The 112,443-nt window shown below is 73.1% G+C and carries 106 protein-coding genes, 1 pseudogene and 1 riboswitch; of the genes and pseudogenes, 56 read left to right on the top strand and 51 right to left on the bottom strand.

The window, feature by feature from the left end; genetic code table 11:
- Positions 1-358: 358 nt before the first annotated feature.
- The 4 genes from ACFY01_RS00535 to ACFY01_RS00520 all read right to left on the bottom strand — a co-directional run bounded on the left by ACFY01_RS00535 (position 359) and on the right by ACFY01_RS00520 (position 6,250).
- A complete protein-coding gene (locus tag ACFY01_RS00535) occupies positions 359-1,288 on the bottom strand; it encodes a MurR/RpiR family transcriptional regulator (RefSeq protein WP_390733401.1) in 930 nt (309 codons plus the stop codon).
- 134 nt (positions 1,289-1,422) lie between these two features.
- Positions 1,423-3,126, bottom strand: coding sequence for a phospholipid carrier-dependent glycosyltransferase (locus tag ACFY01_RS00530; RefSeq protein WP_390734012.1), 1,704 nt, complete (start codon positions 3,124-3,126; stop codon positions 1,423-1,425).
- A gap of 96 nt (positions 3,127-3,222) precedes the next feature.
- Positions 3,223-5,157: a phosphatase PAP2 family protein gene (locus ACFY01_RS00525; RefSeq protein WP_390733400.1), complete on the bottom strand. Its 1,935-nt coding sequence runs from the start codon at positions 5,155-5,157 to the stop codon at positions 3,223-3,225.
- 184 nt (positions 5,158-5,341) lie between these two features.
- Complete coding sequence (locus ACFY01_RS00520) at positions 5,342-6,250, bottom strand: N-acetylglucosamine kinase (RefSeq protein WP_390733399.1); 909 nt, start codon at positions 6,248-6,250, stop codon at positions 5,342-5,344.
- Between the two features lie 235 nt (positions 6,251-6,485).
- Between ACFY01_RS00520 and ACFY01_RS00515 the strand changes: the two genes are divergently transcribed.
- The 5 genes from ACFY01_RS00515 (at position 6,486) to ACFY01_RS00495 (ending at position 12,817) form a co-directional block, all read left to right on the top strand.
- Positions 6,486-7,607 (top strand): ROK family protein, encoded by a 1,122-nt coding sequence (locus ACFY01_RS00515; RefSeq protein ID WP_390733398.1) that lies wholly within the window; start codon positions 6,486-6,488, stop codon positions 7,605-7,607.
- Between the two features lie 277 nt (positions 7,608-7,884).
- Complete coding sequence (locus tag ACFY01_RS00510) at positions 7,885-9,216, top strand: extracellular solute-binding protein (RefSeq protein ID WP_390733397.1); 1,332 nt, start codon at positions 7,885-7,887, stop codon at positions 9,214-9,216.
- Between the two features lie 81 nt (positions 9,217-9,297).
- Complete coding sequence (locus ACFY01_RS00505; RefSeq protein WP_390733396.1) at positions 9,298-10,209, top strand: carbohydrate ABC transporter permease; 912 nt, start codon at positions 9,298-9,300, stop codon at positions 10,207-10,209.
- Positions 10,206-11,108 (top strand): carbohydrate ABC transporter permease, encoded by a 903-nt coding sequence (locus ACFY01_RS00500; protein WP_390733395.1) that lies wholly within the window; start codon positions 10,206-10,208, stop codon positions 11,106-11,108. Before ACFY01_RS00505 ends, ACFY01_RS00500 begins: the two co-directional genes overlap by 4 nt.
- Before the next feature lie 2 nt (positions 11,109-11,110).
- Complete coding sequence (locus ACFY01_RS00495) at positions 11,111-12,817, top strand: hypothetical protein (protein ID WP_390733394.1); 1,707 nt, start codon at positions 11,111-11,113, stop codon at positions 12,815-12,817.
- Between the two features lie 44 nt (positions 12,818-12,861).
- Here ACFY01_RS00495 and ACFY01_RS00490 read toward each other — a convergent pair whose 3' ends face one another.
- Positions 12,862-13,521, bottom strand: a complete 660-nt coding sequence (locus tag ACFY01_RS00490) for a nucleoside/nucleotide kinase family protein (protein WP_390733393.1) — start codon at positions 13,519-13,521, stop codon at positions 12,862-12,864.
- A gap of 85 nt (positions 13,522-13,606) precedes the next feature.
- Between ACFY01_RS00490 and ACFY01_RS00485 the strand changes: the two genes are divergently transcribed.
- Together ACFY01_RS00485 and ACFY01_RS00480 are read left to right on the top strand one after the other, a co-directional pair.
- Positions 13,607-14,347: an HAD family hydrolase gene (locus ACFY01_RS00485; RefSeq protein ID WP_390733392.1), complete on the top strand. Its 741-nt coding sequence runs from the start codon at positions 13,607-13,609 to the stop codon at positions 14,345-14,347.
- The gene (locus ACFY01_RS00480; protein ID WP_390733391.1) at positions 14,344-16,686 is read left to right on the top strand and encodes a glycoside hydrolase family 65 protein; all 2,343 of its coding nucleotides are present in this window, start codon (positions 14,344-14,346) and stop codon (positions 16,684-16,686) included. The genes ACFY01_RS00485 and ACFY01_RS00480 overlap by 4 nt, the downstream gene beginning before the upstream one ends.
- 12 nt (positions 16,687-16,698) lie before the next feature.
- On the opposite strand, the gene ACFY01_RS00475 is transcribed toward ACFY01_RS00480, so the two are convergent.
- Together ACFY01_RS00475 and ACFY01_RS00470 are read right to left on the bottom strand one after the other, a co-directional pair.
- Entirely contained in the window at positions 16,699-17,592 is an 894-nt protein-coding gene (locus ACFY01_RS00475; RefSeq protein WP_390733390.1) for a M56 family metallopeptidase, read from the bottom strand.
- The gene (locus ACFY01_RS00470; RefSeq protein ID WP_390733389.1) at positions 17,589-17,972 is read right to left on the bottom strand and encodes a BlaI/MecI/CopY family transcriptional regulator; all 384 of its coding nucleotides are present in this window, start codon (positions 17,970-17,972) and stop codon (positions 17,589-17,591) included. The genes ACFY01_RS00475 and ACFY01_RS00470 overlap by 4 nt, the downstream gene beginning before the upstream one ends.
- A 176-nt stretch (positions 17,973-18,148) precedes the next feature.
- On the opposite strand from ACFY01_RS00470, the gene ACFY01_RS00465 reads away from it, so the two are divergent.
- The 5 genes from ACFY01_RS00465 (at position 18,149) to ACFY01_RS00445 (ending at position 25,597) form a co-directional block, all read left to right on the top strand.
- Complete coding sequence (locus tag ACFY01_RS00465; RefSeq protein ID WP_390734011.1) at positions 18,149-19,636, top strand: hypothetical protein; 1,488 nt, start codon at positions 18,149-18,151, stop codon at positions 19,634-19,636.
- The gene (locus tag ACFY01_RS00460) at positions 19,633-20,580 is read left to right on the top strand and encodes a lysylphosphatidylglycerol synthase domain-containing protein (protein ID WP_390733388.1); all 948 of its coding nucleotides are present in this window, start codon (positions 19,633-19,635) and stop codon (positions 20,578-20,580) included. The genes ACFY01_RS00465 and ACFY01_RS00460 overlap by 4 nt, the downstream gene beginning before the upstream one ends.
- A 172-nt stretch (positions 20,581-20,752) precedes the next feature.
- Positions 20,753-23,443 (top strand): iron uptake transporter permease EfeU, encoded by a 2,691-nt coding sequence (efeU, locus tag ACFY01_RS00455; protein WP_390733387.1) that lies wholly within the window; start codon positions 20,753-20,755, stop codon positions 23,441-23,443.
- A gap of 53 nt (positions 23,444-23,496) precedes the next feature.
- Complete coding sequence (gene efeB / locus ACFY01_RS00450) at positions 23,497-24,768, top strand: iron uptake transporter deferrochelatase/peroxidase subunit (RefSeq protein WP_390733386.1); 1,272 nt, start codon at positions 23,497-23,499, stop codon at positions 24,766-24,768.
- Between the two features lie 340 nt (positions 24,769-25,108).
- Positions 25,109-25,597 carry a DUF5709 domain-containing protein gene (locus tag ACFY01_RS00445; RefSeq protein ID WP_390733385.1) on the top strand — a complete coding sequence of 163 codons (489 nt, stop codon included), beginning with the start codon at positions 25,109-25,111 and terminating at the stop codon, positions 25,595-25,597.
- A gap of 24 nt (positions 25,598-25,621) precedes the next feature.
- On the opposite strand, the gene sthA is transcribed toward ACFY01_RS00445, so the two are convergent.
- Positions 25,622-27,025, bottom strand: a complete 1,404-nt coding sequence (gene sthA / locus ACFY01_RS00440; protein ID WP_390733384.1) for a Si-specific NAD(P)(+) transhydrogenase — start codon at positions 27,023-27,025, stop codon at positions 25,622-25,624.
- 245 nt (positions 27,026-27,270) lie between these two features.
- Entirely contained in the window at positions 27,271-27,477 is a 207-nt protein-coding gene (locus ACFY01_RS00435; protein WP_361445556.1) for a hypothetical protein, read from the bottom strand.
- A gap of 187 nt (positions 27,478-27,664) precedes the next feature.
- On the opposite strand from ACFY01_RS00435, the gene ACFY01_RS00430 reads away from it, so the two are divergent.
- From ACFY01_RS00430 to ACFY01_RS00420, 3 genes are all read left to right on the top strand, one after another.
- On the top strand, positions 27,665-29,500 hold the full coding sequence (locus tag ACFY01_RS00430) for a glycoside hydrolase family 15 protein (RefSeq protein ID WP_390733383.1): 1,836 nt from the start codon (positions 27,665-27,667) through the stop codon (positions 29,498-29,500).
- 152 nt (positions 29,501-29,652) lie between these two features.
- Positions 29,653-31,167, top strand: coding sequence for an FG-GAP repeat protein (locus tag ACFY01_RS00425; protein ID WP_390733382.1), 1,515 nt, complete (start codon positions 29,653-29,655; stop codon positions 31,165-31,167).
- Positions 31,168-31,262: 95 nt separating this feature from the next.
- Positions 31,263-31,499: a hypothetical protein gene (locus tag ACFY01_RS00420; protein ID WP_361445547.1), complete on the top strand. Its 237-nt coding sequence runs from the start codon at positions 31,263-31,265 to the stop codon at positions 31,497-31,499.
- Between the two features lie 103 nt (positions 31,500-31,602).
- Here ACFY01_RS00420 and ACFY01_RS00415 read toward each other — a convergent pair whose 3' ends face one another.
- From ACFY01_RS00415 to ACFY01_RS00395, 5 genes are all read right to left on the bottom strand, one after another.
- A complete protein-coding gene (locus ACFY01_RS00415; RefSeq protein WP_390733381.1) occupies positions 31,603-34,209 on the bottom strand; it encodes a SpoIIE family protein phosphatase in 2,607 nt (868 codons plus the stop codon).
- 270 nt (positions 34,210-34,479) lie between these two features.
- The gene (locus tag ACFY01_RS00410; protein ID WP_390733380.1) at positions 34,480-37,002 is read right to left on the bottom strand and encodes a SpoIIE family protein phosphatase; all 2,523 of its coding nucleotides are present in this window, start codon (positions 37,000-37,002) and stop codon (positions 34,480-34,482) included.
- 129 nt (positions 37,003-37,131) lie between these two features.
- Complete coding sequence (locus ACFY01_RS00405) at positions 37,132-37,818, bottom strand: 2-phosphosulfolactate phosphatase (RefSeq protein ID WP_390733379.1); 687 nt, start codon at positions 37,816-37,818, stop codon at positions 37,132-37,134.
- A 44-nt stretch (positions 37,819-37,862) separates the two neighbouring features.
- Entirely contained in the window at positions 37,863-38,150 is a 288-nt protein-coding gene (locus tag ACFY01_RS00400) for a DUF1232 domain-containing protein (RefSeq protein WP_390734010.1), read from the bottom strand.
- Positions 38,151-38,207: 57 nt separating this feature from the next.
- Positions 38,208-39,389 (bottom strand): hypothetical protein, encoded by a 1,182-nt coding sequence (locus ACFY01_RS00395; protein WP_390733378.1) that lies wholly within the window; start codon positions 39,387-39,389, stop codon positions 38,208-38,210.
- 311 nt (positions 39,390-39,700) lie between these two features.
- On the opposite strand from ACFY01_RS00395, the gene ACFY01_RS00390 reads away from it, so the two are divergent.
- On the top strand, positions 39,701-40,456 hold the full coding sequence (locus ACFY01_RS00390) for a DUF4097 family beta strand repeat-containing protein (protein WP_390733377.1): 756 nt from the start codon (positions 39,701-39,703) through the stop codon (positions 40,454-40,456).
- Between the two features lie 4 nt (positions 40,457-40,460).
- Here the strand turns inward: ACFY01_RS00390 and ACFY01_RS00385 are convergent, their stop codons facing one another.
- From ACFY01_RS00385 to ACFY01_RS00370, 4 genes and pseudogenes are all read right to left on the bottom strand, one after another.
- Positions 40,461-41,426, bottom strand: a complete 966-nt coding sequence (locus ACFY01_RS00385) for a DUF1152 domain-containing protein (RefSeq protein ID WP_390733376.1) — start codon at positions 41,424-41,426, stop codon at positions 40,461-40,463.
- Positions 41,427-41,490: 64 nt separating this feature from the next.
- The gene (locus ACFY01_RS00380; protein ID WP_390733375.1) at positions 41,491-42,855 is read right to left on the bottom strand and encodes an FAD-dependent oxidoreductase; all 1,365 of its coding nucleotides are present in this window, start codon (positions 42,853-42,855) and stop codon (positions 41,491-41,493) included.
- A gap of 202 nt (positions 42,856-43,057) precedes the next feature.
- Positions 43,058-44,947, bottom strand: coding sequence for an NlpC/P60 family protein (locus ACFY01_RS00375; protein ID WP_390733374.1), 1,890 nt, complete (start codon positions 44,945-44,947; stop codon positions 43,058-43,060).
- Positions 44,948-44,955: 8 nt separating this feature from the next.
- Positions 44,956-45,126: riboswitch (cyclic di-AMP (ydaO/yuaA leader) on the bottom strand.
- A 214-nt stretch (positions 45,127-45,340) separates the two neighbouring features.
- Positions 45,341-46,150, bottom strand: a pseudogene (locus ACFY01_RS00370) (PP2C family protein-serine/threonine phosphatase); the annotation flags it as partial.
- 311 nt (positions 46,151-46,461) lie between these two features.
- Here ACFY01_RS00370 and ACFY01_RS00365 point away from each other — a divergent pair.
- Positions 46,462-48,489: a DUF1996 domain-containing protein gene (locus ACFY01_RS00365; protein ID WP_390734009.1), complete on the top strand. Its 2,028-nt coding sequence runs from the start codon at positions 46,462-46,464 to the stop codon at positions 48,487-48,489.
- Positions 48,490-48,603: 114 nt separating this feature from the next.
- Entirely contained in the window at positions 48,604-49,227 is a 624-nt protein-coding gene (locus ACFY01_RS00360) for a GNAT family N-acetyltransferase (protein ID WP_390733373.1), read from the top strand.
- A gap of 15 nt (positions 49,228-49,242) precedes the next feature.
- Here ACFY01_RS00360 and ACFY01_RS00355 read toward each other — a convergent pair whose 3' ends face one another.
- Entirely contained in the window at positions 49,243-49,944 is a 702-nt protein-coding gene (locus ACFY01_RS00355; RefSeq protein ID WP_390733372.1) for a lipoprotein, read from the bottom strand.
- A 225-nt stretch (positions 49,945-50,169) separates the two neighbouring features.
- Between ACFY01_RS00355 and ACFY01_RS00350 the strand changes: the two genes are divergently transcribed.
- Complete coding sequence (locus tag ACFY01_RS00350) at positions 50,170-51,495, top strand: lipase family protein (protein WP_390733371.1); 1,326 nt, start codon at positions 50,170-50,172, stop codon at positions 51,493-51,495.
- Between the two features lie 88 nt (positions 51,496-51,583).
- Entirely contained in the window at positions 51,584-52,042 is a 459-nt protein-coding gene (locus ACFY01_RS00345) for a flavodoxin family protein (RefSeq protein WP_390733370.1), read from the top strand.
- Between the two features lie 415 nt (positions 52,043-52,457).
- Here the strand turns inward: ACFY01_RS00345 and ACFY01_RS00340 are convergent, their stop codons facing one another.
- The gene (locus ACFY01_RS00340) at positions 52,458-54,926 is read right to left on the bottom strand and encodes a Helicase associated domain protein (RefSeq protein WP_390733369.1); all 2,469 of its coding nucleotides are present in this window, start codon (positions 54,924-54,926) and stop codon (positions 52,458-52,460) included.
- Positions 54,927-55,032: 106 nt separating this feature from the next.
- Here ACFY01_RS00340 and ACFY01_RS00335 point away from each other — a divergent pair, with 106 nt between their 5' ends.
- Positions 55,033-55,356 (top strand): hypothetical protein, encoded by a 324-nt coding sequence (locus ACFY01_RS00335; RefSeq protein WP_390733368.1) that lies wholly within the window; start codon positions 55,033-55,035, stop codon positions 55,354-55,356.
- Here the strand turns inward: ACFY01_RS00335 and ACFY01_RS00330 are convergent.
- From ACFY01_RS00330 to ACFY01_RS00320, 3 genes are all read right to left on the bottom strand, one after another.
- Complete coding sequence (locus ACFY01_RS00330; RefSeq protein WP_390733367.1) at positions 55,327-55,953, bottom strand: DedA family protein; 627 nt, start codon at positions 55,951-55,953, stop codon at positions 55,327-55,329. The genes ACFY01_RS00335 and ACFY01_RS00330 overlap by 30 nt on opposite strands.
- A gap of 43 nt (positions 55,954-55,996) precedes the next feature.
- Entirely contained in the window at positions 55,997-56,191 is a 195-nt protein-coding gene (locus ACFY01_RS00325; protein WP_390733366.1) for a hypothetical protein, read from the bottom strand.
- Between the two features lie 78 nt (positions 56,192-56,269).
- Positions 56,270-56,869 carry an ATP-binding protein gene (locus ACFY01_RS00320; RefSeq protein WP_390733365.1) on the bottom strand — a complete coding sequence of 200 codons (600 nt, stop codon included), beginning with the start codon at positions 56,867-56,869 and terminating at the stop codon, positions 56,270-56,272.
- A 323-nt stretch (positions 56,870-57,192) separates the two neighbouring features.
- Between ACFY01_RS00320 and ACFY01_RS00315 the strand changes: the two genes are divergently transcribed.
- From ACFY01_RS00315 to ACFY01_RS00305, 3 genes are all read left to right on the top strand, one after another.
- Positions 57,193-58,068, top strand: coding sequence for a helix-turn-helix domain-containing protein (locus ACFY01_RS00315; protein WP_390733364.1), 876 nt, complete (start codon positions 57,193-57,195; stop codon positions 58,066-58,068).
- 25 nt (positions 58,069-58,093) lie between these two features.
- The gene (locus ACFY01_RS00310) at positions 58,094-58,306 is read left to right on the top strand and encodes a DUF397 domain-containing protein (protein ID WP_390734008.1); all 213 of its coding nucleotides are present in this window, start codon (positions 58,094-58,096) and stop codon (positions 58,304-58,306) included.
- Positions 58,307-58,415: 109 nt separating this feature from the next.
- The gene (locus ACFY01_RS00305) at positions 58,416-59,231 is read left to right on the top strand and encodes an SAM-dependent methyltransferase (protein WP_390733363.1); all 816 of its coding nucleotides are present in this window, start codon (positions 58,416-58,418) and stop codon (positions 59,229-59,231) included.
- Between the two features lie 58 nt (positions 59,232-59,289).
- Here the strand turns inward: ACFY01_RS00305 and ACFY01_RS00300 are convergent, their stop codons facing one another.
- Complete coding sequence (locus ACFY01_RS00300; protein WP_390733362.1) at positions 59,290-59,931, bottom strand: GNAT family N-acetyltransferase; 642 nt, start codon at positions 59,929-59,931, stop codon at positions 59,290-59,292.
- A gap of 93 nt (positions 59,932-60,024) precedes the next feature.
- Here ACFY01_RS00300 and ACFY01_RS00295 point away from each other — a divergent pair, with 93 nt between their 5' ends.
- Positions 60,025-60,972 (top strand): epimerase, encoded by a 948-nt coding sequence (locus ACFY01_RS00295; protein WP_390733361.1) that lies wholly within the window; start codon positions 60,025-60,027, stop codon positions 60,970-60,972.
- Between the two features lie 2 nt (positions 60,973-60,974).
- Here the strand turns inward: ACFY01_RS00295 and ACFY01_RS00290 are convergent, their stop codons facing one another.
- The 3 genes from ACFY01_RS00290 to ACFY01_RS00280 all read right to left on the bottom strand — a co-directional run bounded on the left by ACFY01_RS00290 (position 60,975) and on the right by ACFY01_RS00280 (position 62,428).
- Positions 60,975-61,442 (bottom strand): pyridoxamine 5'-phosphate oxidase family protein, encoded by a 468-nt coding sequence (locus ACFY01_RS00290; protein ID WP_390733360.1) that lies wholly within the window; start codon positions 61,440-61,442, stop codon positions 60,975-60,977.
- Between the two features lie 131 nt (positions 61,443-61,573).
- Positions 61,574-61,864 (bottom strand): DUF3040 domain-containing protein, encoded by a 291-nt coding sequence (locus tag ACFY01_RS00285; protein ID WP_390733359.1) that lies wholly within the window; start codon positions 61,862-61,864, stop codon positions 61,574-61,576.
- 129 nt (positions 61,865-61,993) lie between these two features.
- Positions 61,994-62,428: a hypothetical protein gene (locus tag ACFY01_RS00280; protein ID WP_390733358.1), complete on the bottom strand. Its 435-nt coding sequence runs from the start codon at positions 62,426-62,428 to the stop codon at positions 61,994-61,996.
- Between the two features lie 99 nt (positions 62,429-62,527).
- On the opposite strand from ACFY01_RS00280, the gene ACFY01_RS00275 reads away from it, so the two are divergent.
- A complete protein-coding gene (locus tag ACFY01_RS00275; protein ID WP_390733357.1) occupies positions 62,528-62,896 on the top strand; it encodes a MerR family transcriptional regulator in 369 nt (122 codons plus the stop codon).
- Between the two features lie 38 nt (positions 62,897-62,934).
- On the opposite strand, the gene ACFY01_RS00270 is transcribed toward ACFY01_RS00275, so the two are convergent.
- On the bottom strand, positions 62,935-63,513 hold the full coding sequence (locus ACFY01_RS00270) for a Dps family protein (RefSeq protein WP_390733356.1): 579 nt from the start codon (positions 63,511-63,513) through the stop codon (positions 62,935-62,937).
- Positions 63,514-63,756: 243 nt separating this feature from the next.
- Between ACFY01_RS00270 and ACFY01_RS00265 the strand changes: the two genes are divergently transcribed.
- The 6 genes from ACFY01_RS00265 (at position 63,757) to ACFY01_RS00240 (ending at position 70,009) form a co-directional block, all read left to right on the top strand.
- The gene (locus ACFY01_RS00265) at positions 63,757-64,944 is read left to right on the top strand and encodes a low temperature requirement protein A (RefSeq protein WP_390733355.1); all 1,188 of its coding nucleotides are present in this window, start codon (positions 63,757-63,759) and stop codon (positions 64,942-64,944) included.
- Positions 64,945-65,108: 164 nt separating this feature from the next.
- Entirely contained in the window at positions 65,109-65,318 is a 210-nt protein-coding gene (locus ACFY01_RS00260; protein ID WP_390733354.1) for a DUF6417 family protein, read from the top strand.
- Positions 65,319-65,402: 84 nt separating this feature from the next.
- Complete coding sequence (locus ACFY01_RS00255; RefSeq protein WP_390733353.1) at positions 65,403-66,650, top strand: MFS transporter; 1,248 nt, start codon at positions 65,403-65,405, stop codon at positions 66,648-66,650.
- Between the two features lie 75 nt (positions 66,651-66,725).
- A complete protein-coding gene (locus tag ACFY01_RS00250; protein WP_390733352.1) occupies positions 66,726-67,799 on the top strand; it encodes a LacI family DNA-binding transcriptional regulator in 1,074 nt (357 codons plus the stop codon).
- Between the two features lie 60 nt (positions 67,800-67,859).
- Positions 67,860-68,924: a nitrous oxide reductase family maturation protein NosD gene (locus ACFY01_RS00245; RefSeq protein WP_390733351.1), complete on the top strand. Its 1,065-nt coding sequence runs from the start codon at positions 67,860-67,862 to the stop codon at positions 68,922-68,924.
- A gap of 56 nt (positions 68,925-68,980) precedes the next feature.
- Positions 68,981-70,009, top strand: a complete 1,029-nt coding sequence (locus ACFY01_RS00240) for a methyltransferase (protein WP_390733350.1) — start codon at positions 68,981-68,983, stop codon at positions 70,007-70,009.
- A gap of 89 nt (positions 70,010-70,098) precedes the next feature.
- On the opposite strand, the gene ACFY01_RS00235 is transcribed toward ACFY01_RS00240, so the two are convergent.
- The 10 genes from ACFY01_RS00235 to ACFY01_RS00190 all read right to left on the bottom strand — a co-directional run bounded on the left by ACFY01_RS00235 (position 70,099) and on the right by ACFY01_RS00190 (position 77,583).
- A complete protein-coding gene (locus ACFY01_RS00235) occupies positions 70,099-70,431 on the bottom strand; it encodes a TcmI family type II polyketide cyclase (RefSeq protein ID WP_390733349.1) in 333 nt (110 codons plus the stop codon).
- A gap of 19 nt (positions 70,432-70,450) precedes the next feature.
- On the bottom strand, positions 70,451-70,930 hold the full coding sequence (locus ACFY01_RS00230; protein ID WP_390733348.1) for an SRPBCC family protein: 480 nt from the start codon (positions 70,928-70,930) through the stop codon (positions 70,451-70,453).
- 1 nt (position 70,931) lies between these two features.
- The gene (locus ACFY01_RS00225; protein ID WP_361445441.1) at positions 70,932-71,189 is read right to left on the bottom strand and encodes an acyl carrier protein; all 258 of its coding nucleotides are present in this window, start codon (positions 71,187-71,189) and stop codon (positions 70,932-70,934) included.
- A gap of 44 nt (positions 71,190-71,233) precedes the next feature.
- Complete coding sequence (locus tag ACFY01_RS00220; RefSeq protein WP_390733347.1) at positions 71,234-72,484, bottom strand: ketosynthase chain-length factor; 1,251 nt, start codon at positions 72,482-72,484, stop codon at positions 71,234-71,236.
- The gene (locus ACFY01_RS00215; protein ID WP_390733346.1) at positions 72,481-73,749 is read right to left on the bottom strand and encodes a beta-ketoacyl-[acyl-carrier-protein] synthase family protein; all 1,269 of its coding nucleotides are present in this window, start codon (positions 73,747-73,749) and stop codon (positions 72,481-72,483) included. The genes ACFY01_RS00220 and ACFY01_RS00215 overlap by 4 nt, the downstream gene beginning before the upstream one ends.
- Positions 73,746-74,183: a cupin domain-containing protein gene (locus ACFY01_RS00210; protein ID WP_390733345.1), complete on the bottom strand. Its 438-nt coding sequence runs from the start codon at positions 74,181-74,183 to the stop codon at positions 73,746-73,748. Before ACFY01_RS00210 ends, ACFY01_RS00215 begins: the two co-directional genes overlap by 4 nt.
- A gap of 30 nt (positions 74,184-74,213) precedes the next feature.
- Positions 74,214-75,350: a SchA/CurD-like domain-containing protein gene (locus tag ACFY01_RS00205; RefSeq protein ID WP_390733344.1), complete on the bottom strand. Its 1,137-nt coding sequence runs from the start codon at positions 75,348-75,350 to the stop codon at positions 74,214-74,216.
- 218 nt (positions 75,351-75,568) lie between these two features.
- Positions 75,569-76,474 (bottom strand): hypothetical protein, encoded by a 906-nt coding sequence (locus ACFY01_RS00200; protein WP_390733343.1) that lies wholly within the window; start codon positions 76,472-76,474, stop codon positions 75,569-75,571.
- A gap of 54 nt (positions 76,475-76,528) precedes the next feature.
- Complete coding sequence (locus tag ACFY01_RS00195) at positions 76,529-76,744, bottom strand: tautomerase family protein (RefSeq protein WP_390733342.1); 216 nt, start codon at positions 76,742-76,744, stop codon at positions 76,529-76,531.
- Positions 76,745-76,800: 56 nt separating this feature from the next.
- Positions 76,801-77,583: an SDR family oxidoreductase gene (locus ACFY01_RS00190; protein ID WP_390733341.1), complete on the bottom strand. Its 783-nt coding sequence runs from the start codon at positions 77,581-77,583 to the stop codon at positions 76,801-76,803.
- 134 nt (positions 77,584-77,717) lie between these two features.
- On the opposite strand from ACFY01_RS00190, the gene ACFY01_RS00185 reads away from it, so the two are divergent.
- Positions 77,718-78,599, top strand: a complete 882-nt coding sequence (locus tag ACFY01_RS00185) for a helix-turn-helix transcriptional regulator (protein WP_390733340.1) — start codon at positions 77,718-77,720, stop codon at positions 78,597-78,599.
- A 132-nt stretch (positions 78,600-78,731) separates the two neighbouring features.
- Positions 78,732-79,526, top strand: a complete 795-nt coding sequence (locus ACFY01_RS00180; protein WP_390733339.1) for a hypothetical protein — start codon at positions 78,732-78,734, stop codon at positions 79,524-79,526.
- Here ACFY01_RS00180 and ACFY01_RS00175 read toward each other — a convergent pair.
- Positions 79,468-80,460, bottom strand: a complete 993-nt coding sequence (locus ACFY01_RS00175; RefSeq protein WP_390733338.1) for a MerR family transcriptional regulator — start codon at positions 80,458-80,460, stop codon at positions 79,468-79,470. The genes ACFY01_RS00180 and ACFY01_RS00175 overlap by 59 nt on opposite strands.
- 120 nt (positions 80,461-80,580) lie before the next feature.
- Here ACFY01_RS00175 and pgm point away from each other — a divergent pair, with 120 nt between their 5' ends.
- The 3 genes from pgm (at position 80,581) to ACFY01_RS00160 (ending at position 84,605) form a co-directional block, all read left to right on the top strand.
- Positions 80,581-82,221 carry a phosphoglucomutase (alpha-D-glucose-1,6-bisphosphate-dependent) gene (gene pgm / locus ACFY01_RS00170; protein ID WP_390733337.1) on the top strand — a complete coding sequence of 547 codons (1,641 nt, stop codon included), beginning with the start codon at positions 80,581-80,583 and terminating at the stop codon, positions 82,219-82,221.
- A 51-nt stretch (positions 82,222-82,272) separates the two neighbouring features.
- On the top strand, positions 82,273-82,719 hold the full coding sequence (locus tag ACFY01_RS00165; RefSeq protein ID WP_390733336.1) for a hypothetical protein: 447 nt from the start codon (positions 82,273-82,275) through the stop codon (positions 82,717-82,719).
- 188 nt (positions 82,720-82,907) lie between these two features.
- On the top strand, positions 82,908-84,605 hold the full coding sequence (locus ACFY01_RS00160; RefSeq protein ID WP_390733335.1) for an FAD-dependent oxidoreductase: 1,698 nt from the start codon (positions 82,908-82,910) through the stop codon (positions 84,603-84,605).
- Here the strand turns inward: ACFY01_RS00160 and ACFY01_RS00155 are convergent.
- The 6 genes from ACFY01_RS00155 to ACFY01_RS00130 are packed head-to-tail and all read right to left on the bottom strand — an operon-like array spanning position 84,602 to position 90,021.
- A complete protein-coding gene (locus tag ACFY01_RS00155) occupies positions 84,602-85,828 on the bottom strand; it encodes a cytochrome P450 (RefSeq protein WP_390733334.1) in 1,227 nt (408 codons plus the stop codon). The genes ACFY01_RS00160 and ACFY01_RS00155 overlap by 4 nt on opposite strands.
- A gap of 28 nt (positions 85,829-85,856) precedes the next feature.
- Positions 85,857-87,065, bottom strand: a complete 1,209-nt coding sequence (locus ACFY01_RS00150) for a cytochrome P450 (protein WP_390733333.1) — start codon at positions 87,063-87,065, stop codon at positions 85,857-85,859.
- Complete coding sequence (locus ACFY01_RS00145; RefSeq protein WP_390733332.1) at positions 87,062-87,688, bottom strand: ATP/GTP-binding protein; 627 nt, start codon at positions 87,686-87,688, stop codon at positions 87,062-87,064. The genes ACFY01_RS00150 and ACFY01_RS00145 overlap by 4 nt, the downstream gene beginning before the upstream one ends.
- On the bottom strand, positions 87,669-88,016 hold the full coding sequence (locus tag ACFY01_RS00140; protein ID WP_390733331.1) for a DUF742 domain-containing protein: 348 nt from the start codon (positions 88,014-88,016) through the stop codon (positions 87,669-87,671). The genes ACFY01_RS00145 and ACFY01_RS00140 overlap by 20 nt, the downstream gene beginning before the upstream one ends.
- Entirely contained in the window at positions 88,013-88,420 is a 408-nt protein-coding gene (locus tag ACFY01_RS00135; RefSeq protein ID WP_361445394.1) for a roadblock/LC7 domain-containing protein, read from the bottom strand. Before ACFY01_RS00135 ends, ACFY01_RS00140 begins: the two co-directional genes overlap by 4 nt.
- Positions 88,417-90,021, bottom strand: coding sequence for an ATP-binding protein (locus tag ACFY01_RS00130; protein WP_390733330.1), 1,605 nt, complete (start codon positions 90,019-90,021; stop codon positions 88,417-88,419). The genes ACFY01_RS00135 and ACFY01_RS00130 overlap by 4 nt, the downstream gene beginning before the upstream one ends.
- A gap of 185 nt (positions 90,022-90,206) precedes the next feature.
- Between ACFY01_RS00130 and ACFY01_RS00125 the strand changes: the two genes are divergently transcribed.
- From ACFY01_RS00125 to ACFY01_RS00115, 3 genes are all read left to right on the top strand, one after another.
- Positions 90,207-91,688 carry an MFS transporter gene (locus ACFY01_RS00125; protein ID WP_390733329.1) on the top strand — a complete coding sequence of 494 codons (1,482 nt, stop codon included), beginning with the start codon at positions 90,207-90,209 and terminating at the stop codon, positions 91,686-91,688.
- 118 nt (positions 91,689-91,806) lie between these two features.
- On the top strand, positions 91,807-92,610 hold the full coding sequence (locus tag ACFY01_RS00120) for a lysozyme (protein WP_390733328.1): 804 nt from the start codon (positions 91,807-91,809) through the stop codon (positions 92,608-92,610).
- A gap of 17 nt (positions 92,611-92,627) precedes the next feature.
- Positions 92,628-93,356, top strand: coding sequence for an FG-GAP repeat domain-containing protein (locus tag ACFY01_RS00115; protein ID WP_390733327.1), 729 nt, complete (start codon positions 92,628-92,630; stop codon positions 93,354-93,356).
- On the opposite strand, the gene ACFY01_RS00110 is transcribed toward ACFY01_RS00115, so the two are convergent.
- Positions 93,332-94,207, bottom strand: a complete 876-nt coding sequence (locus tag ACFY01_RS00110; protein WP_390733326.1) for a LysR family transcriptional regulator — start codon at positions 94,205-94,207, stop codon at positions 93,332-93,334. The two genes, ACFY01_RS00115 and ACFY01_RS00110, sit on opposite strands and share 25 nt — an antisense overlap.
- Positions 94,208-94,355: 148 nt before the next feature.
- Here ACFY01_RS00110 and ACFY01_RS00105 point away from each other — a divergent pair, with 148 nt between their 5' ends.
- The 6 genes from ACFY01_RS00105 (at position 94,356) to ACFY01_RS00080 (ending at position 100,167) form a co-directional block, all read left to right on the top strand.
- Positions 94,356-95,261 (top strand): NAD(P)H-binding protein, encoded by a 906-nt coding sequence (locus ACFY01_RS00105; protein ID WP_390733325.1) that lies wholly within the window; start codon positions 94,356-94,358, stop codon positions 95,259-95,261.
- A gap of 29 nt (positions 95,262-95,290) precedes the next feature.
- Positions 95,291-95,611, top strand: coding sequence for a hypothetical protein (locus tag ACFY01_RS00100; RefSeq protein WP_390733324.1), 321 nt, complete (start codon positions 95,291-95,293; stop codon positions 95,609-95,611).
- A 141-nt stretch (positions 95,612-95,752) separates the two neighbouring features.
- Positions 95,753-96,583, top strand: coding sequence for a PP2C family protein-serine/threonine phosphatase (locus tag ACFY01_RS00095; protein WP_390733323.1), 831 nt, complete (start codon positions 95,753-95,755; stop codon positions 96,581-96,583).
- A 55-nt stretch (positions 96,584-96,638) separates the two neighbouring features.
- Positions 96,639-97,652 (top strand): MASE1 domain-containing protein, encoded by a 1,014-nt coding sequence (locus tag ACFY01_RS00090; RefSeq protein ID WP_390733322.1) that lies wholly within the window; start codon positions 96,639-96,641, stop codon positions 97,650-97,652.
- 120 nt (positions 97,653-97,772) lie between these two features.
- Positions 97,773-98,474 carry a ferritin-like domain-containing protein gene (locus ACFY01_RS00085; protein ID WP_390733321.1) on the top strand — a complete coding sequence of 234 codons (702 nt, stop codon included), beginning with the start codon at positions 97,773-97,775 and terminating at the stop codon, positions 98,472-98,474.
- A 118-nt stretch (positions 98,475-98,592) separates the two neighbouring features.
- Positions 98,593-100,167, top strand: a complete 1,575-nt coding sequence (locus tag ACFY01_RS00080; RefSeq protein ID WP_390733320.1) for a hypothetical protein — start codon at positions 98,593-98,595, stop codon at positions 100,165-100,167.
- On the opposite strand, the gene ACFY01_RS00075 is transcribed toward ACFY01_RS00080, so the two are convergent.
- Positions 100,161-100,577 (bottom strand): DUF6010 family protein, encoded by a 417-nt coding sequence (locus ACFY01_RS00075; RefSeq protein WP_390733319.1) that lies wholly within the window; start codon positions 100,575-100,577, stop codon positions 100,161-100,163. The two genes, ACFY01_RS00080 and ACFY01_RS00075, sit on opposite strands and share 7 nt — an antisense overlap.
- Positions 100,574-100,867, bottom strand: a complete 294-nt coding sequence (locus ACFY01_RS00070) for a DUF3817 domain-containing protein (protein ID WP_390733318.1) — start codon at positions 100,865-100,867, stop codon at positions 100,574-100,576. Before ACFY01_RS00070 ends, ACFY01_RS00075 begins: the two co-directional genes overlap by 4 nt.
- 133 nt (positions 100,868-101,000) lie before the next feature.
- Here ACFY01_RS00070 and ACFY01_RS00065 point away from each other — a divergent pair, with 133 nt between their 5' ends.
- The gene (locus tag ACFY01_RS00065; protein ID WP_390733317.1) at positions 101,001-101,939 is read left to right on the top strand and encodes a GlxA family transcriptional regulator; all 939 of its coding nucleotides are present in this window, start codon (positions 101,001-101,003) and stop codon (positions 101,937-101,939) included.
- Positions 101,940-101,992: 53 nt separating this feature from the next.
- Here ACFY01_RS00065 and ACFY01_RS00060 read toward each other — a convergent pair whose 3' ends face one another.
- Positions 101,993-103,249: a DUF3500 domain-containing protein gene (locus ACFY01_RS00060; protein ID WP_390733316.1), complete on the bottom strand. Its 1,257-nt coding sequence runs from the start codon at positions 103,247-103,249 to the stop codon at positions 101,993-101,995.
- Entirely contained in the window at positions 103,249-103,977 is a 729-nt protein-coding gene (locus tag ACFY01_RS00055; protein WP_390733315.1) for a response regulator transcription factor, read from the bottom strand. The genes ACFY01_RS00060 and ACFY01_RS00055 overlap by 1 nt, the downstream gene beginning before the upstream one ends.
- Before the next feature lie 109 nt (positions 103,978-104,086).
- On the opposite strand from ACFY01_RS00055, the gene ACFY01_RS00050 reads away from it, so the two are divergent.
- On the top strand, positions 104,087-104,674 hold the full coding sequence (locus ACFY01_RS00050; RefSeq protein WP_390733314.1) for an exonuclease domain-containing protein: 588 nt from the start codon (positions 104,087-104,089) through the stop codon (positions 104,672-104,674).
- A 67-nt stretch (positions 104,675-104,741) separates the two neighbouring features.
- Positions 104,742-105,329, top strand: a complete 588-nt coding sequence (locus ACFY01_RS00045) for an O-methyltransferase (protein ID WP_390733313.1) — start codon at positions 104,742-104,744, stop codon at positions 105,327-105,329.
- 208 nt (positions 105,330-105,537) lie between these two features.
- Here the strand turns inward: ACFY01_RS00045 and ACFY01_RS00040 are convergent, their stop codons facing one another.
- Positions 105,538-106,023 (bottom strand): MarR family transcriptional regulator, encoded by a 486-nt coding sequence (locus tag ACFY01_RS00040; RefSeq protein ID WP_390733312.1) that lies wholly within the window; start codon positions 106,021-106,023, stop codon positions 105,538-105,540.
- Between the two features lie 146 nt (positions 106,024-106,169).
- Here ACFY01_RS00040 and ACFY01_RS00035 point away from each other — a divergent pair, with 146 nt between their 5' ends.
- From ACFY01_RS00035 to ACFY01_RS00005, 7 genes are all read left to right on the top strand, one after another.
- Positions 106,170-107,366: a PP2C family protein-serine/threonine phosphatase gene (locus tag ACFY01_RS00035; protein WP_390733311.1), complete on the top strand. Its 1,197-nt coding sequence runs from the start codon at positions 106,170-106,172 to the stop codon at positions 107,364-107,366.
- Positions 107,367-107,485: 119 nt separating this feature from the next.
- Positions 107,486-108,379, top strand: coding sequence for an STAS domain-containing protein (locus ACFY01_RS00030; RefSeq protein WP_390733310.1), 894 nt, complete (start codon positions 107,486-107,488; stop codon positions 108,377-108,379).
- Positions 108,376-108,789, top strand: a complete 414-nt coding sequence (locus ACFY01_RS00025; protein WP_390733309.1) for an STAS domain-containing protein — start codon at positions 108,376-108,378, stop codon at positions 108,787-108,789. The genes ACFY01_RS00030 and ACFY01_RS00025 overlap by 4 nt, the downstream gene beginning before the upstream one ends.
- A gap of 26 nt (positions 108,790-108,815) precedes the next feature.
- A complete protein-coding gene (locus ACFY01_RS00020) occupies positions 108,816-109,235 on the top strand; it encodes an ATP-binding protein (protein ID WP_390734007.1) in 420 nt (139 codons plus the stop codon).
- Complete coding sequence (locus tag ACFY01_RS00015) at positions 109,232-110,305, top strand: SpoIIE family protein phosphatase (RefSeq protein WP_390733308.1); 1,074 nt, start codon at positions 109,232-109,234, stop codon at positions 110,303-110,305. Before ACFY01_RS00020 ends, ACFY01_RS00015 begins: the two co-directional genes overlap by 4 nt.
- The gene (locus tag ACFY01_RS00010; protein ID WP_390733307.1) at positions 110,289-112,013 is read left to right on the top strand and encodes a SpoIIE family protein phosphatase; all 1,725 of its coding nucleotides are present in this window, start codon (positions 110,289-110,291) and stop codon (positions 112,011-112,013) included. Before ACFY01_RS00015 ends, ACFY01_RS00010 begins: the two co-directional genes overlap by 17 nt.
- 83 nt (positions 112,014-112,096) lie before the next feature.
- Positions 112,097-112,443 (top strand): transposase (locus ACFY01_RS00005; protein WP_390733306.1); only part of this gene is annotated, 347 nt, incomplete at its 3' end.

Below are 112,443 nucleotides of genomic sequence, written 5' to 3'. Positions count from 1 at the left end.
GGCGGCCCCGGCCTAGGGGATGACCGGGGCCGCCAGGGGCGCTCGTGCAGGAGACGCCCGATCGAACATCCCTGGCGCCGACGCGGGTAGGGGACGGCGGCTGGGGATGTCCGTGCAGGGGCCCCGGACGTCGGTTCGCCGGCGCGGCGTGCGGGCTTGCGTGCGCATGGGCGGTCCGTCGGCTTTCTCGGGGCACGTGCGAGGTGAGTCCTTGGGTGCGGAACGGTCCCGGAGTCGGCCGGGTGCGATCCGTGAGCAGTATTTATATATGCCGTCGGCTTTGCAAGACGTATGAAAACATTCATGCGCGCTTTGAGGTGAATGATCCCTCTACGACCCCCGCTCACGGGGGCCTTGGTCAGTCCTTGAGAAAGAACTGGTGCTGGTCGGCGACCTGCTCGTACTCCTCCAGCCGCGCCTGGGTGCGCTCGGGGTCGGCGTCGGTCATGGCCTGGAGCAGCGCGGCGGCCAGCAGCCCCGGGGCGGCGTAGGAGTCGAAGACCAGCCGGGAACCGGTGCCCGTGGCGAAGGCGACGTCGGCCTCGTCGACCAGCGGTCCGAGCGCGAGGTCCGTGATCAGGGCGACCTTCAGGCCGGCCCCGCGCGCCACCCGGATCGCGGTCAGCGTCTCCTGCGCGTGCCGGGGCATGCCGAAGGCCAGCACCCATGTCCCACCGGCCTCGCGCGACTGGAGCAGCGCGTCGAAGGCGACGCTGCCGCCCCGGGTCACCAGCCGTACGTCGGGGTGGATACGGCGTGCGGCGTAGGCGAAGTACTCGGCCAGGGAGACGGAGATGCGCATGCCCACCACGGTCAGCGGCGTGGACCGGGACAGCTCGCGCCCGACCTGGATCACCCGGCCGGGATCGGCGAAGTCCCGCCGCAGGTTCTCCAGGTTCTGGATCTCGGCGTCGACGGCCGCCTGGAGTTCGTTGCTGCGGTTCTCCTCGGCCGCGACCGGGCCGCCGGCGAGGGTGCCCAGCGCGATCGACTGGAGCTTCTCCCGCAGCGCCGGGTAGCCGCTGAAGCCGACCGCGGCGGCGAACCGCGTCACGGACGGCTGGCTCACACCGACCCGGTCGGCGAGGTCGGTGATCGACAGGAACGCGGCTTCGGTGATGTTCTCGATGAGGTACTGGGCGATACGGCGCTGCCCGGGCGACAGCCGGGGGCCGTCGAAGAGTTCGCGGAGCCGGGAGGTCGGGGACGCGTCGGCCTCCGGGACGGCCTTGCCCGAGGTCGAGGTGATCGCGGATGCCTGCGCGCGTGCCTGCTGGGGCGATGGCACCGGTGCGCCTCCTTTGTCTCCCACGAAGCTCAACATAGCTCACGGACCGTGGTGACCAGGGCTTGCGCGGCAACAACAGCCCCTCCCGCACAGCGAATACACAACTCGTGCGGGACGGCCGGCGCCGGCCGCGGTCACCGCCGGTAGATGGTGATCGAATGACCGACGTCGTCGATCGGGCGGCTGCTGTCGATCAGTTCGGCCAGTCGCCCGCGCGCCTTGGCGACCGACGAGTCGGACACCACGAGCAGCCCGTGCACCTCGCTCGGCGGCACCCGGCGCGGATCGGCGGCGTGGATGCCGTAGTACGCGGGCACCCCGGCGCCCTTGTACACGAGCCAGACCCGCTCGCCCCGATAGCGGTGCGCCAGCCGGTCGGCGAGCCGCCCCAGGTCCTGCCCCCAGTCCACGTTGGAGTCGTGCAGCCGCAGATGCGTCTTCGCCGGCCCGCCGAACACCTCGTTGGAGTACGGCAGGTAGTACGGGAACGTCCGCACGGAACTCACCGCGACGAACAGCACCAGCGCCCCCGTCACCACGGGCGCCCACCGCCATCGCACCGCGAGCAGACAGGCCGCCCCGACCGCCAGGAACATCGGCACGAACACGGCGTAGCGGGTGCCGAAGTCGCGTGAGCCGGTCATCGCCGCGGCCAGCAGCACGGCGGGCGGCAGCAGCACGTACGGCGCCGCGGGCCGCAGCCTGCGCACCCGCAGGACGGCCACCGATCCGGCCGCCCACAGCGCCAGCATGCCGAGCGGGGTCTTCACCAGCAGGGCGGCCGGGAGGTAGTACCAGAGCGAACCGGTATAGAGCCGTCCGAACAGATAGCCCTGCCACGGGCGGTCCTCGAAGGCGAACTGCACGAGCATCCCGTCCCGGTACGCGCGCGGGAACGGCAGCAGCCCGGCCAGGCGCCCGCGCAGCCCGTGGACGACCGGCACAGGGTCGGCGGGCGCGAAGCGCAGCCGCGGGTCGACGGCCAGATAGCTCACCCACACGACGGCGATCGCGGCGACCGCCACGACGGCCGCTCCGGCCAGCCCGCGCACCAGGGCCCGGCGGCGATCGGCCCCGGCCCGCCGGTACACGGTCAGGACGGCCAGCAGCATCAGCACCGGTATCGCCGGCAGCGCGCTCATCTTGGTCGCCAAGGCCGCCCCGAGCGCCGCCCCCGCGAGCGGCAGGTACAGCCGGGGCCCGCGCCGCGCCCGCCACACCAGCCACGCCGAGGTCAGCACGAACCCGGCGGCCGGCACGTCGAGGGTGGCCAGCGAGCCGTGCGCGATCACATCGGGGGAGAAGGCGTACAGCGCGAGGGCCGCCAGGCCCCCCACCGTACCGACGACCTCGCGGGCGAAGGCGAGGACGACCAGCCCGAACAGCAGGGTCAGCACGATCACCGGCAGCCGGGCCCACAGCATCAGCCGCCAGGGGTCGTTGCCGGACTCGTAGAGCAGATGGCGGCCCACCTCGCCCTGGTCACCGTGGTACGAGGCGTCGTAGCGCGGGTCGGCCACCGCGATCCCCGCCATGATCACCAGCTTGCCGAGCGGCGGGTGCTCGGGGTTGTAGCGCACGCGGTGCTCGCGCAGGTAGTCGGTGGCGGTGCCCACGTACACCGGCTCGTCGATCGTGGGCGTCTGCCGCGCGGCCGTCGTCACCATCGCGCCGGCCATCTGCGCGAGCAGCAGCGCCACCAGCAGCGGCACCAGCCACCGCCGGTGGCGGCGCAGGCCGGCGGTCAGCCGCGCCCGGGCCGGCAGCGCCGCCCGTGGCGCCGGACCGGCCGGGTCGGGGGCCTCCGGTGCGAGGACCGAGTGCTGTTCGCGTGTCATCGTCCGCCCCGCGGTGTCCCGCGCCGGCCGGTGGCGGGAGCGGTCGGAGGGCCGCCTCATGGCCCTACTCTCGCATCGCCCCCGCCACCGGGCGCGTCACCGCCTCACGAGTCGTACCGACAGACCGTCTGCCGTATACAGCGGTACGGCGCGCAGCCGGTCGGAGTTCACCTCGACGCGGTCGAACTGGCCGCGCAGCCGCGGTACGTCGATCACCGGCACCGTGCTGCCCGCGGCGGGCGGCCGCTCGGCGTCCAGGCTCAGCGACAGCACGCTGCCCCGGCCCAGCACCGCCCGCCGCTGCACCGCCAGCGGCGCCTTGCGGCCCGCGCGCAGGGTGACCTCCAGGGTGCCGGAGTCCTGGCCGTACTGGCCGCGCACCCGCACCCGCTCGGCCACCCGCAGCGTGCCGTCGGCGACCCGCAGGTCACCGTGCCCGAGGGCGTCCTGCGAACCCGCCACCAGCGTGCCCGCCGCCAGCACGGTCCCGCCCGAGTACCGGTTGCGGCCCGTCAGGGTGAGCGTGCCGGTGCCCCGCTTGGTCAGGCCGCCGCGCCCGTCGATGTCGTTGCGCCAGCTGTCGGCCGCCGAGAAGCCCCCGGCGGCCGTGTCGAGGGTGACGCTCACGTCGGAGTCGAAGGCGCCGTAGCCGTCCGCCGCGGCGAACAGGTTCAGCCGGCCCCACTGCTCGAAGCCGTCGAGCAGGACGTACCCGGCGGGCAGTCCGGTGGTGCGCAGCACCTCGCGCCGCTGCGCCGCGTCCAGGTACGGCAGCCGGGTCTCCAGCAGCACCTCCGCGCCCTTGGGCACGGTGAGCGGCGCGCCGTGGCCCTGCCGGGTCAGGACGTAGGTCAGCCGGGGCGTGACCGCGCGGGCGTTGGCGGCCCGGTCGGCGTACGGGTCGGTGTCGCGGCCGGCCGCGTGGGCGTAGGAGTACAGGGTGTCGGCGTCCGTGCCGGTCCGCTGCTCGAAGTACGCCAGCGCCTGGGCCCGCGCGGCCTGCTTGAGGGCCGCGTTGGCCGGGTCCGCGAGGGTCGCGGCGGCCAGCGCGGTGGCCATGATCCGGCCGCCGATGACGTCGACGGTGGAGTGCATGCCCGCCATGATCCGGGTGTGGCTCAGCTCGAAGGCACGGGTCACCAGCTCCTGGAAGCGCTCCGGCACCGCGTACGCCAGCGCCAGGCCCGCCAGGTGGAAGGCGTTGGTGTGGCCGCTGGGGAAGCCGCCGTCGTCGGTGGGGGAGGTGCCGCGCTGGCGCAGCAGCTGCGGGGCGACGACCACATCGGAGTCGTACACCGGGTAGCCGAGCGCGTCGGTCCGCCCCGTGTCCACGACCTCGCTGTCCTCGTTCATGCGCCATGGCCGGGGGTACTGGTAGGCGTACTTGGCCGGGTTGCCGGAGGCGTACGGGCCGCGCACGGTGTCGACCAGCTCGGCCACCTTGCCCAGCTCCGAGTCGTGGGAGCCCGCGCCGAGCGCGGAGCCGGCCGGGGCGCCGGCGGGCACGGCGTCGCTGACGGTGGTCGCGGGGGTGCCGTCGGGCGCGCTGGTGATCGAGGTGACCGCCTTGGCGCCCGTCCTGTACAGGCCGGCCAGCGGGCCGAGGCCCGCGATCATCGCGTAGCTCTGGTGCTGCCGGTCGTAGACGAACGCCTCCTTCGCCTCGGCGTCCGTGCGCGCCTTCGTGATCCGGGCGCAGTAGCGCATGTTGGCGCGCAGCACCTCGGGCCGCAGCACGGCGCCGGTGTTCCACGCGGAGCCGGTCTTCCACACCTGGGCGAACCCGCCGAGGATCCGGACCACCGCGTTGGTGTCGGGGGTGAGGTTCGCCGGGACGTTGGACTTGTAGTCGTCGACGAACGCCGCGGGCGCGGTGGCGGCCTTGGCGTCGGCGGCGGCCAGCCAGCCGGCGAACGTGGGCGCGGTCAGCACGCCCGCCGAGGCGCCGAGCGAGGTCTTGAGGAACCCGCGCCGGCCGACGGCGCGTCCGCGGGCCGGCGAGGGGGAGCGGTGCCCGGCTGATGACGGCATGCGTGTGCCTCTCTCTTGTGTTGTGCGGCCCTGCGGCCGTTGCCCGGCCTGTGGCCTGTGGTTCGCGCGGAGAAAGTCGAACAAGCGAAAGTTGAACAAGTGAAGATCTATGAGGAAGCCGTGTCCCGTCGGCGAGGCCCCGGCGGCCGGGACATGGCCCGCGGGTGAACGCGGGCGGCGCGGTTCACAGGAGCGAGCGCGCCAACGCCATCGCGCCCTCGACCGGGGGAACCCGGAGGGGACGCGGCCGGGCACCGGGGAGGGCTTCGGCGAGTGCGGCGGTGAAGGCGTCGTACAGCCGGGGCTGCGCGAGGACGGTGCTGCCCGCGATCACCACGTCGTCTGCGGCGACCCCGCGGGCGGAGAGCCGGACGACGAGCGCGGCGAGAGAGCGGCCACCGGCCGCGATCACGTCCCGGGCGAGGAGCGATCCGGCTTCGGCGGCGGCGAAGACGGCCGGGGCGTGCCGGCCCCACTCCGCGGAGACGTCGGAGGCGGCCTCCAGAGCCGCTCCGAGCGCCGGTACCTCCGCGACACCGAACGCCTCGACCAGTGCCGACGCCAGTGCGTCCGGTGCCTCGCCGCGGTCGTGCGCGGCCCAGAGGGCCCGCGCGGCCTCGCGCACGAGTCCGGCCGAGCCGCCCTCGTCGCCGAGCACCGCGCCCCAGCCGCCGACCTGCACGACGGAGCCGTCGGGGCGCCGGCCCACGGCCACCGAGCCGGTGCCGGCGACCAGGCCGACACCCTTGTCCAGGCCGGCGGCCGGGACGAGCAGCTCGGCGTCGCCGACGACCAGCGCGGGCGCGTCGAAGTGGCGGTGCAGCGCGATGCGTATCAGGTCGCACTGCCGTGGTGTCTCGCAGGCGTGCCCGCCCACGGCCACGGCGGACGGGCGCGCGCCCGTCGGCAGCGCGTCCGCGATCAGTGCGGCCAGCCATTCGGCGGCGGCCACGGGGTCGTGCGGCCGCCAGCCGCCGCTGGTGCGCACGTGGTCGGCGACCTGGCCCTCGCCCATGAAGGCGCGCAGCTGGGTCTTGGTGCCGCCCACGTCGATGCCGACCACGACAGGGCGTGAGAAGGGGGTGTCCTGCACGGAACCTCTTTCGTCGTTGCGCTGTGCTGCGACGGCGGGCGAACCGTGCCTGGGGGAACGGGAGTGGAAGGCCTCGGGAAGCCCCGGGACGGGCTTCTGACGGAACGCGGCCGGCGTGTGCCGCGGAAGTTCGTTAGGAAGTTTACTAACGAAGTAGAGTGCGTCAAGAGGCACGGAATCCCGGTGCCGACCAACCCTTGTGAGCAGACCGCTGCGGCACGATCTGGGGGAGAGCATGAACCTGAGCGAAAGTGCCCGCGCGGTGTTCGCCGTGCTGGCCGCGGCGGGCACCGCGACCCGCCCCCAGCTGGCGGCCGGCGCGGGCCTGTCCAAGCCGACCGTCTCCTCGGCCGTGGCCGAACTCGAAGCCGCCGGTCTCGCCGCCCACTCCGGCACCGCCTCCAGCGGAACCGGCCGCAACGCCGCCGTCTACCGGCTCGGCCCGGCCGCCGGGGCCGTGCTCGCCGTCGATCTGGGCCCCGCGCTGACCCGGGTCCACGGCTGCGCCCTGGACGGAACCCTGCTCGCCGAGGCCACCAGCCCCCGGGCGGACGCCGTCGACGCCGTGCGCGAGGCCCTCGCCGCGCTGCCCGCGAACGCCCCGCTGCGCAGCATCGTCGTCGCCGTCGGCGACGTCACCACCCGGGACCTGGAGGGCGCCGGCATGCGCCCAGCGACCGCGAAGGCCGGCCCCGTCTTCGACGCCATCGCCGTCGCGCTGCCGTCCGGTGTTCCCGTCCACCTGGAGAACAACGTCAACTGCGCGGCCCTCGCGGAGTTGCACGAGGGCGCCGCCCGCGGCCGCCGCACCTTCGGCTATCTGCGGATCGGGGTGGGTGTCGGCCTGGGCATCGTCGTCGGCGGCGAGGTCCTGCGCGGCGCGAACGGTGCCGCCGGTGAGGTGGCACGGCTGCCCTACCCCTGGGACGAGGGCCGCGAGCCGCGCCGCGAGGCGCTGGAGGGCCAGATCGGCGCGCGCTCCCTGCTGCGCCGCACCAGGCAGGCCTGGCGGGACACCGACGGCCCCTGCCCCCGGACCGCCGACCGGCTCTTCGCCCTCGCCGGGGAAGGTCACGCCACGGCCGCCGCCGTGGTCGCCCACCACGCCGCCGACGTGGGCCGGATCGCCGCCGCGGTGACCGCCGTGCTGGATCCGGGGCTGATCGTGCTGGGCGGCAGTACGGGTGCCGACCCGCAGCTCGTGCCCGGTGTGCGGGCGGAGCTGGACCGGCTGAGCTGGCCGACCGAGGTGGTCAGCAGTACGGTCGGGGACTCCGGCACCGTCGTGGGCGCCGCCCGGCTCGCGGTCGCCCGGGGAGTCCAAAACGTGACCGAGCCCGCGGCGGCGAAGGATTGACGGCGTCCGACTTGGTCTGCCAATGTCCGGACAAGCGCTTTCTAAGCCGGTCGGGACACCGGCTTGGGGCGAGCCTCCCAGCCCGTACACGACGTACGGCAACCGCACGAGGGCGTGCCCGTGCGGTGACGGCCAGGACGGCCGGGGATCTCGCTCCACGTGGACGATGCGGCCGGGCGAGGCCGCACCCCCGGAAAGTGACTTCTCCTTCAGAAAATGCACCAGTGCCGCCTCAGCCGGCGCCGTGCTCCGTCCCTCCGAAGAAATGGGATCGAAGATGACCACTGTGGGTGTGCGGCGCTCCCGCCGACTCGGCCGCGGCGGTATGCGCCGCCTGGTTCCCCTCGCTGCCGTGGCCTCGGCAGGTGCCCTCCTCCTCACCGCCTGCGGGGGGTCGGGCTCCGGCTCGGGCGGGACCTCCAAGTCGCTGACGTTCTGGATCTCCACGGTCCCGGGGCAGGACGCGGGCTGGAAGAAGCTGGTGGCGCAGTACAAGAAGGAAACGGGCGTCGACGTCAAGCTCGTCAACATCCCCTACGACGGCTACCCGACGAAGCTGCACAACGCCGCGCAGGCGAACTCCCTGCCCGACGTCGCGGACGTGCCGGCGCTGGACCCGATCTGGTCGAACAAGCTGATCGACCTCAGCTCCATCGCCAACAACAAGAGCTACAACATCAACGGCAACTTCCTCGCCAAGGACTCGTCCGGGAAGGTGCTGTCCATACCCTCGGACGTCACCGCGTCCGGCCTGTTCATCAACAAGACGCTGTTCAAGAAGGCCGGCGTCTCCTTCCCGAGCTCGCCGCAGAAGACCTGGACGTGGACCGACTTCATCAAGGCGGCGAACAAGGTCCGCGAGAAGACCGGCGCCAAGTACTCCCTCACGTTCGACCAGTCGCCGTCCCGGCTGCGCGCCATGGTGTACGAGATGGGCGGGAAGTACGTCCACGCGGACTCCTCCGGCAAGTTCTCGGTGGACAGCGCGACCAAGAAGGCCGTGAAGACCTTCGTCGGATGGAACGACGACAAGGTCATGCCGAAGTCGGTGTGGACCAGCGGCGCCGACCCGTCGGCCATGTTCCAGAGCGGTGACGTGGCCGCCTACTGGTCCGGCGTGTGGCAGGTCGCCGCCTTCTCGGACAGCATCAAGAAGTTCGACTGGGCGAGCGTCCCGACCCCCGCCCAGCCGGTGCAGGCCAGTGACGTCAACAGCGGCGGCATGATGGTCGGCTTCAACAACAACGGTGCCGCGGCCACCGCCGCCAAGAAGTTCATGTCCTGGGTGTACGACCCGAAGCAGTACACCGAGCTGGTCGAGACCTCCGGGTTCCTCCCGGTCGAGAGCGGCCTGAGCCCGAAGTACCCCTTCACCTCCCAGGCGGCCCAGGCGGCGTTCAAGCTGTACAACGAGGAGATCCCGCTCTACGCCCCGATCTCGGGCTACTTCAACGGCGCGCAGACGGCGTGGGTGCTGAAGGGCAAGAGCCTCACCGAGGACCCGACCAAGACGGAGCTCGGCAAGGCGATCAACGGCCAGCAGTCGCCCGACAAGGCCCTGGAGAACATCGTGGCCGGCTACAACCAGCAGGTCGGCGGCGGATCGTAGGCCGACGGGCCGGGCGGCGGGGTCGAGACGCCGCCGCCCGGCCTTCAGAAGGTTCCATTCCACCAGCACGGAGTCAGGAAGATGACAAAACGCGCCTCGGACGTGTCCGCGAGCCCGCCCAGGAGACGCAGCAGCTACACCATCGCGCCGCTCGTCCTCATCGCGGCCAATGTCGTGCTCTTCGCGCTGTTCTTCGTCTGGCCGGCGGTGATCGGGCTCGTCTACTCCTTCACGAACTACACGGGCGTGGGGGCGTTCCAGTTCGTCGGACTGGACAATTACCACAACCTGTTCGGGGACTCCACGTTCTACGACGCGCTGACCCGGACGCTGCTGTACGCCGTGCTCTTCGTACCGCTGAACTTCGCGCTCTCGCTGCTCGCCGCCAACCTGGTGGTGAGCAAGCACGCCAAGGGCGCGTCGGTCGCGCGGGTCATCTTCTTCATCCCGTGGCTGCTGTCGCCCATCGTCGTGGGTGTCCTGTGGCGGTGGCTGTTCGGTGAGAACTTCGGACTGGTCAACTACGTCATCGAGAAGCTCGGCGGAAGCGCCGTCCCGTGGCAGTCGAACGCCGACCTGTCGCTGATCGTGGTGGTGATGGCGGCGTCCTGGGCCTGGACGGGTTTCTCGATGCTGCTGTTCATCGCGGCGATCAAGAACGTGCCGGTGTCGTACTACGAGGCGGCCTCGCTCGACGGCGCCGGCCCATGGCGGCAGTTCTTCAGCATCACGCTGCCGAGCATCGCGCCCACCTCGTTCATCGTCATCCTGCTCAACACGATCAACGCGATGAAGGAGTACCCGGTGTTCGTCGCCCTCAACAACGGCGGACCCGGAACGTCGAACAACCTCCTCGTCCAGTACATCTACGAGACCGGCTTCAAACGGGGCCAGATCGGCTACGCGAGCGCCGCGTCATTCGTGCTCATGATCATCCTGATGGCCGTCGCGATCGTCCAGCTGATCGTCAACCGGCGGGTGGAGAACCGATGACAACCACAGACATGCCACGCCCGGTCGACGCCGACACCGGACCGGTCGTCTACAAGAAGCGGCCTCGCGGAGCGGCCACCGGTGGGCTCCGGCAGGCGGTGTCCGCTACGACACTGCTGTGGATCATGGCGTGCCTCTACGGGCTGCCGGTGCTGTGGTTCATCCTCAGCTCCCTCAAACCGGCCGGCGACCTGTTCTCCTATCCGCTGACGCTGGTTCCGCACCACCCCACCCTCTCGGGCTACCTGACCGCCTGGCGCAGTGCCAACTTCTCCCAGTACTTCGCCAACACGGCCATCGTGTGCGTGATCACGACGATCCTCACGGTGGGTGTCAGCTGCTGCACCGGCTACGCGCTGGCCAAGTACGACAACAAGTGGCTCAAGGTCTTCTTCCTCTGCATCCTCGCCACCACGATGCTGCCGTCCGAGGTCATGCTCGCCCCGGAGTTCCTGGTCGTCCGCAACCTCGGCCTCTACAACTCGTTCGCCGGCATCATCCTCCCGGCCGTGCTCACCGCGACCGGATGCTTCATGTTCCGCCAGTTCTTCCTGACGGTCCCCGACGAACTCGTCGAAGCCGCACGCATCGACGGCGCCCGCGAACTGTCGATCTTCCTGCGCATCATGGTGCCGCTCTCCCGGCCCATCATGCTGACCCTCGCCATCCTGTCCTTCCAGTGGCGGTGGAACGACTACATCTGGCCGCTGCTGATGCTCAACGACCCGGGCAAGTTCACCGTGCAGATCGGCATCCAGAGCATCGTCGGCGCGCAGAACATCAACTGGTCGGTGCTGCTCGGCGCATCGGTCATCTCCATCGTTCCCCTGATCGCCATCTTCCTGGTCTTCCAGCGCTACGTCATGGGCGCCGACATCAACGCCGGACTGAAGGACTGACCGTGCAGATCACGCTCGACCGCGAGTTCGTCCGCGAGGTGGCCCGCGCCGCCGACCCGGTGGCCGTCCCGCTGGCGGCCCGCCCGGACGAGGAACCGGCCGGTGTGCCCCACCGTGGTCTGGCACGCCGGGTGAAGACACTGCTCGCGGCGTACCGTTCACCGGAGTCGACGCTGCACGGCAGCGAGCGGGCCGTCGCCGCCGCGATGACCCACCTCGCAGCTCTGAGGGCCCTTCAGACCCCCTCGGGTCTCTTCGCCGGGGGCGACAACGTGCAGTCGCCCCCGGACTCCGCGTTCACCATCAACGACGTGTGCGACGCGCACGTCCTCGCCACGGGCGCAGGGCCGGAACTGCGGGAGGCCGCCACAGCCCTCGCCGAGATCGCCGGCGCGGCTTGTGAAAGCCTCCGGACGGGCGGGGTGCACACGCCGAACCACCGGTGGGAACTGTGCGCGGCGCTGGCCCGGCTGCACCGGTCGTTCCCGGACGGCCGGCTGCTCGACCGCATCGACGCGTGGCTCGCCGAGGGCGTCGACATCGACGCCGAGGGCCTGTACTCGGAGCGGAGCGCCAACTACGCCGCCCACGTGTCCAACCCGTCGCTGCTTTTGCTTGCCGACGTCCTCGGCCGCACCGACCTGCGGGACGCCGTCGAACGCAACCTCACCGCGACCCTGGACCTCATCAGGCCGGACGGCACGGTGGAAACCGTCCACTCGCGGCGGCAGGACCAGAACCACACGTTCTCCCTGGCGCCCTACCTGCCGCACTACCGGCTGCTCGCGATCCGTACCGGCCGGGGCGACCTCAGCCGGGCGGCGCGGCTGGCGGCAGCCCGCGGCATCGACGACGACAACCTGCTCGCCGAGACCATCCTGACCCCCGACCTGTGCCGCGAACTGCCGGCACCGGAGCCGGAAGCCCTTCCCCGCGACCGTTACATCACCACGGCGCGCCTCGCCTCCCACGCCTCCGCCACCGCGCACACGGTCGTGTACGGCGGCTCGGACGTGCCCGAGCACCGGCGTATCCGGTCGGGCCTCGCCAGTAACCCGACCTTCCTGCGGCTCTTCGCCGGCGACGCGGTCCTCGACGCCGTGCGGCTGTCGCGGGGCTTCTTCGACCTGGGCCCCTTCCGTGCCACGGACATGGCACGCCTCGGGGACGGCCGGTACCGGCTCACCGAAACCCTCACGGCGGCCTACTACCAGCCGCTCCCGCCGGCCGAGCACCGGGTCGACGGCGCCTACGAGATGACGGACGAGGGGCGCTTCTCGGCGGCTATGTCGTTCGGGCAGCGGCCGCGGGACGAGGTCTCGCTGACGACCCGCGTCGATGTGGAACTCCGGGACGACGGTGCCGACCTCCGGTTCGACATGGCGGGTCCGCGGGTGCCGTGGGCACTCGAACTGACCTTCCGGCCGGGCGGCGTCGTGCACGGCGCCGAACCGCTGGGCGAAGGACGCTGGTGCCTCGGCTCCGGGGCGATGACGTACCGGATGGGCGAGGACGAGATCCGGGTCGAGGCCGACGTCCACTCGGGCGAACCGCCGGCCGGGCCGGACCAGGGCGACCTGCTGCGGTACGACCCGGGGCAGGACTACACGTTGCTGCGGGGGACCGACGCGACGACCGGGCCACGCGTCTGCCTCGGCGGGTTCGGCCCGCACACGCTGAGTGTCACTCTGCACGCCTCGCGTGGGTGACGCTCGTCCTGGAACGGCTCGGCGGCCCCCCCCGCACGCTTGGCTCACGCCGCGGACGCGCCCGGCGGCAGGGCGGACACCGGAACGATCAGGTCCGCCCGGTCCCGGGTCGCCGCCACCAGGTCCGCGTTGCGCTGGTCGCTGCCCAGGACCCACGCCACCGCCGTGTCGTGGTCCTTGCCGAACTCCTCGTGGCGGGCGACGAGCCGGCGGACGCGTTCCGGCTCGTCGAGTTCGCAGAACCACACCTCGTCCAACCGCTGCCGTACACGGGACCAGGGGCCTGTGCCGAGCAGCAGGTAGTTGCCCTCCGTCACCACCAGCCGGGCCGACGGCGGCACCGGGACCGCGCCCGCGACCGGCTGCTCCAGCACCCGCTCGAAGCCCGGCGCGTACACCACCTCGTCCCGCTCCTCGCGCAGCCGCCCGAGCAGGGCCGCGTACCCGGCCGCGTCGAAGGTGTCGGGCGCGCCCTTGCGGTCCCGGCGGCCCAGACGGTCCAGTTCGGCGTCGGCGAGGTGGAAGCCGTCCATCGGGACGTGCGCCACCCAGGGCTCCCCGGCGCCGTTCAGCGCGCGCACCAGGTGCTCGGCGAGCGTCGACTTGCCCGCCCCGGGGCTGCCGGTGATGCCGAGGAGGGCGCGCGGGCGGCCCTCGGCGAGGAAGCGAGCGCGGGTGAGGAGGTCATCGAAAGTCACGGGCACGGGGGAGAGTCTGTCATCCGCCGTTCATGCGGAGTGTGGCGCGTACCACCCACTGGAACCCGTCATGTGGGGAAGTGTGCTGGGTATGACTGAACTCGGTCTGCCCGACACCATCCAGGCCTGCCTCTTCGACCTCGACGGGGTCGTCACCAGGACGGCCGTCGTGCACGCGGCCGCCTGGAAGGAGACGTTCGACGACTTCCTGCGCGGATACGAAGGTGAGCGCGCCCGGCTGTTCGACGCGGTCGCCGACTACGACGAGTACGTGGACGGCCGACCGCGCGCGGACGGAGTGCGCACCTTCCTCGCCTCCCGGGGCATCGAACTGCCCGAGGGCGATCCCGACGACCCACCGGACGCCCTGACCGTGCACGGGCTGGGCAACCGTAAGAACGAACTGCTCCTGGAGAAGATCCGTACCGAGGGCGTGGAGGCCTACGAGGGCACGCTGCGCTACATCGAGGCGGTCCGGGCCGGTGGACTGAGGACGGCGATCGTCTCCTCCAGCGCCAACACCCGCGACGTGCTGCGCTCCATCGACGCCGAGCGGCTCTTCGACGTCCGGATCGACGGCGTGGTCGCCGCCGAGCGGGGCCTGCCGGGCAAGCCCAACCCCGACACCTTCCAGGCCGCGGCCCGTGATCTCGGCGTCGAGTACCGGCAGGCCGCCGTGTTCGAGGACGCGCTGGCCGGCATGGACGCGGGCCGCTCCGGCGGCTTCGGGTACGTCGTCGGCGTCGACCGGGTCGGCCAGAGCGACGCCTTGTACGCGCACGGCGCCGACATCGTCGTCGAGGACCTCGCCGAACTGGGGGGCAAGGAGTGATCACCCAGCGGTCGTACGCCGTCGAGCCGTGGACCGTGCGCGAGACCGACCTGGACCTCGACGTGCTGGCCCAGAGCGAGTCCGTGTTCGCGCTGTCCAACGGCCACGTCGGCTGGCGCGGCAACCTCGACGAGGGCGAACCGCACGGCCTGCCCGGCAGCTATCTCAACGGCGTGCACGAGGTGCACCCGCTGCCGTACGCCGAGGCGGGCTACGGCTATCCGGAGTCGGGCCAGACGGTCATCAACGTCACCAACGGCAAGATCCTCAGGCTGCTGGTCGACGACGAGCCGTTCGACCTGCGCTACGGCAGGGTCGTACACCACGAGCGCACCCTGGACCTGCGGCGCGGCGTGCTGGAGCGGACCTGCGAGTGGACCTCTCCCACGGGATCCACGGTACGGGTGCGTTCGACGCGGCTCGTCTCGCTCACCCAGCGCGCGGTGGCCGCCGTTGCCTACGAGGTGGAACCCGTCGGCAACCGGGCCCGGGTGGTGATCCAGTCCGAGCTGGTCGCCAACGAGCAGCTGCCGGAGTCCAACGGCGACCCGCGCGCGGCGATGGCCCTCCAGTCGCCCCTGGAGCCGGAGGAGGACTTCGCCTCGGGCAGGCGGCTGCGCCTGGTGCACCGCACCCGCAACAGCGGGCTGCGCGTCGCCGCGGCCGCCGACCACGTCGTCAGCGGCCCCGAACGGACCACCACGAGCAGCGAGAGCCGCCCGGACGTGGCCCGGCTGACGGTCACCTCCGTCCTGGAGCCGGGCCAGCGGCTGCGGGTGGAGAAGCTCGTCGCCCACGGCTGGTCCGGCACCCGTTCGCTGCCCGCGATGAGCGACCAGGTCGACGCGGCCCTCGCCGCCGCGGCGCACGACGGCTGGCCGGGCCTGCTCGACGAACAGCGCGCCTACCTGGACGACTTCTGGGCCCGCGCGGACGTCGAGGTGGATGGCGACGAGGAGATCCAGCAGGCCGTCCGCTTCGCCCTCTTCCACGTCCTCCAGGCCGGCGCCCGCGCCGAGCAGCGGGCGATCCCGGCGAAGGGGCTGACCGGCTCCGGCTACGACGGGCACGCGTTCTGGGACACCGAGATGTTCGTGCTGCCCCTGCTGACCTACACCGCGCCCGAGGCCGTCGCCGAGGCGCTGCGCTGGCGGTACAACACACTGGACTCCGCACGGGAACGCGCGGCCCAACTCGGCCTGGAGGGCGCCGCGTTCCCGTGGCGCACCATCGGGGGCTCGGAGGGCTCGGCGTACTGGCCCGCCGGCACCGCGGCCTTCCATGTGAACGCCGACATAGCCAGTGCCGTGGTGCGCTACGTCGCCGCCACCGGGGACACCGGCTTCGAACAGGACACCGGCGTCGAACTGCTCGTGGAGACCGCCCGCCTGTGGCGCTCCCTGGGCCACCACGACCACCACGGCGCCTTCCACATCGACGGCGTCACCGGACCCGACGAGTACAGCGCCGTCGCCGACGACAACACGTACACCAACCTGATGGCCCGGGAGAACCTGCTGGCCGCCGCCGACGCCGTCGAGCGCCATCCGCGCGCGGCGGCCCGGCTCGGCGTCGACGACGAGGAGAGCGCCGCCTGGCGGGACGCCGCCGAGGCCATGCACATCCCGTACAACCACGACCTCGGCGTGCACGAGCAGCACGCGGGCTTCACCCGCTACCAGCAGTGGGACTTCGCGCACACCCGCCCCGACCAGTACCCGCTGCTGCTGAACTTCCCCTACTTCGACCTCTACCGCAAACAGGTCGTCAAGCAGGCCGACCTGGTGCTGGCGATGTACGTCTGCGACCGATACTTCGACGACGAGCAGACCGCCCGCAACTTCGCCTACTACGAGCCGCTCACCGTCCGGGACTCCTCCCTGTCGGCATGCTGCCAGGCCGTCATCGCCGCCCAGGCGGGCCATCTGCCGCTCGCATACGACTACGCGGCCGAGGCCGCGCTGATGGACCTGGCCGACCTGGAGCACAACACCCGCGACGGACTGCACATCGCGTCGCTGGCCGGCACCTGGATGGCGCTGGTGGCGGGCTTCGGCGGGATGCGCCGGGACGGCGACGGGCTGCGGTTCGCCCCGCGGCTGCCGGAGAAGCTGCGCCGCCTGGCCTTCACCGTGCGGTACCTCGACCGCCGGCTGCGGGTGGAGGTGCACGCCGACAAGGCCACGTACTCACTTCTGGACGGCCCCCCGCTGACCATCGGCCACCACGGCGACCGGCTCACCCTGCACCCCGACGAGCCGGCCGTCCGCGCCGTGCCCCCGGTGAGACCGCGGCCGGCCCCGCAGCAACCACCGCACCGCAGGCCCGTCAGCCGCTGACCGGGGCCCGCCTCAGCTCAGCACGCCGGTGAGCAGTCGGAGCAGGTCACCGGTCGCGTCGGCGGCGCCCACCGCGGGCAGGGCGCCGAGGGCGAGGACGGCCGCGGCGGCGGTCCACAGGCGCGGGGGAGGGGCCGTCTGGAGGGCCGCGATCCGGCGGGTGACGGCGCGGTCCGTGAAGCCGAGCGCGCAGCCGGTACGGGCGCCGCCCGCGGTGAGCGCGGCGCGGGCCAGGGCGCGCGCCGTGGTGTCACGGTCGCCGACGGCGGCCGCCGCCCGCTCGTCCGCCCAGCGCTCCACCAGGAAGCCCACCGTCGAGCGGACCGGGATCAGCAGCGGGTCGGCCGCCGCGGCGAGCGAGGCCGCGGTCACCAGGAAGCCGTGCCGGTGCGCCAGATGGGCCCGCTCGTGAGCGAGCAGCACCCGGCGCTCGGCCGGTCCGAGCGCGCCCAGCATGGCCGAGGTGACCAGGATCCGGCCGGGCCGGCCGGGAATGGCGAACGCCTGCGGCACGTCCGAGGCCGCGACGATCAGCTCGGTGTCCCCCGGATGCCCCGCCGACAGCCGCCGCAGCGCCCGCCGGGTGCCGCGCTCGGCGCGCACCGCACGGTGCACGCGACGGGCGACGACGGCGAGGGCCAGGCACGCGGCGATCCCGATGACGCCCGGCACCGGATCGGCCAGCCGGTGCCCGTCCTCCCGGGCCTCGGCGACCACCGGGGGAGCGTCGCCCACCAACGCGGCCGCCAGCAGCACCAGGGACCAGGTGGTGGCCGCCGCGGTGAGCACGGCGGCGGAGGTCAGCACCCGGGCGGCGAGCGCGGGCGCCACCCGCCGGCCGAGCACCGGACCGACCAGTCGCAGCAGCAGCGACAGCAGCAGCGGGGTGTAGACGTCGATCCTCATGCGCCGCCTCCGCCGAGCAGATCGCGCAGGGCCCGCTCCTCCTCGGGGCTCAGCCCGGACACGAACTGCTGCAACGCGGCGATGGGGTCCGGACCGCGGTCGAGGGCGTCGTGCATCGCCTCGGCGGTCAGCTCGGCCGCGTTCTTCGCGGGCCGGTAGGCGCCGCGCCGCCCGTTCGCGTCGCGCAGCACGAGCCCCTTGTCGAACAGCCGCTTGAGGATGGTGTGCACGGTGTTGTACGCCAGACCGCCGCCGATCTCGGTCTGGATCTCGGCCGGTGTCAGCGGTCGCTCCGTGGCCCACAGCGTGGCCAGCACCTCGCTCTCCAGCGCCCCGGCGCTGCGCCGCTCCGCTCTGCCCGGGGAACCTGTGCCAGCCATGCCACAACCTTACAGCGCGTAGGGCCGTCAAACGGATGGCCGTGTTCGCCCTGCGGTGGGGCTCGCTGCCGGTTAATTTGGCCCTGCTTCTCTGCTTTCGCATGCTTTCGCGCCCGTAGCCCTACAAGCTGTAGGGTGCTTCGAACCCTACAAGCTGTAGGGATGAAGGGTGGATGATGTCAGGCAGTGCGCACGCCACACTGGGCCGGACCCGCCGCGGCGGTCCGTGGACCGCGCCCCGCGGCACCCGGCGCGCCCGCGCCGAGGGTCCCCTCGCGGTCGTCGCGGCCGTCTTCACCCTGGCCCAGCTCCTCCTCGTCCGGCCCGGCATGGGCCTCGGCTGGGACGAGACCGTGTACGTCAGCCAGGTCAGCCCCCATGCCCCGGCGGCCTTCTTCAGCGCGCCCCGGGCCCGCGGCGTCTCCCTGCTCGTCGCACCCGTCGCGGCCTGGTCCTCGTCCACCCCGCTGCTGCGGATCTACCTGGCCGTACTGTCCGGCCTCGCCCTGTTCCTGGCGCTGCGCGCCTGGCGGGGGCTCTTCCCGGTCCGTGTCCTGGCCCTTGCGGGCGCCCTGTTCGCGTCGCTGTGGGTGACCCTCTTCTACGGCCCGCAGGCCATGCCCAACTACTGGGTCGCCGTGGGCGCGCTCGCCGCCGTCGCCTGCTTCCTCCGCGCCGTCGCCGACCGCACGGACCGGGCCGCCCTGTGGGGGCTGGCCGCGAGCGGGGCGCTGATGGCCTGGATGCGGCCCACCGACGCGGTCTGGGCGACCCTTCCCCTGCTGGTCCTCGCCCTGTGGCGCCGCCGCTGGCACCTCCTCGGCGTGCTCCTGGCCGGACTGGCGGCCGGGGCCGCCGACTGGGTGGTCGAGGCGTACGTGAGCTACGGCGGTCTCGCCCGGCGGCTGGCCGACGGCTCCGCGATCCAGGGCGGGCTGGGCTGGCACGTCGCCGTCGCCGACCAGCTGCGCAGCCTGGGCGGGCGGGCCCTGTGCCGCCCCTGCACGGGCGCGCTGCCCCACCCGCTGCTCACCCTCTGGTGGTTCGCCCTGCCGCTGCTCGCGGTGCTCGGCCTCGTCGTCGCCGTCCGCGCCCGGTGCACACCCGCCACCCTGGTGCCGCTGGCGTGCGGGGCGACGGTCGCCTTCCCGTACCTGTTCATGATCGGATACGCGGCGCCCCGGTTCCTGCTGCCCGCCTACGCCCTGCTGGCGCTCCCGGTGGCCGGCGCGCTGGCCCACCTGGTGACCGTTCCCGGCCGCACCCGGCGGACCGTGGCCGTGACGCTGGTGACGCTCGGTCTGGCAGTGCACCTCGCCGTCCAGCTGGGCGTCCTGGTGCACACCGTCGACCGCACCACCGCCTCCCACCGCGGCTGGACCCGTACCGCCGCCGAGCTGCACCGCCTCGGCGTCCGCCCGCCCTGCCTGCTCACCGGGCACGAGTCCGTCCCGATCGCGTTCTACGCCGGCTGCTCCTCCGCGGCCACCGCCGGGCACAACGCCAACAGCACCGCGCGGGACATCGCCCGCACCGCCGACCGCACACCGGTCGCCACGCTCGTAGCCGCCGGATCACGGCCACCCGCGTACGCCCGGGACTGGCCGTCCGTACCCTTCGCCGGGCTGCGCATCCACTACGCCGTACCGGCCGGCCGCCGATGACGTCCCCGGCGGGCCTCGCCACCGGCGCCGGCCGCCGCCGGGCGTACGGACACACCGCCGTCTGCCTCGCCGTCCTGACCTGCGCGGTCTATCTGGCCCGTAGGCACTGGCCGCTCCTGGAGACGGGCGCCCTGCGGCTCGCCGTCGCCGACCAGGGCTGGCTGCTGGTGGGTGCGACGGCGGCGGTCGGGACCTGGGCCGCCTCGGCGCTCGCCCAGCAGGGCGCGGTCGTCCGGCGGCTGCCCGGCGGACGCCTGGTGGCCGCCCAGTTCGCCGCCTGCGCGGCCAACCACGTGCTGCCCGCCGGGCTCGGGGCCGGGGCGGTGAACCTGCGGTTCCTGATGCGCTGCGGGCTCGCGCCGGGCCGATCGGCCAGCGCGCTCGCGGTCAAGGCCACCGCGGGCGCCCTGGTCCGCGGCGCGCTGATCGCGGCGCTCGCGCCCTTCTGTCCGGGTCTGCTGCGGATCCCGCACGTCCCCCCGGCCGCCCTGGCCGTCGTGCTCGCGGCCGTCGTGCTGGTGGCCGGCCTGCTCGCCAGTCCGCTGTGGCCCCGCTGCCGGGCCGCCCTGGCGACCGTACTGGCCGACATCCGCGCCGTGCACGCCAGGCCGCACCGCGCGGCGGCCCTGTGGGGCGGCTCACTGGCCTTCGCCGCACTGCACTCCCTGGTGCTGATCGCCGTCACCCGGGCCGTCGCGCTGCCCCTGCCACCGGTGCGCGTGGCACTGCTGTACCTCGCCGCGAGCAGCGCCGCCGCCCTGCTGCCCACGCCGGGCGGCCTGGGCTCACTCGACGCGGCACTCGGCCTCGCGCTGACCGCGTCCGGAGCGCCGGCCGCGGCGGCCGCCTCCGCCGTACTCGGCTACCGGCTCCTGACCGTGTGGCTGCCGCTGGTGCCCGGACTGCTGGTGCTGGGGATGCTGGTCCGCCGCAAGGCGTTGTGAGTGGGGTCCGCACCCGGCTTTCGCCCCGGCTTTTGCCTCGCCATTGCCGCTTCATGACCAACCGACTACACGGGTGTAGTCATGATGGTCATCGAATCATCGAAGTAAGGCATGCCTTCGCTAAGTCGGGGGCGAGGTGGCGGGGACGTGCCTGCCGGGAGGGCCGCGACGCATGTGGGACGACGCGTTTCCGAGTTTCCTGATCGGACTGAGGGAGGGACTCGAAGGCGGTCTCATCGTCTCCATCCTGGTCGCCACCCTCGTGCGGGCCGGTGCGCGGTCCCGGCTGCCGCAGGTGTGGACGGGCGTCCTGGCCGCGATCGCCGTGGCGATGAGCTTCGGCGCGGTCCTCACCTTCACCGCCGCGTCCCTGTCCGCCACCGCCCAGGAGGCGTTCGGCGGCACCCTCAGCGTCATCGCCGTCGCGTTCGTCACCGGCATGGTGTTCTGGATGCGGCGCTCGGCCCGCGGTCTTTCCGGCGAGATCAAGGAGAAGGTCACCGGTGCGCTCGGCACGGGCGCGGGGGTGCTGGTGCTCACCTCGTTCCTCGCGGTGGGCCGTGAGGGCCTGGAGACCGCCCTGTTCCTGTGGACCACCGCCCGCGCGGCGGGCGAGTCCGCGGGCCCGATGACCGGTGCGGGAATCGGGCTCCTGCTCGCGGCGGGGCTGTGCTGGGGCCTGTACCGCCGTGTCCTGAAGATCAACCTGACCAGGTTCTTCACCGCCACCGGCGCGGTCCTCATCGTCATCGCGGCCGGCGTCCTCGGCTACGGCCTGCGCGACCTCCAGGAGGGCGGCGTACTGCCCGGCAGGACCGCGTACGCCGTCGACCTCGGCGGCAGCATCGACGCCGGCTCCTGGTACAGCACGCTCGTCCAGGGCGTCCTCAACCTGACGCCGACCATGACCTGGCTCCAGGTGGCCGGGTACGCCGGCTACCTCGCCGTGGTGATGACCCTCTTCGTACGGGGCGTACGCGCGAACACACCCCAGCCGGCGGGCCCCCGACCGGACCGGGGAACGGGGGCCGCCGCGCCGGCTTCCGGTGCCGGAACCGCGTCCGCGGCCGGGCAGGATTCCGTGGCCGGCCCAGAACCTGTGCCGGGCGCCGCTGCCGCTGCCGGGCACGCATCCGCGTCCGAGGCCGCCGTGCCGGCTTCCGGTGCCGGCTCCGGTGCCCGGTCCGGAAGCGAGTCCGTGCCTGGGCCGGGCTCCGCGTCACCGGACTCGGGGGCCCGGGCCGCGTCCGGCCCGGAATCCGCGGTCGGCGCCGCTGCTGAGAGCGGGGCCGGTCCGGAGGGACCTGTGTCCGTGCCCGGGGGCGCTGCCGGGCATGCCCCCGCGTCCGCGGCTGTGCAGGATTCCGTGGCCGGTGCGGAACCTGTGCCCGCTGGCGCTGGCGCTGGCGCTGCCGCTGCCGCTGCCGCTGCCGCTGCCGAGCACGGGCCCGCGTCCGGGGCCGGGCCGGACGGCGTGCCGGGTTCCGGTGCGGGGTCCGCTTCCCTGTCCGGGCCGGAATCGGTGTCCGGTGTGGCGACCGCGTCCCGGGTGGACTCCGGGGCCGGGGCCGCCTCGGCGGTCGGGGGCGGTGACGGGCGCGGGGCCGCGTCCGGGGACGGCGCCGGGCTCGGGGACGGGGGCGGCCCGAAGGCCTCGGCCGAGGCCGGGCGCGACTCCGGGCGGGAACCCGGGGCCGTGGGGCGGCGGCGGCCCGCGTGGGTCGTGCCCGTGGCCGTCGTCGCCGTTCCGGCGGTCCTGGCGGGGCTGGTCGTCGCGCTCGCCCGGCCCAAGCCCGCCGGGGCGCAGACGGTGGCCGTGTCGGGGAGCGAGTGCGGCAAGGGCTTCAGCGCGCCGAAGCCCGGGCGGCAGACCTTCCAGATGCACAACACGGGCGGCAAGACGTCCGAGGTGTACCTCATCGACCCGGCGACCGGCGCGGTCTACGGCGAGATCGAGGGACTCGCCCCCGGCACCACGCGCGACCTGGTCGCCACGGTGGCCGGCGGCAGCTACGCGTGGCGGTGCGTGCCGACCGGCGGCAAGGCGGTCACCTCCAAGGCCGTCAGCGTCACCGGCGCAGGCGCGGCCAAGCCCGTCGTGCCCGTCTCGGAGAGCGACCTCGCGGCCCCCCTGAAGTCGTACAAGGCGTACGTGAACCAGGGCCTGGCCACCCTCGTCACCCAGTCCCGGAAACTCGACGACGACATCGACGCCGGCCACCTCGACCGGGCCCGCGCCGACTGGCTGACCGCCCACCGCACCTACGCCTCCCTCGGCGCCGCCTACGGCACCTTCGAGGACTTCGACCAGAAGATCGACGGCCGGCCCGACGGACTCCCGAACGGCGTGCGGGACCAGGACTTCACCGGCTTCCTCCGGATCGAGTACGGCCTGTGGCACGGCCAGTCGGCCAAGGACCTCCGCACCCCCGCCCGGCAGCTGGCCGAGGCGGTCGCCGGACTGGCCAGGGCCTTCCCCGGCCAGAAGTTCGACGCGGGCGACCTGCCGCTGCGCGCCCACGAGATCCTGGAGAACACCCTCCAGTTCGAGCTCACCGGCGACACCGACCAGGGCAGCGGCACGGGGCTCGCCACCGCCGACGCCAACCTCGCCGGCACCCGCGAACTGCTCACCGTGCTCAAGCCGCTGCTGACCAGCCGCGCGCCGAAACTGCTGCCCACCGTCGACGCGGACGTCGCCCGCCTCCAGCAGCTCCTGGACGCCGCCCACCACGACAGCACCTGGACCCCCGTCGACCGGCTCGTCCCCGCCGACCGGCAGCGGCTGGACGGCGCCACCGGACAGCTGCTGGAAGACCTCGCCCCGATCCCGGACCTCCTCGAGATCAGGAAGTCCGCCTGATGAGCACCGAACACCCGCACACGGAACGCCCACACCTGGAAGGAACCCCTTCGATGTCCACTGCCGAGACGCCGGCCTGCCCCGTCGGCCCCGCCCGCCGCTCCTTCGTGCGGACCGCGCTGGGCGCCGGCGCGGCGGGCGCGGTCCTGGCCGGCGGCGGCTTCGTGCTCGGCGAGAGCGGCGGCACCGCCCAGGCTCAGGACACGGGTGCGGACAGCGGCGCGAAGGTCCCCTTCCACGGCGCCCACCAGGCCGGAATCACCACCCCGGCCCCGGCCGCCGCCACCTTTGTCTCCTTCGACGTCACAGCCGACGACCGCAAGGGCCTCGAAGACCTGCTCAGGACCGTCACCGAGCGGGCCCGCCTCCTCACCTCCGGCGGCACCCCCACCGACCTCGGGGTCGGCGCTCCGCCCTCCGACAACGGCATCCTCGGTCCGCAGGTGCCCACCGACGCGCTCACCGTCACCGTCGGCGTCGGCGCCTCCCTGTTCGACGACCGCTACGGCCTCGCCAAGGCGAAGCCGGCCCGGCTGACGCCGATGCGGACGTTCCCCAACGACAACCTCGACGCCGCCGAGTGCCACGGCGACGTGTCCCTCCAGATCTGCGCCGACCGCCAGGACACCGTGCTGCACGCACTGCGCGACATCGCCCGGCACACCAGGGGCGCCATGCAGATCAAGTGGCGCGTCGACGGCTTCCAGAACACCCCGCGCCCCACCGGCGCCCAGCGCAACCTGCTGGGCTTCAAGGACGGCATCGCCAACCCGGACGTCACTTCGGCCCGGGAGACCGACCGGCTGATCTGGACGGGCGACGGACAGGGCGAGCCGGCCTGGACGAAGGGCGGCAGCTACCAGGTGATCCGGATCATCCGGATGCTCGTGGAGTTCTGGGACCGGGTGTCCCTGACCGAGCAGGAGAAGATGTTCGGCCGCCGCAAGGACACCGGCGCCCCGCTGGACGGTGCCAAGGAGACCGACATCCCCCAGTACGCCAAGGACCCGCACGGCACGGCCATCCCGCTGGACGCGCACATCCGCCTCGCCAACCCGCGCACCGCCGCCTCCGACGACTCCCGCATCCTGCGCCGGGGCTACAACTACGACCGGGGCGTGGACAACGTCGGCAACCTCGACATGGGCCTGGTCTTCTGCTGCTACCAGCAGGACGTCAAGCGGCAGTTCGAGGCCACCCAGACGCGGCTGATCGACGAACCCCTCGTCGACTACATCTCCCCGACGGGCGGCGGCTACTTCTTCGCACTCCCCGGCGTGCGGGACTCGCGGGACTGGCTGGGCCGGGGGCTGCTGGCGGCCTGACTTTCCCCCGGCATGGCCAAGGTCTGCCCCCGGCTTTACTGCACATCCCTTGTACGTGCTGTGACTTGGCACAAGGCTGGGCCATGGCCGACCCCGGTTCCGCACAGCACCTCCCCGCGGGGAACCGGGGCCGGCGAACGGGACCGGCCCGGGGCGTCACTCCCGTGATCGCAGGCCCCTGCGCCACTTGGCGATCTGCTTCCCCGCCGAGCACGAAGTCGGCCGCCGACCTCAGCAGCATCTTGCGGTAGGCCACCGCGTGATTAGGGTTCCCGCTGCGGGAAACGCGGACCGGGAACCGTGACAGCGACAGGCGCCGGGCGCCGAGAGGGAGGCGGTCATGACCGGTCAGCAGCCGGAGCACACCCCGATGGGCGACGACGCGTACCAGCCCACCGGGAGCAACGAGGAACAGCAGGACGCCGCGCCCCTGGACCTCCAGGACGCGGTGGACGAACGGACCTACGACGACACCCTCGACGAGGGTTATTCGCCCCCGGAGAAGCCGCTGGGCGTCACCCGGTACGGAACCACCGCGGCCGAGCAGCACGAGGGCGAGAGCCTCGACCAGCGGCTGGCCCAGGAGCGGCCCGACGTGTCCCCGCCGCCCGGGGACGCCGTGGGCGACCTGCCGGGCGGTGAGGGCGAACCCGTCGATCCCGAGGCGGGCGGCGACCGAGCCGGCCGGCTCGTGGCCCCCGACGAGGGCGCCCGCCGGGACACCACGAAGGAGAGCGTCGCGGACGACGTGGGCATCGACGGGGGCGCGGCCGGTGCGGAGGAGGCGGCGGTGCACGTCGTCGAGGACGAGACGGCACTGCCCGAGTAGGACCGGACCGGTCAGCCTCCCAGGTCAGTCTCCCAAGTGGTCTATCTGGCGCAGCTTGTTGGTGGCATCCAGAGCGGCGACTTTGTAGGACTCCGCGAGCGTCGGGTAGTTGAACACGGCGTCGACGAGGTAGTCGACCGTGCCGCCGCAGCCCATCACGGTCTGGCCGATGTGGATCAGCTCGGTGGCGCCCGTGCCGAAGCAGTGCACACCGAGCAGCGTGCGGTCCTCGGGGGAGACCAGCAGTTTCAGCATGCCGTGCGAGTCGCCGATGATCTGGCCGCGGGCCAGTTCCCGGTAGCGGGCGATGCCCACCTCGAACGGCACGCTGTCCGCGGTGAGTTGGTCCTCGGTGCGGCCGACGAAGCTGATCTCCGGGATGGTGTAGATGCCGATCGGCTGGAGGTTGTGCATGCGGTTCACCGGCTCGCCGAACGCGTGGTAGGCGGCCGCACGGCCCTGTTCCATCGAGGTCGCGGCCAGCGCAGGGAAGCCTATGACGTCGCCGACGGCGTAGATGTGCGGCACCTCGGTGCGGTAGTGCTCGTCCACCGTGATCCGGCCACGGGGGTCCGCCGACAGGCCGGCCTTGTCCAGGTCGAGTTCGTCGGTGACGCCCTGACGGCCCGCGGAGTACATCACCGCGTCGGCGGGGATCTTCTTGCCGCTCTCCAGGACGGTCAGGGTCCCGCGCTCATGGCGTTCCACGGCGGCGACGGTCTCCCCGAACCGGAAGGTGACGGCCAGGTCCCGCAGGTGGTACTTGAGCGACTCGACGACCTCCACGTCGCACAGGTCCAGCATCCCGGGGCGCTTCTCCACCACCGTGACCCGGCTGCCCAGCGCCGCGAACATGGAGGCGTACTCCATGCCGATCACACCGGCACCCACGATGACCATGGAGCGCGGCACCCGCTCCAGCGTGAGCACGTTGTCCGAGTCCAGGATCGTGCGCCCGTCGAACTCCACGCTGCCCGGGCGGGCGGGCCGGGTGCCGGTGGCGATCACGATGTGCTCCGCGCTCAGCAGCCGCTCGTCACCGGTCACCTCCCGCAGGGCGACGGTGTGCGGGTCCACGAAGCGGGCCGTGCCGGCGTGCAGGGCCACCTGGTTACGGGAGAGCTGGCTGCGGATGACGTCCGTCTCCCGGCCGACCACGTGCTGGGTGCGCGCGATCAGGTCCGCGACGGTGATGTCCTCCTTCAGCCGGTAGCTCTGCCCGTACAGATCGCGCTGGGTGAGCCCGGTGAGGTACAGCACCGCCTCGCGCAGGGTCTTGGAGGGGATGGTTCCGGTGTGGAGGGAGACCCCGCCGACCATGTCGGGGCGGTCGACGACCGCGACCCGCCGGCCGAGCTTGGCCGCGGCGATGGCGGCCTTCTGGCCGCCGGGTCCGGATCCGATGACGAGCATGTCGAAGTCGGGCATCCCCCGGAGTCTGCCAGCCCGCGCCCCCACTGCGGAAGGCTGATCGGAAAACCTCCGTACCGCTGTGCACCCCGGTCGCGGTCCGCGCGGCCGCCGACGGGCGGATCACCATCCGGGCCGGCGCCCGGAGGCCCGTCGCCGCCGGGCTCGCGCCGCTGGTGCGGGCACGTGCCACGCGCGGACACGCCACAACCACCGGCCCCGGCGGGACACTCCGGAGCCAGTGGCCTTGCAGCTATTGAGCCCTAGGGAAGAAGTTTCTCGATGGCGGACGGGCCCTCGGTCTCCAGCTTGCGCCTCGCCCATTCGAGGTTCGCCGGGGTGACGTCCCGGCCCGCCGCCATCACCATGTCCTCCGCCGTGATGTCGCGGCCGGGGGAGGTGTGGAGCAGGGAGTCCGGGGTGCGCAGGTCGTCCGACAACCGGGACGCTTCGGGTTCTGACGTCGACATGATGCCTCCTCCTCGGGCCCGGACGGCACCTACCGCGAGACCGGGACCCACTCTCACCATTCACCGCCTGAGCACACCCTGCATCCGGAGCGGCCTCAGGCCCGGTGACGAGGTACCTGAACACGGCGGAAGGAAACCCCCGGACCTACGCTGGAACCAGCCCGTACGCCCGGACCGGGAGGCCGACATGGCCGAGACGCAACTGCCGCAGGACACGCCGGGGCGTCCCCGCCCCCTGCCGATCGCCGAGCACGGGCTGATCGGGGATCTGCGCAGCGTGGCCCTGGTGGGCAGCGACGGCACGATCGACTGGTACTGCTGCCGGGCCTTCGACCGGCCCAGCGTCTTCGCGGCGATCCTGGACCCCGAGCGCGGCGGGGCCTTCGAGCTCGCCGCTGCCGTGCCGGCCCGGACCAAGCAGTTCTACTTCCCCGACACCAACGTACTGATCACCCGTTTCTACACGGAGGACGGTGTCGGGGAGATCCAGGACTTCATGCCCGTGACCGGCGAGGCCGCCGAGACCGGCCGGCACCGAGTGATCCGCCGCGTCCTGTGCGTCCGCGGCACCGTCCCCTTCCGGGCCCGCATCGCCCCGCGCTTCGACTACGGCACCGCCCCGCACGCCCTGACCATGCTCGGCGAGTCCGCCCTCTTCGAGTCCCGCGACATGGCCCTCGCGCTGACGGCCACCGTGCCGCTGGAGGGCGACGGCGTGGACGCGCTCGCCGACTTCAAGCTCACCGAGGGCGAGACCGCCGTGTTCGCCCTCGACCAGGTCGGCGAGGACGTACCACCGCGCGGCTGTCCGCACATGGAGGCCGAGCACGAGTTCGCCGCCACGGTCGCCTACTGGCGGCGCTGGCTGTCCCAGTCCCGCTACCGGGGCCGCTGGCGCGAGATGGTCCACCGCTCCGCCCTCACCCTGAAGCTGCTCACCTACGCCCCGACCGGCGCCATCGTCGCCGCGCCCACCACCAGCCTCCCCGAGCAGCTCGGCGGCGAACGCAACTGGGACTACCGCTACGTATGGGTCCGCGACGCCGCGTTCTGCGTGTACGCCCTGCTGCGGCTGGGCTTCTCCGGCGAGGCCGAGGCGTTCATGCGGTTCGTGACCACCCACATCAGCCCCGGAGACGGCCGCGCGTCGGGCCCGCTCCAGATCATGTACGGCATCGACGGCCGCACCGACCTGCCCGAACGAGAACTCCGGCACCTGTCCGGCCACCAGGGCTCCGCCCCGGTCCGGGTCGGCAACGCCGCCGCCGACCAGCTCCAGCTCGACATCTACGGCGCCCTCATCGACTCGATCTACCTCTACGACAAGTGGGCCGAGCCCATCTCCAGCGGCCAGTGGGACGACGTGTGCCACCTGGTCGACTGGGTCTGCGACAACTGGGACCAGCCCGACGAGGGCGTGTGGGAGACCCGCGGCGGCCGCCAGAACTTCCTCTACTCCCGTCTGATGTGCTGGGTGGCCATCGAGCGCGCCATCCGCCTCGCCAACCGGCGGGGTCTGCCCGCCGACATCCTGCGCTGGCGGCAGAGCCGGGACACCATCTACCGGCGGATCATGGACCGCGGCTGGTCGCCCGGGCGCCGCGCCTTCGTCCAGCACGAGGACGGCGACGTGCTGGACGCCTCCGTGCTGATGATGCCGCTGGCCAAGTTCATCGCCCCCACCGACCCCAAGTGGCTGTCCACCCTGGACGCGCTGACCGAGGAACTGGTCTCCGACTCCCTCGTCTACCGCTACGACCCGCAGGCCAGCCCGGACGGAGTGCGCGGCGACGAGGGCACGTTCTCCATCTGCTCGTTCTGGTACGTCGAGGCGCTGGTGCGCGCCGGACGGCTGGAGGAGGCCCGGCTGGCGTTCGAGAAGATGCTCACCTACGCCAACCATCTCGGCCTGTACGCCGAGGAGATCGGCCGCACCGGTGAGCAACAGGGCAACTTCCCGCAGGCGTTCACCCACCTGTCCCTGATCAGCGCCGCCTTCAACCTGGACCGCGCCCTCGGCTGACCCGCCCGCACATCCCGTCCCGCACCGACTGTAACCGGTCTGTCACAGCCCCGCGCGGCACCACAACTCCGCCCGGACCCCTCGTGTCGAACAGGGCGTCGGTCACCAAAGGCGACCCGACGGACCGCCAAGACACCCTGGGGGAACGGGACATGACCCGCATCGCACGCACGACCCGCCGCACCACGGCCTCGGCCGTCGCCACGGCCGCCTCCTTCCTGCTGCTCGCCGGCGCCGGCATCCTGGCCGCGCCGTCCGCGTTCGCCGGCGTGCCCGGCGGCACCAGCGCCGCCGACCGCAACAGCGACTTCGACGGCGACGGCCGCGCCGACGTCCTCATCGGCGTCCCGGAGGGCACCGTCGACGGCAAGGAGGGCGCCGGATACGTCACCGTCCAGTACGGCGCCCCCAGCGGCATCGGCAGCAACCACACCGTGCCCAAGGGGCGTACGGCGGTCATCAGCCAGTCCACCAGGGGCGTGCCCGGCACCTCGGAGGCCTGGGACGACTTCGGTCAGGCCGTCGCCACCGGCGACCTGGACGGCGACGGCTACGACGACGCGGTCATCGGCGCACCCGGCGAGGACGAGGGAGGCGTCGCGGACGCGGGCCGGGTGACCGTCCTGTACGGCTCCAGGGCGGGCCTGGGCGCCGGACGGACCGCCTCCGTCACCGCGGCCGCGCCCGCCCGCGGGGCCCGGTTCGGCCTCGCGGTGGCCGCCGCGCGGTTCACCGGGGACACCGACGCCGACCAGCTCGTCGTCGTCGACCAGAAGGTGGGACTGACCGCCTTCACGTACCACGCGGGCGTCCTGCGGCGCGTCGGCGCCCCGCACTCCACCGGGCACAGGCTCCAGCCCGGCTATGTGACCACCGGCGACTACGACCGCGACGGCTTCGCCGACCTCGTCGTCTCCGGCTACAGCCCCGACGACGACTACACCCAGGGCTGGTCGGCGTACTACGCGGGCGGCCCCGAGGGCCTGAGCTACCGGCGGGACCTGCACGGCGGCCTGGGCACGGCCTCCGGCGACATCAACCACGACGGCTACGACGACCTCGTCGTCGGCCAGCTCAGCGCCGCCGACGAGTCCACCGGGGACGCGAACGCGCCCGGCGGCCTGGTCGGCGTCTACTACGGCGGCGAGCACGGGCCGGCCGGTACCCAGGGGCCCGGCAGCTCCGCGCAGTGGTGGTCGCAGAACTCCCCGGGCGTGCCCGGCACCGCCGAGCAGGGCGACGCCTGGGGCGCCGACCTGTCCGTGGCCGACGTGAACGGCGACGGCTTCGCCGACGTGGCCGTCGGCGCGCCGGGCGAGGACGTGGGCACGGTCGCCGACGCGGGCGCGGTGTGGCTGCTGCGCGGCACCGCGAGGGGCCTGACCGGCTCCGGCGCCCAGTCCTTCGACCAGAACACCCGTGGGATCCCCGGCACCGCCGAGGCGGACGACGGCTGGGGAGCCCAGGTGCGGCTGGTCGACACCGACGGCGGCGGCCGCGCCGAGCTGCTCGCGTCGGCGGCGGGCGAGAACGCCGGCGACGGCGCGGTGTGGCTGCTGCCCGCCAGCGGCGGCGGCCTGCTCGCCGACGGTTCGTGGGTCTACGGTGCCGCCGCCCTGGGCGGGAACGGGCACTCCGCCCGTTTCGGAGCGGTGATCGACGAATAGTCCCAGATCGCGGCGGTGTGCCCGTCGGTGGCCCGGGTACTCGGTGGTTTCCGGAAAGCACAGCGACGCTGGGTCAGAAGATGGAGGCAGATCCCATGACCAGCAGCACCGAGACCGGCGACGTCACCGGCACCCGGGACAAGGACTACAACCTCATCTGGTATGTCGAGGCGTGCCTGAGCAACGCCCTGCGCCTGGAGCAGTACATCCAGGACGCGGAACGCGACAAGGACCAGGAGATCGTCGAACTGTTCCGCAAGGCGCAGTCGGACAGCCGCAAGGGCGCCGAGCTGGGCAAGCAGCTGCTGCGCTCGCGGCTGAACGGCAGCTGACCCGCGCCCATCGGGCCCGGCCGTCGCCCTCGTCGGCGGCGGCCGGGCCCGTTCGTCTGCCGGCCCGGCTCTCCCGGCCCTTCCCTCCCGACGGCCCGCCGTCTCAGGGCAGCGCCTGCTCCGCCCAGATGATCTTGCCACTGGGGGTGTAGCGGGTGCCCCAGCGCTCGGCGAGCTGGGCGACGAGGAACAGACCGCGGCCGCCCTCGTCGGTGGTCGCCGCGTACCGCAGATGCGGCGAGGTCGTGCTGCTGTCGGACACCTCGCAGATCAGGGCCCGGTCGTGCAACAGCCGTACGCCGATGGGCCCGCGGCCGTAGCGGATCGCGTTGGTGACCAGCTCGCTCAGGATCAGCTCCGTGGTGAACGCCAGGTCGTCCAGCCCCCACTCCGCCAGCCGCGCGGTCACCGCGCCCCGTACCTCCGAGACGGCCGCCGGCTCGGACGGCACCTGCCACTCGGCGACCCGGTCGGCGCCCAGCGTGCGGGTACGGGCCACGATCAGCGCGACGTCGTCGCTCGGCCGGGCCGGCAGCAGGTCCAGCACCGCCCGGCAGGTGTCCTCGGGCGAGTCCCCGGCCCGCTTCAGAGCGGTGCGCAGCAGTTCCAGGCCCTCGTCGATGTCCCGGTCCCGGTCCTCGACCAGCCCGTCCGTGTACAGCACCAGCCGGCTGCCCTCCGCCAGCTCCAGCTCGGCGGCCTCGAAGGGCAGCCCGCCCAGACCCAGCGGGGGCCCGGCGGGCACCTCCGGGAAGTCCACGCTCCCGTCGGGCCGGACCACGGCGGGCGGGGGATGGCCGGCCCGGGCGACGGTGCAGCGGCTGGCGACCGGGTCGTACACCGCGTACAGGCAGGTCGCCCCGGTGACCACCGCGCTGCCGTCCGCGGGGGTCTCGTCCTGGTCGATGCGGGCGACCAGCTCGTCCAGCAGGGCCAGGAGCTCGTCCGGCGGCAGGTCCAGCGCGGAGAAGTTGTGCACCGCCGTGCGCAGCCGCCCCATGGTGGCCGCCGCGTGCAGCCCGTGCCCCACCACGTCCCCGACCACCAGCGCCACCCGGGCCCCGGACAGCGGCAGCACGTCGAACCAGTCCCCGCCGACCCCGGCCTGTGCGGGAAGGTAGCGGTAGGCGATCTCCAGGGCGCTCTGGTCGGGCAGGGAGCGGGGCAGCAGGCTGCGCTGGAGGGTGACCGCCATGCTGTGCTCGCGGGTGTAGCGGCGCGCGTTGTCGATGGACACCGCCGCGCGGGCGACCAGTTCCTCGGCGAGGGCCAGCTCCTCGGCGTCGAACGGATCGGGCTTCTGCGACCGCCAGAAGGTCGCCACGCCCAACACCAGACTGCCCGCCCGCAGCGGCACGGTGATCAGCGAGTGGATGCCGTACTCCACGACCTGCTCGGTGCGCTCCAGGTCCTGCGCCAGCCAGCCCGGTGCCTCGCGCAGCCGGGGCTCCACGACCGGCTGGCCGGTGGCCAGACTGCGGGCCTGCGGCGAGCTCGCCACGAACCGGATGCGCCGGCCCACCTGGTACAGCGGGGCGTCCGTGCGGATGCCGCTGCACGCGGTGCGGCGCAGGGCGGTACCCGGCCGCGGCTCCGACCCCTCGATCACGGCGTCGAACAGGTCCACGGTGGCGAAGTCCGCAAACCGGGGCACGGCCAGTTCCGCCAGTTCCTCGGCGGTGCGGCGCACGTCGAGGCTGGTGCCGATGCCGACCCCCGCGTCGTACAGCATGTCGAGGCGTTCGCGGGCCACCTCCGCCCGGCCGGACAGGGCGCGCAGCTCCGTGGAGTCGCGCAGCGTGGTCACGCTGCCGGGCGGGCCGCCCCTGAGGTCCGTCGGCCGCTGGTTGATCGCCAGCAGCCGGTCCTTGACCAGGCGCACCTCGTCGGTCACGACCCGGCCCGAGGCGAGCAGCCCGGCGGTGTCGGCGTCGAGGCCGAGGTCGAGCACATGGCGGGCCTCGGCGTCCTCCGGCAGGTCGAGCAGGCGGTGCGCCTCGTCGTTGGCGAGCAGCAGCCGGCCCTCGCCGCTGACGATGAGCACACCCTCCCGGACGGCGTGCAGCACCGCGTCGTGGTGCTCGTACATGCGGGTCATCTCGGACGGGCCGAGGCCGTGCGTCTGCCGCAGCAGGCGCCGGCTCACCAGGGCCGTGCCCGCGGTGGCCAGGGCCAGCGCGGCCGCGGCGGAGGCCAGCAGCAGCGGCAGCTGCTGGTCGGCGGCGCCGCCGACGTGCGCCGTGGTGATACCGGACGACACCAGGCCCACGACGGAGCCGTCCGGTGCCCTGACCGGGACCACGACCTGCACCAGCGGCCCGATGGTGCCGTTGACGTGTTCGGTCACGACGCGCCCGGCCTGCGCGGGCGCGATGGTGCCGACGAACTTCTTGCCGATGCGGTCCGGGTTGGGATGGGTGTAGCGGATCCCGTTGGTGTCCATCACGACGACGAAGTCCACCCCGGTGGCCTTGCGGGTCGCCTCGGCCCTCGGCTGGAGCAGGGCCGTGGGGTGCTCGCTGCGCAGGGCCGCGACCGTGCCCGGGGCGTTGGCGAAGGTCTGGGCGACGGCGAGGGACCGGTTCTGCGCCTCCAGGTCGCTGTCGTGCCGCACCTGGAGGACCTGAGCCACCACGGCCGACACGACCAGCAGCAGCACGATCACCACTTGCAGCACGAACACCTGTCCGGCCACGCTGCGTCGGCCCATCGACCGCAGCCTGCCGGCCCCTTCGCGGCGCGGTCCGGTGCCGTCCTGCCGCGGTGGGAGCGGTGCCTGCGGTTCTCCGGACCCACGGACCGGCCGTAGCGCGATCCGGCCCAACAGTCGGACCATGAGCCCATGTCTACACTGCCCGGCCCCCCGAGGCGAGAGGCAGCTCATGAGATGACTGCCTGTGATCGGCGGCGCCGGTGCGCCGGAAGCAGGGGGGACCGGGGTGTCATGTGCCGGGGGCATGGGCGGCGGCGCGGGTACGGATCATCCCGGTCGCCCGGGGGCCGGGCGGCGGGTGGCCAGCAGCAGGGCGACGTCGTCGGGACGGTCGGCGGCGTGGCGGGCCGTGGCGGTGAGGCGGTCGGCGACGCCGGACAGGGAGCGGCCGCCCCGGCGCCCGGCGGCGGCCCCGGCCCGGGCCAGGGCCACGCGCAGCGCGCCGATGCCGACGTCGATGTCCGTGCCGGGCCGCTCGACGAGCCCGTCCGTGTACAGGGCGAGGATCGCGTCGGGCTCCAGGGTCAGTTCCGCCACCGGGTACTGCGCGTGCGGATCCACACCGAGGACGACACCGCCGGGAAGGTCCAGGACCTGGGCGCGCCCGTCCGGGGAGCGCAGCAGCGGCGGCAGATGCCCGGCACGGGCGACCCGGGCCGCCCCCGTGGCGGGGTCGAGGCGCAGGTAGCAGCAGCTGGCGAACTGCCCGGGGTCGAGATCGATGAGCAGCCGGTTCGTACCGCTCATGACCTCGTCGGGCGGACGGTCCCCGAGCGCGAAGGCCCGCACCGCGCTGCGCAGCTGACCCATCGTCGCCGCCGCCTGCACGCCGTGCCCCTGGACGTCCCCGATGACCAGTGCCAGGCCGTCCCCGGCCTCGACCACGTCGTACCAGTCCCCGCCGACGTCCATGCCCTGCGTGCCGGGCAGATAGCGCCCGGCGGTCTCCACCTGCGGGTGCGTCGACAGCCGCCGGGGCAGCAGCGCCTGCTGGAGGCCCCGGGCGAGGGCCGCCTCGGTGTCGTAGCGCTGCGCCTTCTCCATGGCGTGCGCGATCAGCCCGGCGAGCGCGGTGAGGACCGTGCGTTCCTCCGTGCTGAACCCGCGCGACCGCTCGAAGCCCAGGATGCAGGAGCCGACCGGCCGCCCCGAGGCGATCAGCGGCAGGAACGCCCGGGCGCCCTCCGTGGCGTCCAGGGGGATGCCCGGGTAGGCCGCGTTCAGCAACTCCATGGACTCGAAGAAGATGGGCCGGCCCGTGGTGAGCGTCTCGACGCCGGGCAGCCTGGCGTCCAGGCCGACGCCCTCGAACGGGGCGAGGAAACCCTGCGGGAAGCCGGTCTCCCACGCCAGGTACAGGTGCCGCTCCTGGAGCAGGTAGATCGCCAGCCGCCGCCCGCCGAACGCGGGCAGCAGTTCCCGCATGACGACCTCCGACACCTGGCGCGCGGTGACCGCGTCGGTCAGCGCGATGGCCAGGGCGATGGGCCGGTACAGGGGGGCCATCGAGGGACCGGCCGGCGGGTCGCCCGGAGCGGGCCGGGCCGGCGGCAGCTCGACGTGGGTGTCCGGTGGCGCGTCGATCCGGTCCGCCGGGACGACGGTGCAGGTGAGGGTGTCCGGACCGGCGTGCAGGGACAGCGCCAGCCAGTCGCCCTCGGCCTCGGCCTCGCCGTCGTCTTCGTCCGGGGGCCGCCGGACGTGGAAGTGCACCGGCTCGGGGGAGAGGAGGGCACCGCGGATGTGGTCCTCGTACGGCGGCCGGCTCAGCCACGGCACGGCCTCCCTGAGGGAACGCCCGAGCAGCCGCTCCCGCTCCTGGCCCAGCAGGCGTGCCGCGGCCGGATTGGCGTACACGACCACACCCAGCCGGTCCAGGCAGAACACCCCCTGCGGCAGCGGGTCGGCCGCCGCGCCGGCGGACGGGGCGGGGCCGGGGTCGAGGACGAGGCCCCGGACCAGGGGCGTGCCGGCCCGGTCCGCCGGGGGCCACAGCTCCAGCAGCCGCGCGCTCCCGTCGGCCGCCCGGACGTGCAGCGGCAGCGGTGGCGGCGTGCCGTCGGCCGTGTCGCCGAGCGCCGTCATGATCTGGTGGACGTCGGCCGGGGCCAGCGCCTGAGCGAGCGCTTCCCCCGTCGTGGCGAACTCCCCGGGAACCGCGCCCAGCAGGTCGTGCAGCCGGCCGTCCGCGGTCACCGCGGAGGTCGCCGGGTCCCAGGTGAACCGTCCGACGGGCCAGGGCACCGGGCGGGCCGCGGGCGGCCGCACGCACAGCGGTTCCCCGTCCCAGACCAGGGTGTCCTCGTCACCGTCCGCCAGGGCGCGCAGCTCGGCGCCCAGCTTCTCGGCCAGGGCGGCCAGCCGGTCGGGCTCGGGCAGGTCGTCGCCCGAGTCCGTGGCGGCCGGCCGCAGCACGGTCAGTACGCCGAGGGCCGACCTCGCCCCCGGCACGGGCATGTAGAGCGACCCGAACTGGAACGGCAGACCGGCCGCGAGCTGGGGATAGCGGCGTACCGTCTCCGTGGCGTTCGGCAGCACCACCTGGACGCCGAACCGGTAGGCGTCGGCGACCGGAAAGGGCTGCTTGACGTGCAGCTGCCACCAGGGCCGGAACAGCGGTCCGGGCAGCCCCACCAGCACCGCCAGACGCAGCAGCGTGGGCGTGCCGGAGCGCAGGTAGACGCCGCTCACGTGCCCGCCGGCCGTGCCGAGCGCCTGGGTGGAGGCGTCGACGAGCAGCCGGGCCAGCCGTCCGCGGGCCCGGTGTGCCTGCTCCCCGCTCCCAGTCATCGGCCTCTGCCCCGTCCGTGCGCCGCCGGGTGGGTGACACAGCAAGAATGCGTCACGACGGCCGAGAAACGCACCTGGGCGGACGGTACGAGTCCGAGCCCTGCCGTGCGGCGGCGACGCGGCCGGCGGTCAGCGGGCCGGCACCGCCCTGAGGGTCAGCCGTCCCTCCTCCCGTCCGGCCACCATGGCGAACGCGCAGGTGTCCACCTCCAGGCAGAGCTCCATGTCCTCGGGGTGGACACCCGCCCAGCCGCGCCGTACCCCCTCGGCGAGGCGGGCGGCGCCGTCGGAGTGCCGGGCGCGGGCGAGGTAGGGCGCCGGGTCGGTGGTGCCGGAGCCGGCGCGGGCCGCGATGTACTGGGCGCAGGCCAGGTCCTCCTCCGCCCGGCCGCCGTCGCCGGTGACGACGAAGGTGACCGCCGCCGGCTGTTCGCGGCGCAGGAGTTCCGCCGTGGCGCCGGCCACCGCGAAGCTCGCGCACAGCAGGAGCGGGGCGTCGGCGACCGCGAGGGCGCCCACGGTTCCCGCGGTGGTCTTCTGCACCACGGTTCGGCCCGTCACGTCGAGCGAACGGAGCTGGGCGGGGGAGTTGGCCAGGTCGAAGCCGGGCGCCGGGGCGCCGTCCTGGAAGGCCAGCCAGCCGGGGTGACGGGACTTCAGCTCCAGTGCCTCGTCGGCGGTGTCCGTGAAGACTATCTTCTCCGCCCCCTGCCGGAGGGCCCCGGCGGCCACGGTGAACGCGCGCATCACGTCGATGACGACGGCGGCCCGGGGCGTCGTGGACACACCGGTGATTGAGGTGAACGTCGATCGCATCGCACCATGATGAGGCGGCGCGCGGCGCGCCCGGGCCGGCCGGATCAGGATTCGGCCTCGTCCGGCGGCAGCGGCCGGGCGGCGCGCATGCTGCGCAGGGCGAGCAGCAGGACGCCGATGTCGTCGAGGTACACGGGGTCGGGCAGCAGGTCGGTCGGCAGGACCAGGTAGAGGACGGCGCCCCAGAAGACCCAGCGCGAACCGGTGGGAAGGCCGGCCCGGCGCAGGGTCCGCCGGGTGCGCACCAGTCGTACGAGGACGGCGAGGGCCGCGGCGAGCAGGGCCGCCGCGACGACGGCGGCGACCACGAGCCAGGTGGTGGGCACGTCCACGTCCACGCCAGCCTCCTCCTCGCGACCTCGTGTTCCCCTACGCCTTCCCCGAAAGGGTCACGAAATCCGGTCGGTCTCCTCCGCGTCGTCCTCCCCGGGGTCGTCGGCGTTCCGCGCGGCGGGGAGGGCGGGCGCCGGACGCAGTGCCCTGGCGCCGACCTTGAGGCGCTCGAAGGTCCGGGTCAGCTGCTGCAACGGCGAGGCCGGGGGCGCGGCGGCGGGCGGCTCGGGCGGCGGGGCGGGGGCGTCGCGGAAGGCGGCCAGGGCCTCGCCCGCGCGCTCGGCGGCCTCCCGGTAGAGGTCGCGGGACTTCGTCATGGCCTCGAGCGCCTCGGCGTACCGGGCGACGAGTTCCCGCTGACGGGCCAGCTCCTCCTCGAGGGTCCGCAGCGTCCACTTCTCCCGCAGGCCGGTCAGCGCCTCCTCGGCGCCCTCGGGGAGCGGCCGGGGGAGGGTGGTGAAGCGGCGCAGTACGCCGATGAGTTCGGCCGGTTCCGAGCCGTCCAGGAAGATGCTGCGCACCGAGTGGTCCCGGCCGTCGTATCCGGGCGGGGCCGGCTGCGGCGGGAGGAGCACCGCGCCGCCGCGGGGCACCTCGACGCCGAGGTCCTTCAGGGCGTAGTTGACGGCGCGCAGCTGGTGCGGGGCGGCCCGGTGCTCCACGACCCGGTGCCGCAGCCCGGGTGGCAGCAGCCGCGTGAGCGGCAGCCTGCCGTGCTCGTCCGGGGTCATCGCCTCGTGCACGACGAGGTTGACGCACCAGGACTCGCGTGCCGTGTCGCGCAGGACGCGCCGCATCTCCTTGTCGTCGGCGGGGAGCGGGTTGACCTGGCGGAAGCGCAGGTCCGGCACGACGTGGTGGTGGTCCCAGGCGGTGGCCGTGCCATCGGGGTCGTCCGGCCAGAACATCGTGGCGGGCGACGGCCACGCGTCGTCCCACGGGCGTTCCGCCTCGGCGACGAGGGTCCACTCCCGGCCCTCCTCCCGGCTCTGCGGCGGCAGCAGGGTCAGGCGGGCCCTGACCGCCACGCCGCCGTCGACCCGCCAGCGTGCCTCGAAGACCCGTCCGGGCGTGTCCTCGGGATCCGGGGGTTCGGTGAAGTCGTCGAGGACCTCGTCCACCTTCAGCCGGCGCAGCGTGCGGCGGAGGACGTCCTCGGAGATGGACCCGGTGTGGCGGCCGCGGGCCAGCCACACGGTTCGGGGGGTCGTGGCGCGGTCGGTGGCGGAGTTCGACATGAGCCAATCTGCGGAGGGGGACGGTGGGTGCCCTCCAGTATCGCGGTCGGTGATCGCCAGACGTAGGGCGGGGCCCCCGCGTTTCGCGGGGCTCGCGGTGCGCGCACGGGGTGTGCGCGGCGCACTGCGAGGGGTGGTCGTTCACACATGCCCGTGATCCATCCGGGGCACGACAATGGGAAACGGACGGGGTCCGCCCACCATCCGCTCAGGGGCGGACCCCGTCCGCCCGTCATGCCCGCGCCCCGGTCCGGCCCGACGCCGCACGCCCCCGTCGCCATGGACCCGCGCCGCCGGGGAAGCCGTTCGGCATGGACACCACGACAACGGCCCCGCGGCGCCCGGCCGTTCTCCTCGCGGTCCTGCTCGCCGCGACGACGGGCTGCGGCGGCGGGGACCACCAGGACGCGCATCCGCTCGCGGCGCTGCCGGGCGGCCCCGCGACCGCCCGCCTGGTGATCACCACCGACAACGGGCTCCGGCTGCGCCCCGCCGACGGCGACGCGGCCGACGTCGACCGGCGTGTGGACCACCGCTGGTCCCACCACGGCGGCACCTGGGTGCTGGACCTGTCCTGCCCGGCCCACGGCGACCGGGCGGGACGGTGCCCCCGCATGCCCGAGGTGGACGTCCCGGCGGGTACGGCCGTCACCGTCTCCGCCCGCAACGCCGGCATCGACGCGGCGGGCGTGTCCGGCGCCCTGGACCTGACGACCGTCAACGGCGACGTGACGGTGACCCGCTCGGGCCGGGCCGGGGCCGCGGTACGGCTCGCCACCCGCAACGGCTCGGTACGCGCGACCGCGCTCGGCGCGAAGCGGCTGCGGGCCGGCACGGTCAACGGCGACCTGGACCTGGACTGTGCCACCGCGCCGGACTCGGTCACCGCCGCCACCACCAACGGCTCGGTCCGCGTCTCTGTACTGCACGACGCGCCGGCCTACCGGGTCACGGCCACGACGGCGGGCGGCCGCCCCTCCGTCACGCTCCCCTCCGCGTCCGCGTCCGCCGACCGGCGCATGACCCTCACCACCGTCAACGGGGACGTCACGGCGGCCACCGGATGACCGTTCAGTGGGGGAAGGCCCGGGGCGGACGCTGCCGGGGCAGCTCGTCCCGGAACCGCTGGATGGCCGAGCTGATCTGGCGCATCAGCGCCGTGCCCTCCAGCCGGTCGAGGTAGAGGTTGCGACGGGCGAGACCGGGCGCGTCCACGCAGAAGTACACCGACATCAGCGGGTTGACGAACAGCTCGCTGTCCCTGGTCCGTTCGGTGAACCGCACGTCCCCGAAGCCGCCGCGCACGGCGGCGGCGACGGAGCCGTTGACGATGCTGGGGTGGCTCGGGGTGCGTCGCTGCGCGTGCTCCACCGCGTCGAGGTAGAGGGCGCCCTCACGGCTCTCCCGCGGCAGCGAGAACGCCCCCAGATACGCGCCGTCGCGCTCCAGCGCGGCCAGGTTCTCCAGGACCAGGGAGTGGTTGACGCCGTGGTAGGCGTCCACTCCGAAGCCGAGGCAGGCCACCAGCCGGTGCGGGACCTCGTCCAGCCCGCCCACCGCGGCCAGGCTGGCCATGTCCTCCTCCGGAGTGCCCAGCCCGTGCTCGTCGCCGCGCATCAGGATGTCGGTGCCGCCGTCGACCAGCACCACGGCGTCCACCCCGCCCAGGTGGGCGAGCAGGGTGCGGTAGGCGGCCCGCAGCGGCTCCACACCGGTGCGCGGGAAGGCGTACACGGTCGAGGGCAGCCCCTGCCCGTCGAGCCACTCGGCGAGCGTGCGCTCCGGGAAGTAGTCCCCGCGCAGCGCGGTGTCGGGCCGCACGGCGGCGACGTCCTGCTCGACCCACACGTCCAGGTCCAGGCCGTACAGGTCGGCGAAGGACAGGCTCGCCAGATGCACCTCGGCGCCGGCCTCCCGGAGCGCGAGGGCCAGGGGGAGACCGGCGTAGACGTCGAAACCGCCGCCCGCGCCGGCGATGAGCACCCGCCGCGCGTCGCGCAGGCGGGTGAAGAGAGCGGGTTCACGCAGGGAGAGCACCGCAGGACGCTAACAGACCGTGTGGCCTGGCAGATCAGCTTCTCGCGGTGCCCCCGGCCGGGCGCTACGCCCCGCTCTCCCGCAGCATGTCCTCACGCTCGACGATCTTCACGCGTTCCCGGCCCTGAGGCTCGCCCAGCGCCTTCTCGGCGGCGTCCAGGCGGTACCAGCCGTCCCAGGTGGTGAAGCGGACGTTCCGCTCGGCGAGGAAGGCGTCGACGGCCTCCGGCGCCGGGGTGGCGGGCGTGTGCAGCCGGCCGTTCGTGTAGTCGTCCAGGAGGTTGGCCACGGTCTCGCTGGCGTCGCCCTTGGTGTGGCCGATCAGGCCGACCGGACCGCGCCGGATCCAGCCGGTGACGTACGTGGACTTCAGGTGCGTGCCGCCCTCCTCGACGACCCGGCCGCCCTCGTCGGGGACGGTGCCCGACTCGAGGTCCCAGGGCAGCTTGGGCAGCTTGTCGGAGAGGTAGCCGACGGCGCGGTAGACCGCCGTGACGTCCCACTCCTTGAACTCGCCGGTGCCCTTGACGTTGCCGGTGCCGTCCAGCTCGGTGCGCTCGGTGCGCAGGCCGACGACCTTTCCGTCCTCGCCGAGGATCTCGGACGGCGACTCGAAGAAGTGCAGGAACAGCTTGTGCGGCCGGTCGCCGACGTCGCGGATCGCCCAGTTCTCCAGCGTCTTGGCGACCATGTCGGCCTGCTTGTTGCCGCGCCGGGTCTCGATCGAGCCCTCGTCGTAGTCGATGTCCTCGGGGTCGACGATGACCTCGATGTTGGGGGAGTGGTCCAGCTCGCGCAGCTCCATCGGGCTGAACTTCGCCTGGGCCGGGCCGCGACGGCCGAAGACGTGGACCTCCAGGGCCTTGTTGGCCTTCAGGCCCTCGTACACGTTCGGCGGGATCTCGGTCGGCAGCAGCTCGTCCGCCGTCTTGGCCAGGATCCGGGCCACGTCGAGCGCGACGTTGCCGACGCCCAGGACGGCGACCTTCTCGGCCTCGAGCGGCCAGGTGCGCGGCACGTCCGGGTGACCGTCGTACCAGGACACGAAGTCGGCGGCGCCGTAGGAGCCGTCGAGGTCGATGCCGGGGACCGGCAGCTCCCGGTCGGCCGTGGCGCCGGTGGAGAAGATCACGGCGTCGTAGAAGTCGCGCAGGTCGTCGAGGCTGATGTCGCCCGGGTAGTCCACGTTGCCGAACAGGCGGATCTGCGGCTTGTCGAGGACCTGGTGCAGGGCCGTGATGATGCCCTTGATGCGCGGGTGGTCGGGGGCGACGCCGTAGCGGATCAGGCCGAACGGGGCGGGCATCCGCTCGAAGAGGTCGATGGACACGCCGGGCTCGGCCGCCACCTCGGACTTGAGCAGGGCGTCGGCGGCGTAGATCCCGGCCGGGCCGGCTCCGACTATGGCTACCCGCAGCGGGCGCGGCATGATCAGGTTCCCTTCGAGCGATGACAGGCGACTCGATCGGGAAGCCTAAACTAAGGCAGTCCTAAGTTAGTACACGGGTCCCGTCTATGAGCTCATAAACCGGTCTTATGCCCTTGCGCGGTGCGGACACGACCGTTCGCCGCATCGCGCACCGCGCGGGGAGACCCCTGCTCGACCACTACGAGAGCCGGCGCGGCCGGTCTCACGCGGGCCGTATCACCCGGAGAATCGCCGCCTCCCCGGCACCGTAGACCGACTCCTCGCGGATGTACGCGCCCTGGCCCGGGGCGTGGATCATCATGCCGTTGCCGGTGTAGAGGCCGACATGCCCGGCGTCCTGGAAGAAGATCACGAGATCACCGGCCTGGGCCTCACCCAGCGCCACCGGTGTCCCGGCGTCCGCCTGCTCCCGCGCGGCCCGCGGCAGCGCCACGCCCGCGGCTCGCCAGGCGGCCTGGGTGAGACTCGAGCAGTCGTAGGAGTCCGGCCCGGTCGCACCCCACACACAGGGCCGCCCGATCTGCGCCCGCGCGAACGCCAGCGCCTTCGCGGCCCTTCCCTCGTAGGGGACGGGGACGGGGACGGGGACGGGGGCGGGTGCCGGCGCGGGTGCTGGGGCTGCGACCGCGACAGGGGCCGGTGCGGGTGCGGGTGCGGGTGCGGGTGCAGGGGGCGGCGTCGGGGTCGCGGCTGGGGCTGCGACCGGAGCTGCAACCGCGACCGGTGACGGGGGCACGGGGCTGGGTGCGGCGAGAGGGGTGGTGGTGGCGAAGACACCCGGGGCGGCCCAGGGGGGCGGCGTCGCGGCGAACGCTCCGCTGTCCGTGAGGGGATTGGGGACGCTGAAGGTGCCCGTGCTCGTGACGGGGGTGGGGGCGGTGACGGTTGCCGTGGCGGTGAGGGGGGCCGCGGCGGGGTCCGTTGCGGTGTTCGCGACGGGGTTGGGGACGGCGAAGGCGCCGCTGTCCGTGAGGGGGTTGGGGACGCTGAAGGTGCCGGTGTTCGCGACGGGGTTGGGGACGGCGAAGGCGCCGCTGTCCGTGAGGGGGTTGGGGACGCTGAAGGTGCCGGTGTTCGCGACCGGGTTGGGGACGCTGAAGGCGCCGCTGTCCGTGAGCGGGTTGGGGACGCTGAAGGCGCCGCTGTCCGTGAGCGGGTTGGGGACGCTGAAGGTCCCTGTGCTCGCGACCGGGTTGGGGACACCGGCCATCGCGCCCCTCCCGGCCGTCGCACCTCTGCGGGCCGCCGCTCCGCCCGTGGCGGACAGTCCCCCACTGAGCCCGGACCACTGCTGGCGCAGCCACTCCTGCTCAGCGGGCTGGAGGGCCTGCTCGGGGTCGCCGCGCCAAGGCTGCGGGGCGGGGGGCGCGGGCTCGGCCGCGGCACGCGGTGCGGGCGCGCCCGGCTGGGCGATCCGGCGGGAGAGGAGGTCCCGGGCCGCGGCGAGCTTCTTCTGGTTCTTTTCCTTCGAGGCCAGCGGCGAGGACCGCCGCGGCTCGGCCGCGGGCAGCGCCAGGGGGGCCTCCTGCCGCGGCTCCGGCACGGCGGGCAGCGCGGCGACGGGCCCTGCGGTCAGCTCCGCCCTGGGACGGGCCGTCAGCTCCGGCACGGCGCGTCCGCCCGCCTGCCCGGAGGTCCCGGCGGTCAGCTCCGGCAGGATGCGCTCGGCCGCTTCCAACAGCTCTTTGGGGACCGGCACGTTGGTGCGCCGCCCGGCCGGGCGCTGCGACGACCGGTCCGCGGGCAGCACAGCGGGAACGGAGGGGCCCAGTTTGGAACGTGCCCCCGTCATCCACTGCCGGGCGATGTTGTCCAGACCGGCGGGACTGGTCGAGCGCTGTGACGGCCGGTCCGACGGCAGTACGGCGGGGGAGGTGGGGCCCAGTTTGGAGCGGGCCCCGGTCATCCACTGCTGGGCGATGCTGTCCAGACCGGGATCGTTCCCCCTGTCCGGCCTGCGCAGGCGCACACCACGACCGGGCGTTCCCCCCGATGTCGCGCGGGTCGCGTTGAGGTTCCCCGTGGCGCTCTCGGTCTGGTCGTAAAGGCTGTCGATTCGCTGCCGAACCTCGTCGCGGCTTTCGCGCGCCATGGGGGACGTACTCCTTCCGTGCTCCGCCTACCGGGTTAGCTGGCGGGTTCGGGCGGTCGATGGTGGAAGGCATGCCCTACGGCCCTGCCCCGTCGGGCGGTCGGGCCGATTCACCCCAAGTCGGTTGGGTCCCCGGCTCCGTTGCCCTGCGGGGACAGCGGATTCGGCGGAGGCCGCGCGGCCCGGCGAGGTTCGCCGGGGGGAGCCGTGCGGTCTGGACGCCAACTTAGCCAACTTGTGTGGCTGGTGTGAAGGTTGAAGCGCGGAATGTCCGATACGTAATTGTGATATTCATCTTGGCGCTCGTGACCATCCGGTGAAGGTGCCCGGAGGAGCATACGGAATCCCGCCGCATGGCCACATGACGACGTCTCACGGCCGCGTGATGACATCTCACAGTCGCATGATGACGAGCGCGGTGTCGTCGGTCGCCCCCTCCCTCGGGAGCAACTCCCGCAGGACGGTGTCGGCGAGTCCTCCGGGTGCGCGTCCCGGTGCCGGCCGACGGTGTCGGCGAGGCGCGCCGGCCCGACGTCCATGTCCTCGCGCCGCCGCTCGACCAGGCCGTCGGTGTACAGGACGAGGAGCGCGCCCTCGGTGAACCCGGTGCGTGCCTCGGGCCGGGGCCGGGGGTCGGGCCGGGCGTCCAGCGGGGTGTCGGTGGCCCGGTCGAGGAACTCCACGGTGTCGTCACCGTGGACCAGTACGGGGGGCGGGTGGCCGGCGCTGCTGTACATCAGGGTGTGCCGCTCGAAGTCGATGAACGTCGTCACCGCCGTCGCCGACTCCGCGCCGTCGAGCACATGGGCGTACTCCCCCAGGGCTTTCAGGGCCTGTGCCGGGCCCTCGGTGACGCGGCAGGCCGCGCTCAGCGCGCTGCGCAGCTGCCCCATCACGCACGCGGCCCGCAGACCGTGCCCGACCACGTCCCGACCGAGACGCCGATGCAGTCGCCGCCGCCCCGGTCGACCAGGTCGTACCAGTCCCCGCACACGTTCAGCGCGCCCACCGCGGGCCGTTAACGGACGGCGGCGCGGTGGCCTGCCACCGCCGGCGGGTGGGGAGCATCGCCTCCTGGAGGGCGAGCGCCACCTTCCGGTCCCGGGCCTGGGCCCGGCGCAGCTGCTCGTTCAGCTCCTGCAACTCCCGGGCACGCCGGACGGTATCCGCCATGGCCCGCCGCCCAATCCGACCACCGGTACGGGCTCCGTTTCCCACGAAACCGGAGCGTGGGCGGTGGGATGGGCGTAATCGTCCAGGTTTCAACGAATACCTGCCCCTATTACCGTCCGCGGCCGACCCCGGTCCCGAGCGGACCAGCCGGGCGTGACCTGGGTTTCCTGTGAGTTCACGATGAATCGGTGAGGTGCTTGAACACATCCGGGTCCGGCTCCGTATGGGACGGGGGCTTGCCATGCCGGCCGGCCACGAGGTGTGGGAGTGGTTCTGTGGGACGCAACAGGCGCAGACGCCCGACAGGTGCACGGCGCGCGACCTTCGCCGCGGTGGCTCTGATGCTGGGCGGGGGTGGACTGGTCGCGGCGAACGTCTACGCCTCGGCGACCGAGGGCGGCACGGACGCCCGGGTGCTCCAGGCGGGCGGCTGGGGCCCGGGGTCGGCCACCATCGACTGCCCGGACGTCGGTAGCCGCCTGACCTCCGTCCCGGACGACGCCAGGGCGGACGTCGACCGCGAACTCGCCCTGCTGGACCAGCAGGTGTCCGCCGCCTACCAGCAACTCCAGGCGTCCGCGCAGGCCGTCAGGCAGGACCCGGGGTCCGCCGACGGTACGATCATGAACCCGCTCAAGGAGAAGCGGAGCGCGGCCATCGAGCGCATCGCCACCGCCATCGACCGTGTCGGCGACCGCCCGCAGGGGCTGGCGGACATGGCCGCGTGCACCCTGCGCCCGCCCGCCCAGCAGGGCGGCGCCCAGGGCGGCCAGAACAGCGGCACCCAGAACCAGGGCGGCGAAGGCCAGAACGGCAACGGCCAGAACGGCAACGGTGGCTCCGGCCAGGGCGGCAACGGCCCCGTGGCCGCCGACTACACGGACATCACCACCGTCCAGCCCAACGTCCAGGCCCCGGCCCCGCAGGCCGACGCCTCGCGCGGCACGTTCACCTCCAGCTGCGGTGTCAACGCGAACGGCCTGTTCAACTCCGACAACGTGATCGTCGCCCCCGGCGTCACCAACGGCGCCCACCACTTCCACGACTACATCGGCAACCAGTCCAACAACGCCTTCGCCAGCGACGACGACCTCGCGAACGCCGACACGAGCTGCGTGGACCAGGGCGACAGGTCGACGTACTACTGGCCGGTGCTGCGCCTCCAGAACGGCACCAGGGAACGCGACGCGAACGCCCCCGGCGGCGGCACCGAGGGCAACGCCGGTCAGATCGTCACGGCGAAGGACGTCACGCTCACCTTCGAGGGCAGCCCCCGCGGCAAGGTCACGGCCATGCCGCGCCTGCTGCGCATCATCACCGGTGACGCCAAGGCCTTCGTCAACGGCCCCGCGAACGCCAACGCCTCCTGGAGCTGCACCGGTTACGAGGACCGGCAGCTGAAGGACAAGTACCCGCTGTGCCCGTCCGGCAGCGACGTGGTGCGCACCTTCCGCTTCCAGAGCTGCTGGGACGGCCGGAACATCGACAGCGCCAACCACCGCACCCACGTGGCGTTCGCCGACGCCGAGGGCAAGTGCCCGGGCGGCTTCCAGGCCATCCCGCAACTCGTGCAGCGCATCGTGTACGACGTCACGGCACCGAGCCTCCAGGACGGCGGCCGGACGCATCCGCTGTTCGCCGTGGACTCCTTCCCGGAACAGCAGCACAAGCCGGTCACGGACCACGGCGACTTCATCAACGTCTTCGACGAGGGCCTGATGCGGGAGATGGTCGACTGCATCAACTCGGGCCGCACCTGCGGCGCGGGCGGAAAGCCCGGCGGCACGCCGTCGCCGAGCGCCGACGCCTCACCCGGCGACGGCGGACAGGCGAACCCGGGCAACGGCGGGGGAGAGCAGCCCACGCAGCAGCCTTCCGAGCAGCCGTCGGCGCAGCAGCCGACGCAGGAGCAGCCGCCGTCCACGGAGCAGCCGTCGTCCCAGCGGCCGTCCACCGAGGCGCCGTCCACCGAGGCGCCGTCCACCGAGGCGCCGAGCACGCAGCCGGCGGACGACCCCGGTACGGCCCCCGCCCCGGCCCCCACCACCAAGGCGCCACGGGTCTTCGCGACGACGTCGTCCACCCGGAACCCCTCGGCGGCCCCGAACCGGCACGGTTCGCACCACAGCGGTGCCGGCCGGTCCACCCCGTCCTCCGAGCCGTCGACCACCGCCGCGGCGGAGCCGTCCGCCACCGCCGGACAGACGGCGCCCCAGACCGGAGCCCAGACCGAGCCCCAGACCGAACCGCAGGCCCAACAAGGCAGCCTTGCCGAGACGGGGGCACACCTGTGGCCCGGCGCGCTCGGCGCGGTGCTCCTGATCGCGGGCTTCGTGGTACTGCGCCGCGGCCGGCGTTCCGCGAGGTGACAACCGGTCGGCTGACGCCGGACTCCTGAGCCGGGCGTCCGGGGGCGCGAAGCCCCCGGACGCCCGCGGGAACCGGGTTGTGGGAGCGCTCCCGTAGGCGTCAGGGTGTCGCTCATGGATGCCAGCCCACACCTGCGCCCGTACCGACCGTCCGACCGTGCCGCGGTCGCCGAGGTGTGCGTCCGCACCGCCCACAACGGCGGCGACTCGCGGGCCCTGTATCCGGACCAGCGCCTGATGCCGGCTCTCTTCGTCGAGCCCTACTGCTTCCTGGAGCCGGAGCTCGCCTTCGTCCTGGACGACGGGCAGGGGCGGCCGGTGGGATACGTCGTCGGCACGGCGGACACGGAAGGGTTCGTCGAGGCCTTCCGTGACATCTGGATCCCGCGAGTGGCCGACCGCTACCCCAGGCCCTCGGCGGCGCCGCGCACGCCGAGCGAGGAGATGGTGTCGCTGCTGCACCGGCCCGAGCGGATGCTGCTGCCGGAACTGACCGGCCACCCCGCGCACCTGCACATCGACCTGCTGCCGCGATGGCAGCGGCGCGGCCACGGGCGCCGGCTGATGGACGCCCTGTTCTCGGCGTTGCGCGAGCGCGGGGTTCCGGCCGTCCACCTGGGCATGGTGACCGCGAACACCGCCGCCCGCGCGTTCTACGACCGCCTCGGCTTCGAGGTGATACCGGTACCGGACCCCGGCCCCCTCACCTACCTGGGCCGGTCCACCCGCCCGCTGTGACGGACGGGCCCGGGCTCAGGCGATGCGCAGGCTCCGCTTCGCCAGTTCGTACGCCGGGAGCATCTGCTCGTGCTCCTCGCTGTCCATCCCGCCGAGGTGCAGTACGACCGGGCCGTCCTCGGTGGTGACGGCCAGCGCGCTCTCCTTCTTGGACTCGTCGAGGAGCTTGCTGGTGTAGACGTACTCGACCTCGACGCCGGAGACACCGCCGGACTCGAAGGCGCGGTACTTCTCCTTGCTCGTGTTGTCCTCCGCCGCCACGAAGGACCGCAGCACGGCACGCGCGTCCGCGTCGCCCGGCTCGCCCTTCCACACGCGCAGGAAGCCGATGTTCCCGGCCGGCTTCGCGTCGACCTCGCAGGCGAGGGTGACCGGGCCCTGGTGGAGCAGCGCGTCGGCGAGGTCGCCGGCGAGGTCGTCGTCACCGTCGGAGCTGTCGGCGGGGCTCGCGTACTTGCCCACCTCGACCGCCTTGGGCTTCCAGTCCTTCGCGATGTCGAAGGTGACGGGCAGCTCGCAGGCCGAACCGGCGGCGCCTATGCTGCCGCCGGCCTTGGCGGGCGTGCCCGCCGCTCCGGTACCCCGGCTCGCCGCCGACGCGCTCGAGGACGCCTTCGGGTCGTCCCCGTCCGGCGTGCTCGCGCAGCCCCCCAACACCGCCGCCAGCACCATCATCCGAGCCACTGTGCCCCGCACGGCCCCCACCTCGACGCGCACCGCCGTAACCCCCTTCGGTTGAGGTCGCTCACTGTAACCGAGGGCACTGACAGCGGCGTACGCGATTACGAAGGGCCGCCGCCGGACCGTGCGTTCGCTGACGGTCAGTCACCTTACTGAACCGTAATATCCCGGGTGCTACCGCCGGTAACACCATCTGACGTACGGTTCCGCCCAGCCGCTTCGGAACGACAGCCCCTCCTCACCCCACTCAGGAGGTCCGCCATGCCCGCCCGAACCCGTCTACTGGCCCTCGCCGTCACCGCCGCCGCCTGCCTCGGCGCGCAGGCCCTGCCGACCGTCCCGGCCGCCGCGTCGGACACCGTGTTGTCCCGCGGCGTCACGATCCCCGCCTTCTACGACCCGCCCGCCGCGCTGCCCGCCGCCGACGGCGCCCTCGTCCGCAGCGAACCGCTGCCGCTCGCGCTGAGCCTGCCCGGCATCCCCGGCCCGCTGCCGGGCCGGGCGACCCGCCTCATGTACAGGTCCACCGACTCCGGCGGCGATCCGGTCGCCGTCACCGGCGCCTACATCGAACCCGCCGCCGACTGGAAGGGCGGCGGAGCCCGTCCGCTCGTCGCCGTCGCCCCCGGCACGATGGGGCAGGGCGACCAGTGTGCCGCCTCCCTCGGCCTGGAACATCCGCTCCAGCTCAACGGCCAGACGGTGTCGGTCGGTTACGAGGACCTGTCGATCTACCGGCTGCTGGCCGAGGGCGTCGCCGTGGTCGTCACCGACTACGTCGGCCTGGGCGCGACGGACCGGCTGCACACGTACGTCAACCGCGTCGACGGCGCCCACGCGGTGCTGGACGCCGTACGCGCCGCCCGCGCCCTCACCGGCGCCTCGGTCAGTGCGGGCTCGCGGATCGGCCTGTACGGCTACAGCCAGGGCGGCGGCGCGACCGCGGCGGCCGCCGAACTCCAGCCCGCCTACGCGCCCGACGTCGTCCTCGCCGGCACCTACTCGGGCGCGCCGCCCGCCGACCTGACCGAGGTCACCGAAGCCATCGACGGCAGCGACCTGGCCGGCGCGCTGGGCTGGGCGGTCAACGGCTTCCTCCAGTCCGACCCGGCCCTGAAACCGATCGCCGAGGCCCACCTCGACGCGGCGGGCGAGGCGGCGCTCGCCGACCTGTCCACCATGTGCGTCGGCGACGCACTCCTCGCCTACGGTTCCGCGCACAGCACGGCCTGGACGAAGGACGGCACGTCGCTCGGCGACATCATCCGGTCCGAGCCCGCGCTGAGCGCCTTCCTCGACGACCAGCGCATCGGCGGTACCAAGCCCGCCGGTCCGGTCCGCGTGGCGACCGGCGTCAACGACAACCTCGTACCGCACGCGCAGGCACGCCGGCTCGCCGTCGACTGGTGCCGTGAGGGTGGCGACGTCACCTATGCGCCGATCGACGTGCCCGCCACGGGCAGCGGTCTGCTCAACCACCTCGGTCCGCTGCTCGCCGACCAGGGCGACGCGCTCTCCTGGCTGACCGACCGCCTCTCCGGCAGGCCCACCCTGTCCAACTGCTGGAGTCTGCCCGTACAGCCCTGACGGCCGAGCGACCTTGTGGCCCGTTGCCTTGTGGCCTTGTGGCCTTGTGGCCTTGCGGCCGGACGGCGGGCCGGGGCAGGGTGCGGTGGTGCCCACCTTGCTGATCGTCCACCACACGCCCTCGCCCAACTGCCAGGCCCTCTTCGAGGCCGTCGTCTCCGGGGCGACGGCCCCGGAGATCGAGGGGGTCCGGGTGGTCCGCCGCGCGGCGCTGGCCGCCACCGCGTCCGACGTGCTCGCCGCCGACGGATACCTCCTCGGCACGCCCGCGAACCTCGGCTACATCTCCGGGGCGCTCAAGCACTTCTTCGACCAGGTCTACTACCCGTGCCTGGACGAGACGCGCGGCCGTCCCTTCGGCACCTACGTGCACGGCGGCAGCGATGTCACCGGCGCGCTCCGCGCGATCGACACGATCACGACGGGCCTCGGCTGGCGGCGGGCGGCCGACCCGGTCACCGTGACCGGCGAGCCCGCCAAGGCCGACATCGAGGCCTGCTGGGAACTCGGCGCGACGGTGGCCGCGGGGCTGATGGACCCGTCCTGATCGGCCTGCGGTCCGCGCCTCGCGTACCCCGTGGGCGGCGGTGCCGGCGGACCGGCGGCAGGAGGGAACCGGCACCGAGCGGGCGGCCGCGACCCGAGCAGGCCCCGGTCGTGGCGGCGCCACCGGCCGAGCCCGTGTCGGAGGGCTTTCGAGCGTTGGTCGGGCGGGCGGCAGGACACTCGGGGAGGCGCCGAGCCGGTGTGGCCAGGAGCCGTGCCGCACGGCGGTGTCGGCCGCGGCGCGGCCGGTTCCGGGCAGCCGACCGGCCGTGTCCGGGAGTGGCTCCGCCGGTGTCGAGGAGCGGCCCCGCCATCCGGTGATGCCGACGCCGTCGGCCCGGGGGTCACCGGCCAGTCCGGTGGCCGCTGCCGGGCCGGGCTGGGCCGGGCCGTCGGGTGTGCGGCGCACCGCCGCGTCACGTCCAGCGCATCCCGATGCCGGACAACTGCTCGACCCGCTCGGGGGCCAGCGTGGCGGCGCGGGAACGCTGGTTGCTGATCCATGAGCCCAGCCTGACCGGGTGCTCCTGTTCGCCGTCGGGCAGGACGACGGTCTCGACGTGCTTGCGGGGCACGATCAGATGGCCCTCGCGCCGGTAGAACTGGGTGGCGGCGGCGAGGTTGACCGCCCACTTGTCGGCGTGGGAGACCCGCGGCGGGGGCCGTTCCTCCTCGGCGGCGGGCTCGACACCCAGCACCTGCTCGCACAGCCACTGCTGCCCGGCCGTCAGCCCGGCCCAGCCCAGCCGTTGCGCGCGCACCCAACGGCCGAGGTCCTCGCCCTGGCGTACGGCCTCGCCCGGCGCGACGGGCAGCCGGCCGCCCTCCGCCAGGTGCAGCCGGGTGAGGTGGAAGCGGCGCTGCCACTCCACCGGCCAGGCCGGGCACCACGCGGGGTCGATCTCCTCCAGCTGCTCCCGGCGCTCCTCGGACAGCGCGCCGGGCGCCGCTTCGGCCGCCGGGTCCTCCGCCGCCCTGCGGGCCGCGGCCCGCTGGTTCTTCAGCCAGATGCCGACCTTGAAGCCCTGATGGACGGCGTCGTGCGGGGCGAGGAGATGGCCGTGCTCGCCGGCCCAGCCGCGGGCCGCGGCGAGCCCCTCCTCCCAGGCGACGTCGAAGTGCGACCAGACCATGCCGAGCCGCTCCAACTGGCGGACCCGGTCGGCGTCCAGGGAGCCGCGCGCGTGGAAGCGGCGGGCGTCGGCGATCCACTGCCCGAGCGGGAACCCCGCGAGTACGGCGGGCCAGTCGTCGGCCTCGGCCGCCTCACCCTCCGGCACCCGGAAGGTGAACGGCACCCGCAGACCGCCGTGGACGCGGGCGTACAGCGTGGCGGCCTCGACGCCGCGCCGCCAGTGCGCGTGCTCGGGGTTGATCACCCGCAGCTCGACGAACGCGGCCAGCTGCGCCGGGTCGCGCGGGGTGGAGAACTTCAGCAGCGCCCGGGCCGGGGCGCTCACGCCCGCGAGGCCCGGCTCGGCGTGCTCCTCCTCGGCGACGGTACGGCCCTTGGCGGCGCGGCTCGGCGCCTGCGGTTCGGCGAGCCGCTCCACGATGCGCGCGTCGTGGGCGCGCAGTGCCTCCAGCAGCCGGGCCAGCCCCCCGTACGCCCGGCTGCTGAGCATGTTGTCGGGTGTCTCGCCCGGCCCGAGCAGCACCGGCACCACCAGCGACGCCGTCTTGCCCTCACCGGGCCGGATGCGCAGGGCCCGGCCCACCGCCTGGACGAGGTCCGGCATGGAGCCGCGTACGTCGGCGAAGTACACCGAGTCGCAGTGCCGGGTGTCGACGCCCTCCCCGAGGACTCGCACCGAACTGAGGAACGCCCTGCGCACCCGGGTCCCGTCGGTGGTCTTCAGCCGGGCGAACGCGTCCAGGACCCGGCGCCGGTGCGGGGGCGGATGGTCGCCGCACAGCCAGTCGGCCCAGACCGCCCGTGGATACCGCCGGGGTTCGGCCGCGTGCAGCCGGGCCGCGACCTCGCCGAGGCCGGCCGCGAAGGCCTCCGCCTCCCGCACCAGGTGGTGGAAGACCAGCGTGCGCCGCAGCCCCTCCTCCCGGGCCGCCTTCAGCAGCGCGGCCTGCAACGCGGCGAGCCGCGCGCCCCGCATCTCGTCCGTACGGCCCTCGACGCCGAGCAGCTGCGCGGCCTGGAGCTGGGTGTCGGTGACGTCGACGCACACCACCTGGTAGGGCGCGCAGATCCCGCGGTCGATCGCCGCCGACAGGGTGAGGGTGTGGCAGCGGGCGCCGAACGGGCCGTCCGGGTCGTCGTCCATGGACGCGACGAGTTCGCCGGGCGCGCCCTGTCCCGTCTCCTCGTCGGGCTGCCACAGACGGGGGGTGGCGGTCATGTACAGCCGTCGCAGCGCCGGGATCCGGGCGTTGTCGTGCACCACCGCCCACGGCTTGCCGATCCGTCCCGAGGTCCGGTGCGCCTCGTCCACGACGATCAGGTCCCAGCCCGGCAGCCCGGCGGCGTGCGCCCGCTCCAGGGTGCCGAGGCCGAGCGAGGCGTAGGTGGCGAAGACCGTGACCCGCTCGAAGGGCCGCACCCAGGCGACCAGCTCGCCCGCGTCGGTGGTGTTGGGGAACGCGGCCTGGTCCCCGCGCAGCGAGGACACCCCGATCATCGGCCCCGTCCGGCCGCCCGCACGCCAGGCGCCCTCGGTCTGCGCGAGCAGGTCCAGCGACGGCACCAGCACCAGCACCCGGCCCGCACGCAGTTCCTCGGCGCTGCGGACCGCCACGAGGGTCTTGCCGGACCCCGTGGCCATGACGACCTGGGTCCGCAGCCCCTGCGGCGGCAGAGCCGCGCCGCCCGGCTGCTGGAGCGCCCGGACCACGGCGTCCACGGCCTCGCGCTGATGGGGACGGAGTCTCACGGGACGACGATAGCGCCGCCCGCGGACACCTGTGGCGGGCGAGGAGCGCCGAGACCGAGGACCGGCCTGGGCACGCAGCACCCGTACCGGCAAGGAGGTGCCGCCCTTGCTGGAGCGCGCTGCCCATGGCGTCCCCGGGACGGGGATCGCCGCCCGCGCGGATGCCCACCGGACGGGCGCGGGCTCCGGCATGCCCTTGCGTGCCGGACGGGGGCCGACCCCGGTGCCGGCGGCGCAGCAGGCGGCGGACAGCCTGCCGAGGGTGAGGATCGTCCTGTGCCCGCAGCCCCCCAGGCAGCGGGCCCGTGCCGCCCGGCTGCTGGAGCGCGCGGCGCTCGTCGTCCCGGGGCGGCAGCCCCCGCGCCGGGGTCTGCCCGGTGATGTGCCGCCGCGGGGCGTTTCAGACCTGGCGGTGACGTCGGCGGCGTAGCACGTGGCGGGCGAGGAAGGTGGTGGCCAGGAGGGCCAGGGCGAGGAGGGCGTAGAGCTGGTAGCGGGTGATCTCGTCGTAGATCTCGTCGATGTGGCTGCCCGCCAGGTAGGCCAGGGTCGCCCACAGGCCGGCCCACAGGGCGGCGCCGAGCGCGTTGAAGGTCAGGAAGCGCCGCCAGGGCATGCCGGTGGTGCCCGCGACGATGCCGTTGGCCTGCCGCAGCCCCTCGACGAACCGGGCGACGGTGACGATCTTGCCGCCGTGCCGGGTGAAGAACTCCTCGGCCGTGTGGAAGCGCTTCGGCGTGAGGAACACGTACCGGCCCCACCGGTGTACGAGGGCACGGCCGCCGGACCGGCCGATCAGATAGCCCACGTTGTCCCCGAGCACGGCCGCGACGAACGCGATCACCGCCACGGCTACGATGTTGAGCCGCCCGGCCCCGGCGTACACCCCCGCGGCGATCAGCATCGTCTCGCCCGGCGCGGGGACCCCGAAGTCCTCCACGAAGACCACGGCACCGACCGCCCAGTACCCGTAGTGGCCGAGCAGCGGTTCCAGATGGGCCAGCGGACCCGGAAGCGGAGGGGCCATGCCTCCACCGTACGTCGCGCCGCTGGAACGGCCTGACGCACGGTCACGGGGCGGAGGTGGAGCCCGTGGCGTGGGACGGCTGGGACGCGGTCCCGGAGCGCCGCTGCGGGTGGTCCGGGCCGCCGCCGGGCCTGGGGCGGGTCCGGGTCCAGGACGGGTCGGCCACGCGGACGCGGGGGGAGGGGGCGGGTTGGGGGACGGGGATGTGCGGGGGGACGGCGATGTGTGGTCGGATCATCAGGGAGGTGTCCTTCGGCCGAGTGGGGGATGGGCCGGGTCGGCTTCAGGGCGGGGGAGGAGCCCTGGAGCCGGTTGATCAGGGGGCGGCGGGCGAGCCGGTCGTCAGCTCGGCCCAGACGGCGCGCCCGTACCGGTGGGGGAGGCCCGCGACGCCCCAGTCGGTGCTCAGTGCCTCGACCAGCAGCAGCCCGCGGCCGCTCTGGTCGTCCGGGCCGGCCTGCCGGGCCACGGGGCGTGCGGGTGCGCGGTTCTGGTCCTCGACCTCGATGCGCAGCCGCCCGGGGGTGGCGAGCAGCCGGCACACGATCCGCTCGCTCGCGGAGTGCGTGAGCGCGTTGGTGACGAGCTCGGAGGTGATGAGGACGGCGCTGTCCACCGCGTCCCCGTCGACGCCCCAGGCGGTGAGCGTCTCGCGTACGCCCGCACGGGCCGGCGCGACCGAGGCGGGGGCCGCGGGAAAGACGAACGCACGCGTCCGCCGGGGCGGTTCGGCCCCGGAGGCGAGCCGGTCGGGGCCCTCGGGCCCAGGGAGTCGACCGCTGTGCTCGCCTCCGGGTGGTCGGGTGGAGCGCCCCGCCTCCGGCGGCCGACGGGGACGTCCGTCCGTCGGCAGGGGCTCGAGTTGTTCGGTGCCGGGCAGTCGGTGCAGGGGCTGGGGGAGGGAGGGCGGGGGCATCGCCGTCGCCTTTCGTCCGGCTCGCGTCGTGGGGGGTGTGCTGTTGTCGCGTCCGCCGGTCCCGTGGGGACGCAGACGGCGACCCGGGCACGGCGGCGCCCGATCGCAACCCGGTCTCCCCCAACTGGGCTGTTCCGCCTGCTCCTTTCTGGGCCGGAGCAGTGAGTCCACTGTGACACCTGCCAACAACGGCTCGCAACCTGCAAGTTGAAATTTGCAAGTAGTCACGTGCATGCTGCTTCCGACAATCGGTGATCGAATGAGCCTGCCGAACGATCGCGTGAGACGGTGACCCTGCAACCGACGGTGTGAGGGGGTAAGGCGTGACCGCGGAGACCGACTGGGGTGGCGCGCCGTCCGTCCTGCGCATGATCCTCGGCAGGCAGTTGGAGGAGCTGCGGACCCGGGCCGGCCTCACCTACGAGCAGGCGGGCGCGGCGATCGGGCTCAGCCACTCCACGATCCGCCGGATGGAGGCCGCCAAGGTCGCCCGGCTCAGGCTGGCGGACGCCGAGAAACTGCTCCACACCTACGGCGTGACGGACCAGCAGGAGATCGACACCTTCCTCCAGTCGGTCCGCGAGGCCAACAAGCGCGGCTGGTGGCACACCTACCGCGATGTGATGCCGGACTGGTTCGCCGCGTATCTCAGCCTGGAGCAGGCGGCGTTGCAGATCCGGGCCTACGAGAACCAGTTCGTCCACGGGCTGCTCCAGACCAAGGAGTACGCGCACGCCCTGCTGGGCGCCGGCAATCCGCACGCCTCCGGCCAGGCCACGGAGCGCCGGGTCGCGCTGCGCATGCGCCGCCAGGAACTGCTGTCGCGTCAGGCGCCGCCGAGGCTGTGGGTGGTGATGGACGAGACCGTGCTGCGCTGGCCGGTCGGCGGCGCCGATGTGATGCGCGCGCAGATCGACCACCTGATCGAGGTCAACCGGCTGCCCCACGTGACCCTGCAGATCATGCCGTTCGCCAACGGACCGCACCCGGCGATGCGGGCGGGCGCGTACCACCTCTTCCGGTTCCGGGCCCCCGAACTGCCCGACATCGTCTACCTCAACGGGCTGGTCGGCGCCGTCTACCTCGACAAGGCGGACGACGTCGTGGTGTACCGCGAGGCCCTGGACCGGCTGGGCGCCCAGGCGGCGCCCGCCAAGAAGACCGAGGCCGTCCTCGGTTCGATTCGCAAGGAGATCTGAGGTGCACCACCGCATACGCAACGGCATGCCGTCCCGGGACCTGGGCGCACGCGGCTGGACCAAGCCGTGGAGCGACGACGCCGGCGGCGCCTGCGTGGAAGTCAAAAGGCTCGCCGACGGGCGCGTGGCCGTTCGCCAGTCGACGGACCCGGACGGGCCGGCGCTGGTCTTCACCCCGCGCGAGATGACCACCTTCCTGGCCGGCGTGAAGGCGGGTGACGCGGACTTTCTCCTGTGAACTCCCTTTGTTCTGCTGAGCGTTGCCCCGATCCTGCTGGATCATGGATCCGCTCCGGATCCTTATGACCGTCCCTGACTTCCCCTCGACCCGAATGGGAGACACGGCGTTGCCCGACAACGGATGGCCGGCCGACCGCATCGACACCGAGAACGCCCACTCCGCCCGGATCTACGACTACATCCTGGGCGGCAAGGACTACTACCCCGCCGACAAGGAGGCGGGCGACGCCATGTCCCGGGAGTGGCCCGCCCTCCCCGTCCACATGCGGGCCAACCGCGACTGGATGAACCGCGCGGTGCGCTGGCTGGCCGAGGAGGCGGGCATGCGCCAGTTCCTGGACATCGGCACCGGTATACCCACCTCCCCGAACCTGCACGAGATCGTCCAGTCGGTGGCTCCCGAGTCCCGGGTGGTCTACGTCGACAACGACCCCATCGTCCTCACCCTCTCCCAGGGCCTGCTGTCCAGCGCGCCCGAGGGCAGGACGTCGTACATCGAGGCCGACTTCCGTGACCCGGCGGCCATCCTGGACGCCCCCGAGCTGCGCGAGACCCTCGACCTCGGCAGGCCGGTCGCGCTCACGGTGATCGCCATCGTGCACTTCATGCTCGACGAGGACGACGCGGTCGGCGTCGTGCGCCGCCTGCTGGAGCCGCTGCCCTCGGGCAGCTACCTGGCGATGTCCATCGGCACCGCCGAGTTCGCGCCCGAGGAGGTGGGCCGCGTCGCCCGCGAGTACGCGGCCCGCAACATGCCGATGCGGCTGCGCACCATCGACGAGGCGCATGAGTTCTTCGAGGGTCTGGAACTGGTCGAACCCGGCATCGTCCAGGTGCACAAGTGGCACCGGGACGGCACGGGCGAACCGGGCATCCGCGACGAGGACATCGCGATGTACGGAGCGGTCGCCCGCAAGCCGTGACCAACGGCGGGGACCACGGCGGGGCCGGGGCGAAGCTCCGGCCCCGCGGCACTGCCGTCTACAGCGCGATCAGCAGCGCCTCGGCGCCCACCGGCCGGTACCCGGCCGCCTGAAAGGCCCGCACACTGCGGGCGTTGCCCGCCGCCTGCTGCGACCACACGGGCCGCCCGTCCGGCACGAGATGCCGCGCGGCCGTGGCCAGGGCCCGGCCCAGGCCACGGTGGCGTACGTCCTCGTCGACCTCGACCGCCGTCTCCCAGCGCCCGGCCACACCCCGGCCGAGGACGAGCACCCCACCGTCGGCCGCCCAGACCCGGACGTCGTCCCGGCGCTTTCGGGCGCTGGCCACCCGGGGGTGCTCGGGATCCATCAACTCCCTCAGTTCCAGCGGAGGTTCACCGGGCAGGGCGCTCGCCACGGTCAGCAGGTCGATGGTGTCCGTCGACCGTCCGGTGCGGTCCAGGAACGCCGCGAGGAACCGGGGGTTCATCGTGGCCGCCAGCGCGTCGCAGTCGAGGGCGGCCAGGGTGTCGTACACCCACCGGGGATCCTCGTCGGTGAACACGACCGAGTGCGCGGTGAAGGCGAGCACCCCGGCGTCGCGGTGGCCGGCCTGCGGCACCACGGTCGTACCGCCGTCGGGCGGCGGGAAGCGCCCCTGCGCGGCCGCGTCCAGGATGCCGGCCAGGGTCGGGCTCATGGTGCCTCTCTTTCCTCATCGTTCCCGGAACATCTTTTTGAACATGTTCAACTCTGGGTTAGGGTCGTGTCCAGTGAGGGAGAGGGGAGACCGATGAGGTTCGTGCTGCCCGGAGGCACCGGACAGGTGGGTACGGTCCTGAAGCGCGCGCTGGCCGCGGCCGGTCACGAGGTGGTGGTGCTGACCAGACGGCCGGCCCGCCCCGGCGAACTCGCCTGGGACGGGCGGACCCTCGGCCCCTGGGCCGAGGCGGTCGACGGCAGCGACGTCGTGGTCAACCTCGCCGGACGCAGCGTCAGTTGCCGCTACACCCCGGTCAACCTGAAAGCCATGATGGACTCACGGGTGGAATCCGCCCGGGTCGTCGGCGAGGCGATCGCCACCGCCGCCCGGCCGCCCCGCGTCTGGCTCCAGATGAGCACGGCCACCGTCTACGCCCATCGCTTCGACGCGCCCAACGACGAGGCGACCGGCGTGATCGGCGGCACCGAACCGGGCGTGCCCGGCTACTGGTCGTGCAGCGTCGACATCGCCAAGGCCTGGGAACGAGAACAGGAACGGGCCGACACCCCGCACACCCGTAAGGTCGCCCTGCGCTCCGCGATGGTGATGAGTCCCGACCCGGGTGGCGTACTGGACGTCCTGCTGTGGCTGGCACGTCTCGGCCTCGGCGGGCCGGTCGCCGGCGGCGCCCAGTACGTGTCCTGGATCCACGACCGCGACTTCGTGCGCGCCGTCGAGTTCCTGGCCGGCCGGGAGGACCTCGCCGGACCCGTGAACCTCGCCGCCCCCGCCCCCTTGCCGCAGCGCGACTTCATGCGCGCCCTGCGGAAGGCGTGGGGCATGCCGGTCGGCCTGCCCGCCACCGCGTGGATGGCGGAGATCGGCGCCTTCGTTCTGCGCTCGGACACCGAACTGCTGCTCAAGAGCCGGCGCGTCGTCCCGGGCCGCCTTCAGGAGGCGGGTTTCTCGTTCGACCATCCGCACTGGCCGGAGGCCGCCGCCGACCTGGTACGACGGGTACGCGACCGCCGCTCCTGACGTCACGGCGCCGGGGCGGTCCACTCCCCGTGGCGCATCACGTACCGCCCTTTGAGCTCGTGCACCCCGTTCCAGGCCTGGATCGCCCGCGGCCGCGCCTCGAAGTACGCGTAGGAGGGGTGATCCCCGCGCGGGTCCCAGCCCCACCGCTGCGCGAAGGCGTCCGCGGCGGCGGCCGGCACCTCCTGGGCGGTGAACGTCCGCACCGCGGCGTTGATCAGGACGACGTCCTGCGTGTCGCCGAGCGCGAGACGAGCCCGGCCGGTGTCGCGCAGGTTGCGTCCCGTCGGGCTGGTGATCCTGGTCGACAGCCACACGGCGGCCCCGTCCCACAGGAACCACAGCGGGACCAGGCACGGCAGACCGTCGGTGCCGGACGTGGCGACCCAGGCGTCCGCTCGTACGCGCAGCCTCGCGAGCACGTCGTGGCGACGCCGGGCGGCGCCCCGGGGCTCCTTGATGATCTTCATGTCGGATGACGCTACCGAGCGCGGGGGCGCACCGCCTCGGCCGATGGTCCTACGGCCCCGGACCGAGAGGGACGGGGACACGCGCGTAATACGTGCGCACGACGTGAGACGTGCGTAGGACGTGACACGAACTACCTGGTCGCCCGGCAGAGCAGCCGGAAGCCCGCCAGGAGGGTGAGCGGCCAGACCACGGCGAACCCCCACACCAGCGCCGGGTCCGAGGTGCGGAAACCGAGGACGCCCAGGGTGAGCGACGCGCACATCAGGAGCGCGGCCGCCAGGGGCAGCCACACCCGAGGGCGCGAGGCGCTCATCCGGCGGGCGAGACGACGGTCACGGCGCAGCTCCGCCTCGATACCGAACAGGGCGAGTCGTTCGTGGGTGGTGAGTTCGACGTCATCCGAGTGGCTCCGGTCGTTCATGGCCACCGGGTTCCCCCGGAGCGCCATCCGATGCCCATCCGGACGCGAGCGGTTCGTCCCGGGAATGCTTGGCAGGTCAGCGCCCGCGGCAGCGCGCCGAGCGCGCGCACCGGGCCCCTCGGGACCCGGTCACGCCCTGCTGGTCCTGAGCTCTCCGCGGCGCACCCACGGCAGGAGCTGGGCGACGCCGAAGGAGACCTCGACGACGAGGAACAGCCACAACAGCCGCGTGGCTCCCTGAGCGAGTGCGTACGCCTGCCACATCGCGAACAGCACGCGGGCCGCGCCGTCGTACAGCCCGTGCGCCGGCAGGGGCCGGAACAGGCGCAGCAGGGCCCAGACGACCACGACCGAACCCATCAGGTTCGCGTACAGCGTCTGCATGGGGTCCAGGGCGGGCAGGCCCCCGAGCCCCAGCGTGCCGCCCAGCGACGACAGCGCGCGGTGCACCAGGACGTACGTCCAGGGCGTCGCGAATCCGGCGGTGACGACGAAGTCGTACCGGGCGCTGGCTCGGACGACACGCGCGTAGGACGGGTGGGAGGGGTCGGGAAGACGGATCACGGTGCTGCTCCTGGTGGTTGCGCGACAGCGACGTCCGTCACGCTAAACAGTGGAGTAGGGTCCAAGGTCAAGCCCGCACCAGTGAACTGACGGAGGGTCATGCTGATCGGAGAGCTGGCCGAGCGGACCGGTATGACCAAGGACGGCATCCGCTTCTACGAGAAGGCCGGCCTGGTCAGGGGTCGGCGGCTGCCCAACGGTTACCGCGACTTCCCGCCCGAGACGGTGCCCTGGCTGGACTACGTCCGCACCGCGCGGACCCTGGGCTTCTCGCTGGCGGAGATCGCACGGCACGGCGAGGACCTGCTCCACGCCCCGGACTCCGCCGCGGCCCTGTCCGCGCTGATCGAGGAGAAGATCCGGATCGTCGACGCCCGCATGGCCGAACTCACCGCCCTCCGGTCGGAGTTGACGGAGCGCGTCGGTACGGGATGCCCGCTGCGGGCGGCGGCCGGTCGGTCCGGCTGACCGCCCGGCGGGCCGGGCGGCCGTGAGTCCGGCCCCGGTCAGGCCCGGACCAGTGGTGTGTCGACCAGGTGCTCGGCCAGGAACCAGGCCTGGAGTTCGCCGGTCCTGATCACCTGCGACACCAGCAGGTCGTTGGTGCCGTCGTCGCCCAGCTCGGCGGCCCGCGCCGCGGCGTCGTGGGCGTCGACGAGGATGCTCTCGTGGGCTTCCAGCAGCCGTGACAGCATGGCCGGCACCTCCTCGACCCCGTCCGGCGGCCGGGGGATCGAGGTGATCTCGGCGACGTGCCGGGGGTCGCCCACCGCGACCCCGCCCAGCGACTGGACGCGTTCGGCGACGGTGTCGACGATCTCGAGCTGTTCCCCCGCGTGCTTGTCCAGGACCAGGTGCAGCTGGTAGAAGGTCGCGCCGCGCATCAGCCAGTGGTGCTTCTTGTAGAGGCCGTAGAGGATCTGCGTGTCCGCCAGAACCTTGTTCAGGCGCTGGCAGGAGTACATCCGTGCCTCATAGGACAGGCCGACCGGGAACTGCTTGACGGTCCCGAACTCCTGGATCACCTCGCCCTTCTGGTGCAGCCACGGCTGGCTGCCGGTCCCGGTCCGGGAGCTGGTGGTCATCTTGCGCCTCCTGTGGTGCCGTGTCGTGCGTACCCCGGGGACGTTAGGGGCCCCTGCGGGCGAAGGGTTGTCCGGCAGCGCACGCCGTGCTGCCCGCCCGTGCACACCCTCGCGCGCACCGCGCCGACCGTGCGCTCTCGGGCACATGCCCGTGCGCCGGCGGACACGGGACCGTCCACCGGCCGCCCTAGCCTCGGCGCAACGGCCGACGCCCGGGGAGTGACCGGCGCAGCGAGGAGGGCCATGAGCAGCATGCGGGGCCGGGACCCCGGTGAAGCGCACCGGTCCGCCACCCCACTGGAACTCTTCTTCGACCTGTGCTTCGTCATCGCGGTGGCCCAGGCGTCCGCGAGCCTGCGCACGGCGCTCACGCACGGGGAGTACGCCACCGGCGCGCTGCGCTTCGCGCTCGTCTTCTTCACCGTCTGGTGGGCGTGGATGAACTTCACCTGGTTCGCCTCCGCCTACGACCCCGACGACGTGCCCTACCGGCTGACGGTGTTCGCCCAGATCACCGGTTCGCTCGTCCTCGCGTCCGGGGTGCGCCGGGCGTTCGAGGACGGCGACCTGCGGATCATCACGCTCGGCTACGTCGTCCTGCGCACGACCCTGGCCGCCCTGTGGCTCCGGGCGGCGGTGTCCGACCCCGCCCGCCGCCGTACCGCGCTGCGCTTCGCCGGGGGAGTGACCTTGTGCCAGCTCGGCTGGCTGGCCCTGCTCGGTGTCCCGCCCGCGCTGCGGCTGCCCGGCATCGCCGTGCTGATCGCCGCCGAGCTGTGTGTGCCCGTGTGGGCGCAGTCCGCCGGGATGACGCCCTGGCATCCGCACCACATCGCCGAGCGCTACGAACTGTTCACCCTCATCGTGCTCGGCGAGTCCGTCGCCGCCGCCACCGTCGCCGTGCGGAGCGCCTTCGACCGCCACCACGGCACCGGCGCTCTCGCCGCGGTGGCGGCCGGTGGTCTGCTCACCGCCTACGCCCTGTGGTGGCTGTACTTCGCCCGCCCCGCGCACACCCTGCTCGCCACGACGCACCAGGCCGACCGCAGGAGGTTTCCCTGGGCCTACGGCCACTACCTGGTCTTCGCCGCGGCGACCGCCGAGGGGGCGGCCCTGGCCGCGTACGCCGACCACGTCACGCGGCACACCGGCGCGTCGGCCCCGGCCGCCGGAGCGGCGGTCACCGTCCCGGCGGCCGTCTTCCTGGTCACGGTGTGGGCCGTGCATCTGCGCCCCCACCAGAAGAGGGCCGCCGAGCGGCTCCCGTACCCCGTCACCGCGGCCGCCCTGCTGCCGGCCGCCTGGACCCCGGCCCCCGCCCTCGTCGCGGGCGCCCTGCTCGCGATGCTGGTCGCCGTGACGTCGGTTCCGCCGGCCGAGCCGGAAGTCGCGGCGCGCAAGAGCCTCAAGGCCGACGCCCAGTACCTCTGACACTGATCTCCGGCCTGATCCGCCGACACCGTTGTCCGGCCCCCGGCCGGGCCGGGCACCGGCCACCTGCCCTTCGGTCACTCCGCCGAGCGCTGCCGGGTATGGAGGACATACGGCTCGTCAAGGCTGCGTGACCCGGGCCGTACCGGGTACGTTGCCCCGTCATGGACGGCTACGACCCCCCAGACCTGGACGAGATCGACTTCCTGCCCGGGGGCGGCACCGCCGGGCGACTGGCGGAGCTGCACCACGAGGAGGCGCACGACCTGCTGGACCTGCTACAGGCGAGCACGGCGCAGGGCGGCCCGCCCGTGTCTCCGCAGGCCCGTCGCGTGGCCCGTGAGATCGCCGCCCGCATCCCGTCGCCGAACTGACCGGCGGCGTCGCCGCGCCGGCGATCGACGCGGCGGCGTGCCGACATCTTGACGCCTTCTTTGTTACCGGTAACACTCGCCGGTGTGACCGAGCCGACCACCCGACCGCCCCGTACCCGTGCCCATGCGGTCGCGGACACCCCCGTCTTCAGCCCGGCCGCCGTCGTCGCCTCCTGCGTGGGCTTCGTCCTCATCGGCGCGCTCCAGGCCCTCTACGGGCCCGCCATCCCGGCCTTCCGCCGGGAGTTCGGGCTCACTCCCTCGGCCGCCGGTCTCGGACTGAGCGCCCACTTCGTCGGCGGGGTGAGCGGGGTGCTGCTCTTCGACCGGCTGTACGGCCGGATCGGCAACCGGCGGATCCTCGCCGCCTCCCACCTGCTGATGGCGCTCGGCGCGGCCGGTTTCGCGCTCGCGCCGAACTGGCCCACCGCGCTGGCCACGGCGCTGCTGGCCGGACTGGGCTTCGGCGGCATCGACTACGGCCTCAACCAGCTCTTCGCGGTCGGCTTCGGACACCGTTCCACCGCGATGCTGAACGTCCTCAACGCGCACTTCGGTATCGGCGCGATCCTCGGCCCCGCGCTGATCGGCGCGGTGGGCGCCGCACACTACCCGGCCGTCTTCCTCGGCTTCGCGCTCGCCAACCTGCCGCTGCTGCTGTGCCTGAAGGGCGTGCGCGACCGGGCGCCCCAGCCGGCCGGCGCGGCGGGCACGCCCGGCGGCGGGCCGGTCCTGGCCCGCAGCCTGGCGTCGGTGCTCGCCGTGTTCGTCGCCCTCTACGTACTGCACGTCGGTATCGAGGCGGGCGTCGGCGGCTGGGAGCCCACCCATCTGGAGACCGTCGGCTACGGCGCCGGGGCCGCCGCGACCGCCACCTCGGTGTACTGGCTGATGATGACCGTCGGCCGGTTCCTGGTCGCACCGCTCGCGCTGCGCTTCTCGGCCCAGTCGCTCATCACCGTCTCCTGCGCGGGCATGACCGGGTGCCTGCTGCTGGCCGCCGTACCCGGGCTCGCGCCCTACGCCTACGCGGGCGTCGGCCTGTTCATCGCGCCGATCTTCCCCACCGGCCTGCCGTGGCTGCACCGGGCCGCCCCCCGGGCCCGCCGGGCGGGCGCGCTGGTGATCGCCGCCTCCATGGTCGGCGGGGTCGCCGCGGGCCCACTGCTGGGCAAGGCCATCGAGGGGGCCGGGATCCGCGCGGTGCCGCTGCTGCTGAGCGCGGTCTCCGCCCTGTGCCTGGCCGCCACGCTGTGGCTGATCCACGTCACGCGGACCCGGCCCGCGGTCCTCGTCCCCGGCCCGGGCGCCCCGACCGGCCCGCGTACCTGAGCGGCTCCCCGGCCTATCCTGTGGATCCGCCGGGCGGAAGGACCGCCGGGACCGGCCCCGAGGAAGCGACCCGTCATGCCGAGCAGCACCGCCGACAGCCCGGTCCCCCCGCGGCGCAGCCGGCGCAACTTCGCCGGCGCGCGGCCCGTGATGGACGACGTGGCGCGACTCGCGGGCGTCTCCAAACAGACCGTCTCCCGGGTGATCAACGACAACCCGGCCGTCCGCCCCGAGACCCGCGAGGCCGTACTGGCCGCCATGCGCTCGCTGGGCTACCGTCCCAGCCGCAGCGCCCGCTCGCTGGCCAGCGGCAGGACCCGGATGCTCGGCGTGATCTCCTTCGACGCCGCGCGGTTCGGGCCCGCCTCCATCCTGACCGCGATCAACTCCGCGGCTCAGGACGCCGGTTACCTCGTCAGCTCCATCGCCCTCGACACCGCCGACCGGGACACGGTGGTCCGTGCCGCCGACCGCCTCTCGGCCGAGGGCGCCGACGGTGTGATCGCCATCGCGCCGCAGCGCAGGATCGTCCGCGCCCTGGCGGAGGCCCACCTCGACACCCCTCTGGTGGTGCTGGAGAACGACCTCGGCGACGGCACGCCCCTGATCACCGCGGACTCCAGGACCGGGGCCCGCCTGGCCACCGAGCACCTCCTGGGCCTCGGTCACCGCACCGTCCGGCACATCGCGGGCCCGGCCGGCTGGACGTCCGCCGACGCGCGCGCCGACAGCTGGCGGGCCACCCTGCGAGCGGCCGGGGCGCACGTCCCCGAGCCCCTCTTCGGCGACTGGAGCGCCGACTCCGGGTACGAACTGGGCCGCAGGCTGGCCGGGGACGCCGAGGCCACCGCCGTCTTCGCCTCCAACGACCAGATGGCCCTGGGCGTGCTGCGCGCCTTCCACGAGGCCGGACGGCCGGTCCCCGACGAGGTCAGCGTGGTCGGCTACGACGACATCCCCGAGGCCGCCCACCTGCTGCCCCCGCTGACCACCGTGCGCACCGACTTCGCCGAGATCGGCACCCGCTGCCTGCGCCTCCTCATCGACCGCCTCGAAGGCGCCACCGGGCCCCGCTCCGCCCCCGTCGACCCCGTCGTACCCGTCGAACTCATCGTCCGCCGCAGCACGGGCCCGGCCCCGCGCATGTGACACGCCGCCGGACGGCTCATCCGGGGCATTCGCCCCCTTCGGGCCCGTAACGTGCGGAATATGAAGAAATGTCATACGGTCTTCGCGGCCTGCACCGCAGTGCTCACCGTGGTCGGACTCGGCGCGGCCGCGCCCGCCGCCGGCTGCCCCACGCTCCACGTCGTGCGTCCGGGCCACTCGATCCAGAAAGCGGTGGACGCCGCCAAGCCCGGGGACACCGTGCTGGTGATGGCCGGCACTTACCACGAGAGCGTGAAGGTGACCACGCGCGGGCTGATCCTGCGTGGCCAGGGCCGGAGCACGGTGATCGAACCCGGCAAGAAGAAGTCCGCCAACGCCTGCGCCGAGAACGGCAACGGCATCTGCGTCGTGGGGACGAAGAGCCGTCGCCTCGACGGTGTCACCGTCGAGAACCTGCGGGTGACCGGCTTCGCCCGGGCCGGCGTGTTCGCCGTGGGCACCGACCGCCTGACCGTGCGCTACGTGACCGCCGAGAAGAACAAGCTGTGGGGCATCGCCGAGGAGCGGTCGGAACGCAGCCTGATCCGGGCCAACACGGTTCGCGACAACGGCGACGCGGGCGTGTTCCTCGCCAACACGATCCTGACCGAGGCGGGCGCCAAGGACACCAGGGGCACGGCCGTCGACGGCAACGTGCTGACGGGCAACCGCATCGGCGTCACCGTCCGGCGCCTGCGCAACCTCTCCGTCACGCACAACGACGTGACCGGCAACTGCGCCGGGGTGTTCGTCGTCGGCGACGAGAACAAGCCCAAGGCCGGCAAGGTGACCCTGGCCTCCAACCGTATCGTCAAGAACAACAAGTACTGCAAGAAGACCGCCCGGCTGCCCTTCCTCCAGGGCTCCGGCGTCGTCCTCACCGGCACCGAGGACACCCTGGTGACCGGGAACGAGATCACCGGCAACGCCGGCAGGTCCCCGCTCTCCGGCGGCGTCGTCGTCTACAAGAGCTTCGTGGGCACCACCAGCGAACGCAACCGGGTCACCGGCAACCGGCTGTCGGGCAACGCGCCCGCGGACGTCGTCAACCAGGAGTCCGCCAAGCGCCAGAACACCTTCACCCGCAACAACTGCGTCAGGTCCAAGCCCGCGGGCCTGTGCTGACCAGCCGTACCGATCCGTAACCGGCCCGTCCGTAACCAGAGGAGGAGAGGCGGCACATGACCACCGCACCCACTGCCCCACCGCCGTCCATGCGGCTGAGGGAGCTCGTTTTCGGGGCGGCGTGTGCCGCCGCCCTCCGCGCGGCCGCCCGGCTGGGCGTGGCCGACGCGCTGGGGGAGAGCCCCATGGCCGTGGCCGACCTCGCGGCCGCGGTGAAGACCGAACCCAAGCCGCTGGGACGGCTGCTGCGGGCCCTGTCCTGCTACGGCGTCTTCGCCGAGCGCGAGGACGGCACGTTCACGCACACCGACATGTCCCGGCTGCTGCGCGAGGACGACCCGAACAGCCTGCGCTACATCTCCCTGTGGTGCACCGAGCCGTGGACCTGGGACGCCTGGCCGCGCCTCGACGAGGCGGTGCGCACCGGCCGGAACGTCGTGGAGGACCTGTACGGCAAGGAGTTCTTCACCTACCTCAACGAGGACGCCCCTCAGTCCGCCGACGTCTTCAACCGGGCCATGACGACCTCCAGCAAGCAGTCCGCGCGGGAGGTCGCCGAACTGCTGGACCTGTCCGGGGCGAAGTCGGTCGCCGACATCGGCGGCGGCCAGGGCCATGTGGTGGCCCGGCTGCTGGAGAAGTACCCGTCGATGCGGGGAACCCTGCTCGACCTGCCGCGCGTGGTGGAGAACGCCGACCCCCGGCTGCGCGCGGGCGGCTCGCTCGCCGACCGGGTGAGCGTCGTACCCGGCGACTGCCGCGAGGCCGTTCCCGTCCGGGCGGACGTCTACATCATCAAGAACATCCTCGAGTGGGACGACGAGAGCACCGCCCGCTGCCTGCGCAACGTCATCGAGGCGGGCGGGCCGAAGGCACGGGTCGTGGTCATCGAGAACCTCGTCGACGACACCCCGTCGATGCGGTTCAGCACGGCCATGGACCTGCTGCTGCTCTTGAACGTAGGCGGGGCCAAGCACACCACCGAGAGCATGGTCAGCCGGCTGACCGCCGCGGGCCTGGTCATCGATGACATCAGCCCGGTCAACCCCTATCTGCACGCGTTCGACTGCACCGTCCCCGGGTGACCCCGCCCACGTCCTGACACCGGTCGCCGGGCCCGCGACGCTGCGGGCCCGGCGACCGGTGTGGCCGTCCGGCGGGACGGACGGCGGTGTCAGGAGACCCGGTCCCGCTCCCAGAGGTAGAAGCGGTGCGCCATCGCGTCCTTCGGTGAGCGCCAGGTCTGGGGGTCGTACGCGCTGACGTACGCCTGGAGCCGCTCGCTGACGTCCCGGAACTCGGGGTGGCCGGTCACCTTGGCGATGGCCGGGCCGGGGTCCTTCTCGGATTCGATGAGGTGCAGGTACACATCACCGAACTGGAAGAGGCTGCGCCGCCTCACGCCGACGAGGTGGGGCAGTTCCCCCCGGTCGGAGTCCTCGAAGATCTTCGCGATGCCGGGGGCCGATCCGGGGGCCATCCGGGCCACGATCAGGGCTTGGTGCACGGTGTCTCTCCGTCCGGCTTCAGTCGGTCAGGCCCGGCTGGGCGCCCTGCTCGGCGGCCGCCTTCTCGATCCGGTCGCGGATCAGGGCCATCTGGATCTTGGAGTTCTTGTTGATGTTGTCGGTCATCCAGTCGTCGTCGACCGGCGCCTCGGGCTTCATCGCGAAGTCCTGGGTCCAGATCATCCGGGTGCCGTTCGGGACCTCCTCGTAGCGCCACCGGATGTTCATGTGGGCGAAGGGGCCGGTCTCCACCCGGCGGGCCTTGACGGTGAGGGACGGTCGGTCGGTCTCCCGCTCCGAGACCCAGCTCCACACGGTGCCGTTCTCGTCGGGGTGCATGGTCAGCCGGAAGGTGGTCCTGTTCCCCTCCTGGGACAGGATGTCGGCGGAGGCGTACTCGCTGAACAGCTGCGGCCAGTTCGCCACGTCGTTGGTCATGTCCCACACCAGGTCCAGCGGTGCGGCGATGGTGATCTCGTTCTCCGTGTGTCCGGCCATGTCAGGCTCCTGCCAGAAGGGTGCTGTTGACGAGGTCGAGGAACTGCCGGGGGGTCTTGCAGCGCTCCGCGTCGGGAGGCATCGGCGTGCCGTGCCGGTTCTCCAGCTCGCCCACGATGCCGAGCAGGCCGAGCGAGTCGATGCCGAACTCGCCGAAGGCGGTGTCGGACCGGTCCGTCAGCTCCTGCGGGCTGACGGTGATCCCGGCCGCCGTCTTCATCAGTTCGGACAGTTCTTCGACGGTGATCTGGGCACTCATGTCGTTCCTCTCTCTCCTTGCGGTGTTTCGCTCCGGCGGCCTCGCTACGAGGCGTCGGCGGCGCCGTGCCGCAGCACCAGCGCCGAGTTCGACCCCATGAGGCCCCGGCTGAGCACCAGTGCCGTGCGCAGTTCGGCCGCGCGGGCGCGGCCGGTCACGAGGTCGAGGTCGTGGCAGATGTCGAAGACGTTCGGGGTGGGCGGGACCAGGCCGTGCTCCATGGCGAGCACCGCCGCCGCGGTGTCCAGCACGGGCGCCGCGCAGTAGCCCCGCCCGGTGCCCGTCTTCGGCGCGGTGACCGGCACCCGCCTGCCGTGGGCGCCCAGGGCGTCGGCGATCGCCAGCGCCTCGGCCCGGTCCGCGGCCGGCACCCCGAGGGCGTCGGCGAAGACGACGTCGATCTCCTCGGGGGCGCAGCCGGCCTCGTCCAGGGCCCCGCGGATCGCCTCGGCGAGTCCCTCCCGGGACGCCTCCCAGCACGAGGCACCGGTGAAGGTCGCCGCGTGCCCGGCGAGGGTGGCCCGCACGGGCACCCCCCGCTCCCAGGCCGACGCCACCTCCTCCACGACGAGCATCGCGCCGCCCTCCGCGGGCACGAACCCCGAGGCCCGGTCGGTGAACGGCCGGTAGGCGTGCGCCGGATCCTCGACCGTGCTCAGCTCCTCGTAACCGAGCTGGCAGACCATCGAGTACGGCGCCAGCGGCGCCTCGGTCGAGCCGGCCACCATCACCTCGGTGCCGCGCCGCACGGCCCGTGCCGCGTGCGCGAGGGCGTCCAGCCCGCCCGCCTCGTCGGCGGCGACCACCGAGCAGGGCCCCTTGAAGCCGCGGCGGATGGAGACCTGGCCGGTGCTGGCGGCGTAGAACCAGGCGATCGACTGGTACGGGCCGACGAACCGGCTGCCCTTGCCCCACAGTCGCTGGAGCTCACGCTGGCCGAACTCACCGCCGCCGGAACCGGCCGCGGTGACCACGCCCACCGAGAACGGCGCGTCGTCGGTGTCGGCCTGGCCGAGGCGGGCGTTCTCCAGCGCCAGATCGGCCGCGGCCATCGCGAAGTGCGTGAACCGGTCGGTCTGGACGAGGAACCGCTCCTCCACCGCACCCGCCGGTTCAAAGCCGCGGACCTCGCCCGCCACCCGCAGCGGCAGGTGCTCGCAGCCCTCGCGGCTGACCCGGTCCAGGACGCTCATGCCCTCCTGGGTGGCTTTCCAGAAGGCCTCCACGGTGGTTCCGTTGGGCGCGACCACACCGATTCCGGTGACGGCCGCGCGCCGGGGATACGGTTCGCTCATGGTGTCCTCTCCCCAGTCCGGGTCAGGATCACCGCGGACTGGAAGCCGCCGAACCCACTGCCCACGGACAGGACGCTGTTCAGCTTCCGTTCGCGGGCGACGCGCGGGACGTAGTCCAGGTCGCACTCGGGGTCGGGGGTCTCGTAGTTCGCGGTGGGCGGTACCACCTGGTGGGCCAGTGCCAGCACACAGGCCACGACCTCGATCGCCCCGATCGCCCCGAGGGAGTGACCCACCATCGACTTGATGGAGCTCATGGGGGTGCTGTACGCGTGCTGTCCCAGGGCCCGTTTCACCGCGGCCGTCTCGTGGCGGTCGTTCTGCCGGGTGCCCGAGCCGTGCGCGTTGACGTAGTCGATCGCGGTGCCGTCGAGCCGGGCGTGGTCCAGGGCGTCCTCTATCGCACGGGCCATCTCCAGGCCCTCGCTGGTCAGACCGGTCATGTGGTAGGCGTTGCCGAACGTGGCGTACCCGCCGAGCTCGCAGTACACATGGGCACCGCGGGCCCGGGCGTGCTCCAGCTCCTCCAGGACGAGCACCGCCCCGCCCTCGCCCATGACGAACCCGTCACGGTCGTTGTCGAAGGGACGGGAGGCATGGGCGGGATCGTCGTTGTTGGGGGACGTCGCCTTGATCGCGTCGAAGCACGCCATGGTGATCGGCGATATCGGCGAGTCCGAGGCGCCGGCTATGCAGATGTCGGCCCGGCCCTCCTCGACGGTGTGGAAGGCGTACCCGACGGCGTCGAGCCCCGAGGTGCAGCCCGTGGAGACGGTCTGCACCGGCCCGCACGCCCCGAACCGCTCCGCGACCGCCGAGGCGAGCGTGCTCGGTGAGAACGCCCGGTGCAGATGCGGCTCCGCCTCCCGGTGGTCCACGTCCCAGCGCTCTCCGCCATGGCTGACCAGCACGTAGTCGTGTTCCAGCCGGGTGGTGCCGCCGACGGCTGTCCCCAGGGACACCCCGACCCGCCAGGGGTTCTCCCCGGCGAGGTCGAGGCCGGAGTCGCGGACGGCTTCCTCGCCCGCGACCAGGGCGAACTGGATGTAACGGTCCGCCCGTGCGGTCTGCTCCGCGTCCAGCCCGTGGGCCGCCGGGTCGAAGTCGCACTCGGCGGCGATCCGGGAGCGCAGTCCGGCCGGGTCGAAGAACGTGATGCCGCGGGTCGCGGTACGGCCACTGGCGAGCAGGTCCCAGAAGGCCGGAACGCCGATGCCGCCGGGCGCGACGATGCCTATGCCGGTGACCGCCACCCGCCTGGTCATGACCGGCTCCCGCCCGTGTCGGCCGGCTCGGCGGCGACCGCGACGGGCTCGGTCTCCTCCGTGTCGACGTGGCCGAGCTGCGGGCGCGGGGCCAGCGGGCCGAGGTGGAAGACGATCCGGGCCTCCACGTCACCGACGTTGCGGAAACGGTGGCGCATGTGGGCGGGGATCATCAGCCCCTGCTCGGGCCGCAGCGGGTGGGGCTCGCCGTCCAGGTCCACCTCCAGCTGCCCGCAGACGACGTAGACGAACTCCTCGGAGTACGGGTGGTAGTGCTCGCCGATGCGGTCACCGGGCTGCACGATGGCCACGCCCATGAAACCGCTGGTGGAGCCGACCGTGGCGGGGGTGAGCATGGCGCGCAGGTCGCCGCCGCGCCTGGTGTTCGGCTCGACCTCGCCGAGGTCCACGATCTTGGGACGGGGTGTGATCACGACGTTCCTCCGATGCTGTGCTGCGGCCGGTCAGGACTCGGGGGACCGGCGGTCGGTGATGAGGGCCATGCGGGCGGACGCCAGCAGACGCGCGGGGTCACCGCTCTTCGCGCCGGCGTCGAGGAGCGTCGTGAGCTCGGCCGCCTGCGACGGCTCGGGCAGACCGAGGACGACGACGGGGTCGGCCGCCTCCAGGGACCCCCGCACGTCGATCAGCCGGACGACGACGTCGTCCCGCTCGAAGACCGTGCTGCGCAGGATCGGGCTGCGCGAGTCCTTCGCCGCCACCGCGTCCTGCTGGGCGAGGAGTTCGGCCAGCCGCATGCCCAGTCCCTCCCGGGCCGGGTAGAACAGCGCGTGCCGCTCCGCCTCGGGGGTGTCCTTGGCGTGCGTCACGTGGTGGACGGCCGGCAGGGCCGCACGGGTGAAGAACACCCGGGCGGACTCCGGGTCGTCGAGGTCCCGGTCCTGCTCCAGATACGGGTTGATGGCCTCCTCGACGGCCCGCACCTCGGGCTGCCGTGCGACATGGCGCAGCGCCGTGAGCAGGTCGCCGCGCACCTCGATGGCCCGTACGACCCGGTTGCCGTGCATGAACAGGGAGGTGCGGCACAGCCGGGTGGCCTCGTCGACCTGCGGCTCGGGCGAGGCGTAGTCGGCGAGGATCGAGGCGACCTTCTCCTCGCTGCCCGGCTTGACCGTGAAGGTGAGCGCGTGGCGGACCACGCCGTCACCGATCCGCGGGGACGACTGGAGCCGGCGCTTGCCGGTCGCGGCGTCCGTGGCCGGGCCGCCGGTCTCGCGGACGATGTGGAAGCGCAGCGACCGGGTGTCCCGGACGCAGCTGTGCAGCGGCTCCACCATCCGTACGTGTTCCTCGCTGTTCACCCAGGACAGGAACGGCGGGGCGCTCTCCCACTCACTCGTGATGAGCCATTGGGAGGGGTTCTCGATCGACTGGCACAGCTGGTCGCTGACGTGGCCGGGCACGGAGGCGACCTGCTTGCACAGGTGCTCGTACGCCTCCAGGAACTGCTGCTGGGCTCCGTCGTAGACGTCAACCAGCAGGACGACCCGGAGCCTGGAGCCGTCGAACACGGACTGGGAGACATGGTGCGACACCTGTTGCGCCGACAGTTCTGAAACTCGTTCGGACGTGATGGTCATCCTGCGCGCATCTCCTTCGCGGACCCCTGCGCCTGTCGCCAGGGGCAGCCGGTGGACGGAACGGGACAGCGACCGGCGCGCCGCGCAAGGAAGCGCGCCGGTCGCATGGGCACGATCTTGCGCCGTGCCGTGCCACACCACGAACGCAGCGGGGTAAGTGGGTGAAGGGTGCTCCGTACGGGTTCGCCCGGTCGGGGGCGGCAGGAGGATTCGCCGCGTCAGGAGTCGGTGGTGAGGCGGTCGGCTCTGTCGGCGGCCTCGCGGGCCGCCCGTCCGGCCCGTGCCACGGCTTCGGCGGCGGACCCGAGGTGTTCCTCCGCCCGCCGCTGCTCGCGCTCCGCCTTCCGGAGGGTCTCGCGCGCCCGGTCCAGTTGCCGTTCGGCGGTGGAGAGTTGGTCCAGCGCCTCGGCGTGACGGTCCCGGGCCCGCGTCAGCCGTGCCTCGGCCTCCGTCTGCGCCGTGCGCTTCTCGCGCAGCCTCTGTACGGCCCTGTCGGCGGCCTCGCGGGCGCGGTCGAGCTGCTCGGCCCGCCGTCGGCGGCGCCGCTCGGCGAGTTCGTCCTTCGCCTCGGACGGCGGCTCGGGCGGCGCCGCGGGCGGTGCGGCGGTCCGCCGGGCCGGGGGTACGTCGGGCATCTGGGCGGTGTCGAACTCCGACGGCGGGGTGAGCGCGCCCTCCAGGCGGCCCCGGGCCCAACGGTCCGCCGCGTCGGGGTCGGCCAGGACCGCGCGCAGGGTCGACTCGATCTCCTGCCGCACCCCGCCCGACAGTTCGTGCCCGGCCTCCCGGGCGAGCCGGGCCGCCTGCCCGGACAGGGCGGAGAGGATCCGCCGGCGCTCCTCGGACAGCTCCTTGAGCCCGGCGGCGTCCAGCGCGCGGTACGCCTCGCGCAGCGCCCGGCCGAGTTCGAGGAACCGCCGGCTCTCCTCGGGACGCGAGCGCAGCAGCAGGTTCGCGGCCCAGGCGGCCAGGGTGGGGCGGCGCGCGGCGCGGATCCGGCGGGCGTCCTCGGCGCGCCCGTCCGCCCTGGCCGCGGCCGCCAGTTCCGCCCGGCGGGCGACGAACCGGGCCGGCGGGGTGGTGTAGAGCTCGTCGAGCACCGGCTCCACCGCGTTGGGGGGCATGACCCCCAGATTCCGCCGGACCCGGCCGCCGCGCACCCGCAGCGGGCCGGTGCGTCAGTCCTCGGGGGACTGCTGGAGCATGGCGAGCGTCAGCACGTCGCCGCCGATGCCCCAGCCGCCGTCGGTGACCTCCTCGACCAGTACCAGGGTGGTGGCGCGGGCGCGCTCGCCGTAGATGTCGACGTACAGCTGGGTGGCGCGGGTGACGATCTCCTCCTTCTGCTTGTCGTCGAGGCTTCCGGCGGGGACCTTGAAGTTCGCGAACGGCATGACGGTTCTCCTCAGTGAGGTTCTGGTGGGTGGGCCGGCGGGTGTGCGGGCGGCCGTCAGACGATGCCGCCGTTGGCGCGGATCACCTGGCCGTTGACCCAGTGACCGGCCGGAGAGGCGAGGAAGGACACCACCGCGGCGATGTCCGCGGGGGTGCCGAGGCGTTCCAGCGGGGGTTGGGCGGCCAGCCGGGCGACCGTCTCCTCGTCCTTGCCGTCGAGGAAAAGGTCCGTCGCGGTGGGCCCCGGAGCCACGGTGTTCACGGTGACGTCCCGCCCGCGCAGCTCTCGCGCGAGGACCATCGTGAGCGCCTCGACCGCACCCTTGCTGGCGCTGTAGGCGCCGTACTCGGGGAAGGCCAGGCCCACCACGGAGGTGGAGAAGGTGATCAGCGAGCCGCCGGCGCGCAGGGTCCGGGCGGCCTGCCGGGCGATCACGAAGGTGCCGCGGATGTTGGTGCGGTGCATCGCGTCCAGCTCCGCCAGGTCCAGTTCGGCGACCGGCGACAGGTACATGCGGCCGGCCGCGTGGACGACCACGTCGACCCCGCCGAACTCCGCCTCCGCGGTGGCGAAGAGCGCGGCCACGTCAGCCTCGTCGGCGACGTCGGCCCGGACGGCGACCGCCCGGCCACCGGCGGCGGTGACCTCCTTGACGGCGGCCTCGGCCAGCTCGCGGTTGCCCGCGTAGCCGACCACCACGGCGTGTCCGTCGGCGGCCAGCCGGCTCACCGTCTCGCGGCCGATGCCGCGCGAACCGCCGGTGACGACGGCGACGCGACGTGGGCCGGCGCCCTGGACGGAGGCGCCGGCGCCGGTGCTCGTTTCCTGGGGGGACATGTCGACTCCTGTGAACGTGCCGGACGGGCGTGCACCTCCAGCCTGGTCCGGTGCTCCGGCGTGAGCCACGGCTGTCCCCACCCTGGGGTCGGCGACCCCTGGCTCGGCGGACCGGCACGCGGGATCATGGCGGGGTGAACCAGTCGGAGCTCGCCGCTTTCCTGAAGTCCCGGCGCGACCGGGTCCGCCCGGCCGACGTCGGCCTGCCCACGGGCCCCCGGCGCCGGGTGCCCGGACTGCGGCGGGAGGAGGTCGCCCAGCTGGCCGGACTGTCCGCCGACTACTACACCGAGCTGGAACGGGCCCGCGGCGCCCAGCCCTCCGCCCAGGTCCTGGCCGCCCTCGCCCGCGCGCTCCGGCTGAACGGCGACGAACGCGACCACCTCTTCCACCTCGCCGACCGCCCGCTCCCCCCGGCGGCACACGGTCCGACGGCGCACGTCCAGGCCGCCCTGCTCGGCCTGCTGGACCGGCTGACCACCACGCCCGCGCAGGTGATCACCGACCTGCACCAGACACTCGTACAGAACCCCCTGGCCAGGGCGCTGCTCGGCCCGCCCCCGGCGACGACCGGACCCGCCGCGAGCTTCGTGTACCGCTGGTTCACCGACCCCGCATCCCGCGGGGTCTACCCGGTCGAGGACCACCCCCATCACTCGCGGGTGTTCGTCGCCGACCTCCAGGCGGTCGCCGCCCGCCGCGGCAGGGACTCCGAGGTGGTCCGGACGGTGGCCGCGCTGCGCCGGCACAGCGAGGAGTTCACGGCCCTGTGGGAGACCCGTGACGTCGCCCTGCGCCGCACCGACCACAAGCGCATCGTCCATCCCGCGCTGGGCGTCATCGAGCTGGACTGCCACAGCCTGTTCAGCGAGGACGGCCGCCAGCGCCTGCTGTGGTTCAGCGCCCCGCCGGGCACCGAGGGCGCCGCCCAGCTGCAACTGCTCTCGGTCATCGGCACCCAGGACCTGACGGAAGGCGACCGGTCCCTGCCGCAGGAGCTCCTCCGGGGAGAGTGAAATCTTTTGGTTTCCGCCCGACAAACCACACTGTGAGGCAACTTGTCGCGCGCTTTTCCGGTCCTGTGAGTCGAGGCCTCGACCACGGCCTCGCATCGCGAGGGGCACAGCGACCACGACGGGGGCGCGGGGATGGCGGTGGGCGGAAGCGGGGGTGAACAGCCGCGTTCGGTGGCCCGCAGGGCCGCGTCGTTCGTCGGGCGGACGGTCCGGGGCGAGTGGCAGGGGATCGTCGTGGATCCCGTACGGCAGCTGTGCAGTCGCGGACTGCCCGCACTGACCCTGGCCTCGGTGGCCACCTTCGGCGTGATCTTCTTCCACGACCTCGCGCAACGGCCGGGCGGCACGCGGCTGGTGTGGCTGCTGGGCGGCGTCAAGGCCGACCTGCCGCTGTGGCTGGCCCTGCTGCGCACCCCGGTCTCGCTGTACGTGCCGGCGCTCGACCTTCCGGTGTGGGCGGGCATCACCCAGCTGTTCCTCGCCTTCGCCCTGGCCGAACTCGTCCTCGGCCGGGCCAGGACACTCGTCGTCGCGTACGTCACCACCCTCGCCGGAACGCTCACCGCGCGCGTGATGATCGCCATCGGTCCCGGCTGGGGCGGTCTGGGCCTGCCCGCCGCATGCGGGCGGGTGCTCGACACCGGGCCGTCGGCGGCGGTGGTCGGGCTGTTCACCTACATCGCGGTCGTCCGGCGGGCGCCCGTGGTCTTCACCCTCACCGGCGGGTCCATGGTGTGGGAGTCGATCGCGGTGCCCAACCTGGCGGGCCGCGAGCACCTGGTCGCGGTGGGCACGGCGATCGTCCTGGGGCTGCTCCACCTGCGCGAACACGCCCTGGCGCGGACCGGCGTCCGCGCCCGCGGAACCACTACGCGACCGGGCCCGCGCACGGTCGGCTACCGGAATTCGACGCGCGCAGCGCCGTGACGGTCCAGTCGATCGCCGGGGTCGGACTCTCCGGAGCCGGCCAGCCGTTGACCAGCGCGAGCAGTTCGCAGTACCGGTCGCGGCGGGTGTCCCTCGCGGCCGACAGGCGCCGCAGCAGCCACTGGCGCAGCTCGGCGTCGTCGGGACGGCCGAAGGCACGGGCGCAGTGCGCCGTGAGTGCCGCGACGACGGGTGCGGCCTCGGGCGAGCCGGGCGCGATGCCGGACCGCACGGCGGCCGCCGCACGGTCGCGGACGATCGCCACGGCGCCGGGGCGTGGCGGTGCGGCGGCGCCGCCGGAGAAGACGGCCGCGTGGTCCTCGACGCCGCGCCGCAGGCCGGCCCGGAAGTCCGGGTCCAGGGACAGCTCCGCGAGCTCCACCCACGCCTCGACCTGTTCGTCCGTGGGGTCGTCGGGCAGTTGCGGTGTCAGGGAGCGCCGGGCCGCGGCGTGGGCCGGGCCGCCGTCGAGTCCATCGAGTCCATCGAGTCCATCGAAGACACTGTCCAGGAAGTCGTCGATCAGCCGGTCACGTTCGGCTCGGGACAGTCGGGCCAGTCGGTGCACGCGTTCCATCTCCTCGAACTCCTCACAGGTGGGCCGGCGCCTGGCCACGGTGGTCAGCAGGGCGTGGCGAAGGCGCAGCACGTCGATCTGCGCCTCCAGGGCGGCGGCGTGCCGCTCGGCGACCTCGCCGAGCGTGAGCTCGCGGTCCACGACCCGGCGGATCGTGTCGAGGCCGATCCCCAGTTCGCGCAGCGTCCGCACCAGGGCCAGCCGGGCCACGGCCTCCGGGCCGTAGCGGCGGTAGCCGGCGCCGGTACGGCCGGCGGGCGTCACGATGCCGCGATCGGACCAGAAGCGGATCGTCTTGACCGTCAGCCTGGTGCGCCGCGCCAGTTCACCGATCGGGTACAGGGTGTCGCCGTTCATGCGCCCACCTTCTCGTCTCCCCCGGGAGGAGACTCAAGTCGGTACTCGCGTACCGGCGTCCCGAGGGGGAAAGATGAGACGCCGAGCGGAACATCAGAACCGAAGCGGAGGAACGCACCCATGCCGCACGAGCGAGCGGGCACGCCGGCCGGTCCCGAGGATCTTGTCGACGTGGCCCGGCTGGTCACCGCGTACTACGCGCTGCACCCGGATCCGGCCGAGCCCGGTCAGCGGGTGGCGTTCGGTACGTCCGGACACCGCGGATCGTCGACGGCGAGCGCGTTCAACGAGGACCACATCGCCGCCACCAGCCAGGCCATCTGCGAGTACCGGGAAGCCCAGGGCACCGACGGCCCGCTCTTCCTGGGGGCCGACACCCACGCGCTGTCGGAACCCGCGAAGGTGACCGCGCTGGAGGTCTTCGCCGCGGGCGGGGTGACCGTGCTGATCGACAGCGCCGACGGGTACACGCCCACGCCGGCGGTCTCGCACGCCATCCTCGCCCACAACCGGGGCCGCGCCTCCGGGCTCGCCGACGGCGTCGTGGTCACCCCCTCGCACAACCCGCCCGGCGACGGCGGATTCAAGTACAACCCGCCGAGCGGCGGTCCGGCGGCCTCCGACGCGACCTCGTGGATCCAGGACCGGGCCAACCAGATCATCGCGGGCGGCCTGAAGGACGTACGCCGCCTCTCCTACGCCAAGGCGCTCGCCGCGGACACGACCGGCCGGTACGACTTCCTGGGCCGTTACGTCTCCGATCTCCCGAGCGTCCTGGACCTGGACGCGATCCGGACGGCCGGGGTGCGCATCGGTGCCGACCCGCTGGGCGGGGCGTCCGTCGCCTACTGGGGCCGGATCGCCGAGCAGCACGGTCTCGACCTGACGGTGGTCAACCCGCACACCGATCCCACCTGGCGGTTCATGACGCTGGACTGGGACGGCCAGATCCGCATGGACTGCTCCTCGCCGTACGCGATGGCCTCCCTCATCGAGCGGCGCGACCGTTTCCGCATCGCCACCGGCAACGACGCCGACGCCGACCGCCACGGCATCGTCACCCCGGACGCGGGCCTGATGAACCCCAACCACTACCTCGCGGTCGCCATCGGCTACCTCTACCGGCACCGCGAGCAGTGGCCCGCCGGCACGGGAATCGGCAAGACGCTGGTGTCCTCCGGGATGATCGACCGGGTCGCCGCCGACCTCGGACGCGAACTGGTCGAGGTGCCGGTCGGGTTCAAGTGGTTCGTGGACGGGCTGCTCGGCGGCACCCTCGGCTTCGGCGGCGAGGAGTCGGCCGGCGCGTCCTTCCTGCGCCGGGACGGATCGGTGTGGACCACGGACAAGGACGGCATCCTGCTGGCCCTCCTCGCCTCCGAGATCACCGCCGTCACCGACAGGACGCCCTCGGAGCACTACGCCGAACTGACCGCCCGTTTCGGCGAACCCGCCTACGCGCGCATCGACGCCCCCGCCTCCCGCGAGGAGAAGGCGCTGCTGGCCAAGCTGTCGCCGGCTCAGGTCACCGCCGAGACGCTGGCCGGGGAGCCGGTCACCGCCGTGCTCACCGAGGCCCCGGGAAACGGCGCCGCCATCGGCGGCATCAAGGTGACCACCGAGCACGCCTGGTTCGCGGCCCGGCCCTCCGGCACGGAGGACGTCTACAAGGTGTACGCCGAGTCCTTCCTCGGCGCCGACCATCTCGCCCAGGTGCAGGAGGAGGCGAAGTCCGTGGTCCTGGCGGCACTCGGCGGCTGAGGCACTTCGGGCGGGCCGGGCCTGTTTGTCTCGCAACGGACCGGCAAGGCGATGTCCATGACTGAATCGGACAACGACACGAAGCGCAACGCCGACGCCCGGCAGGGCGCGGCGGCCAAGGCCCGACGGACCGCGGCCGACGCGACGGCTCCCGTCTCGCGGGGCGCGAAGAAGACCGCCGCCAAGACGGATGACGTGGCGTCAGCGGCCAAGGACGGTGCCGACAAGGCGACCGGAACGGCGGCCGAGGCGGCGACCGCGGCTGTGCACACCGGCGCCGAGAAGCTGGAGGCGGGCCGCCGTGCGGTCGTCGCGGCGTCCGGCCAGGTCGCGGCGACCGCCAAGACCGCCTGGACGGTGATCAGCCAGCGCAAGCTCGTCGCCGTGGCGGCGGGAGCCGGCCTGACCGCCGTGAGCGCCGCGTCGTACGCGGTGGGCCGCCGCACCGGGCGGCCCGCGCAGGGCCCGCTGACGCGTCTCACCGGCGGACGGATCTGACACCCCCGGGGCCGGCCTCGGCCGGCCCCGGTGTCGCCGTACGCGCGGCTCAAACCACCAACTGCCCGGATCGGACGCCCTCCGGGCGGGTGAAGAACCCTGAACCCGCCCACGCCTCGCGGGGCATGCATGAGAGATCCCGGCCGTATCCGGCCGAGTCGGTGCATACGACGCGCTGGAGGCGAGTGATGAAGGAAAGAGCCGATTCCGCCGACCCCGGCACCCACCGGGTCCCCGTCCTCATCGTCGGCGGTTCCCTGGTCGGCCTGTCGACCTCGGTGTTCCTGGGCCGGCTGGGGGTGCCGCACACGCTGGTGGAACGTCATGCCGGCACGTCCATCCACCCCCGTGGACGTGGCAACAACGTACGGACGATGGAGTTGTTCCGGGTGGCCGGCGTCGAGGCCGGGATCCGGCAGGCCGCGGCCACGCTGGCCGGCAACCACGGCATCCTCCAGACGCCCACCCTGGTGGGCGACGCGGGCGAATGGCTGTTCAAGGAGATCGACCCGGGCGGCGGTCTCGCCCGCTTCAGCCCCGGCTCCTGGTGCCTGTGCAGTCAGAACGACCTGGAGCCGGTCCTGCTCGACCATGCCGTCCGCCTCGGCGGCGACCTGCGGTACCACACCGAGATGATGTCGTTCGACGCCGATCCCACCGGTGTCACCGCGGTGGTCAAGAGCCGCGACACCGGCGAGCACACCACCATCCGCGCGGACTACCTGGTCGCCGCCGACGGCCCCCGCAGCCCCGTCCGCGAACAGCTCGGCATCGGGCAGAGCGGCCCCGGCGACCTGTTCCACAACATCAGCATGACCTTCCGTTCCCGCCGTCTCGCCGACGTCGTCGGCGACCGCCGTTTCATCGTCTGCTACCTGACCAGCCCGGACGCCGACGGGGCGCTGCTGCCGGTGGACAACCGGGAGAACTGGGTCTTCCACGCCCCCTGGCACCCCGAACACGGCGAAACTCTGGAGGAGTTCACCGACGAACGGTGCGTCGAACACATCCGCCGCGCGGTCGGTGACATGGACCTCGACGTGGAGATCACCGGCCGGGCGCCCTGGCACGCCGCCCAGCGCGTCGCCGGCCGTTACCGGTCCGGGCGGGTCTTCCTGGCCGGCGACTCGGCGCACGAGATGTCCCCGACCGGGGCGTTCGGCTCCAACACCGGTATCCAGGACGCGCACAACCTCGCGTGGAAGCTGGCCGCGGTGCTCGGCGGCTGGGCGGGCCAGGGGCTGCTGGACAGCTACGACGCCGAGCGCCGCCCGGTGGCGGAGGCGACCAGCGCCCGCGCGGCCACCCGTTCGGTGGAGCACAGCCACCCCGGGTTCGCCCCGGCGCCCGGCATGGGCAGCGGCGGCCCCCAGCGCGGCATCCTCAACGTCGCCCTGGGCTACCGCTACCCGCAGGGCGCCGTCGTCGACGCCGACCCCACCACCCCGGTCGTCCCCGAGGCGCTGAACCTGACCGGTGAACCGGGCAGCAGGGCCCCGCACATGTGGGTACGGCGGGACGGGGAGCGGATCTCCACCCTCGACCTCTACGAGCGCGACCTGGTCCTGCTGAGCGACGCCGGTGAGCGGGGCGGCACGGGCGGCTGGCACGAGGCCGCCACCCGCCTCGCCGAAGAGATGTCGATCCCGCTGACCTCGTACCGCGTGGGCACCGGACCCGGCGCCGAGCTGACCCCCGAGGACGACGTGCACTGGGCGGAGCGGCACGGCACGACACCCGGGGGCGCCGTTCTCGTCCGCCCCGACGGGTTCGTGGCCTGGCGCGCGCAGGGCCCGGTGGAGGAACCGGTCGAGACCCTGGAGGACGTCCTGAACACCGTCCTCGCCCGGCCCTCCAAGCCCAGGGCCCAGCAGCCCGAGGACTAGGGGTTCAGCCGTACCGGAAGCTCGAACAGGTCGTTCTGCGTCACCACCGGCTTGTGGCGCAGCTCCGACGCGGGCACCGCCAGGTCGAGGCCGGGGAAGCGGGCGTACAGCGCGGGCAGCGCCACCCCGGCCTCCAGCCGGGACAGGGCCGCGCCCGGGCAGACGTGCGGGCCGTGCCCGAAGGAGATGTGACGGTTCGCCGACTCGCGGGTGATGTCGAAGTCACCCGCGGTCGGCCCGTGCGCCTTCTCGTCCCGGCCTATCGCGCCGTACGACACGATCAGGGCGTCGCCCGCCGGGATCACCCGGTCGCCGACCGGCACGTCCTCGGTCGCGAAGCGGATCAGGACGTGCGAGGTCGGCGTGGACCAGCGCAGCGTCTCCTCGACCACGGCCGACCAGTCCGCCTCACCGGACAGCACCAGGGCGCGCTGCTCGGGGTGGGTGGAGAGGTTGACGACGGCGTTGACGATCAGCGAGATGGTCGTCTCGTGGCCCGCGGCGACCATCAGCTGGAGGGTGGAGACGATCTCCTCGTCGGTGAGCCGGTCGCCGTCCTCGGAGGCGAGGATCAGGGCGCTGGTCAGATCGTCGCCGGGCGCCGCCCGCTTGGCGGCCACCGACTCCGCCATGATCTGCGCCAGCTCCGTCAGGGTCGCGATGACCTCCTCGGGCGGGGTCTGGGTCGAGAAGAACTTCTCGAACAGCACCTTCAGCCGGGGCAGCCGGGCCTCCTCCAGGCCCATGAGGTCGGCGATGACGTACATGGGGAGCGGGTAGGCGAAGTCGGTCTTGAGGTCGACGACGTCCCCGTTCGCGGGCAGCCGGTCGAGGAGTTCCTCGGTGAGCTTGGTGATCCGCTCCCGCAGCTGTTCCACCCGGCGCGGGGTGAGCGCCTGCGCGACCAGTGTGCGCATCCGGCGGTGGTCCGCGCCGTCCACGGTGAGCATGGAGCGGCCCGGGTTCGCCAGGCCGATCAGCGGCCAGTCGGCTGGGATCTCCCCGCGCTGCCAGGCGCCCCACACGTTGATGTCCTTCACCAGACGCGGATCGGTGAGCAGCGCCTTGGCCTCGGCGTGGTGGGTGACGGCCCAGACGGGGACACCGCCCGGCAGTTCGACGGCGGCGAGCGGACCGGCCGCGCGCAGCGCCGCGCTCTCCCCGTCCAGGTCGGTGACGAAGGGGTCGAGGGCGATCCGGGATGCTTCGGTACCGGTCGTCATCGTGACATGCCTCCCAGGGCAGGCGGGATCAGAGGGCGGGTACGGGCGTGAACCGCACGGGCAGCTCGGTCAGACCTCGAAGCCAGGGCGAGGGCCGACGGGTGAGGGACCCGGCGGGCACCGCCAGGTCGATGTCCGGCAGCCGGTCGAGCACGACCTCGATGCCGGTCCGCGCGATCACCTCGGCGACCTCCTGCGCGGGGAACGGGCAGCGGTGCTCACCGTGGCCGAAGGAGAAGTGTGCGTTGTTGCCGCCGGTCAGGGCCGTGCCGTCGGTGCGGACCTGCGGATCGGAGTTGGCGCCCTGGAGGCCGAGCAGCAGCAGGTCACCGGCCCGGATGCGGCGGCCGCCGAGGTGGGTGTCGCGGGAGGCCCAACGGCCGGCGATGTTCTGGCTGGGCGTGTCCTCCCACAGCACCTCGTTCATGGCCTCGGCGACGCTGTTGCGGCCGCCGAAGAGGGAGGCGGCGAAGCGGTCGTCGGTGAGCATCAGCCTGAGGGAGTTGCCGATCCAGTCGGCGGTCGGCTGGTGCCCGGCCGCCATCATCACCATCAGGTCCTGGGCGATCTCCTCGTCGCTGAAGCCGCTTTCGTCGGCGAGCATCCGGGAGACCACGTCGTCGGCCGGTGCCGCCCGGCGGTCGGCGAGCAGCCGCGCCATCGAGCCGGCCAGATGGGTCTGGCCCGCGATGGCCCGCTCCCGGCCGTCGATCATGTCGTTGAGGGCGGTGACGAGCCCCGGCCCCTCCTCGTCGGAGAAGCCGTACAGCCGGGCCAGGACCCGCACCGGCAGCAGCATCGCGTACTGGCCGATCAGATCGGCCGTGCCCACGGTGCACACGGCGTCGACGAGCTCGTCGGCGAACCGCTCGGCGTGGCCGCGCAGCGCGTACGGGTCCACCGCCTCCAGGGCGTTGCTGATCATCGCGGCACGCTGCCGGTGGCGCTCGCCGACGGTGTACAGGATCGACGGCTGCTTGCGGCCGATCATCGGCAGCAGCGGCCAGTCGGCGGGGATCATGTCCCACTGGTTCCACAGGTCGGAGTCGCGGCTGAACAGCACCGGGTCGCCGGTGACCTGGTGCAGTTCGCGGTAGCCGAGCACCAGCCAGGCGGGCACGTCGCCGTCGAGCAGCACCGGGGCGACGGCGCCGTGTTCGAGCCGCATCTCCCGGTACAGACGGGCGGGCTCGGTCTGGAACCGGGGGCCGCTGAGCGGGACGGCGTCGGGCGTCACACGAACTCCTGTCGGGGCAGGGCCGCCGGGGCGGACCGGCCGGCGTAGTGCTGCTGGATGTGCTGGACCAGGGTGATGAGCACGTGCTTGCTCGACTCGCGGGAGCGGGCGTCGCAGTCGATCAGGGGCACGTGCGGGTCCAGGTCGAGGGCCTCGCGGATGGCGTCCGGCGCGTGCGCGGGGCCGCCGAAGTCGTTGCGGGCCACGATGAACGGCGTGCCGTGGTGCTCGAGCCGGTCGATGGCGTACCAGGAGTCGTCGATCCGCCGGGTGTCGACGAGGACGACCGCGCCGAGCGTGCCGGAGAACAGCCGGTCCCACAGGAACCAGAACCGCTCCTGGCCCGGCGCGCCGAACAGGTAAAGCACGTTGCGCGCGTCCAGCGTGATCCGGCCGAAGTCGAAGGCGACGGTGGTGGCGGTCTTGCCGCGCACCTCCCGGATGTCGTCGACAGCCTCGCCCGCCTGGGTCATCGTCTCCTCGGTGTTGAGGGGACGGATCTCGCTGACCGAGCGGACCAGCGTGGTCTTGCCGACGCCGAAACCGCCCACGACCACGATCTTCAGACCGTTGTCGGCGGAGGCACCCAAAGGGGTGCGCGCGTCAGAGGTTACGGAGTCCAACGAGCACCTGCTCCAGGATGTCGGGGTCGTGAACGGCCGCTCTGCGGGGGTGGCGGGCGCTGACGCGGCCCGCCGCCAGCAGGTCGCACAGCAGGACCTTGGTGATGCTCACGGGCAGCTTCAGCTCGGCGGCGATCTCCACCACCGAGGTGGGGGACTCGGCCAGCCGCAGGATCGCCGCGAGCTCCGACTGCATCCCCGGGGCCGGCGCCGACTCGGCGACGACGAGCGTGACCAGGTCGAAGGGGTTGTCGGGAGCGGGCCTGCTGCGTCCACCGGTGATGGTGTAGAGGCGGTCGGGAGCGTCGTCCCGGCCGGGGCGGCTCATGAGGTGCGGGGCGGAGCGCTCAGGTGCTCGCCGAGCTGTTCCACCAGTTCGCTCATGTTGTGCCCCACCAGCCCGGGGTCCGCGTCCTCGGTGGTCACGACGGCGAGGTGGGCGCCCTCGCCGGCCTCCACGATGAACAGCACGCCCCCGTAGAACTCGGTCATCGCCGACCGCACGCCTCCGCTGCCGTCGCCGAACTCCACGGACGCCCCGTGCGACAGCGACTGGATGCCGGCGGCGATGGCGGCGAGCTGGTCGGCCTGGTCGACGGTCAGCTCCGGGGTGCGGCACAGTTTCAGCCCGTCGCGGGAGAGCACGAGCGCGTGGCGCGCGCCCGGGGTGCGCTCCAGAAGACCCTCGATGAGCCAGGTGAGCTTCTCGTCGGCGGTGGTCCTGCCGGTCATGAAGTGGTGTCGCCTTCCGGGTGTGCCTGCGGGTGGGAGGGGTTCGTGTGCGGCGGCGCGGTGTCGTCGGAGGCGGAGTGGCCGGACACGTCGGACGCGTCGGGCGCGGTGTGGTCCGCGGCCGGTGCGCGTACGGCCTGACGGAAGCTGCTGAAGCGGGCGGCGCGGACCTTGGCGTCGTCGACGGCCGGGGGAGTACGGCCCGGCCCGGTGACCCCGGGTGCGGGCCTCGTCCGCTCGGCGGCGGCGAGGGTGCGGCCCCGGCGCCGCTTGGGCAGGTGCGCCGACTCGTCGTCCTGCCCGGCCTGGCCGTCCTGGTCGGTCCGGTCGTCCGCATCGCTGTCCGCGGCCTCGTGGACCGGGGTGGGGTCCGTCGCGGGCACCTCGGCGGGCGGGGCGTCCGGCTCGGCGGGACGCGTCCGCGTGTCGGCGGGCGCGGCGACGGCGGCCGGCGGTCCGGCCAGGTGCGGGCTGGTCAGGATCTCCTGCGGGATCAGCATCAGTACGCCCGTGCCGCCGCGCGCGGACGGCCGGAAGGACACCCGTAGGCCGTGCTTGCGGGCCAGCCGGCCCACCACGGCCAGTCCCAGCCGGGTGCCGGTCAGACCGCCCAGCTCGGAGCTGTCACCGGCCACCGCCTGTTCGGCGCGGCGCAGCTGGACGTCACCCATCACCAGTCCGCTGTCCTCGACGGACACGATGACGCCGGCCGGCACCTCCTCCACGTACACGTGGACCTCGGCGGTCGGGGGCGAGAAATTGGCGGCGTTGTCGAGCAGCTCAGCCAGCGCGTGCATCACGCCCTCGGCCGCGTGGCCGGCGACGGCCTGATCGCTGACCGAGTGGACGCGTACCCGCTGGTAACCGCTGATCCGGCCCATCGCCCCGCGCAGGATCGATTCCATCGCGATGGGGCGCGCCCAGCGCCGGCCGGAGCGGGCGCCGGTCAGTACGGCGATCGAGTCGGCGAGCCGGCCGGCCTGCGCGGTGCGGTGGTCGAGGTGGAGGAGGTCGGCGAGGACCTCCTCGTCGGTGTGGCGGTCCTCCATCGCGCGCAGGTCGGCGAGGGTGGCGGTGGCCAGGGCCTGCATACGGCCGGCCGCGCTGGACGTCGCGGCGATCGCCGCCGCCCGCTCCCGGGTGGCGCGCTCCAGCTGCGCGGCGAGGCGGGCGTTGTCCCGGTCGAGGCGGTCGAGCTCCCGGGCGGCCTCCGTCTCGACCCGGGTCCGCTCCTGGTCGAAGGAGGCGGTCAACTCGGCTCGCTGCTCGGCGAGTTCGTCGATCAGGCGCTGCTGCTCCTGCCGGGACTCCTCGGTCGCCCGGGCCTGCTGCTGGAGAAGCCGGCCGAGGTCCTGGGTCACGGTCTCCAGCCTGCGCCGGGCGCCGCGCTCGCCCTGCACGGCGTGCACGGCGGAGACCACCGCCGCGCACAGCACCAGTGCCGCGGCGCTCGCCCCCCAGGCGAGCGGAGTGCGTACCGACGGCGGCGCCAGATCGACCGCTGTGACGACGACGAACGCGGACAGGATGCCGGTCAGCGCCAGTGCGGGGGCGATCGTGCGGAAGGTGGGGCGTTCGCCGTCAGGCGTGGGCGCGGTCATCAGAGGGTCCTAGGGCAGCTGTCGGCGTGATCGCCGGCAGATGTGAGTGAGTGGTGACGCTTGGTGCTCAACTGGCCGTCACTATACGAGAGTTCTTGATCGGATTGGAAAGGTTCTGGAGTCATTGCACAAAACAAATGGGTACTCGCCCCCATGACGTGACGAAAGGGCACAGGAGCGAACCAGTGGAACCGGGCACACGGGCGGACGACGGGCGCGATCCCAGGCGCTGGAAGGCCCTGGCGGTCACGCTGGTCGCCGGGTTCATGAGCCTGCTGGACGTCACGATCGTCGCGGTCGCCCTGCCCTCCATGCAGCGGGCCCTGCACGCGTCCGCACCGGCCATCCAGTGGGTGGTCTCCGGCTACGCCCTGGCCTTCGCCCTGGTGCTGGTGACCGCCGGGCGGATCGGGGACACGGTCGGCCGGCGCCGCGTCTTCCTGCTGGCGCTCGGCGCGTTCGTCGGGTGCAGCGCCGCGGCGGGCGCGGCCGCCACCATCACCCTGCTCATCGCCGCCCGGCTGGCCCAGGGGGTCGCCGCGGGCTGTCTCGCCCCGCAGAACTCCGCCCTCATCCAGCAGATGTTCCGCGGAGCCGACCGCGGCAAGGCATTCGGCCTCTTCGGGGCGACCGTGGGCATCTCCAGCGCCGTGGGCCCGGTCGCCGGCGGCCTGATCCTCAAGCTGGCCCAGGGTCCCGAGGGCTGGCGCTGGATCTTCTACGTGAACGTACCGGTCGGCGTCCTCGCCCTCCTCCTCGGCCTGCGGCTGCTGCCGAAAGTGGCCCCCGGCCGGCGCGAGCGGCTCGACCTGGGCGGTGTGCTGCTGCTGGGCTGCGGGGTGCTGGCGCTGATGCTTCCGCTGGTGCTGGCGGAATCGGGCGGGATACGGCGGCTGTGGTGGCTCTTCCTCCTCGGGCTCGCCCTCCTCGCCGCGTTCGCCCGGTGGGAGCGGCGGGTCGCGGTGCGTGACGGGCGGCCGCTGCTCGACCCGCGGCTGGTGACCGCGACCCGCGGATACGCCGTCGGCGCCGCCATCGCCACGCTGTACTTCGTCGGATTCAGCGGGGTGTGGCTGGTGTTCGCACTCTTCTTCCAGAACGGCCAGGGCTACAGCCCGCTGCGGTCCGGACTCGTGGTGACACCGTTCGCCATCGGCTCCGCCCTGGCCGCGGCGATCGCCGGCCGCCTGGTGGAGCGGCTCGGCCGGCTGCTGACCGTGTGCGGGCTGGCCGCCGTCGTCCTGGGACTGGGGGCGACGGCGCTGATCCTGCGTCTTTCACCTGGCGACGGCTCGGTGTGGCTCGTGCTTCCCGCCCTGTTCCTCGGCGGTGTGGGCAGCGGGTGCGTGATCTCCCCCAACGTGACGATGACGCTGCGCGACGTGCCGGTGCGGATGGCCGGAGCCGCCGGCGGGGCGCTCCAGACCGGGCAGCGCCTGGGCGGGGCGGTGGGTACGGCGGCCCTGCCGGGCCTGTTCTACGTGGTGCTCGGCACCCATCCCCACGACTACCGCGCCGCCGTCGCCCTGGCCGTCGGCTGCGGAGTCCTGCCCGTGCTGTGCGCGCTGGGTCTGGCGGTCCACGACTGGCTGCGCGACCGCAGGGCCGCCTCGCCGCCCCGCGGGGCCGAGGTGTCGCACAGTCACACCCATGCCGGCCAGGGCTGACTCACTCGTACGGAGCCTTCTGGACCCGATGGGCCGTCATCCGGCGGTACTTGGCGTGCGGTGCGGCCCAACTGCCGGTCGGATGATGTATGTGCGACCATTCATAGCCCTTCACCCCATGCGCGCCCGCCTGTTCGCCGCCGCTGTCCCGGCCGCCCTGCTGGCGCTGCTCACCTCCCCGTTCACCGTCCCCGCCGCCGCCGACGACACCACCCCGGCTCGCGGCTCCGCCCGCATGGGCATGGGAGTCGAGGCCCACGACGGCGCCGGCCCCGCCCCGGGCGGCCCGCGCGCCGGCCAGACCGAAGGCGTCGACGTGGCCAGCTACCAGGGTGACGTCGCCTGGTCCACCCTGTGGAGCAGCGGCGTCAGATGGGCCTACACCAAGGCCACCGAGGGCACCTACTACACCAACCCCTACTTCTCCGGTCAGTACACCGGCGCGACCGGTGCCGGCATGATCCGCGGCGGCTACCACTTCGCCACCCCCGACACCACGGGCGGCGCCACCCAGGCGGACTACTTCGTCGACCACGGCGGCGGCTGGAGCAAGGACGGCATCACCCTGCCCGGCGTGCTCGACATCGAGTGGAACCCGTACGGCGACGACTGCTACGGCAAGACACAGAGCGCGATGGTGACCTGGATCCGTGACTTCCTGAACCGGTACAAGTCCCGCACCGGCCGCGCAGCGGTGATCTACACCGCCACCAGCTGGTGGAACACCTGCACCGGCAACTACGCCGGCTTCGCCGCGACCAACCCGCTGTGGATCGCCCGGTACGCGTCGACCGTGGGCGACCTGCCGCCCGGCTGGTCCACGTACACCATGTGGCAGTACACCTCGACCGGGGCGACGGTGGGCGACCACGACAGGTTCAACGGCTCCGTCGACCAACTGCGGAGCTTCGCCAAGGGCTGACATGGCATCATGCCCGGATGCCCCTGACAGCGCACACCATCCGGCCGCGCCGGATCGTCGCCGTCGTGGCGGCGGCCCTGGCGGTCTTCGCGGGCTCGTTCAACACCTTCGAGGGAACGGCGCCTCCGCGCCCGGCGGAGGCGTCCGCCGTCAAGCCGTGTGTGACCGGGACGGGAGACCTCCTCGCGGACCTGGACGCCGACGGCCACCGCGACCGGGTCTTGGACCCCTCCGGGACCGGGGCACGGCTGACCATCACGTTCGGGACCGCGTCCGGCCCCGGAAAGCGGGTCGGCGTCCATGACCTGGTCGGCCGCTCCAGGCCGGGGGAGACGGACCTGGCCGCTGTGGCGGACTTCGACCGCGACGGCTGGGCCGACCTCGTGGTGGTGGCCACGGGCAAGTGGCAGGGCGACAGCCCGATCGAGCCGCGCCTCGCCGAGCTGAGACGCGGCCCCTTCTCCCGGACCGGCCGCGGCCACGACCCCCGGCACCTGGACCTCGGCGAGACCCGCGGTGTCGCCGTCGCCGACTACGACCACGACCGGTACCCCGACCTCGCCGCCTACATCTACGACGGCGACGGCATGTACCAGACCCGGGGCCGGCTCGGCGAGAAGTCCGCGGGCATCGGGAGGTACACCGGCAAGTACGTCGTCGACGCGGAACAGACGGACGACCCCACGCCCACGAACATGCCGTACGCCGGGCTGCGTTCCTTCTACCCGCGGTGCGCGGCGGAGTAGCTCGCCTCCCGTGCCGTCCCGGTGCCGCCCTCGGCCGCGGACAGGGCGGCACGGACGAGCGCCGCCACGGCCGTCGAACGGGACTGCTGCGGCCAGGCGATGGCGAACACCACGGGCGGCGCGTCCTGAACCGGCCGGTAGACGACGCCCGGACGCGGGTAGCGCGCGGCGACCGACGCGGGCAGCAGCGGGGTGAGATCGCCGAGACCGACGAGCGTGAGCAACTGGGCCAGGTCACGGCCCACGCCACGGGTCTCGTCGATGAACCGGTGCACATCGCCCGGGCGCAGTCCGAGGTCGGCGAGGACGACCGGGCGGTCCCGGGCGGCGAGCGGGTGCCCGGCGGCGAGGGCCACGACGCGCGGTTCGTCGGCCAGCGTCTCGGCGTCCAGGCCCGTACGGTCGAAGGGCTCGAACACCAGGGCCGCGTCGGCTTCCCCCCGGCGCAGCAGTTGCGGCTGCTCCTGCCAGCCGCACAGCCGGACGGCGACCGGTACGGCCGCGGGCTCGGCCGCGAAGCGCGCCAGGATCGGCTCCAGCAGCCCCCCGTCCCCGTCGGCCTTGACGGCCAGGACCAGCTTCGGCTCCGGGGCGGCCGCGCGCCGGGCCCGCCGGCCTGCGGCCTCCAGGGCGTCCAGGGCGATCCTCGCCTCCCGCAGGAGCACCGTACCGGCCGCGGTCAGCGACACGCTGTGAGTGGTCCGCTCCAGGAGGGTGACGCCCAGCTCCGTCTCCAGTTGGCGGATCGCCCGGGACAGCGGCGGCGGGGACATGCCCAGCCGCTCGGCGGCGCGGGCGAAGTTGAGTTCCTCGGCGACGGCGACGAAGTAGCGCAGCAGGCGGGAATCCACGCCTCTCCCTACGGGGGTTTCTCCTGCGGTCGGTATGACCGTCAGGGTAACAAGCGGGAGCGGATCGGTCCTTCAGTTCCCGCGCGTGAGGCAGCAGGCTCGACGGCATCCGGAACACCCGGAGAAGCAGCCTGACTTGGAGTTGTCCATGATCGTCGTCACCACGCCCACCGGCCAGATCGGCCGGGAGGTCGTCGACCGCCTCCTCGACGCGCCGGAAGGCTCGCCCGGGATCCGGGTGATCGCCCGCGACCCCGCTCGCCTTCCCTCGCGGGTGCGCGAGCGGGTCGAGGTGGTGCCGGGATCGCATGCCGATCCCGCCGTACTGAAGGAGGCGTGCGCCGGCGCCGACCGGCTGTTCTGGCTGGTGCCCCCGACCCCCTCGGCCGACAGCGTCGAGGGCCACTTCCGCGCCTTCACCGAGCCGCTGCGGGAGGTGACCGGGACCCAGGGCGTCGAACGGGTCGTGGGCGTCTCCACGCTGGGCCGCTCCGTGGCGAAGAACGCCGGGCAGATATCGGCGTCGCTCGCCATGGACGAGGCGATCGCCGCCATGGGTGTGCACTACCGGGCACTGTGTCCGCCGTTCCTGATGGAGAACCTGCTGGGCCAGGCCGAGTCGATCCGCACCGCGGGCGTGTTCTTCCTGGCGGCGGACGGGGACCGGGTGCTGCGCACCTGCGCCACCCGGGACATCGCCGCCACGGCGGCCAGGCTGCTGCTCGACGGCACCTGGACCGGGCAGGACGACGTCCCGCTGGTCGGCCCCGACGATCTGACCCCAAAGGGCATGGCGCAGGTCGTCTCCGAGGTGTTGGACCGCCCGGTGCGCTTCCAGGCCGTCGGCAGCGCGGACTACCGGGCGACGCTGCTGGGTCACGGCGTGAGCGAGGCCTGGGCGCAGGGACTGGCCGACATGGTGGACGCCCTGCGTGAGCAGGGCTTCTACGGCGCCGGTGCGCCGAGTACGCCCGAGACCGCGCCCACCGGGTTCCGCCAGTGGTGCGAGGAGGTACTCCGGACGGCCGTGATGGCCCGGGGCTCTGAGGGGTAGGCGGTGTGACATCCGAGGAAAGGATCGTCATGACCACGTACCTGATCACCGTTCCCGGCACCTTCACCACCGGGATCGAGGAGGACGAGCGAGCGCGGCTGAGCCGGGCACTGCGGCCGGCCGATCCACACACCACTCGGACGGGCAGTACCGAGGACCTGGACGCCCTCACCGTCAATGACGACAACACCTTCACCATCCGGCTGTCCGTGGAGGCGGACAGCGGCGCCCATGCCGAGGAGGGTGCCCGGGACCTCGCGGACTCCGCGCTGCGCGACGCGGGACTCGACCCGGGCAGCGCGCCCCTGGGGCCCGCGGTGATCACCGGCATCGACTCCGACATCGGCTGAACCCGCCGCTCGTCCCGTCACTCCGGCGCCGGCGGCGGGGAGGCGGCCGCTGCGGGCCGCGCACCCGAGTCGTTATGATCCCATAAAGGTGAGAACCAGGGGGTTTGCCCTTCGAGGGCCACCGCCCCGCCGGAGTGATCGATGCCCCGCAAGCGCCCAACGGACGACGGCGACGAGTTGCTGGCCAGACTCGGTTCGCTCACCGCCCAGGCACGTCAGCGCGCGGAGCTCCAGCGCTCCCAGGTCGAGCTGGCCATCGCGCTCCAGCGGGGCATGCTCCCCAGGGACCTGCCCGCCGCCCCGGGGGTCCGCCTGGGAGTGCGCTACGCGCCCGCCTGCCACGGGCTCAACGTGGGCGGCGACTGGTACGACGCCTTCGCCATGCCCGACGGCCGCGTGGGCCTGTCCATCGGCGACGTCCAGGGCCACAACATCGAGGCGGCCGCCTTCATGGGTCAGGTCCGGGCCGGGCTGCGGGCGCTCGCCTCCGTCACGAGCGAACCGGGCGAGCTCCTCGCCCGCACGAACGAGCTGCTGCTCTCCCTGGGCAGCGACCTGTTCGCCACCTGCACGTTCGCACGGCTCGACCCGTCCACCGGGGTGCTGGAGAGCGCGCGGGCCGGCCACATCCCCTTCGTGTGGGCCACGGCCGACGGGAAGTCCGGCACGGCCGAGGACGAGTGCGGGCCGCCGCTCGGCATCGCCGGGGGGATGGAGTACCCGGTGGCCCGGTTCCGGCTCGCCCCTGGCGGGGTGTTCGTCCTGCTGACGGACGGCGTGGTGGAGGGGCCGGACCTGAGCCTGGAGGAGGGACTCGACCAGGTGGCACGGCTGGCCGGAATCGCCGCGGTCGCACGCCTGGACGCGAACGCGCTCGCCGCGGCCGTGATCAAGGGCGCCGACCAGGTGGGACACGAGGACGACGCGGCCGTACTGGTCGTGGGCCACGACGGCGTCGACTTCAAGCCCTGAGCGCTTGGCGGACGTGGCGGCTCTCGCCTGGCCGACCGGGCGGCAGCGGTGTCTGATGGCTGCTGTGGTGGGTATTCGGGATCTGAGCCGGCCGGCTGTCCTCGCTCTGTGGACGTCGGCCGTCGCCGTCTGCTACTACGCGGCAGGACGCGTGGGACTCCTGCGCCGGCTGGTCGTCGAGGGCGCCGTGGTGACCCCCATCTGGCCGCCGACCGGCGTCGCGGTGGCCTGCCTGCTGATCCTGGGGATCCGCGTGTGGCCCGGTATCGCGCTCGGGGCCCTCTTCATCGTCGTGTCCCTCCCCGCCGTCGGGCTCGACGCCGCCGGCATCGTCCTGGGCAACACCGCCGCCCCCGTGTGCGCGTACCTCCTGCTGCGCCGGGTCGGCTTCCGGACCGACCTCGGCCGGCTGCGCGACGGGCTCGCACTGGTGTTCCTGGGCGCGCTGACCGCCATGCTGATCAGCGCGACCGCCGGTGTCTGCCTCCTCGTCCTCGCGGGAAAGCTCGCCGCACAGGACTTCGGGCTCGTCTGGCTGGCGTGGTGGGTGGGCGACGCGATGGGCGTGCTGATCGTGACCCCGATCCTGCTGATGCTGTACCGGCAGCGCCGGCCGCCGCGGATGGGGCGGTGGCCGGAGGCCTCGATCGTGGCGCTCGTCGCCTGCGCTCTCGTACCGCTGGCCACGCGCAGCCACGAAAGTCTCCTCTTTCTCGTCTATCCGCTGCTCGTCTGGGCGGCGCTGCGCTTCCGGCTGGCCGGCAGCATGCTGTGCGCCCTGTTCATCTCGGTCCTGGCCACCGTCACGGCCACACAGCGCACCGGGGCGTTCGAACGGCTGTCCGGGGTCGAGGTGATGATGAAGCTCCAGGCGTTCAACGGCACGATGGCGCTGACCGCCCTCCTGCTGTCGGCCGTGATCACCGAGCAGCACAACACGAGACGGTCCGTGGAGCGCGCCTGTCAGGAACTGGCCGAAGTGCTGGAGCACCTCACCGCGGGCGACGTCCCGCACGGCCGCGCGCCGACGGACACCGACGAGGGCCGGCGGTGGGCCGGCGGGACCTGAACCGGCGCGCGGCCGCCCGGTGCTCCTGCGGGACGATTCGGCGGCGGAACGATTCGGCCACCGTCCGCGTCCTCCTCGACCAGGGCACACGACCGTGCCCGAGGAGCGAGGGGAGACCGGGTGCGAGCGGGCGGATTCGCGGACTGGACACGCCGATTCGAGGAGGAGGACCAGCGCAGACGGGACCGGCCGGACCCGCACTGGGCACAGGGAGCCTCCCTCCACCGGGCGGTGTGGGCGAGCGTGCAGCGCTTCCAGGTCGGCGAGGACGGTGACGGCGCCAACCTCGTCGCCAAGGCGGAGCAGGCCGGTGACCCCGACTACGCGCACGCGGTGAAACTGTTCGTCGCCGAGGAGCAGAACCACGCCCGGCTGCTGGCCCGCCTGCTGACCGCCGGCGGCGTGCCGGCACTGGCCGGCCACTGGAGCGACCGGGCCTTCGTGCGGCTGCGGCGCCTGATGGGGCTGCGCACCGAGCTGCTGGTGCTGATGATCGCGGAAGTGGTGGCCCTGCGCTACTACCGCGCCCTGCGTGACGGCGCCGGCGACCCGCTCACCTCGGACGTGGCGGGCCGCATCCTGGCCGACGAGCAGCGGCACGTGCCCTTCCACTGCGAGCGGCTGCACGCCTCCTTCCGCGAACTGTCCCGTCCGCTGCGGCGCCCGGTGGCGGCCGCCTGGCGGCTGCTGCTGTGCGCGGTCTGCCTCGTGGTGGCCGCCGACCACGGCGCGGCCCTGCGCGAACTCGGCGTCGGCCGCCTGCGGTTCGTGGCCGACGTCATGGCGTCGTCGAAGAGTGTGGTTGGTACGATCTTGGCTTGATCTCGACGCCGCACGGTGTCGCGGGCCGCCGTTATGGACACCTCTGTCGGGTACGCGCCCCTGGCCGTACACTGCCAACCCGCAGACATGCGGGCGTAGTTATATGGGGGGAGCCACCATGTCCGGGAATCCGTACGGTCCGTACCAGCAGTTCGCCGTACCGCCCATGCCGTCGAGCCCGCCGCCGGCACCACCGGACCGCCTGCGGGCGGCCGCCGTCGCACTGCTCAACCTCAGCGGCCTGGGCCTCGGGTACGCGCTCGTCCGAAGATGGATACCGATGGCCGCGTGCTGCGCGGCGACCGTCGTACTGCTGCTCGTGGCGCTGCCCGCCGACGCCGACGGTGTCCCGGGGGCGGCGCTCGCCGGCTACGCCGTGGTCCTGCTGCTGGCGGCCGTGCACGGCGCGATCGCCGGGCTGCGCACCCGGCTGACCTGGCCCGGGAGAGCGTCCCTGGCGCTGCTGCTGGGAGTACTCCTCCTCGCCGTACCGGCCGGTGCCGCCGTCGGGTACGACGGCGCGCACAAGGAAGCCGTCGAGCAGTCGCTCCTCGACCGGCTGGGGCGGGCCGACCACCTGGTGACGGCGGCCGGCCGGCACACGTTCGGCACGGCCAGGTCCGACTACGGGACCGCGCTGGACGTGTACAAGGACCTCGCGGTCAACCACTCCGGCTCCCGCGCGGCCAAGCAGGTTCCCGACCGGATGAGGACCTACTACGAGACGGTCGGCGCCGCGTACGGCCACAAGGACTACTGCGCCGCGGTCGAGCCGCTGAAGTACCTGCGCACGGTGCCCCGCACCATGCCGAAGGAGCAGCTCGGCTCGCTGACGCGATGGCCCGACGACCGGCTGGCCACCTCGCTGTACGAGTGCGGCTCGAGCAGCCTGGCCGGCGGCCAGGCTGACTGGGTCACGCGGTTCGGCGATCTGCTGGACACGTTCCCGCAGTCCGAGCCGGCGGGCGAGGTCGCACCCGCCGTCGACTCGGCGGTGAAGAAGGCGGAGAAGGACGTCAGCGGGAGCGAACCCTGCACGGCCGTCGAGCAGTTGACCAGTCTGAACACCCAGATCACCGAACTGTCGACGACGGCCACGGCCACGGCCACGAACACGGCCGACGGCCTCAAGAAGGCCGCCGACCGGGCCGCGAGGAGCGGCGACGCGGGGGAGTACGCCTGCGGGGTCGACCAGTACAAGGACGGTGACTTCGACGCGGCCCAGAAGACCCTGGACCAGTTCGTCGCCGACAACAAGCACAGCAAGAACCGGGACCGCGCCAAGAAGGTGTCCATCGCCGCCGAGGTCGCCCAGACGATCCCGGCCGCCGGGAAGAAGCTGCCCACCTCCGCCTCCGGCGGCAGCATCTCCGTCACGGTCAAGAACGACAGCCCGCAGGACGTCACCGTCCTCTACACCGGTCCGGTGACCGGCAGCTTCACGCTCAAGGGATGCGGCAGCTGCAGGACCTACACCTTCGCCGACACGATCGGGATCGGGTTCAAGCCCTGCAGCAGCGGCAAGAACTATCCGCAGCGGACGATCAGCCTCCCGGCGGGCACCACGTACTTCGTGCACAAGCCGCACGGTGGCAGCACGGCGACGCCCGCCTCGGACACCGCCAAGCTCCGCTCCGGCTACATCTACACGGAGTGCGCCTACACGAAGCAGACCCTCGGCAGCGGTTACTGAGGGGCGACCGGTTCCCGCGCCCGCGACGCCCGCCAGGGGATCGTGACGCGGGGACCGCCGCGGAAGCACCACAGCGCGATGACCGGGTCGCAGATCGCGCAGCCCATGGACGAGCCGTGCTCGAAGGGCACGATCGGGTTGCCCTTGAAGTGGTGCAGCAGGTCCCACGAGGTGTGCATCAGCCAGCCGACGCCGATGAAGGCCCAGGACTCCAGGCCGCGGTAGGCCACGTACGTGGCCACGACCGTGTAGAGGAACTCCCAGCCGCCGAAGCCGCCACCGCTCAGGTAGGCGGCTCCGGCGCCTGTCACCATCAGCGCGTTGAGCCGGCGGCGACTGTCGGGACGGCGGACCAGTGACATCAGCAGGACGTAGACGATGCCGATCAGGATCGGGGCGATGCAGCTCAAGACCGGGTCGCCTTCTCGGTGTGCCGTCGGGTCGTGTCCGGGCCGGTGAGGAGGCGCAGGGCGAGGAGGCCGCCGACGCCGGGGAGGAAGGCGGCCGCCCGGGCGGTGCTGTTCGCCCCCTTCAGGCGCCAGGTCGCGCCCACCACGAACAGGTGGGCGCAGCCGTGGGCCGGGCCCGTCAGCGAGGAGACGGGTCTGAGGTGGGCGGTGGCGAGATTGCCCAACAGGACGACGAGCGAGACGAGTTCGGCGTGTGCCGCGATACGCAGGGGCCGCAGGTGCGCGGGCATGGTCGAGGGTCCTTCGATACGGGGAGACCGGCCTGTGCCGGCCGGTGCCCCTGAAGCCAATCAGCCGGCGCCCCGCCGCCCCAGTGGCATTGATGACACCTTCCAACGAGATAGTGACAGGTATGTTCTGACCATGCACACCGTCGCCGTACTCGCGCTGGACCGGGTGATCCCCTTCGACCTGTCCACACCGATCGAGGTCTTCACCCGCACCCGCGTGCCGGACGGGCGCCCCGGCTACCAGGTCCGCGTGTGCGCCGAGCGGCCGGAGACCGACGCCGGGTCCTTCGTCCTGCGCGCACCCTGGGGCCTGGACGGGCTCGACGGCGCGGACACGATCATCGTGCCCGGGACCGCCGACCCCGAGGCCCCGCTCCCGCCCGCCGTCCGTGCCGCCCTGCGCGCGGCGGCCGAGGACGGCACGCGCATCGCCTCCATCTGCTCGGGTACCTTCCCGCTGGCCGCCACCGGCCTCCTCGACGGCCTGCGGGCCACCACCCACTGGGCCGCGGCCGACCTGCTGGCCGCACTCCACCCGGAGATCGAGGTCGACCCGGGCGTCCTGTACGTCGACAACGGCCAGTTCCTCACCTCGGCCGGTGCCGCCGCGGGACTGGACCTGTGCCTGCACCTGATCCGCCGCGACTACGGCTCGGCCGTCGCCGCCGACGCGGCCCGGCTGTCCGTGATGCCCCTCGAACGCGAGGGCGGCCAGGCGCAGTTCATCGTCCACGACCACGCGCCGACCCCTCAGGGCTCCGTCCTCGAACCCGTGCTCACCTGGCTCCAGGACAACCTCGGCCGCGACCTCTCCCTCGCGGACATCGCCTCCCACGCCGGAACCAGCACCCGGACCCTCATCCGCCGCTTCCGCGAACAGACCGGCACCACTCCGCTGCAATGGCTGCACCGCGCCCGCATCCGCCAGGCCCAGCACCTCCTGGAGACCACGCACCACCCGGTCGAACGCATCGCGGGTCAGGTCGGCTTCGGCTCACCCACCGCCTTCCGCGACCGCTTCAAACGCACCACCGGCGTCAGTCCGCACACCTACCGCCGCACCTTCAGCTGATGCCAGTGGCGGGCCCTGGGGTCCCCACCTGCGTGTTCCCGCCGCGGCTCACGTCACCGGTGGTGCGGTGAGGTGAGGTAGTGCTGCCTCAGCAACTCCCTTCCGTAGTCGTTGCCGTTGGGCGTGCGGATGATGGAGTGGACGTGCTTCTGGGTCGGGGTGCCGCCCTGCGACGCACCGTACGCCCCGGCCAGCGGGCCCGGGGCCTGGCAGTCGACCTCCACCCACACGACGGGGCTGTGCACCCGGACGTAGAAGGCGTCGGTGTCGCCGGTGCCCCCGGCCCAGGTGACGTAGGTGTCGTCGAGGTGCGCGCGGACCTCGGCCATCCGCACCCTGGCCGCGTCCGCCTTCGCCCGCCCGGTCATCCGGGCCGACTGGGCGAGCACCCGGCGCCAGGCCAGCCCCGGTTCGATCTTCCGCGAGCCGCGGTCCATGAGTTCGGCGTATCCGGCGATCGACGCCAGCGGCGTGCGCAGTTCGTGGCCGGCGTCGGCGAGGAAGCGGCGCATGCGTTCCTCCGTGCGCTGGCGTCCGGCGAGCGAGACCTCGACATGGTCGATGAGGTGGTTGAGGGCGACGCCGACCTGGCCGACCTCGGTGCCGGCGTCGGTGTCCCGGGCGGGGACCCGGGTGAGCCCGGTGACCTCGCCGCGCTCCAGTGGCGCGCGGGCGACCTCGGCCGCGGTGGCGGCGACCCGGCCGAGGGGGCGCAGCTGCCGCCGTACGACGACCGCCGAGACGCACGCCGCGGCACCCAGCCCCACGGCGGCGATCACGGACTCGGCCGTGACCAGGGCGTTCATCATGCGCTGGACCCGGTCCACGGGGAGCCCCGCCAGCACGGGCACCCCGTCGCCGCCCAGCGCGGTCACGCGGTACGCGCCGAGGCTGGGGACGGTACGGGTGTGCAGCGAGCCGTCCGGGGCGATGCCGTCGAGGGCGGCGCGCTGGCGGGCGGTCAGGACCCGCCGCCGGCCGTCCCGGGTGACCGCCTCGGCGGCCAGGATCCGCCCGTCGGCGGCGAAACGGGCCGCGAGCGTGCCGACGGGCTGCCCGCGTTCGTTGAGGAAGCCCAGGTCGCGCGCGCCGCCCCTACGGTGTTGCAGCCCGCCCTGGCCGCGCTCGGCGGCGTCGGTGACCCGCTGGTCGAGGTCCCCGAGGAGATAGACGCGTTGCACGACGACCGTGGTGAGCGCCATGGCCGCGCAGACGACGACCATGGCCACGGAGAGGAACAGCACCAGACGGGCCCGCAACGACCGCCCGCGCGGCCGACCCGCCGTCGTCGCCTCCGTCCCCTCCGTCATCACCTCGTTCCGCCATCCGCGGCCCTGATCGCGTATCCGACTCCGCGCACGGTGTGGATCATCGGGGCCCGGCCCTTGTCGATCTTCGCGCGCAGGCCGTAGATGTACACCTCCACCAGATTGCCCTCGCCGTCGAACGACGCGTTCCAGACGTGGTCGAGGATCTGCGCCTTGCTCAGCACCTGGTGCGGGTGGCCCACGAGGAACCACAGCAGGTCGAACTCCTTGGCGGTGAGCGGCACCAGCGTGCCGCCCCGCAGCACTTCTCGGGTGTTCCCGGCGAGCACCAGATCGCCCAGCATCCGTACGGGTTCGCCCTCGGCCGCGCCCCGGGCGCCGGCGCGGCGCAGCAGTCCGCGCAGCCGCAGCATGACCTCCTCCAGCGAGAAGGGCTTGGTCACGTAGTCGTCGGCGCCCGCCGACAGCCCGTCGATCCGGTGCTCCAGCGCGTCGCGGGCGGTGAGCATGAGGACGGGCAGGCCGGCGTTCTCGTCCCGCAGACTGCACAGCACCTGCACCCCGTCCACGTCGGGCAGCATCCCGTCGAGGACGACGGCGTGCGGCGCGCAGCCGCGCGCGATCCGCAGCGCGCCGTGCCCGTCCCGAGCGGTGAGGGGCCGCCATCCGGCCTCTGCCACCGCCGCGGACAGCAACTCGGTGAGCTCGGGCTCGTCGTCGACGATCAGTACACGGACCGCGTCCTCGCGGGCCACAGGGGTGCGAGACATGCCGTGACCCTGCCACGGCTCGCTGTGCGCGCGCTGTGCCCGGCCCGATCGCGAGCCGTGGGGGAAATGCAGGTGATGGGTGCGCCGTCGGCCGCCTACGCTCTGCGGCATGGAACAGGGGGAGACACTGTGGAACGTCGTCGACGTGGAGGCGACGTGCTGGGAGGGCCGCCCGCCGGCCGGAGCGGTCAGCGAGATCATCGAGATCGGGCTGACCGTCGTCGATCCGGCGACCGGTGAACGGACCGGGCGGCACCGCGTGCTGGTGCGGCCCGTACGGTCCACGGTCAGCGCCTTCTGCACGGAGCTGACCGGGCTGACCCAGGCCGAGGTGGACCGGGGGCTGTCCTTCGGCGAGGCGTGCCGGCTGCTGGCCACCGAGCACCGGTCCGGGATCCGGCCCTGGACGAGCTGGGGGGAGTACGACCGCCGTCAGTTCCAGCGGCAGTGCCGGGCGACGGGCGTGGAATACCCCTTCGGACGGGGGCACGTCAACGCCAAGGAGGCCTTCGCCGCGGCGTACGGACTGCGCAAGCGGCCCGGCATGGCCGAGGCCCTGCGGATCGCGGGCCTGCCGCTGGAGGGCCGCCACCACCGGGGCGAGGACGACGCCTGGAACATCGCCGCCCTGGTCCTCGGCCTCGTACGGCGGGACGCCTGGCCCGATCCGGGCGCCGCACCGGTGACTGCCTGTTGAATGTGATCTATGTGATCAACGGTCGATGAACGCGTCGAGAGTGGTCGAGAGTATTCGGGGAGTCGCCGTGGACCACCGTCTGGCCGAACTTCTGGACGATCTGTACAGGGAGGGCCGTACCCACGACGAGCCGCTGGCCGACCGGCTGCTGCGGCTGCGCAACATGACGCCCGCGGCCGCACGACTGGTCGCCCTGCTGATCCGCGTCCAGCGCAGCCGGAGCGTGCTGGAGATCGGCACGTCCAACGGCTACTCGGCGCTCTGGTTCGCCGACGCGCTACGGGACACCGGGGGCCGGCTGACCACCGTCGAGATCGACGCGGAGCGGGTGGCCGCGGCCCGGCGCAACCTCGCGCGCGCCGGGCTCGAGGACCACGTGGACGTGGTGCACGGCGACGGCGCGGACGCGCTGGCGAAGGCCCCGGACGCCTCCTTCGACCTCGTCGTGCTCGATGCCGAACGACCCGCCTACGTGGAGTACTGGCCGCACCTGCGGCGGGTGCTGACCCCCCACGGGCTGGTGGCGGTCGACAACGCGGTGAGCCACCGCGAGCAGCTCACCGCGTTCGACGGGCTGGTCCGCCGTGACGGGGCCTTCGCCGTCGCGTTGCACGAGGTGGGGGACGGCCTGCTCACGGCGGTCCGGCGCGCCTGAGAGGACGGCGGAACCCTCTGCGCGAAACGGGCGCACGCGCTCCCCGACCCCGCCGGCGATGTCCGAGACCTTGACCACACTGGAGCCAAGGAGCCCGGAGCCGGGGTACCCGGACCGTGGACGGACACACCGCAGAGGGGAAGGATCTGGAATGTTCCGGTCGGCTCACGCCGCTTCGTGCCCGATGCCGCGGCCCGCGGCCCGCGGCTCAGGCGGTCCGGCTGCCGGGGCCCTGGGCATCGTCGTGGATCTGCGCGGCGGCCGCGTCGCAGAACGCCTCCAGCCCCTCCAGCAGCGCGGTCCGCTTGGCGGCGGGCATGAGTTCCAGCACCGCCTCCAGGGCGCTCTCCCGGCGCGCCCGCAGATCGGCGAGGAAGGCACGGCCCCGGCCGCTGAGGTGCAGGCGCACCTCGCGCCGGTCGGCCGGGCTCAGCACGCGCCGGACGAAGCCGGCGGCCTCGAGCCGGTCGCACAGGCGGCTGGTCGAGGGGGGCGTGGAGGCGAGGGAATCCGCGAGCGTGCGCAGATTGATGCCCTCGTGGTGTTCCAGGATGAGCAGGACCCGCAGTTGCGAGGCCGACGCTGGCGCGGTCGACGCCCGGCCCCACACGACTTCCAGCAGCTCCGCGGCCGTCGCGGTCACCCGTGCGACCTCGGCGGGCTCCGGGCGGGGGCGGAAGGCAGTCACTGTCACACTCTCGCAGGCGCTGGGACGCCCGCCAGCCTACTAGGACCCGCCCGGCCCGGGGAGGCCCGAGTCGTCGACCGGTGGAACTGAACGGGCTTCTACGGGGAACGAGATCCGTAAGTGTTCGGTGAAGGATTGGTGCGTTTATCATCGTGAACAGATTCGTGGCCGCCGAGCGCGCCCTGCGCGGAGCGGCACCCCACGCCCTGCTCGACACCGCCCGCCGCGTACTGACGGATCAGTACGCGGCGGAGTCCGTCGAGCTGCTCATGGCCGACTACGGCCTGACCGTCCTCCAGCCGGTGTCCGCGCCGCAGTGCCACCCCGAATCGGTCCCGGTGCACAACAGCCCGGCCGGCCGGGCCTTCGGCGCCCAGGAGCCGTACGTGGAGGCCCTCCACGACGGCCGGGCACGCGTGCACCTGCCGGTCACCGTACGGGGCGACCGGCTCGGCGTGCTGTCGGTGACCCTGCCGGACGGAGCGCACGCGCGCGACTGCCTGGACGAGCTGGCGGACATCGCGGAGGTGCTCGGCCACGAGGTGATCGTGGCCGAACGGGACACGGACGTGTACCTCCAGGCGCGGCGCAAGGACCGGCTCACCCTCGCCGCCGAGATGCAGTGGCAGCTGCTGCCGGGCCGCGCCTGCGCACGCCCCGAGTACGAACTCGGCGCGCAGCTGGAACCGGCGTACGCCGTCTTCGGTGACAACTTCGACTGGTCGGCGACGGCGGACCACCTCACGCTGTACGTCACCAACGGCATGGGGGAGGGCATAGAGGCCTCCCTGCTGACGAACCTGGCCATCAACGCCCTGCGCAACGCGCGGCGGGCCGGCATCCCGCTCGCCGACCAGGCGGCCCTGGCCGACCAGGCCGTCTACGCCCACTACCGGGGCCGCTGCTACCTCTCCGTGCTCATGCTCGACTTCGACCTCGCCACGGGACGCGCCCGGGTGGTCGACGCGGGCTCCCCGCAGATGCTGCGGCTGCGCGGCGGGACCGTGGAACTCGTCACTCTCGAAGCCCAGTTGCCGCTGGGTATGTTCGAGGAGACCGACTACGTGGCGCAGGAGTTCCAGGTCGAACCCGGCGACCGTCTCGTCTTCGTCAGCGACGGCGTGCACGCGGTCGCCTCCCCGGGCGGAGAGGCCTACGGGGACAGCGCCCTGACGCGGGCCATCACCGCCACGCGGCTGCTGCCCGCGGCCGAGGTCCCACGCGCCATCCTGCGCGAACTGTCGGACCACCGCGGCGGGATCGTGCCGCTGGACGACGCTCTGGTGGTCTGTCTGGACTGGCGCGGGCGTTCACGGGCAGAGCAAGGAGTAAGGGCCGGGCGGCCGTGACGATCACGTGTTGTCCACGCCGTACGCGCGGCGCTAATGTTTGTCATACGGCAACAATCGGCCGGGGCGGCCGACGACGACCGGCAGTCACCCGCCGGTGCAGTAGGGAGACGATGTAAGTGTCGGACCAGCATGCGGCGGACGAGCCGACGGCACGCCAGGTGGGCGACTTCCTGGAGCGGCGCCGGGAGCAGATCGCCCAGCGCTGGGCGGACGCCACCCTGTTCCGCACGGTCTTCACCGTGTCCCGGGACGAGGCGGTGGAAGCGGGCCGGGCCGTGGTGGACGCCCTGTCCGAAGTGGCCCGCGCCGGAAGGCTGGAGGACGTCACGGCGACCGGCTTCGACCAGGTCCGCGACCAACTCGGCCGGATGTCCGCGTCCCTGTCCCGAACCGGATACAGCCCGGCCCATATCGCCAACGAGGTCGCCGGCCTGCGCCGCCCGGCCCTGGAGCTGCTGCGGGGCGAGTTCACCGACCCGTCCGGCCCGGAGGTCACCGAGAGCCTGCTGGCCCTGACCGTGCTGCTGGACACCCTGCGCCTGGTCGTGATGGAGACCGCCCTCAGCGCGGGCGAGGAACTGATCTCACGCCAGCGGCAGCAACTGCTCGAAGTGGCCACCCCGGTGATCAAACTGTGGGAGGGCACCGTCGCCGTGCCCCTGATAGGCACCCTGGACAGCGCCCGCAGCCAGGTGGTCATGGAGAGCCTGCTGGAGGCGATCGTCGACCAGCGCGCCCGGTACGCCATCCTCGACATCACCGGCGTCTCCACGGTCGACTCGCTCGTCGCCCAGCACCTGATGAAGACGGTGGCCGCGGCCCGGCTGATGGGCGCCGAGTGCATCGTCTCCGGCATCCGCCCCGCGATCGCGCAGACCATCGTGCACCTCGGCATCGACCTGGGTTCGGTGCTCACCCGCGCCTCCCTGGCCGACGCCCTGGCCTACGCGCTCGGCCAGCAGGGCATCCAGGTCACCCCGAGCGCGGACGCCGGAGTGAGCGCGCGGTGAGCGCCGGCTACCCAGGTCCCACGGTCCCGGTGCTGGCACTGGGCGACGTTCTGCTGGTCAGCCTCCAGGGGGAGTTGCACGACGGGATGGCCGAGCAGCTCCAGCAGGACATCACCGAACGCATCGCCCGCAGCAGCGCGACCGGTGTGGTGATCGACGTCTCCGGTGTGGACATCGTCGACTCCTTCCTCGGCCGGATCTTCGCCGAGATCGCCGCCAGCACCCAGCTGCTGGCGGCACGCACGGTACTGGCCGGGATGCGCCCCGCCGTGGCGATAACGCTGGTCGAGCTGGGGCTCACCCTGCCCGGACTGACCACGACCCTCGATGTCGAGCGCGCGCTGGAGCTGCTGGGGCGGCCCGTACCCGTGTCGACGGCCTCCGCCGACGGAAGGAAGGGAGGCACGTGACGCCGGCCTCCCGCCCCGCCGCGGTCATGACGCTGCCCATCGGCTCGGACGCGGACCTGGCCTGGGTACGGCAGCAGGTGCGCCAGACGGCGGCCGACCTCGGCTTCGGCCTGGTGCAGCAGACGAAACTGGTCACCGCCGCCAGTGAGCTGGCCCGCAACACCCTCGTCCACGGCGGCGGGGGACAGGCGGAGATCACGCCCCTGGAGAGCGGACGCACGCGCGGTCTCAGGCTGTCCTTCACCGACAACGGCCCCGGCATCCAGGACCTGGAACTGGCGATGACCGACGGCTACACCACCGGCGGCGGACTGGGCCTCGGCCTGAGCGGAGCCAAGCGGCTGGTGCACGAGCTGACCGTCGACACCGAGCCCGGCCGGGGCACCACCGTGACGGTCATCGCCTGGGTCGCCGGCGTGCCCGCCTCCCGCCCGGAGCCGCGATGAGCCGGGTGTGGGACATCCCGGTGCACGACTCCACCCGGGTACGGGACGTCCGGGTCGCGGCCGAGGAGGCCGGCGCGCACGCCGGCCTCGACGCGCACCGCACGGCGGTCGCGGCGCTGGCCGCCACGGAGCTGGCGACCAACCTGCTCAAACACGCGGGCGGCGGCCGGGTGCTGATCAACCTCGTCGAGCTGCCGCCGGCCGACGGCAGCGCCCGCGGACCCTCGGTGCAGCTGTTCGCCCTCGACCACGGCCCCGGCATCGCCGACGTCGGGGCCGCCCTGCGTGACGGCTACACCACCGTCGACACCTCGCTCGGCGCCGGCCTGGGCACCTGCCTGCGCATGTCCAGCGCCTTCGACCTGCACAGCGCACGCGGCCGGGGCACCGTCGTGACGGCCCGCATCGACCGGCGCTCCACCGGACGGCGTGCGGACAGCGCGCCCCGTACCCGGGCGGGGGGCATCAACGTGCCCCTCGCCCGGGCCGAGCACTCCGGGGACGCCTGGAGCTGGGTGCGCTCCGGACCTCGTACGACCCTGATGCTCGCCGACGGGCTCGGCCACGGCGCCAAGGCCGCCGAGGCATCGGCCACCGCGGTCGACGAGCTGCGCCGCACGGCACACCTGCCCGCGGCCGAACTCCTGCGGCACCTGCACACCGCCCTGCGGCACACCCGGGGCGCGGCCGTCGCGGTGGCCCAACTGGACGAGGACGCCCGGGAACTGCGCTTCGCCGGCGTGGGCAACATCGGCGCCCGGCTGCACGACGGCGGCGGCTGGCAGCCGCTCGTCTCCCATCCCGGCATCGTCGGCGCCCACTTCCCGGCCGGCGTGCCCCTGCGGCGGGTGCCGTGGCACCCGGACAGTCTGCTCGTCCTGCACAGCGACGGACTGCCCAGCCGCTGGACACCGCCCGACGACCCCGGACTCCTCACCCAAGACCCGTCGGTGGTCGCCGCGGTCATCCTCAGGGACGCCAGCAGCCCCGCCCGACCCGTACGCGACGACACCAGTGTGGCCGTACTCGCCCCCGACCGCCGGACCCGCATCCATGACCACAGCCTCTGATGTCTGGCACATCGCATCCCTGTCCGACGCGGCCCGTGCCCGCGCCGCCGCCGCACGGCTCGCCGTGGCCGCCGGCGCGCCCGCCCTCGAACGCGCCCGCTTCCTGACGGCCCTCACCGACCGGCTGCGGCAGTGTCTCGCCCAGGGCGGCGCGGAAGTCGTCGTCACCACCGAGGAGGCCGGGGGGGAGCCGGACCGGCTGGTACGGGTGGCCGTCCGTACGGTGGGCGGTCCGGTGGAGGGAACACCGCCCTGGCAGTTCACACTGACCGGCCCCTGTCCCGTACGGCCGTCCGCGCCGGGCCACCCCGCCGGACAGGACGGCACGGAGCTCGCCGAAGCCCTGCTGGCCGCCGACGAGGAGAGTGCGGCCGCCCTCGACAGACTCGACGAGCTGGAGGAACTGGTCCGCTTCCACCGCGAGGAACTCCACCAGACGAACCAGGGCGTCCTGGCCCTGCACGCGGAACTGGACGCCGTCTCCCGCGCCCAGCGCGAACTCCTCGACGCCGAACGGACCGCGCGGACCGCTGCGGAGAACGCGCGGCGCCTGCTGACCTTCCTGACCACCGCCAGCGCCGTCGTGACCACCTCGCTGGACCACGAGGACATCGTGCGCCGGCTGCCCCGGCTCCTCGTCCCCGAGTACGCCGGCCGGGCCGACATCTGGATCTTCGACGAGGACCAGGAGCCCCACCACGGCGGGCGTCCGGCCGCCGCCGTCACCGCCGCCCGCACCGGGCGCCCCCAGCACGCCGCCGACCACCCCGGCGACCTCCCCGGCGTCGAGGACCACCCGCCCTCCGTGCTCTCCCCCGACCGGCCGCTGCTGTGCATCCCGCTCACCGCACGCGGCGTCCTGGGCGTGCTCACGCTGACCGCGCCGGGCCCCCGCTTCGACCCGGACACCTGCGTCATGCTCCTGGAACTGGCCCGGCGCCTGGCCACCGCCCTGGACAACGCCCGCCGCTACGAACAGCACCGGGACACCGCCGAGGCCCTCCAGCGCGCGCAGCTCACCGAACTCCCCTCCTCCGAAGGGCTGTTCCTTGCCGCGCGCTATCTGCCCGCCACCCACGGCCTCAACATCGGCGGCGACTGGTACGACGCCTTCCCCCAGCCCGACGGCAGCGTGCTCGCCGTCATAGGGGACGTCACCGGGCACGGGCTGCGCGCGGCGGTGATCATGGGGCAACTGCGCACCGCGCTGCGGGCCTACGCCGTCGAGGGCGACAGCCCCGCCCGGATCCTGACCCGGCTGCACCACTTGCTGCGCCACCAGCAGCCAGAGCTGTACGCCACCGCGGTCATCGCCCGCTTCCGGCCCGGCGACCCCGACGTCGTCTGGGCGGCCGCCGGGCACCCGCCGGCCGTGGTGCGCTCGCCCGACGGCGAGGTACGGGTGCTGGACACCAAGCCGGGCATCATGCTCGGAGTGCCCCTCGCCTACGAGTACGAGGACCACGTCGTCCGCATCGGGCCCGGCTCCACCGTCGCCCTCTACACCGACGGACTGGTCGAGCGCCGGGCGCAGGGAATCGATCCGGGCATCGACCGCCTCGCCCACGTCCTGGCCGCACTGAGCCCGGCGGAACTGGAGGACCTCGACGCCTGTGCCGACTCCCTGCTCAAACCGATGCTGCACGACTCCGAACGCGACGACGACATCTGCCTCCTGCTGTGCCGCACCGCGCCCGAGACGGTCTAGTGCCGCATCAAGCAACGTTCGCCCTGCGATGAGGCATCACTCTGTTGCTGTCCTGGGCGGCGCCGGACGGCCAGAATGATCGCGTGGCTGAACGTGTGCAGGTCCGGGAGATCGATGACGACGATGGCAGGCGGTTACTGCGGATCGTCCGTAGAGGCACCGGTTCGGTGGTGACCTGGCGGCGGGCCCAGATGGTGCTGTTATCCGCCCAGGGCATGCCCGTGGCGAAGATCGCCGAGGTGACGTTCACCAGCCCGGACCGGGTCAGAGATGTAATCCACAACTTCAACGCGGACGGGTTCGACTCGCTCTATCCGAAGTACAAGGGCGGCCGACCCAAGACCTTCAGCCTCCCCGAACGCCGTGAGATCAAGAAGATCGCCAAATCCAAGCCGGCCGAGCATGGCCTGCCGTTCTCGACCTGGAGCCT

The organism is Streptomyces sp. NPDC001480, from assembly GCF_042894725.1.
In the GTDB taxonomy this organism is placed as follows: Bacteria; Actinomycetota; Actinomycetes; order Streptomycetales; family Streptomycetaceae; genus Streptomyces.
Note: the sequence above shows the minus strand (reverse complement) of the source record. Positions and strands in the feature narration are given on the sequence as shown.

Bases quoted from the DNA above. Each gene is read 5' to 3' on its own strand.
- ACFY01_RS00360 (WP_390733373.1), top strand. From the start codon at position 48,604: ATGGATGCCAGCCCACACCTGCGCCCGTACCGACCGTCCGACCGTGCC.
- ACFY01_RS00115 (WP_390733327.1), top strand. From the start codon at position 92,628: ATGCCCCTGACAGCGCACACCATCCGGCCGCGCCGGATCGTCGCCGTC.
- ACFY01_RS00350 (WP_390733371.1), top strand. From the start codon at position 50,170: ATGCCCGCCCGAACCCGTCTACTGGCCCTCGCCGTCACCGCCGCCGCC.
- ACFY01_RS00095 (WP_390733323.1), top strand. From the start codon at position 95,753: ATGCCCCGCAAGCGCCCAACGGACGACGGCGACGAGTTGCTGGCCAGA.
- ACFY01_RS00155 (WP_390733334.1), bottom strand. From the start codon at position 85,828: ATGACGACCGGTACCGAAGCATCCCGGATCGCCCTCGACCCCTTCGTC.
- ACFY01_RS00195 (WP_390733342.1), bottom strand. From the start codon at position 76,744: ATGCCGTTCGCGAACTTCAAGGTCCCCGCCGGAAGCCTCGACGACAAG.
- ACFY01_RS00240 (WP_390733350.1), top strand. From the start codon at position 68,981: ATGACCACCGCACCCACTGCCCCACCGCCGTCCATGCGGCTGAGGGAG.
- ACFY01_RS00015 (WP_390733308.1), top strand. From the start codon at position 109,232: ATGAGCCGGGTGTGGGACATCCCGGTGCACGACTCCACCCGGGTACGG.
- ACFY01_RS00205 (WP_390733344.1), bottom strand. From the start codon at position 75,350: ATGACCATCACGTCCGAACGAGTTTCAGAACTGTCGGCGCAACAGGTG.
- ACFY01_RS00390 (WP_390733377.1), top strand. From the start codon at position 39,701: ATGGACACCACGACAACGGCCCCGCGGCGCCCGGCCGTTCTCCTCGCG.
- ACFY01_RS00265 (WP_390733355.1), top strand. From the start codon at position 63,757: ATGAGCAGCATGCGGGGCCGGGACCCCGGTGAAGCGCACCGGTCCGCC.
- ACFY01_RS00330 (WP_390733367.1), bottom strand. From the start codon at position 55,953: ATGGCCCCTCCGCTTCCGGGTCCGCTGGCCCATCTGGAACCGCTGCTC.
- ACFY01_RS00420 (WP_361445547.1), top strand. From the start codon at position 31,263: ATGACCAGCAGCACCGAGACCGGCGACGTCACCGGCACCCGGGACAAG.
- ACFY01_RS00190 (WP_390733341.1), bottom strand. From the start codon at position 77,583: ATGTCCCCCCAGGAAACGAGCACCGGCGCCGGCGCCTCCGTCCAGGGC.
- ACFY01_RS00180 (WP_390733339.1), top strand. From the start codon at position 78,732: ATGGCGGTGGGCGGAAGCGGGGGTGAACAGCCGCGTTCGGTGGCCCGC.
- ACFY01_RS00220 (WP_390733347.1), bottom strand. From the start codon at position 72,484: ATGAGCGAACCGTATCCCCGGCGCGCGGCCGTCACCGGAATCGGTGTG.
- ACFY01_RS00050 (WP_390733314.1), top strand. From the start codon at position 104,087: ATGGAACAGGGGGAGACACTGTGGAACGTCGTCGACGTGGAGGCGACG.
- ACFY01_RS00325 (WP_390733366.1), bottom strand. From the start codon at position 56,191: ATGATCCGACCACACATCGCCGTCCCCCCGCACATCCCCGTCCCCCAA.
- ACFY01_RS00515 (WP_390733398.1), top strand. From the start codon at position 6,486: ATGAACCTGAGCGAAAGTGCCCGCGCGGTGTTCGCCGTGCTGGCCGCG.
- efeU (WP_390733387.1), top strand. From the start codon at position 20,753: ATGTGGGACGACGCGTTTCCGAGTTTCCTGATCGGACTGAGGGAGGGA.
- ACFY01_RS00445 (WP_390733385.1), top strand. From the start codon at position 25,109: ATGACCGGTCAGCAGCCGGAGCACACCCCGATGGGCGACGACGCGTAC.
- ACFY01_RS00300 (WP_390733362.1), bottom strand. From the start codon at position 59,931: ATGAGCCCGACCCTGGCCGGCATCCTGGACGCGGCCGCGCAGGGGCGC.
- ACFY01_RS00010 (WP_390733307.1), top strand. From the start codon at position 110,289: ATGACCACAGCCTCTGATGTCTGGCACATCGCATCCCTGTCCGACGCG.
- ACFY01_RS00505 (WP_390733396.1), top strand. From the start codon at position 9,298: ATGACAAAACGCGCCTCGGACGTGTCCGCGAGCCCGCCCAGGAGACGC.
- ACFY01_RS00080 (WP_390733320.1), top strand. From the start codon at position 98,593: ATGTCCGGGAATCCGTACGGTCCGTACCAGCAGTTCGCCGTACCGCCC.
- ACFY01_RS00270 (WP_390733356.1), bottom strand. From the start codon at position 63,513: ATGACCACCAGCTCCCGGACCGGGACCGGCAGCCAGCCGTGGCTGCAC.
- ACFY01_RS00530 (WP_390734012.1), bottom strand. From the start codon at position 3,126: ATGACACGCGAACAGCACTCGGTCCTCGCACCGGAGGCCCCCGACCCG.
- efeB (WP_390733386.1), top strand. From the start codon at position 23,497: ATGTCCACTGCCGAGACGCCGGCCTGCCCCGTCGGCCCCGCCCGCCGC.
- pgm (WP_390733337.1), top strand. From the start codon at position 80,581: ATGCCGCACGAGCGAGCGGGCACGCCGGCCGGTCCCGAGGATCTTGTC.
- ACFY01_RS00245 (WP_390733351.1), top strand. From the start codon at position 67,860: ATGAAGAAATGTCATACGGTCTTCGCGGCCTGCACCGCAGTGCTCACC.
- ACFY01_RS00165 (WP_390733336.1), top strand. From the start codon at position 82,273: ATGTCCATGACTGAATCGGACAACGACACGAAGCGCAACGCCGACGCC.
- ACFY01_RS00375 (WP_390733374.1), bottom strand. From the start codon at position 44,947: ATGGCGCGCGAAAGCCGCGACGAGGTTCGGCAGCGAATCGACAGCCTT.
- ACFY01_RS00275 (WP_390733357.1), top strand. From the start codon at position 62,528: ATGCTGATCGGAGAGCTGGCCGAGCGGACCGGTATGACCAAGGACGGC.
- ACFY01_RS00460 (WP_390733388.1), top strand. From the start codon at position 19,633: ATGACGTCCCCGGCGGGCCTCGCCACCGGCGCCGGCCGCCGCCGGGCG.
- ACFY01_RS00175 (WP_390733338.1), bottom strand. From the start codon at position 80,460: ATGAACGGCGACACCCTGTACCCGATCGGTGAACTGGCGCGGCGCACC.
- ACFY01_RS00130 (WP_390733330.1), bottom strand. From the start codon at position 90,021: ATGACCGCGCCCACGCCTGACGGCGAACGCCCCACCTTCCGCACGATC.
- ACFY01_RS00365 (WP_390734009.1), top strand. From the start codon at position 46,462: ATGCTGGGCGGGGGTGGACTGGTCGCGGCGAACGTCTACGCCTCGGCG.
- ACFY01_RS00395 (WP_390733378.1), bottom strand. From the start codon at position 39,389: ATGTCGAACTCCGCCACCGACCGCGCCACGACCCCCCGAACCGTGTGG.
- ACFY01_RS00230 (WP_390733348.1), bottom strand. From the start codon at position 70,930: ATGGCCGGACACACGGAGAACGAGATCACCATCGCCGCACCGCTGGAC.
- ACFY01_RS00140 (WP_390733331.1), bottom strand. From the start codon at position 88,016: ATGAGCCGCCCCGGCCGGGACGACGCTCCCGACCGCCTCTACACCATC.
- ACFY01_RS00290 (WP_390733360.1), bottom strand. From the start codon at position 61,442: ATGAAGATCATCAAGGAGCCCCGGGGCGCCGCCCGGCGTCGCCACGAC.
- ACFY01_RS00410 (WP_390733380.1), bottom strand. From the start codon at position 37,002: ATGACTGGGAGCGGGGAGCAGGCACACCGGGCCCGCGGACGGCTGGCC.
- ACFY01_RS00160 (WP_390733335.1), top strand. From the start codon at position 82,908: ATGAAGGAAAGAGCCGATTCCGCCGACCCCGGCACCCACCGGGTCCCC.
- ACFY01_RS00465 (WP_390734011.1), top strand. From the start codon at position 18,149: ATGTCAGGCAGTGCGCACGCCACACTGGGCCGGACCCGCCGCGGCGGT.
- ACFY01_RS00215 (WP_390733346.1), bottom strand. From the start codon at position 73,749: ATGACCAGGCGGGTGGCGGTCACCGGCATAGGCATCGTCGCGCCCGGC.
- ACFY01_RS00055 (WP_390733315.1), bottom strand. From the start codon at position 103,977: ATGTCTCGCACCCCTGTGGCCCGCGAGGACGCGGTCCGTGTACTGATC.
- ACFY01_RS00090 (WP_390733322.1), top strand. From the start codon at position 96,639: ATGGCTGCTGTGGTGGGTATTCGGGATCTGAGCCGGCCGGCTGTCCTC.
- ACFY01_RS00470 (WP_390733389.1), bottom strand. From the start codon at position 17,972: ATGGCTGGCACAGGTTCCCCGGGCAGAGCGGAGCGGCGCAGCGCCGGG.
- ACFY01_RS00020 (WP_390734007.1), top strand. From the start codon at position 108,816: ATGACGCTGCCCATCGGCTCGGACGCGGACCTGGCCTGGGTACGGCAG.
- ACFY01_RS00200 (WP_390733343.1), bottom strand. From the start codon at position 76,474: ATGCCCCCCAACGCGGTGGAGCCGGTGCTCGACGAGCTCTACACCACC.
- ACFY01_RS00405 (WP_390733379.1), bottom strand. From the start codon at position 37,818: ATGCGATCGACGTTCACCTCAATCACCGGTGTGTCCACGACGCCCCGG.
- ACFY01_RS00295 (WP_390733361.1), top strand. From the start codon at position 60,025: ATGAGGTTCGTGCTGCCCGGAGGCACCGGACAGGTGGGTACGGTCCTG.
- ACFY01_RS00260 (WP_390733354.1), top strand. From the start codon at position 65,109: ATGGACGGCTACGACCCCCCAGACCTGGACGAGATCGACTTCCTGCCC.
- ACFY01_RS00105 (WP_390733325.1), top strand. From the start codon at position 94,356: ATGATCGTCGTCACCACGCCCACCGGCCAGATCGGCCGGGAGGTCGTC.
- ACFY01_RS00070 (WP_390733318.1), bottom strand. From the start codon at position 100,867: ATGCCCGCGCACCTGCGGCCCCTGCGTATCGCGGCACACGCCGAACTC.
- ACFY01_RS00415 (WP_390733381.1), bottom strand. From the start codon at position 34,209: ATGGGCCGACGCAGCGTGGCCGGACAGGTGTTCGTGCTGCAAGTGGTG.
- ACFY01_RS00310 (WP_390734008.1), top strand. From the start codon at position 58,094: ATGCCGTCCCGGGACCTGGGCGCACGCGGCTGGACCAAGCCGTGGAGC.
- sthA (WP_390733384.1), bottom strand. From the start codon at position 27,025: ATGCCCGACTTCGACATGCTCGTCATCGGATCCGGACCCGGCGGCCAG.
- ACFY01_RS00320 (WP_390733365.1), bottom strand. From the start codon at position 56,869: ATGCCCCCGCCCTCCCTCCCCCAGCCCCTGCACCGACTGCCCGGCACC.
- ACFY01_RS00485 (WP_390733392.1), top strand. From the start codon at position 13,607: ATGACTGAACTCGGTCTGCCCGACACCATCCAGGCCTGCCTCTTCGAC.
- ACFY01_RS00120 (WP_390733328.1), top strand. From the start codon at position 91,807: ATGCGCGCCCGCCTGTTCGCCGCCGCTGTCCCGGCCGCCCTGCTGGCG.
- ACFY01_RS00510 (WP_390733397.1), top strand. From the start codon at position 7,885: ATGACCACTGTGGGTGTGCGGCGCTCCCGCCGACTCGGCCGCGGCGGT.
- ACFY01_RS00430 (WP_390733383.1), top strand. From the start codon at position 27,665: ATGGCCGAGACGCAACTGCCGCAGGACACGCCGGGGCGTCCCCGCCCC.
- ACFY01_RS00135 (WP_361445394.1), bottom strand. From the start codon at position 88,420: ATGACCGGCAGGACCACCGCCGACGAGAAGCTCACCTGGCTCATCGAG.
- ACFY01_RS00100 (WP_390733324.1), top strand. From the start codon at position 95,291: ATGACCACGTACCTGATCACCGTTCCCGGCACCTTCACCACCGGGATC.
- ACFY01_RS00060 (WP_390733316.1), bottom strand. From the start codon at position 103,249: ATGACGGAGGGGACGGAGGCGACGACGGCGGGTCGGCCGCGCGGGCGG.
- ACFY01_RS00500 (WP_390733395.1), top strand. From the start codon at position 10,206: ATGACAACCACAGACATGCCACGCCCGGTCGACGCCGACACCGGACCG.
- ACFY01_RS00380 (WP_390733375.1), bottom strand. From the start codon at position 42,855: ATGCCGCGCCCGCTGCGGGTAGCCATAGTCGGAGCCGGCCCGGCCGGG.
- ACFY01_RS00065 (WP_390733317.1), top strand. From the start codon at position 101,001: ATGCACACCGTCGCCGTACTCGCGCTGGACCGGGTGATCCCCTTCGAC.
- ACFY01_RS00225 (WP_361445441.1), bottom strand. From the start codon at position 71,189: ATGAGTGCCCAGATCACCGTCGAAGAACTGTCCGAACTGATGAAGACG.
- ACFY01_RS00425 (WP_390733382.1), top strand. From the start codon at position 29,653: ATGACCCGCATCGCACGCACGACCCGCCGCACCACGGCCTCGGCCGTC.
- ACFY01_RS00475 (WP_390733390.1), bottom strand. From the start codon at position 17,592: ATGAGGATCGACGTCTACACCCCGCTGCTGCTGTCGCTGCTGCTGCGA.
- ACFY01_RS00435 (WP_361445556.1), bottom strand. From the start codon at position 27,477: ATGTCGACGTCAGAACCCGAAGCGTCCCGGTTGTCGGACGACCTGCGC.
- ACFY01_RS00525 (WP_390733400.1), bottom strand. From the start codon at position 5,157: ATGCCGTCATCAGCCGGGCACCGCTCCCCCTCGCCGGCCCGCGGACGC.
- ACFY01_RS00250 (WP_390733352.1), top strand. From the start codon at position 66,726: ATGCCGAGCAGCACCGCCGACAGCCCGGTCCCCCCGCGGCGCAGCCGG.
- ACFY01_RS00285 (WP_390733359.1), bottom strand. From the start codon at position 61,864: ATGAACGACCGGAGCCACTCGGATGACGTCGAACTCACCACCCACGAA.